Origin of the sequence: Demequina aestuarii (assembly GCF_000975095.1) — a bacterium.
GTDB classification, from domain to species: Bacteria; Actinomycetota; Actinomycetes; order Actinomycetales; family Demequinaceae; genus Demequina; species Demequina aestuarii.
This window is the reverse complement of record NZ_BBRD01000001.1, coordinates 577467-691601: the sequence shown is the minus strand read 5'-3', so window position 1 is coordinate 691601 and position 114135 is coordinate 577467. Positions and strand designations below refer to the sequence as shown.

Sequence of the window (114135 nt, the reverse complement as noted above, 5' to 3'; positions counted from 1 at the left end):
ATGAGGCAGCGACTGGCGCTGCTGCGCACGTGTCTCGCCGAGCGCCCTGTGCTCCTGCTCGACGAGCCGTTCGGGGGGCTCGACCCGGTCACCCGCCGTCGCATGAATGCCTGGCTCGCATCGGTCCGCCTGACCGAGCGGGCGGCCGACGCCACGACGCGCGACAGCACCAGCCTCGCGGCCGCCCCGGGCTCCGGGGTGGTGCTGGTCACGCACGACATCGACGAGGCGATGATGCTCGCTGACCGCATCCTGGTGCTCTCGGACCGGCCCGGCCGAGTCGTGCACGAGGAGCGCGTCCAGGCGGGGACTCACGAGCGCTATGACCGCGCGGCGCTGCTCGACGCCCTCGACTGCTGAGCGCGCTGCGTCGGGCTACGGTGACTCGGCCGCGTCGTCCCGGTCACTGTGTCGGCGCCGGAACAGGTTGCTGGGCCGCCGCCCGGTCTCCTCGGTGTACCGCACCGCCCGATCGCGACCCTCCGCCTTGGCCACGTACATCGCCTGATCCGCCTCTTCGAAGACCTGATCCACCGCATCACCGTCGCGGAGCCGAGCGAAGCCGTAACTGACCGTGGGAAGAGGGAAATCGACACCGCTCGTCCGTGCCGCGAAGTCATCGCTGATGGCGCGCAGCCGCACCAGCGCACCAGCGTCATCCACGTCCAGCAGCACCATGCCGAACTCCTCGCCGCCGAGCCGTCCCGCGCACTCCCCCGGCCGGAGGTGGTCGGTCAGGACCGTCGCGAAGGTCACGAGCGCCCGGTCCCCCGCGGCGTGACCATGAGTGTCGTTGATGTCCTTGAAGTGGTCGAGGTCAGCCACCACCAGCAGCGCGCGATCATCGCTGGAGTCCCCGCCGGCCAGCGCGAGCTTGGCCTGTGCGCGGAACTCCGTCCGTCCCAGGAGTCCGGTGAGGTCATCGTGCATGGCCCTGCTCCGCAGGTCGTGTGCCTGCTCGTCCCACCCGATCGCGGAGACACTGAACGTGACGGCCACCAAGAAGACCAACAAGAGCGCGTCTTCCGCGCTGGAACCCACGGTCAACTGAAAGGCATCGCTCCCCGGTCCGACGATGACGTTCATCACGGTGCGCAGCACGTAGAACGCGGCGAGCACGCTCCCCGCGATGGCGATCACCAGGAGCGCCACGAGTGCCTCACGATTCAGTGCGTGCTCCGCCATGGCGCGACGCACCCTCCACGCCATCCACATCTCCACGGCGGTCGCGACGAACATCACGGCCATATAGAGGCTGAGCAGGCCGTGATCGACCCACGTGTCTCCGTCAGGCTCATACCCGATCGCTGACACCAGAATCGCGACGGGCGCCACGCCCAGCAGCCACAACGGCAGCCGCTCACGCCGCAGCGACCGCGTCGCGAACCACACACACGTGGCGCCGACCGCAGCCAACGCCATCGACCCCGAAGTGACGACGAGCTGCAGCTCGCCGTGGTTGAACAGCAGCAGCGTGCTCGAGGTTCCCGCGCTCAACAGCGACAGCGTCCACCAGCCGGAGAAACTGGATCGGGTGGGCCGATACACACCCAGGTAGAACAACAGGAGAACCACCAGCGACACCGCGCCCAGGGCGATGCGCATCGTCTCGTCGTCCAACATTGGGCCAATTTACGCTGACGCGGGGCCAACCACGTAGAGCGCGTGACGTACCTCACCCGGGCGCCGCACGTGGAGAGGGGATGCGGCCGCGTGGTGCGCCAGCACCGTGCGCCGTCCGGCACTCGCGACCGCGATGACCGCGCGGCACCGCTCGCCGTCCTCGACTGCTGAGCTCGCGAACCTCAGAGCGCGCTACGGCGCGCTACAGCGGCTCCTCCACGTCCTCCCAATCGCTCTGCCTCCGGCGCAGCAGGTTACTGGGCCGGCGCCCGATCTCCTCGGTGTACCGCACGGCCCGGTCGCGGCCTTGCGCCTTGGCCACGTACATCGCCTGGTCGGCCTGTTCGAAGACCTGATCCACCGCATCACTGTCGTGGAGGCCTGCGAAGCCGTAACTGACCGTGGAAACCGGGAGATCGAGCCCTCTCGTGCGCTCCGCGAAGTCATCGCTGATGGCGCGCAGCCGCACCAGCGCATCGGCGTCGTCGCCGTCGAGGAGCACCATGCCGAACTCCTCGCCGCCGAGCCGTCCGGCGGGCTCCCCAGGGCGGAGGTGACTCGTCAGCACCGCGGCGAAGGCCACAAGCACCCCGTCCCCTGCAGCGTGACCATGAGTGTCGTTGATGTCCTTGAAGTGGTCGAGGTCCGCGACCACGAGCAGCGCGCGATCCCCTCTGGAGCCCGCGCCTGCCCGGGCACGCGTGGCCTGCGCACGGAACTCGGATCTGCCCCACAGCCCGGTCAGGTCATCCTTCATCGCCAGGCGCCGCAGCGCGCGCTTCTGCTGGTCCCACCCCACTGCCGACACGCTGAAGGTGACGGCCACCATGCACACGAGCAGCGTGACGTCCTCGGGTCCGGAACCCGCCGTGCGCTCGAAGGTGCCGCTGTCGGAGCCGACCGTCATGAGGATGAGGAAGCGGAACGCGTAGAACGTGCCAAGGGCAGTGGCCGCGAGCGCGATCACGAGGAGTGCGACGAGTGCCTCGCCGTTGGGGTGACCGTCCTTGCTCGCGCGCCGTGCCTGCCATGCGTTCCAGGCCTCGACCGCCCCCGCGACGAACATCACCGCCATGTAGAGGGACACCGGCCCTGTGGTGGCCCTGCCGTTCTCGTCGGGAGTCGCGAGCGATGCCAGGATCAGGATCAGCATCGGGCCGACGATCAGGAGCCAGCGTGGGAGCCGCCGGCCCCGCAGCGACCTCATCGCAAACCAGACGCAGGTCGACCCTGCCGCGGCGAGCGCGGTGGCGACCGGATAGGTCGCTATGCGCGCGGGAGTGTCGTTGAACAGCAGGAGGGTGATCGCGAGCCCCGCCACCAGCAGCGAGAGGCTCCACCAGGCAGAGAAGCTGGACCGCGTGGGGCGATAGACGCCCAGGTAGAACAGGACCAGCACCGTGAAGGCGACGGCGCCGAGCGCCACGCGCATGGTCTGATCATCGAGCACCCGCCCAACCTACGCGGGTGCACCCCGTACCAGGCGCAACCGGTGAGGCATGCCGCGCGCGCCCTCATGCATGAAGCGGACCCGGCCTGTTGGCCTGGTCCCCCTCCTTCGCTCTGCCGACGCACGCATCGGCCGCCGTCACGGAAGCGCCACGACCGGAGGCGCACCGTCCGGAAGGTCCGGGGTGCTCGGCCCGCGCCTTTCCCGCGACACGATGTCGGTGGAATACCTCACCGCTCGGTCGCGACCCTGCGCCTTGGCCACGTACATCGCCAGGTCTGCCCGCTCGTGCACCTCCGACAGCGAACTGCCGTCGTCGAATGCGGCAAACCCAAAGCTCACCGTGGGCAGCGGGAAGTCGACGCTGTTCGCATGTGCGGCATACGCGTCGCTGATGGCTTTCAGGCGCGCGAACGCACCGGCGTCATCCACGTCGAGGAGAACCATGCCGAACTCGTCGCCACCCTGCCGTCCTGCCACTTCTCCGGCCCGGACGGAGTCCTTCAGCGCGGTGGCGAATGCCACGAGCGCGCCATCGCCCGCCGCGTGACCGTGAACGTCGTTGACTGCCTTGAATCGGTCGAGATCGGCCACCACCACCAATGCCGCCACGCCGCTCGACCGCGCGTTCTCGGAGGCCCGCCCGGCCTGACGACGAAACTCCGTACGGTCCAGGAGCCCGGTGAGGTCGTCGTGCATCGCGCGGCGGCGCAGTTCCTGCGACTGCTGGTCCCAGCTCACGGCCGACACGCTGAACGTGACCCCCACGAGACAGACCAACAGAACGATGCTGTCCGCGCCGGAGAACCCGGCCAGCTCGAAGCCACCGCTGCTCGGACGTGCCACGACGTGCGTCACCGCGCGGAGCGCGTAGAACGTGGCGAGCACGGTTCCTGCCATGGCCGTCACCAGAAGAGCGACCACCGCCTCGCCACTGCGAGCGGACTGGGCGAGAGCGCGCCGTGCCCTCCACGCCAGCCACGTCTCCACGGATCCCGCGCCGAACATCACGGACATGTAGAGGAACAACGGACCGTTCCCGGCCAAGACGCCACCAGCAGCCCCGTCGAGGAGCTTCGGCACCACAATGGCGACGGGGGCCACGCCGAGCAGCCACAGCGGCAGTCGTTCACCGCGCAGCGACCGCGTCGCAAACCAGACGCAGGTGACACCGATGGCGGCCAGCGTGATCGACGCCGGGTTCGCGATCATCTGCAGGTCGCGTCCGTTGAACAGCAGAAGAAGGCGCGCGAGGGCCGCGCAGAACAAGGACAAGCTCCACCAGCCGGAGAAACTCGAGCGAGTGGGCCGGTAGACGCCCAGATGGAACAGTACGAGGACCGTCAGCGTCACGCCGCCGAGGACGATGCGCATGGTCTGATCGTCGAGCACCCCCTCAACCTACGCTCGGGCACATCCCAAGGCGAGGGCCGGGTGACCCACACCACGCGGGCTGCGCACATGGAAAGGGGACCCGGCCTGCTGGCCGGGTCCCCGTCGAGCGTCACGCCACGAGCGCATCGGCCCGTCGCACGCTAGATCCTGTCGAAGGTGTCCGGGTCCGGGCCCACGCGCCCCTCGGGTCCACGGTCCAACGCATCGATCTGCGCCATCTGCTCGTCCGTCAGCGCGAAGTCGAAGATCTGGAAGTTCTCGACCATCCGCTCACGCTGCATCGACTTGGGGAAGATGATGTCGCCGCGCTGGAGGTGCCAGCGCAGGATGACCTGCGACGGAGCGCGCTCGATTGCGGTCGCGATGCCGCCGATGGTCTCGTCCTTCAGCACGGCGCCCTGGCCGAGCGGGCCCCACGCCTCCACGGCGATGGCGTGCTCGTGCGACGCCTTGCGGGCCTCGTCGTTGCGGAAGTACGGGTGAGCCTCGATCTGGTTCACGACGGGCGCGACTCCGGTCTCGCCGACGATCCGCTCGAGGTGGTCGGGCTGGAAGTTCGACACGCCGGCCGACGCGAGGCGCCCCTGCTGGACCAGGTCCACCATCGCCTTCCACGTCGACACGAAATCGCCGTCGTAGCGGGTCGGCAGCGGCCAGTGGATGAGGAACAGGTCGAGCTTGTCGACGCGCAGCTTCTCGAGAGTCTCGTCGAAGGAGCGGTAGACGTCGTCGGGCTTGTGCTCGCTGTTGGTGAGCTTGCTGGTGACGTATACCTCGTCGCGCGCGAGCCCGGACTCGGCGATCGCCTCGCCCACCTCGGCCTCATTGTGGTACCCCTGCGCCGTGTCGATGTGGCGGTAGCCCACCTCCAGCGCGGTGCCCACCGTGGCGGCGGTCTCCTCGGGCGGCACCAGGTAGGTGCCGAATCCGAGCTGGGGGATGGTCGTTCCGTCGTTGAGTTTCGTGGAGGGAATCATGTCGGGGCCAACCCCACACGGCGGCACATGATTCCCGGCCGACGCGCGTGCTCAGTCGCGCGCTTCGGCTTCCTCCCAGCGCAGCAGGTCGCCAGGCTGGCACTCCAACACCGCGCAGATGCGCTCCAAGGTGGTGAATCGGATCGCTTTCGCCCGGCCGTTCTTGAGCACCGCGACGTTCGCTGGCGTGATCCCGACTGCGGCGGCGAAGTCCCCCACGGACATCTTGCGCCTCGCGAGCATGACGTCGATGTCGACCACGATCGGCATCAGATCACCTCGGCCAGCTCGCTGCGGTCCGCGATCGCCACGGCGAGGAGTCCGCGCATGACGACCATCAGCAACACGAAGGCCGTGCCGCCCACCAGCGAGCCGATCCACAAGAAGATGGCCGGCGGCCCTCCGATGTTCTCCGCGACCATCATGTGGGAGGTGACACCCCCACAGATCAGAGCGGCGATCGCTCCGCTCCACGCGATGACCTCGACCCATCGGAGCGCCTTGGCGGTGAACACCTCGCCCGTGGCGGCCATGGTGAGCAGCCTCCACACCACCACGATCGCGACTTGGAAGCAGGCGATGGCCGCGATGCCGGCGATCGAGTAGGGCAGGACGAGGTGGTCGACCTCGGGATAGTCCTCGCCCATCACAGATGCCGCGAGCGGCACGAGGGCCTGACCCCCCACAGCTCCGAGGAACAGCAGGACGAGGAGGAGGCGGAGCGTGCCGCGCACAGGTGAGTTCATGTATTGATAATCGATAGATTTCTATCGATTGTCAAGGCCGACGCGGCCGTCAGTGCCGAACGGGGTCAGGAACCGCGGTACGTCGAGTACGCGAACGGGCTGAGCAGCAGCGGCACGTGATAATGGTCGCCGCCGTCCACCTCGAACGTGATGACCACCTCGGGGTAGAAGGTCTCGACGTTCAGGTGCGAGAAGTACATGCCGGTGTCGAATCGCACCTGATAGACGCCGTCGTCGAGGCGATCGGGGCCGAAGGCGCTCACCCGCCCGTCGTCGTCGGTCACCGCCGACGCGAGCGGCTCCCACCCCTCTCCCCCACGCTCCGACAGGGTCACGGAGACCCCTGCGGCGGGCGTGCCGCGGACGGCGTCCAGCACGTGTGTGGTGACGTGGCTCATGCATCCTCCCAGACTTGCTGCAGACGCAGCGCGGCGATCTGCCGGAGCTGCTCGGCGACCTCGTGAGTCTCGACGCCGGGGTCGTTCATGAGTCGCCGGTCCAGCTCCTCGAGAATCTCGCGGCGATCTCGGCCGGCGGCGCGGATGAGGAACACTCGGCCAAAGCGCGCCTCGTACGCGGCGTTGCCCTCGCGCAGGCGCGCCTCGAGCTGCTCGTCCGGGTCCTGGCTCGCGGCCTGCTCGGCACGCGAGAACGAGGCCTCCGCTCCCTCGCCCTCGGCCCTGTCGCCGATGCGCGGGTGCGCCGCGAGCGCCTCGTCCACCTCGGCCTCGGAGAGCGGGGTCGCCGCGCCGATGCCCGCCGCCACCAGCGCATCGGCCGTCTGGAAGTCCTTGCCGGCAAGCGCATCGGCCCAGCGCTCCACGCGCAGGCACTCCAACAGTCGATCCCGTTCCAGCCGCATGCCCCCATCGTAGGGTGGGGGCATGGATGTCACGGGAGTCGTACTCGCTGCGGGAGCGGGAAGCCGCGCGGGCGGGCCCAAGGCACTGCGCCGGACCGAGGACGGCACGCCGTGGCTCGAGATCGCGTGCGCGGCGCTGCACGACGCGGGGTGCCGTGAGGTCATCATCGTGTTGGGCGCGGAGGCCGATGCGGCACTCGCTCTGGTGCCGCGCGGAGCCCTCCCCGTGGTCGCCACGGATTGGCAGGACGGCCAGGCCGCGTCGCTCCGCGTGGGGCTCGCCGCGGCTGCCACGTCCAGCACCGATGCGGTGCTGCTCACCTTGGTCGACCTGCCCGGGCAGACCGCCGCCGCCGGACGGCGGGTGCTCGATGCCGCTCTCGACGACCCGCGCGGCACGCTGGCCCGCGCGCATTACGACGGCGAGCCCGGGCACCCGGTCCTGATGGGCCGCGACCACTGGGGCGACATCGCCGCCACCGTGGTGGGCGACATGGGTGCACGGGACTACCTGGTGCGGCACCTCACCGTCGAGGTGGACTGCTCAGACCTGGGCGGCGGGGCGGACGTCGACGCCTGACGGCGCCTATGCCTGGGGCGACCGTACACGGATGGCCTCCGCCTGAATGCTGAACTCCACGCGCGTGCACTCGCCCACCTCGTCGCCGTCGAGCTCAAGGACGCGCGGCTTGCCGAGGCCGAGGGTCGCCTCCGAGAATTGACGGTTGGTGACGGAGTCGCTGCTCGAGGCCTTTCCCTTGCGGCCGAACAGCCGCTTGATCCCGTTGTCCCAGATCATGGTCTTGAACGTCTCGAGCCAGCCTGCGACGCCGTCCGCGCGCAGCACGAGCATGTCCAGCTCGCCGTCGGCGGGGTCCGCATCAGGCAGCAGCGTGACGCCGCCCTGAAGCATGCCGCAGTTGCCCACGATGAGGGTGTGGGCCTGCTCCTTCGAGACCTTTCCCTGATCGACCGTGATGTCCATGTCGATCACGTCGCTCGCGGACAGTGCGCGGCCCAGGGACTCGATGTAGGCGAGCCAGCCCACCTTGTCCTTGAGGCCCTCCGCCGTCTCGATGATCATGTGGGCATCGATCCCGACCCCCGCCATCACCGTGAACGCCAGCTTCTCGGTGCCGTCCGCCGTGGTGATGTCGGCCCAGCCCAGGTCGATGGTCCGGGCCTGAGAGTTCAGGGCCGCCTCCATCGCCTTCTCGATGTCGTTCAGCGGGACCTCAAGGTTGCGCGCGAGGAGGTTGCCGGTGCCCATCGGGATGATCCCGAGGTCTGCCGAGGACTTGACTTCCGCCAGATACTCCGCGACCGCGCGCACCGTGCCGTCACCGCCCGCGGCGATGACGAGGTCGACGCCCGCCTCGAGCGCATCCTTGGCCATGCCCCGACCGGGGTCCTCGACGGTGGTCTCAAACCACGACACCGTGGCGTCGGGGTGCTCCGCGATCGCCGAAGCCATCGCCTTCTCGAGGTCGGCCTTGCTGGTCTTCGATGGATTCAGAATGATTCCGACGTGCGCTGCGCTCACCGCGAGGCTCCCTCTTCAGATGTGGCCTGGGAGCAATGGTGGTCCCGGCCCGGGCCTGCGTCAACACGGCCGGGGCCCCGGCACTTCCCCCGGTACCGAGGAGGGCGCCGGCTAGATCCTCGAGATCGCGACCAGTCGCATCTGGCTGCCGCTCCGATAGCAGGTCTGCAGCCACAGCCCGCCGTTGAGCACACTCGCGCTCGAGTTCTTGGGCACCGACTTGGACCCCGTCACCGTGTAGGTGCCCGCGCCGACGCCGGTGAGCTTGATGGTGTCGCCGACCTTGACGTCGAGGATCCACGCCCCGCCGCAGTGCACGTGCTCGGCGATCGCCACACCGCTTGCTCCGAAGTCGCTCCACACCGCACCCCTGCACGCATCGACCTTGGCTTGGCTGGTGCCGGAGCCCGAGGTGTACACGTGCTGGGTGACGATGCGCTTCGCGCTCAGCGTCGAGGAGGCCGCGCCTGGCGTGGAGCTGCCTCGCGCCGGCGACGAGTACGACCGGGTGGGCGGCGCGACGTACGTGGGGTCGGAGGAGGAGATGAGCGCGGTCTTGACCCAGGCGCCGCCGGTAGTCCGTGACCACGCGTCCTCCTGAGTGGTCCGGTCGATCGCGAGACGGTCGCCCGTCTTCAGCGTCCCCGTCTTGTCCGCATCGTCGCGCGGGCTCGCGTAGGTCTGCATGCCGTCCTTGGAGGCGAAGCGGATCAGGTTGACGGTCTCCCAGCGCTCAACATCGATCACCGTCACGTCACCAGTCACGAACTCGATGTCCGCGGGAGCGGTGACCGCCGGAACGTTCCGGACGATCGGCGCGACCACGGGGGCCGCGAGAGCTTCGTCAGCCAGCGCCGTGGGCGCGGTGCCTGACGAGACGGCCACCGTGGCGATCACGGCGGCGGCGAGAGCAGAGGTGGGTGCGAAGGCCTTCGCGATGCGGGCGCGGTTCATAGGGTCCTGCCAGGTGGCGTGAGGAGGTGGGATCGGCGGCCCACCTGGGCACGGAGGGGCGCGCGTCCTCGGAGCGATGCCCGGCGGAGATGCCGGTGTACGCGTGTCGCTCCATGAGACTGACGCCTCTCTGCACTCAGGCCGATCAGCCGACCGTGCTCGGCCGGCTACATCCCCCATCGTCGGCAAGAGCGCGTTGGTGACGTCTTCGCGCCAATTGGTGCGAACCACGACGCCGCCCGACGTTGCGGGAGTGCCTCCGGGGGCGAGCGATCACGGGGAGTTCCGCGCCGCGACATACAGAAGTGCGTGACAAGACGGGGTCCAGGTGAAGCCCGCGGTGCCCCACGGGCCAAGCAGGTCCACCAACGGAACCCTTTTGTGCCCCCGCCTCGCAATGCGTGGCCTCTCTAGACGGGTGTTCAGGCCTCGCCGCCGAAGCCCGTGCGCTTCATCTCTCCCCACGACGCCCGCTCGTGCCGCAGCGACGCCCACAGCCCGCGGATGCGCCACCACCAGTGCATCGGCCGGAACCAGAAGGGCTCAAGGATGGCTGCGGCCGCCAGCCGGGACGTGTCCCTGACCCGCTGATAGCGGCCGAAGGCGACAACCTCGACCAGCAGGGCCGCGAGCGACACCGCGATCGACAGCAGGAACGACACGGCGATGAATAGCCAGAACACCCACGGGTCGACCCACCCCGTCAGCACGCCTGTGACCGCAGCAGTGAGACCCAGCACCTCCACCAAGGGACCCCACAGCTCGAACAGCCAGAAGTAGGGCATGGTGACCATTCCGAGGCGCCCGTAGCGAGGCCGCAGGATCATCGAGCGATGCTTCTCGAGCATCTCCCCTAGTCCGTGTGACCACCGCCGCCGCTGCTTGGCCAGCACGCTGACCGTGGAAGGCGTCTCGGACCAGCACACGGGATCCGCGAGGAACACGACGCGGTATCCCTCGCCTCGCGCCCGGTGACTGCGATGGATTGCCACCACCAGCTCCGCGTCCTCGGCGAGAGACTGCTCGTCGAGACCGCCCACCTCGGCGATCGCCTCGCGCCGGAACACCCCGAAGGCGCCCGAGATGATCATCAGCCCGTTCGAGGCCGACCACCCCGCACGGCCCACCAGGAATGCCCGCATGTACTCGAGCACCTGAGTGCGCTCGAGCCAGGTGCGAGGCACGCGCGCATCGGCGACCCGTCCGCGCTCGACCGAGGAGCCGTTCGAGGGAAGCACCACGCCGCCTGCCGCCACCACGCGCGGGTCATCCACGAACGGCTGCGCCACCCGCAGCAGCGCATCGGGCTCCAGGATCGAGTCACCGTCGATCATGCACACCAGCGGCTGGGTGCAGCGCGCGAAGCCCGCGTTGACGGCGTCGGACCGCCTTCCCACGGACTCCTTCCGCAGCAGCACCAGACCCGGGTGACGGCGCGACCGATACGTGGCGATCATGTGGCCCACCTGCTTCACGCGGGAGTCGACCACCGGCACGTCGCGCGGCTCGAGCTCGAACTCGTCGATGAGCAGCTGTGCGGTCGCGTCCGTGGAGCCGTCGTCCACCACGATGATCTCGAGCGTGGGATAGTGCGCGTCGAGAAGCGAGCGCACCGACGGCAGGATCCCCGCCTCCTCGTTGTGCGCGGGGACAATCACCGAGACCCCGGGGGCGAGCGGATTCGCGAAGGTGAGTGACTGCGCGGTCTCGTCCGCCCACCGCTGCTCACGGCCCACGTGCAGCGCTGCGCGGATCACCACCGAGCCGAAGATCAGGTGATGCACGGCGTAATACACGATGGCCACCGCGGTGACGGTCGTGAACGTGACTTCGAGGATGCTCATGATTCGAACCTCACGTGGTGCAGGTCAGCGAACGCGACGTGGAGTCCGTTGCGCACCTGGGCCGGCAGGTCCCCGTCCACGAGGCGCGTCGAGATCGCGGCTGCTGACCGGGGATCGCCCAGACGCGCGAGGGCGCGTGCGGCGCTGGCGACCACCTCGGGCTCGCCTGAATTCAGAAGCCGTTCGAGACGTTCCCGCGCATCAGTGAGGTGAAGGTAGCCCGCCACGTCCGCCGCCATCGACGCCACGGCCGGATCACCACTGCCCCATGCCATGCCCAGCCCTCTCGCCGAGCGCGGAGCGGTGTGCACGATCGCCATCGCCGCCGCCGACACCGGCAGGGGATTCTCGTGGGAGGCGGCGGCGCGCACCAGGAATGGCACGGCGCTTGAGATTCCGCACTCCCCCAGCGCTCGGGCGGCGACGGCGCGCACCCGCACATCTCTGTCGTGGAGCAGGTCCAGCAGCGGCCCGGTTTCACGGTCCGCCAGGCACGCGACGAACAGCCGTGCGCCGCGTGCACGAGAGATCGCGAAGGTCGCATGCATCATCACCGTGGCACGGTGGCGAAAACCCTCATCGGTCAACCATCGTGCGAGTGCGGCACGGTCCGCGCCTCGCAGCTTGGTGGACAGCCTCACTGCGGTGGCAGCCACGGCGGCCCGACGCACGGGACCCCGAGGGGCGCGCGGTGGGTCTCCGTCGATCACCGCGAAGATGACGGCCCTGGCGGCCGCCGTGCGCCGGCTCGTGACCACCCCTTTCACCGCGCTCAGCGCACGCAGGGACACGACGGCCAGCACCAACACGAGCACCAGCACGGTGGAAGCGACGAGGATGACCGTTGCGACGGTCTCGACTCCCGGGGTGACGATCTCAGGCTCCCAGCAGTCGCTCCACACGCACTGCCAATTCACGGGTCGAGAAGGGCTTCTGGATGTACTCGTCCACGCCCACGGAGTACGCACGCTCGAGGTCGGCCTCCTGTGCCTTGGCCGTCAGCATGAGCACCGGGGTCCCCGCGAGCTCGGGGTCTGCACGCATCGCCTCACACACTTCGATCCCGTTCATGCGGGGCATCATCCAGTCCAGCACCACAAGGTCGGGCCGCACCTGCACCACGGCCGCAAGACCTGCCCTGCCATCCGCCTCCACCTCAACACGGTGTCCAGCAGCCCTCAATTTGTGGGCGACCAGCAGAGAGATGTCCGGATCGTCCTCGATCACGATCACCGTCGCCATGCGTCACTCCTCAGTCGTCACGTCGTGCCACGCCGTCGGGCGGCGTCTGGCTTGAGCGTTCGCCATCAACCCTAGACTGACGTGAGCCCGGTCAATGGAGGTCACGCGCATGGCAGTCGCAACCCGCAGTCGCAGCCTGGGGGCATCCCGCTATGCAGCGATGCTGGCCGTGACCTTCGTGCTCGGCGTCGCCGCCGTGGAGCTGGCGACTCTCGGAGAGAGCACGTCCGCGTGGTGGCCAGCCGCGGGCGCCGCCACGATCGCGATCCTGATGATGCCACGGCGATGGCGGATCGTCGCCGCCGTGGGCGTCGCGGTGGTGGCATCGCTGTCAAACATGGTCGCGGGACGGGCCGTCGACCTGTCGATCGCCTTTGGAATCGCGAACGCCATCGAGACATACCTCGTGGTGCTGGTGCTCACCCGGCAGGCACGCACGCCTCGGCTCACCTCGGTGCGTGAGGTGTCGTCGCTCGTCATCGCCGCCTCGGCGGGAGCGCTCGTGGGCGCGATTCTCGCCGGCCTCTCGGTGGCCATCCTGTCAGTCGACGACTTTGGCTCCACCGCGCTCTCGGTGTTCACGAGTCACGTCTCCGCGATCCTGGCGATCGTGCCCATGGCGCTGGCATGGGGGCCAGAGGCCCGGTCTCGCGGCCCCGCCTACCGCTGGGTCCAACCCGTCGTCCTCGCCGCCGTCGTCGCCTTCGTCTTCTCACCGGCGAACCAGCTGCCCCTCGAGTTCGTACTCTTCCCCGTGCTCATGTGGGCGGCGTTCACGCTCTCGACGCGAGCGCTGGCGATCGAGCTCGTGCTGGTGGTCGCCGCCACCACCACGTTGACGATCTTTGGGGGTGGGCCCTTCGCCGACCCGTCGTGGCAGGAGCTCAACCGGCGGTTCGTCGTGCAGGCCTTTCTCCTGACGCTCGTGGGGTCCTCGCTGTACGTCTCTGCGGCGCGACTGGAGCAGATGGTGAGTGCCGCCCGTGCGGAGCGTCGCGAGCAGCTGCTTCGCACCGGCATCGTGGGGGCTCCCATCGGCATGCTCATGCTGCGCGAGGACCGAGCGGGCAACGTGTCAGTGATCCAGAGCAACACCCGCGCCGTCCTGGAGCTCGGCGAGCACGTCGCCAGCGCGCCGAACCCCGCCTCGACGACAGCCGTCCCACTGCTGCCCGTGGACGATGCCACCCGGTCGGTGCTCGATGCGGTGGAGGAGTCCATCGGATCCCCCACCCACGACCCCACAAGCGTCGAGGTCACGGTGCGCGACCGCACGCTCCGCCTGACGGTGACGCGCACCTCCTCCGACGACGACGAGACGCTCGTGACGGTGCAGGTCCAGGACGTCACGGAGCGTCTCCACAGCGAACGGGCACTCCAACGGGCGCTGCAGGACGAGCGGGAGGCGGCAGAGCGGCTGCGTGCCGTCGACCGCGAGCGTGACGACTTCGTCGCCTCGGTCAGCCACGAGCTGAGAACACCCATCACCAGCATCCTGGGATTCGTGGAGATCCTCCTGGACGAGGCGGAACTCGAGCCGGCCGAACGCAGCCAGTTGGAGATCGTGGAGCGCAACGCACGCAGGCTCGGCGGGCTGGTCGAGGACATCCTCGCGATCACCACCACCTCGCGCTCCCAGCCGGGACCGTGCGACGTCACCACGGTGGCTGAGGAGGCCGTGCAGGACGTCCACACGGGAGCACTCCATCGGGGCGTGCGCCTGCGGATGCACGACACTGTGCCCGCATACGTGGTGTGCGTGCGGGCGGACCTCGAGCGGATCTTGATCAACCTGCTGAGCAACGCGGTCAAGTTCAGTCCCCAAGGTGCATCCGTCGAGGTCGAGGTCGAACTCACCGATTCCGTGGTGCGCATCGCGATCACCGACCAGGGACCCGGTATCCCCCCCGACCAGCTGGACGGGGTGTTCGAGCGCTTCCACCGCGGCACGTTCGCGACAGAGAACCAGGTTCCCGGGGTGGGGCTGGGACTGGCGATGGTGCGCGAGCTCGCCGGTCGACACCACTTCGCGGTGCGCCTCGAATCGGACGGCGTCAGCGGCACCACCGCCATCCTCGAGATGCCCCGGGTCGCCGAGCCCCAGCGCTCTCCCGCTACGCCGTAGACGCCAGCGCGAGGATCGCGGCCTCGAACGCGTCCAGCGCGATCTCGACGTCGTCCGCGCGGACGGCCTCGTCGCGGTGGTGCGAGATGCCGTCCTTGCAACGGATGAACAGCATGGCGTAGTCGCACAGGTCCGCGATCGCCATGGCGTCGTGGCCGGCCTTGGACAGCAGCCACATCGGCTCAGCGTCGCCCGTCGAACGGATGCCGGCCTCGACCGCGAGTGCCAGCCGTTCCCCCACCTGTGTGGCGCGCGCCTCATGCACCTGCTGCACGCCGAAGGACAGCTGGCGCGCGGCCGCCGCCTTGAGTCCCATCTCCGCGATCTCGTTCCACACCCGGTCGCGCACCGCGTCGGTCTCGGCACGCAGATCCAGGGAGAACTCCACGCGGCCTGGAATCACGTTCATGGCCCCGGGGAACGCCTGCAACCGGCCCACGGTGCCGACCGCACGGGCGTCGCGCGCCAGCAGTTCGACCGCAGTCACGACCTCGGACGCCCCCAGGAGGGCGTCGCGCCGGCGCCCGTAGGGCATGCCGCCCGCGTGACCCGCCTCGCCGATCATCTCCAGCTCGAACCGTCGCGCGCCCATGATGCCGCGCACCACACCCAACGGCCGTTCGGCGTCCTGCAGCAGCGGTCCCTGCTCGATGTGCGCCTCGAGGTACCCCACGATCGGACGCCCCACCAACGAGGCGTCGCCCACGCGCGACGGGTCCAGCCCGAAGGCGATGAAGGCGTCATGCAACGTCACTCCGTGCGCGTCCTGCAGCCCCCACCACCCGTCCTCCCAGGTGCCTGCCACGGCGCACGATCCCAGCAGGGTCCGACCAAAGCGGGTCCCCTCCTCATCCGCGAAGCCGAGCACCTCGATGCCGAACGGCAACGCGACACCCCGCGCCCTCAGCCGCCCCACGGCCGCAATGGCCATCAGCGTGCCCAGCACGCCGTCGTAGCGACCGGCGCCGGGAACGGTGTCCAGGTGAGACCCCAGCAGCAGGACCGGCGCATCGGCCGTGGGCCCCGCCAAGGTGCCCCGCTGATTGCCAGCTGCATCCTGCCAGGCCGTGAGGCCCGCATCGGCCATCCACTCGCCCACGGTCCAGTTGGCGCGCGCGTGCTCGGGCGTCAGGTAGCTGCGCTCGATGCCGTCGACTGCAGCCGAGATGTCCGCAAGCGTGTCGCAGCGCGCGAGCACCTCCGCCGCGTCGTGCTGACTCACGCTGATGCCCCGTACACCTCGTACGCCGCATCCACGCCAGCACCGGCAGGCGCCCGATGCCCGGCTCGCCTGAGCACAGCCTCGAGCGACGCGAGCGTCTGCAGCACCGCATCGGTCCTCGCGTTGTAGCCCATGGTGCCGATGCGCCAGATCTTGCCGTGCAAGGGGCCAAAGCTGGTGCCGATCTCGATGCCGAAGTCCTCGAGCATCGCGCCCCGCACGGCATCCCCGTTCACTCCGTCAGGGATCTTCACTCCCACGACGTTGGTCATCTTGTAGGCGAGTTCACCGAACGGCTCCAGCCCCAGGGCGCTCGTGCCGTCCAGCATCGCGCGGCCGTGCAGCTGATGCCGGGTCCAGGACTCGGCCAGGCCCTCCTGGAGCAGGATCCGGGCGCACTCGCGCGCCCCGAACAGCATGGTGGTCGCCTCGGTGTGGTGGTTGAGGCGCCGCTCGGACCAGTAATCGAAGATCTGCGCCATGTCGAGGTAGTTGGAGCGGATGGGGTGCGCCGAGACGGGGTCGCCCTCGTCGCGGATTCCCTCCTCGATGGACTTGCGCCCCTCGATGACCGCGGCGGCGCGCTCGGAGAACGTCACGGGCGCGGAGCCCGACGGGCCACCCAGGCACTTCTGCAGGCCAGCCGTGGCGACGTCGATGCCCCACTCGTCGACGCGGAACTCGTTGCCGCCCAGCGTCGCGGTGCAGTCGGTGTAGAGCAGCGCGCCGTGCTTCTCGCACAGGTCGCCCAGCCCTTCGAGCGGCTGCGCCACGGTGGTGGACGTGTCGCCGTGAACGATCGCGACCACCTTGGGGCTGACATCGGAGATCGCCGCCTCGAGCGCCTCTTCCGTGAACACGCGACCCCACTCGGTCTCGATGGTGTGGACATCGGCGCCCGCACGGCGGCAGATCTCCGCGAGCAGGTGCCCGAACCGCCCGAAGATCGGCACCAGCACCCTGTCCCCCGGCTCGAGCAGCGACACCAGCGATGCCTCGATGCCGGCGCGGGAGGTGCCGTCGACGACCATCGTGTGCAGGTTGTCAGTGACGAACACCTGCCGGTAGAGGTCCATGACTTCGTTCATGGTGTCCGTCATCCACGGGTCGTACTGGCCCACCAGCTGCGCGGACATGGCTCGCAGCACGCGCGGATCCGCGTTGATGGGGCCGGGCCCCATGAGCAGTCGCGGCGGTGGGTTGATCGATCCAGGTATGGTCACCTGCCCATCATGCCAAGCCCGGGTTACCTACGGGTTTCCTGAATGCGGCCGATGCGCGGGCGGAGTCGCGCCGCGCTGTCACCTGAGCGCGTCGACCCACTCCAGCGCGATGTCGATCAGCACGAGGTCGCTGCCGCGCGGGCCCACCAGGCTGAGTCCCACGGGCCCTCCGTCGCACTGGAGCAGCGGCACGGACAGCGCGGGCCGCCCGGTGATCCCGGCGACGGCGGTGATCCCGAGGGTCGCTTCGCGCACCTCCTGCAGGCGCTCGACCGACGCGTCCAGCGGCGGTGCGACGGAGCTCGCCGAGGGGAGCAGCAGGATCGCGTCGCCCAGCGCGGCGTCGATGGCCTCGCGAGCCTGGCGCTTGGCCTCCAGCGCCTCCTCTTCTTGCTCGGGCGTGACCGATGCGGCCCAGGCGAATCGCTCGGCGACGTCCTGCGCGAGCGCGCCCGGGTGGCGGTCGATCCACTCCTGCCATGACCTCGCGGCCTCCGCGGACTGGGTGTACCGGAAGATGCGGAACAGCTCGTCGGGGGCGGGCAGCTCGACGTGCTCGAGCGGGTCGAGAATGCGACGGTCAGCGCTATCGTGCGCGACGCTGCGCAGCGTGATGCCCACCTCGTCGTCTACGGCATTGAACAGGCGGGGGTCGACGAGGGCCCGGCGAGAGGCCAGGGGCCGCTGCGACGCCGAGGGCAGGGACGCACGAGCAGCCTCGAGCAGCACGCGCCCGTCCCGTGCGAGCCATCCAGGGGTGTCGTACGAGGGGGCGAGCGGGAGCACGCCGGTGAGCGAGACTGCGCCGTGCGTGGGCCGGAGGCCCCAGAGCCCCTGGTAGGACGCCGGCACGCGGATCGAGCCCGCCGTGTCCGTGCCGAGCCCCAGGTCCGCCTGGCCACTTGCCACGGCGGTCGCCGGGCCAGACGACGAGCCGCCAGGGATGGACCCTGGTGCGGCCGGGTTCGAGGGCGTTCCGTACGCGGCGTTCTTGCCCGCGATCGAGTACGCGAACTGATCGGTCTGGGCGATGCCCCGCACGGAGGCGCCGGCGCTGAGCAGCGCGGCGAGCGCATCGGCCGGGCGCTGTTCGACCGTCGCCTCGGCGAGGTAGGCCGGGACCCCGGCGCCGATGCGCTGGCCTGGCACGGCGACGATGTCCTTGACCGCGACGGTCACGCCCGCGAGGGGGCCGTCGGAGGTGGTCGCTGGCACCAGCGGCGATCCGAGCACGCGCCAGATCCGCGTGTCCATCGCGGGCGGCGGCGCGCTCACGTGCGCGGCGGTGATGACCCAGCCGCCAGGGGTGGCGTCCTGGTCCCCGCAGCGCTCCCACAGCTGCGTCACGAGCCCGCGACCGCCCTTGTCCGGTGCGTTGACCGACGTCACGTACGCGTGGGTCTCCGTGATGGGACGCACCTGGATCTCGGTGACCGTGCGCGCGGGCGCTCCCCCGCGGCCGGTCCGGAACCGGTCGATGTTCTCGCGTCCCACCAGCAGCCCGCTGGCATCGCCGCGCATCACGTCGGGTCCGGTCGCGAAGAACGCACCCAGGCGCTCGAGGTCGTCGTCCATCAGCGCGGCCTCGTAGGCCCAGAACGCGTCGAACAACTGCGGGGGCGGCTCGACGCCGTCCGGCAGGCCCACAACCCCCTGGAGGTCGTGAGCGATGTCCTCTGCAGGGTGCTCGCTCGGGTCACTCACCGGGCACCGCCTCGAAGTCGCTCGTACGGATCATCGCATGCACTCCTTGCACGAGGTCCACCACCTGGGAGATGCGGAAGTCGGTCGCCGCGCTCAGATACGCGTACGCCAGGTGAGGCTCCATGCCGTAGCGCGCGGCGAGGATCGCCACGGACTGCCGCACGCACGCGCGCATGGCCTCGTCCAGATCCGCGTCGAGTCCGGTGGGCATCAGATAGTCAGTCGACTCACCGAGTGGGCTCGCCAGCTCGCCGAAGGACCTCAGCGCCTCACGTTCCGGCACCACATCGAACCGCACCGTGGCGCGAAGCGAGGCCTCCAGCGCCGTCAGTGCGACCTCGCCGTCGCCTTGGGCGAAGTGCGGGTCGCCAAGATACGCGAGCGCATCGGGCACCTGAACCGGCAGGTAGAGCCGGGTGCCGGCCACCAGCTCCTTGATGTCGAGGTTGCCGCCGTGCGCTCCCGGCGGCACGGAATGGGCGCGCTCGTCGGTGTCGGTGGCGACGCCCATAATGCCCATGAACGGCGCCAGCGGGAAGCCCGTGGTCGGCCGCCCCCCGTCACGCCCCGGGAGCCAGCCGCGCCACGTGCCGGCGGTGTCCTTCCCGATGCGCGTGAATACGCTGACGCTGTCCGGCCCCGCTGGCATCTCGCCAGGAAGCGCACCTCGGCCGTGCCGGTTCGAGATCACGCCGTACGGCACGCGCGGGGTGAAGTCGAGAAGGTCGATGACCAGCAGGTCGCCGGGCTTCGCGCCACGCACGGCGATCGGACCGGTCACGACGTGAGGGCCGTCCTCCGCCGAGCGGCCCCCTGCCCCGGCGAACTCGGACACCTCGGCCAGCACCGCATCGGCCGTCACGCCGTGGCTGCCGAAGAAGGCGCGCGGGTCCGAACCCTGATCCGGCAGCAGGCCCTCGTGAGAGAGCGTGTCCACCACCACCGTGGTGCCGGGATCGACCGTCAGCACCGGCGCGTCACCCCTCGCGGGGATCCGACCCCACAGCGCGGTGTCGCGTCCCGCCGGCAGGTAGACCGCACCCTCCGGCACCCGTTCCCCCCGCTGCAGCACGCCCGCGAAATCGCCCATCCTCACGCCTCCCGCCTGGTCGGTGCCCTACTCTTGTTCGAGACTACCGGCGCCCCGGCCAAGGATGGCTCCACCGCATTTCCGGTGCGGGGCCATCATCCACGAGGAGGCCGCCATGCGCGACGCCCTGCGACGAGACGTCGCCCGCACGCACCTGGGGCTGATGCTCGCCCTGACGTTCTCCACCGGCGTGATCGACGCGGTGGGCTACCTCGGCCTCGACCGCGTCTTCACCGGCAACATGACCGGCAACGTCGTGATCCTCGGCATGGCCCTCACCGGCGTGGACGGCCTGCCCGTGCTGGGCCCTGTGCTCGCTCTCGTCGGGTTCCTCCTCGGAGCGGCCGTCGGCGGACGCACGCTGCGCACCTTCGACGCCGGCTGGTCGCACAAGACCACGGTGCTGTTCTCGATCGTCTCGGCCGTGCTGGTCGCCTCGGCCATCACCGCCGCCATCGAGTCCGAGCTCCCGCACGTGCTCACCTTCGCGATCACCACTGCGCTCGGCGCCGCCATGGGGCTGCAGGCCGCGGTCGCCCGTCACATCGCGGTCAAGGACGTCACCACCGTGGTGGTCACGTCCACCATCACGGGGCTGGCTGCGGATTCGTTCGCCGGCGGCGAGGGCCTCAACTTCTGGAAGCGTCGCATGGGCGCGATCCTGCTCATCGGCGCGGGCGCGTGCGTGGGGGCGCTGCTGCTGCAGGTGGACATCTCCGTGGGCATGCTCGCGAGCGCGCTCATCACCGTGACCGTCACCATCGTGGGCCACGTGTCGCGACCCAAGCCAGGCGATCTGTCCGAGGCCACCGGACTGTAGCTGCGCGGCCCCCAGCCGGCCCGCGCATCGGCCGCCCCACCCGTGAAGTGCGAACCACTTTTCATTCGACACGCCGCTCCGGGAACCGCGACACCCTGCCCTGACGGGGTGTCGCGACCGGAAGTGGTTCGTCGTTCACGCGAGCACGATCTCCCTCAGCGAACATGCCCCTGCAAGAGTTGCGCGCCCCCGACTCAAGTCTTAACATGAGTGGCATCGGCTCAACTTTGACGCCGACGCCGCCGAGGAGGCGGTGACACGACACTTTCAGGAGGTTCACCATGGCACGAGAGGTCACTCGTCAGACGGTCCCGGCGACGGCTCAGTCGCTGTGGCAGGACGACTTCAACCGGATGGTCCGCCAGTTCTTCGGGGACTCGGACACTGCGCTCGCGGGCGCCTTCAGCCCCGCCCTCGACGTCGAGGAGAACGAGGAAGGGTTCACCCTTCACGTCGAGATCCCCGGGGTCTCACCCGATCAGGTCGACGTCTCGATCGAGGAGAACGTGCTGACCGTGGCCGGCCAGCGCGACTTCTACGAGGAGTCCAACCCGGACGGCTTCAAGCGCGTGGAGCGCAGGTTCGGGCGGTTCCACCGCGCGGTGCGGCTCCCCGACCGCGTGGACCCCGACCACATCGAGGCGGCGTACCGCGACGGCCTGCTCACCATCACGGTGCCCAAGGCCGAGTCCGCCAAGCCCCGCCGCATCCAGGTCGCGACCTCGTAGGGCGCGACTCCACTCAGGGCCTCGACGGCCGGCTCCGGCCGACCGTCGGGGCCTTCGTGCGTCACGGCCGTGGCACACCCCGCACGGCTCGTGCGCACCGCCTTAGACCGCCGACCACCCGCCGTCCGAGGGCAGGATCGCCCCATTGACGTTGTGCCCGTCGTCGGACAGCAGGAACGTGATCGAGGCTGCGAGCGACTCGGGGCCGACGGGGCCGGGCATCGCCGCCATCGCCGTGCGGATGCGACTGCCCCCCAGGTCCGAGCCGAAGCTCGCCTCGATCCCCGTGATGACCGGTCCGGGCGCGACCGCGTTGACACGAATCCCCTGCGGCCCATACATGAACGCGCTCGACTTGGTGAGTCCCACCACCGCGTGCTTGGACGTCGTATAGGCCAGGCCCGCCGCAGACCCGCGCAGGCCAGCCTCGGAGGTGATGTTCACGATCGAGCCCGCATGTGCCGCGAGCATCACTGGCAGCACGGCGCGTGACAGCTTGAACATGCCGGTCGCGTTGACGGCCATCACGCGATCCCACACCTCGTCGCTGACCTCGTGGAGCGGGGTCATGTCGTCCATGATCCCGGCGACATTCGCCAAGCCGTCGATGCGCTCGCCAGCGGCGGCCACGAGCGCATCCACGTCCGACTGTCGCGTGATGTCCGCGACCACCGTGACGAGATCGGCTCCCTTGAGCTCCTCCGCGAGCGCTGCGAGCCGCGAGCCGTCGATATCTGCGGCGATCACCCGCCCGCCCTCACGAGCGATGCGCGATGCAGTGGCACGCCCGATGCCCGATCCCGCCCCCGTCACGATCACGGTCCTGCCGGCGAACCTGCCCTCAGTGACGACCTCTACGAACTCGGGAAGGTCGAACTCGTCGTCCTCGTCCGATTCCGATGCGGCCGATGCGTGGGCTGGTTCAGCAGGGGCAGTGGACGGATCGTAGGCTTCCGCCTTCACCACCAGCTGGGCGATCTTCTCCTCCGTGAACTGACCCTTGCTCATGGGAATGAGCCGCTTCATGGCGAAGTTCCGCACCGGCTTGAGCTGTGACTCGTCGGAGCCCGCCTGAGCGAGCATCTCCCGGAGCACCGGCCCGCCCTGAGGATGCGCCAGCCAGTCCTTGATCTTGGTGTCACCGCCGAGGCCGGTGGTGCCCGGGACGCCAGCGGCTTGGCCCGGCTCAGTCTCGGAGACGGGCGCCTGCGTGTCGCTGTCCTTCTTGCTGTCCTTCTTGCCGAACATGGTTCCCTCCCGATCCGATCAGACTGTGCTGCGCACCCGGGCGGCCGCATGCCGCGCGCCCAGGTAGCCGAAGACGGTGGCGGGGCCAATGGTCGACCCCGCGCCAGGATACGTGCGCCCCATCACCGATGCGGAGGCGTTGCCGGCCGCGTACAAACCCTCGATGGGTGCGCCCTCCGTGTCGATCACGCGCGCGTGCTCGTCGGTGAGCAGCCCGCCCTTGGTGCCCAGGTCTCCCGGCACGATCTGGAAGGCGAGGAACGGCCCTCTCTCGATGGGACCGAGGTTGGGGTTCTTGAGCGACGGGTCGCCGTAGTAGTTGTCGTACGCGGTGCGACCGCGGTCGAAGTCCTCGTCCACCCCGGTCTGACAGAACCCGTTGAATCGCGTGATGGTGCCGCGTAGCACGTCGGGCTCCATGCCCAGCCGAGCCGCGAGGGTCTCGAGCGACTCCGCCTCGACGACGATGCCTGCCTTCTTGAGCTTCTTCAGTCCCGTGAGCGCGACGTTGTTGAGGAACTTCTTCTGGTGACGGCGGTCCAGGATCAGCCAGCTGGGGATTGCCGGGACCTCCTTGTCGCGCTCGAGGATCGCGTGGCCCACGTCGATGTAGCTCGCCGACTCGTTGCAGAATCTGCGGCCCGACTGATCCACCATGATCGAGTAGGGGTCGGACCTTTCGTTCAGGACGAACTGCGCCTCGCCGTTCGGCATCGGCACCGAGGCTCCCCACCATGCGTCGTCCATCAGTGCAACGTCGCCGCCCGCATCGATGCCCGCCTGGATGCCGGTGCCCAGGTCACCCTCCGGCGCCGACGTGTAGCCGGGAACGCCGTGGTACTTCTGGCGCCACGCGGTGTTGCGCGCGAAACCTCCGGTGCCGAGCATGACGCCCGCCCGGGCGCGAATGCGCATCGTGCCTCCGGGAGCCGCCACCTCCGCTCCGACCACGGCGCCACGCTCGTCCTTCAGGATGGTCGTGATCGGCGTGCGCAGCCGCACCTCGACGCCGAGCTTGCGCACGGTCATCATCAGGTGACCGGCGTACGCGCCGCCGAGACCGTAGAGACGCTTGCCTGCGAGGACTCCCTTGAGAGTGCGGCCCACCACCTGCGCACCGCGCACGAACCCGGTGCGCGAGGACCATGCGCGCGTCAGGAGCCAGATGTCGTCGGTCTTGAGCGGCGCGGGGATCTGAGCCCGTGACGCGGAGAACCAGCCGCCCAGCCGCTTGGAGTCGAAGGGCTCAGTCTCGATGGCCCGGCCGCCGTCCATGCCGCCGGGCTTGTCCGGGTAGTAATCCGGGTAGTCGCTGCTGAGCGCCCACCGAATGCCCAAGCGCCGCCAGGCATTGAACACCTCGGGGACGGCGTCCACGTACGCGCTTCTGCGCTCATCGCTCGACGCTGGCCCCACGTCGCCGATGACGGCGTCCATGTACTCGAGCACCTTCTCGCGCGAGTCGGACTTGCCCACCTTGCCCATGTCGGGATGGTTCGGCATCCACAGACCGCCGCCGCTGATCGCCGTGGTGCCACCCCATTTGTCGGTGCTCTCCACGATCAAGACCGTCAGGCCCTCGTCCGCAGCGGCGATCGCCGCGCTCATCGCCGCGGCCCCCGACCCTGCGACCAGGAGATCGACTTCTTCATCCCACGTCTGCTCTACCATCGGCGTGCCTCCCATGCACTCGACTCCGGACAACGCTGTCCGGTATCTATCCTAAGGCTATGGCCACCCCACGAGGCACGAACCGCGGACCGAGCGCGGGCCCGCAGAACCGCGCGGCCCTCGTCGCTGCGGCACGGACCGTGTTCGATGAGCGCGGCGTCGACGCTCCGCTCTCCGCCGTCGCAAAGCTCGCCGGGGTGGGCCAGGGCAGCCTCTACCGACATTTCCCCGACCGCATCTCGCTCACGGTGGCGGTCTTCGAGGAGAACCTCGTGGAGATCGAGCGGCTCTCAGAGAGGCCCGGCTCGACGATGCGCGACGTCCTGGACCTCGTCACGCACCAGGCCGAGGCCGCATCGGCCTTCATCGAGACCATCGCCGTGGCGAGGGCCGATGCGCGCGTCGCCGGGTTCGACGCGCGCCTGCGCGCGGTCCTGGCGCGCAAATGGTCAGAAGCCGCCGCCTCAGGTGTCGGCCGCGCTCCCGGCGCCTCGGTGGACGACCTGATGCTCGCGGTGGCCATGGTGGCCATGGCGGTCAGCCACGCGCCGCGCTCCGAGCGCCACGCCGTCGCCGAGCGCGCGTGGCACCTGCTCGCTCCGGGACTTCGGGGCGAAGCCCCGCGGGCGGAGCCCTAGAGAGCGCCCTTGCGCGCATCGGCCCACAGGTCGACGCCCGCATCGGTCGCGTGCTCGTCGATCGCGGCCAGCTCGGCGTCGCTGAAGTCGAGACGGTCGAGAGCGCCCACGTTGTCCTCGAGCTGACGCACCGAGCTGGCGCCCATGACGATCGACGTGACGCGAGGGTCGCGCAACGTCCACGCCAGCGCCATCTGGGCGAGCGACTGGCCGCGGGACGCAGCGATGTCGTGGAGCGCCCGCAGTCTCCGCACCACGTCGTCCGTGAGCCACGCGCTGTCGAGGGACGAGCCCTCCGCCGCACGCGAGCCCTCGGGGATCCCGTTGAGGTACTTGTCGGTGAGCATGCCCTGCGCGAGCGCGGTGAACGCGATCACGCCAGCGCCCACCTCATCCGCGGCATCGAGCAGCCCCTCGTGCTCGACCCACCTGTTGAGCATGTTGTAGCTGGGCTGATGGATGAGCAGCGGAGTGCCGAGATCGCGCAGCAATCCCGCCATCTCGCGGGTGTGCTCGGCGTCGTACGACGAGATGCCCACGTACAGCGCACGGCCCGATCGCACTGCGGTGTCGAGGGCGGCGGCGGTCTCCTCGAGCGGCGTGGTCGCGTCGTACCGGTGCGAGTAGAAGATGTCGACGTAGTCGAGCCCCATGCGCTCGAGCGACTGGTCGAGGCTGGCGAGCACGTACTTGCGGCCGCCGCCTCCCTGACCGTAGGGACCGGGCCACATGTCCCAGCCCGCCTTGGTCGAGATCACCAGCTCGTCACGGTACGGCTTGAGGTCGCTCTTCATGATCTCGCCGAAGTTGCGCTCGGCGGAGCCGTACGGGGGACCGTAGTTGTTCGCCAGGTCCAGGTGGGTCACACCCATGTCGAAGGCCCGGGTCAGGATCTCGCGCTGAGTCTCGCGCGGGCGATCGTCCCCGAAGTTGTGCCACAGCCCGAGCGACAGCACCGGAAGGTCGAGCCCCGAGCGGCCGGTCCTGCGGTACTGCATGGGGCCGTCATAGCGGGCGGGATGGGCGACGTACGTCATCGTGGGTCTCCTCAGTCGGGTGCGGTCGTTCCACCGTCAACAACTGGCCGGATCATACGCGCATTCCGGCGATCGGTGCTCCCAGGAATGGGGGCGCGGTCACCGCGCGTTGCCATGACCATGCGAGCCATCACCTACGACAAGTTCGGCGGTGCCGACGTTCTGGCCCTGACCGACCACCCTGAGCCGCACATCGGCCCTGACGTCATGGTCGTGGAGGTGCATGCCGCCGGCCTGAACCCGGTGGACTACAAGATCAGGCAGGGGCATCTCGAGGGGCTGCTGGACGCGCGCTTCCCCGTGGTTCCCGCGTGGGACGTGTCAGGGGTGGTCGTGAAGGCCGGGCTCGACACGCCCGAGTTCTCCGTGGGCGACGAGGTGTACGCCTACGCGCGCACCGACGTGGTGTCAGGCGGAACGTTGGCCGAGCGCGTCGCCGTGCCGGTGAGGACCGCCGCCCGCAAGCCGTCGTCGCTCTCGCACGCGCAGGCTGCAGCCGTGCCGCTCGCCGGACTCACCGCGCTGCAGGCGTTGCGTCGCGCCGGAGTGGGACACGGATCGACCGTGCTGATCCACGGCGCGAGCGGCGGCGTGGGCAGCTTCGGGGTGCAGATCGCGCGACACCTCGGCGCCGACGTGGTGGGCACGGCCTCGGCCCGCAACCACGACTACGTCTGCGACTTGGGCGCGACGCACCTCGAGTACGGAGACGGCCTGGTCGAGCGAGCCCTCGAGGCGCGACCGCACGGCTACGACGCCATCATCGACTTCGCGGGCGGCGCGTCGCTCGACGGAACGGTCGCGCTGCTCGCCCCGGAGGGCGTGGTGGCGTCGGTCGCGGATCCGCGCGCGGCGACGGAGTTCGGCGGTCACTACATCTGGGTGCGCCCCGATGCGGACGACCTCGCTGAGCTCGCGACCCTCATCGACGAGGGCCACGTGCGGGTCGAGATCGCCGGCACGTACCCGATCGAGAACACGGTGGAGGCGTACCGCGAGCTCGAAGGCGGGCACGTCCGCGGCAAGATCGTCGTGACGGTCTAGGCCGACTCTCGGACGATCAACGTGGTGGGCATGATCGTGGTGCGCGGACGGTCAGTGTCTCCCGACAGCACGGCCAGCAGAATGTCCGCCATCTCGCGCCCCATCTCCTCCGAGGGCTGCCGCACAGTCGTGAGGGGAATCTCGCACGCTTCGACGGCGGGGCTGTCGTCGTAGCCGACCAGCGCGATGTCATCGGGGATTCGCAGTCCCCTCTCGAGGACCACCGGCATCGCGCCGCTGGTCATCAGGTCGGACGCGACGAACACGCCGTCGACCTCGGGGTAGGTGGCCAGCACCTCGCGCATCGCGCGGGCGCCGCCGAGCATCGAGTAGTCGCCGTCGACCACGGGTCCCGGCATCAGACCGGCGTCGTGGAGCGCCCGCCGCCAGCCCTCGACTCGGTCCAGTGAACTGTGCATCGAGAGCGGTCCGGAGATGGTTGCGATGCTGGTGCAGCCGCGGTCGATCAGACGCTGGGTGGCCTTGGCCGCGCCGTCGACGTTGTTGACGTCCACCACGTAGGCGTCCACGCCAGGGATGGCCGAGCGCCCGCCGAACACCATGGGCATCAGTTCGCTGATCTGGCGCAGCGAGTGGTTGCTCGTGTGGTGCGACACCACCACCACGCCGTCGACGGCTCCACCGGCGAGGTAGCGCAGCATCTTACCCTCGGGCGCCTGGCTGGCGACCATCAGGCTCAGCACATAGTCGGACTGTTCCAGCCTGCTGGTGATGCCCGCCACGATCGACGCGAAATAGACGTCGCCCAGGAACCGCGTGATGTCCTCGGGAACGACCAGTGCGATCGCGTGAGACTGCTGGCTCACGAGCGAACGCGCCGCGCGGTTGGGCACGTAACCCAGTTCAGCGATCGCCTGACGCACCGCCTCGCGGCTGTCAGGATGCACCTTGGGTGAGCCGTTCACCACACGCGACACCGTCGCGCGGGACACGCCCGCCCGGGCCGCCACCGCCTCCAGAGTGGGGGCAGCGGCCCGGACGTAGGCTCGGTCCTTGCCCGTGGTGCGCGCGGGACGAGCACTCACGTATGGCTCACGCCTGCCCACCTTTGGGTCGACGCTTGGGACCTGTGTCATGAACTAGCCCTTCAAGGCACCTTGCATAATGCCCGTCACGAGCTGGCGACCGGTGAAGACGAACAGGATGAGCAGTGGCACGGTGGCCAACAGCACGCCCGCGAGGACCAGCGAGAAGTCCACGAAGTAGTTCGCCTGCAGCATCGACAGCGCGACGGGCAGGGTCGGATTCGACTGGTCCAGGATAATGAGTGGCCAGAGGAAGTTGTTCCATGCTGTCACGAACGTGAACAGGAACAGCATCGACGCAGCCGGTCGCGCCGCCGGGACGGCCACGTGCCAGAACGTGCGGATCATGTTGCACCCGTCCACACGCGCGGCCTCGATGAGCTCATTCGGCAGCGCCTGCTGCAGGTACTGCGTCATCCAGAAGACGCCGAACGCGGTCACCAGCGCCGGAACGATGACCGCTCCGAGGGTGCCCGTCCAGCCGTACTCGGCCATCAGGATGTACAGCGGGACGATGCCGAGCTGCACCGGTACGGCCATGGTGGCGATGACGGCGACGAACAGCACGCTGCTGCCCTTGAAGCGCAGCTTCGCGAAGGCGAAGCCAGCAAGCGTCGAGAGCACGACCGTGCTCAGCGCCACCGTGGTCGAGACGATGACCGAGTTGCCGAGCGCCTTCCAGAAGTTCACGGCCGGGTTCTCGATGACCCTCATCGCGTTGTCGATGAAGTTGCCGCCGGGAATCCACGACATGTTCGGGTCACGGAGCGTTCCCGCGTCACCCGAACCGATCAGCAGCGTCCAATAGAACGGGAAGAGCGAGGCCACGAGGACCGCGGCCAGTGCCCCGTATACGAACCAGGTGGGACGCTGGATGTTGGCAGCGCCCTGCTTACGTGTGCGGGCCATCACTTGCCCTCCGTCTTGTCAGAAGAAACCAGTCGTCGGGTCAGCCAGAAGTTCAGCAGGCCGAAGACGACGATGAGCAGGAACAGCAGCCACGCGATCGCGGACGCGCGACCGAAGTTCAGCTCGCCCCAACCCGTGTTGTACATGTGGAGCGCGACCGTGAGCCACTGCTGGTCCGCGCCGCCGTTGCCCGTGGTGTCGTACATCCGGGGTTCGTCGAAGATCTGCAGACCACCGATGGTCGACGTGATGATCACGAAGATCGCGGTGGGACGGATCTGCGGCAGGGTGATCGAGAAGAAGCGGCGGAGCTTGCCCGCGCCATCGATCGCGGAGGCCTCGTAGAGCTCGCGGGGCACGGCCTGCATCGCCGCCAGCAGGATCAGCGCGTTGTAGCCGGTCCAGCGGAAGTTGACCATGGTGGCGATCGCCCAGTGCGAGGCCAACGGGTCCTTGTGCCACTGCACGGCGTCGATGCCGATCATGCCCAGCCACTGGTTGAAGATGCCGTACTCGTCAGCGAACAGCTGCGAGAAGATCAGGGCGACCGCAACGGGCATCACGACGTAAGGCAGCAGCACTGACATGCGCCAGAACGTCTTGGCCTTGAGGTGGTGGTCCAGCATCGCGGCGATGAACGTCGCGATGATGAGCTGCGGGATCGTCGAGAGGGCGAAGATCGAGAAGGTGTTGCGGATCGCGATCCAGAACTTGCGGTCGTTGAGCACGTACTCGAAGTTGCCGAAGCCGATGAACTCGCCAGAGTTGCGGATGGTGTCCCAGTCCATCAGGGAGATGACCGCGGTGTACGCGATCGGGAACAAGCCAAAGATGCCGAAGATGAGGAAGAACGGCGCGATGTAGAGGTAAGGCGAAGCCTTGACGTCCAAGCGGCCGAGACGCTGGCGCAGGGTGTGCTTCTGCGCTGGCGCGTCCACGTGTGTCGATGCCATGAGGTTCCTTTGCAGGGTCAGGAGCAGGGGGGATGAGTCCGGGCCGCCTCCCGGAGGAGGCGGCCCGGACCTCATGCATCGGTGTTAGCCGATCGCCTCGATGTCAGCGACAGCCTTCTCCCACGAGGCGGCCGGGTCATCCGTGCCCTCCTCGACGCGAGTCAGCGCGTTGTTGATCGCATCGTTCACCTGGAAGTAGAACTCTCCCTTGAACGGCGACGGCACGACGGCCTCCGCACGTTCGGCGAAGATCTCACCGATCGGTGCGTCGTTGAAGTACGCGTTCACGGCGCCGGTCACGGCCGGGTCGTCGTACGCGGCGACCTGGCTCGGGTAGGTGCCGGCGTTGGCGAACGCCTTGGCCTGCTGCTCGGGGGCGGTCAGCCACTCGGCAAGCTTGGTGGCCTCTTCGATGTTCGCGCCGGAGGCGGGAACGGTCAGCCAGGATCCACCCCAGTTGCCGCCACCGTTCGGGTAGACGTTGGCGAGGTTCCAGTCGGTGGTGTCGGGGGCGTTGCCCTCGATGACGCCGAGCATCCACGGCGGGCACAGCATCGTCGCGAAGGCACCGTTCGAGAGACCGGCGAACCAGTCCTCAGACCACTGACCGAAGTGCGACGACTGCGTCTCGGACGCTGCGGTCACCTGGTCGTAGAGCGCCTTGACCTCGGGGTTGTCCAGGACCACGATCTCGCCGGAGTCCGCGTCTTCGTACGCGGTTCCGAGCTGGTTGATCATGCCCTGCCACACGCCGGCGGCCGAGTCGTAGAACGCGGAGCCGGTGGCGTCGACGTAGTCATCGCCCACCGCGAAGAAGTTGTCCCAGTCACCCTCGAGAAGCGTGGCGACCTCCGCGGGGTCGGTCGGCAGGCCAGCCGCCTCGAACAGGTCGGCGCGGTAGCACACGCCCTGGGGGCCCGTGTCCGTGCCGTAGCCGATCAGGCGGCCATCGGCGTCGGTAGCGCCGGCCTCGACGTAGTCGACCCAACGGCCTTCGACGGCGTCGGACGACAGGTCGGTCAGGAGGTCCGAGTACTGCATGACCTCGGGCATCCAGTCGACCTCGACCATCTCGACGTCGGCGAGACCGCCGGGGCCGAGCTTGGTGAAGAAGTTCTCACGAGCGTCACCCGACTCCGCAGCGCGGTTGTACGTGATGTCAACGTGAGGGTTGAGCTCCATGTACTCCTCGATGAGGTCGAACTCGTACTCAGCGTCAGTCTCAGAGTTCGAGAGGCCCGGCGTGTTGAAGGTCGCGATCGTCAGCGATACGGGCTCGTTGCTGGTGCCGTCGCCAGCCTCGGCAGTGTTGTCGGTAGTCGAGCCCTCTTCGGGCTCGTCGCCGCTGGCACAGCCAGCGAGGGTCAAAGCGAAGATCGCGGCACCTGCGGTCAGGGCCAGCGTCTTCTTACGTCGCGTGAAACTCACGTCCACTCCTTTGTGATGAGGGTTCTTATCGGACCCATGAGAGCGCTCTCCCCTGCGTGAGAGCGCTCCCACGAATCGCGTTCACGCTATGCCCCCCGCCCCCGCAGTGTCAAACTCCGTACGCGCTTGCAAAACGTTTCGATACCGATTCGTTACCAACACTGATCAAAACGTTACGATAGCGCTGCTTGATGCGAAATATGGACCGTCATGCGCCACAATCGGGGCACGAGGTCCGTGCCGCACGCGGGCGCGTGACGCACCCGAGGCCGGGCCGCCGCGACCATGAGCGCCTGTGGCTGTCGAGCCATCTGCAGCGTGGGGACAGACGCAGTCTCCTCAGGACCCGTCGTGCGGGCGGTGCACACTGACACCGGAGCGACGTCCAGGACGTGGGGCCCAGCGAGACCCCGTCGTCAGGCCTCGCGCTTGGCGAGCGTCGCCTGCCCGAGCACCCTGGTGCCGTCGAAGACCACCAGCGACTGGCCTGCGGCCACACCGCGCATCGGCTCGTCGAGCTCGACCACGATGCGGTCGCCGTCCCTCGTCACCGTTCCCGGCACCGGCATGCCGTGCGCGCGCACCTGGGCCTCGCAGCGCGTGGGCGCGTCTGCAGACACGTCGGGCGCGAGCCAGACGGCCGCATCGGCTTCGAGGGTGGACACGGACAGCAGCGTCTCTGGACCCACGGTCACGACGTTGCGGGCCGTGTCGACGCCGGTGACGTAGCGCGGCGCCCCATCGGCGGCGGGTCGGCCGATCCCGAGTCCCTTGCGCTGGCCCACCGTGTAGGAGTAGGCGCCCGTGTGCTCACCGACGACGGCTCCGGACTCGTCCTGGATCTCGCCTGGACTCTCGCCGAGCGCGCGCTGCAGGAAACCTTTGGTGTCACCGTCGGCGACGAAGCAGATGTCATACGAGTCGGGCTTGTTCGACACTCCCAGGCCCCGGGCCGCGGCCTCGGCGCGCACGTCCGACTTCGTCTCCGCGGTCCCGAGCGGGAACATCGAGCGCGCGAGCTTGTCGGGCCCCATCACCGCGAGCACGTACGACTGGTCCTTGGCCGCATCGGCCGCGCGGTGAAGCTCTCGGACACCGTCGTCACGGATCTCGATGCGCGCGTAGTGGCCGGTGCACACGGCGTCGAAGCCGAGAGCCTGAGCCCGCTCCAGAAGAGTGTCGAACTTGATGTGCTCGTTGCAGCGCACGCACGGATTGGGCGTGCGCCCCGCAGAGTACTCGGACAGGAAGTCCTTCACCACGGTGTCGTGAAACTCCTCTGACAGATCCCACACGTAGTACGGGATCCCCAGCTTGTCGGCGGCACGGCGAGCATCGTGGGAGTCCTCGATGGAGCAGCAGCCTCGCGAACCAGAGCGGAACTCGTCCCGGTTGCGGCTGAGCGCCATGTGCACTCCCACCACGTCGTGTCCCGCCTCGACGGCGCGCGCGGCGGCGACGGCGGAGTCGACTCCACCGGACAGGGCGGCAAGAACACGCATGAGTACCTCGGGGACGGCGGCGTGGGACCCGTCCATGGTACGCGGCGCGCTCAGCGCTCGGGCGCTCGCGGCACCTCGTGAGCATCCGCGCGCCCGCCGGGCCGATGCGCGGGCGGTTCAGGCGAGAAGACGGCGGCGCAGCGCGGCGAGCGTCTCGCTGTCCCCGCCGTGGGCGAGGTACCAGCCCTCGACGCCGCCGTCGTGGTCGTCCCACGCGCGCAGGACGGTCTCGATCGCTGCGGCCGGGGCGGTGAGGATCTCGTGCGGCACCGACGTGAGCGGAGTGCCACCGATCGAGCTGCGGCTCCCGGACAGCATCCTCGCGAGGACACGCGGCATGTGGTGCTGGGTCAGCACGTAATCGGCGACCACGCGGTCGCGCTCCACTCCGAGCAGGCGCAGGGTGAGCGCGGCGACGATTCCGGTGCGGTCCTTTCCGGCGGAGCAGTGCACCAGGACGGGGGCCTCACCCCACGCGACCTCACCGACCACTCGCGTGAGCCCTGGCGCGGCCGTGGGAGCCGTCATCACGGCGTACAGCTCCGCCAACGAACTCATGGAGTCCCGCTCACCACCCGCGAACGCCGCCGCGTCGAGCACATCGACGGCCACGATGCGGGACTCGCCCGCGAGGGGGTGGATCGGCGCCTTCTCCCCCGCCCCACGCAGGTCGACCACGGTCGCCGGAGGCCAGCGCAACGCTCCACCGGGGGCCGCGTCGCCCTCCATCGGCGCGTCGGACCGGTACGCGACGTCGCGGACGATTCCCGGACCCGCGTCGGCAAGATCGCGCACGTTCGCGAGCCGAGGCGTCGGTCGACTCAGCACCCGATGACGCAGGTACACCGCGCCCCACGCGAACAGGCCCCGGAGGCGCCTCACCCCGTCACCTGACCTGCGTGACGCCAGCGTCGACGGCCGTTGCGGCCGCCACCAGGATGTCCGTGCCGCGCGGGCCTCCCGCGATGAGGGCCCGCACTCGCTACCCGAACACGCTGGCGTCGAAGACGCCCGCCACCGTGCGAGCGCGCGTCACGGCCTCGGGCAGCACCGCGATCAGCGCATCAAGGTCGTCCTGTGTGCTGGTGTGCCCCAAAGAGAAGCGCATGGTGGAGGCCGCGTCGCGCTCGGGCCTGCCCATGGCGATCAGCACGTGGCTCGCCTGCGCGACACCCGCCGAGCACGCGGAGCCATTGGAGGCCTCCACGCCATGGGAGTCGAGGACGAACATCAGCGCCTCGGCCGCGCAGCCGGGGAACACGAAGTGCACGTTGCCAGGCAGCCGCTCTGGCCCGGGCTCGGGCCCGGACAGGCGCGCCTCCGGCACCGCGTCACGCACGCGCGCGATCAGCTGCCGCTGGAGAACACCCAGGCGGTCCGCCTCTGCTTCGAGGGTCGCCACCGCCTCGGTGGCCGCCACCGACGCGGCATGGAAGCCGGCCGCGTTCAGCGTGCCCGAACGCACCCTGCGCTCCTGGCCCCCGCCGTGGGTGAGCGGGGTGATGGTGAGGTCGCGCCTCGCCACGAGAGCGCCGACGCCCACGGGCCCGCCGAACTTGTGCGCGCTGACCGCCATCGTGGCCAGACCGGATGCGCGGAAGTCCACGGGGATGTGCCCGACCGCCTGCACCGCGTCGGCATGCACCGGGATCTCGTGCTCAGTGGCGATGTTCACGATCTCGCGCACCGGCTGCACCGTGCCCACCTCGTTGTTCGCCCACATGACGGAGATCAGCGCGATCTCGTCGAAGTGGGCGGCGACTTCGGCCCGCAGCGCGTCGAGGTCGACGCGGCCCTCGGGATCCACCGGCAGCACCACTGTGACCGCGCCGTGCTCGGACTCGAGCCAGTGCGCCGGGTCGAGGCCCGCGTGGTGCTCGATCGCCGAGGTGACGATGCGGGTGCGGCGAGGGTCCGCCTGGTGACGGGCCCAGAACAGGCCCTTCAGGGCGAGGTTGTCCGCCTCCGTGCCGCCCGAGGTCCAGATCACCTCGGTGGGGTGCGCACCAAGCGCCGACGCCATGCGCTCGCGCGCGTCTTCGACCACGGACCGGGCCAGCCGGCCCGACTTGTGCAGCGCCGACGGGTTGCCCACTCTCGCCAACTCCGCGACGTAGGCGGCACGCGCAGCGTCCAGCATCGGCGTCGTCGCGGCGTGGTCGAGGTAGTGCGGGGGCATGTCGGGCAGTCTAGCCAGCGTGCGGCGCGGCCGCCCGGCCGGGAAGCGGGACAGCGCGACGGCCGATGCGCGGGTGAGCGCGCGTCGGCCGTCGCGTCGTCATGGCGCTAGGGGGTGACGGTGCAGGGAGTGCCGTTCAGCGTGAACTCGCCCACGTCGAGCGCTCCGCCACCGGTCGAGCCGGTGAACCCGACGGTGGTGTGCTTGCCCGGCTTGATCGTCCCGTTCCAGCTCATGGACGCCACGGACACGTCTGCGCCCGTCTGCGTCACCTGGCCGCCCCACAGGTTCGCCACCTGCTCGTCTCCGGCGAAGCTCCACGCCACGTCCCAGCCGTGGATCGGCTCGTCGCCGATGTTCGTCACCTCGACCTGCGAGATGAAGCCGCCCGGCCACTGCCCGTGAACCGTGTAGTCCACCTCGCAGATGGGGGTGGGCTCCGGTACGGGCTCGACGTCCACGTCACACGGCGATCCGTTGAGCGCGAACTCCGCGATGTCGAGCGCGCGGCCGCCAGTCGTTCCCACGAAGCCGAACGTGGTGCTCTTCCCAGGCCGGATGGTGCCGTTCCAGGACATGGACTCCACGGAGACGTCCGCTCCCGACTGGGTCACCTGACCGCCCCAGAGGTTGGACACCTGCTCGTCTCCAGCGAACGTCCACGCGACGTCCCAGCCGTCGATGGTCTCGTCCGAAGTGTTCGTCACCTCGACCTGCGAGATGAAGCCGCCCGTCCACTGCCCGTGGATCTCGTAGCTGATCTCACAGATCGGAGTGGGCTCCGGGCCGGAGTCGAGGTTCAGTCCCACCAGCACCGGATCGTGGTCCGAGGTGCGGTACCAGTCGGGCGAGTAGAGGGACTCGATCTGCGCCTCCGACTTGAAGTCGGTGTTGTAGTCCAGCACCGACGGCTCGTCGGCGTTGATGTTCACGTGAGCCGAACCCGTCACCTGGTCGGCCAGGCTCGAGGACGCGAACATGTAGTCCAGAGATCCCCACTGCCCGTCGAAGACGTAGCCGTAGCCGTCCGCCGCCATGTCCACGTAGCCGGCGTCGCGCAGCACGTCGATCGGGTCCTCCTGCGCGTAGGAGTTGAGGTCCCCGAGGATGAACACGTCCGGGTCCTCGACGCCGGTGGGCGACGTGGCCACCCAGTCCACGATGGCCTCGGCCGCGAGGGTGCGGGTCTCGTTCCAGCACGACGCACCGTCGCCCAGATCGGCGTTCGCGCCGGTGGCGGAGCCGCAGCCCTTCGACTTCCAGTGGTTCGCCACCACCGTGAAGGTCTCGCCGGTGGCGATCTCCTCGAACGTCTGGGCGAGCGCGGGGCGGTTGTTGTCGTCGTCGAATCGCGGGTCGACGCCGGAGTCCAGCACCGCGATCTCACCCTCCTCGACCACGGCCGTGGTGTCGTACAGCATCCCCACCCGGATCACGTCGGTGCCGATGACCCCGGAGTCGACGTACGAGTAGGTGCCCGCGCCGACCTCCGCGTTGAGAGCGTCGGCGAGGTAGGCCAGCGGCTCGGCCCCCGGCGTGTTCTCCATCTCCATGATGCCGATCACGTCAGCGTCCAGTTCCAGCATCGCCGCGACCAGCTTCTCGGTCTGGCGCTCCAGCTCCAGCTCCGAGTCCGCACCGCGGCAGAACTGCTCGAATCCGACCGGCCCGCAGATGGGACCGTCGCCGTCGATCGTGGTGAAGTAGTTGAGAACGTTGAAGCTCGCGACCTTGAGGCTGCCACCCACCTCGGGCGCGCTGGTGGGACGCGCGTTGTTCGACTCGAACACCGGGGCGTCGGCCGTCGGCGAGGCCGGGCGCACGCGCCAGGCGTTGCCCGAGGCCGAGTTGCCCGCCCAGGTGTAGGTCATGACGCCGGTGAGCCCGGTCACGGAGTCGCCGCCGCGCAGCGGGTTGTCCGCGGCCAACGGGTCTCCCGCTCCGCCGAAGATGATCGGGTCGGGGTTCTGACTGTTGAGGGTGTCATCGATCGTGATGCGGTTGAGGTCGTTCGCTGCCTGCACCTCGTTGGCCTCGGTGCCGGGCTCGGCGACCGTCGTGGGCTGGTCCAGCCGGTCCCCGCTCGACACGGTGATCTCACCGAACCGGCCGAGGAGGTAGAACTCGGTGACGAACAGCTCCTGGCTGAACTCGACCGCCATGCCCTCGTAGCGCTCCGCCTCCGCCGCATCGGCGAAGGGCAGCGAGACGGAGGCGGACGTGACGGATGCTCCGGTGTCGAGCACCTCGACGTCGGCGAAGCTCACCTGCGTCTGGCCCTGGTACTCGGAGACCTCGCCCGTGATCGAGACGACGTCGCCGAGGTCGACCTCGTCGGCGCCTGCGTTGAAGACGAAGATGCCCTCCGAGGTCGCGGGGTCGTCATCAGCGTCCTCATCGCGCGACTGCACGTAGAAGCCGCGAAGGTTCGGGCTCGCGCCCTCGTAGTCGCCCACGACGACTCCTTCGAACGTCACCGTCTGCCCGTCGAGCGGGGAGGTGTCGCCCTCGCCCTGGATCGTGCTGATGGTCACGGGGCCGTCCGAGATGGTGAACGTCACCGCGACATCCTCCAGCATGGCGTCCGGCGGGTCGTTCGTGTCCACGTCCGTGACGGCCGATGCGGCGACGGTCAGCACGCACTCCTCGCCCTCGACGAGCTCCGCGTCCGGCGTCAGCGTGAACGTGGTGGGGCCACCGTCGACCGTGAGCGCGAGCACTCCTGACTCCGTGCACTCCAGCGCGAAGGCGCCGTCGGCCACCACGGGCTCCGTGAACTCCACGTCGAGCGGCGCGGAGGGGCTGACCCCCAGCGCGCCGTCGGCGGGCGACGTGGAGGCGACCGCAGGGGCCGCGTCCTCGACGGGCCCGCCGTCGCAGGTGGTGGCGTGGGCGCCGAGGCCATCGACGGTGTTGACCGGCAGCACCTCCCACTCCTGCGCGGCGTCGAAGGCGGCGAACGGGTCGGTGTCGCCCGCGCACACGGTGGGGAGACGACGCAGGGTGTCGTCGGCGCCGCCGCCCGGCCATTCGGAGCCCGGATCCACCCCCACCTGACCAAAGGAGTCGACCACGGCATCGTCACGGAACAGCACCAGCGCGTCGTCTCCGTTGAACAGGCCCGCACCGCTCGTGAGGTCCGCCTCAGCGAGGATCGCGGGATCTGCGCTCGAGTGCGCCACGACGAAGACGTCGCCTGCGGCCACGCTCCCCGTGAGGTCGAGGTTCACCGACGCCGAGGTGTTGCCGTTCGAGTACTGGGTGAGCACGTAGGGCTCGAGGTCCACCGCCTCCCCCGTGCCGTTGTAGATCTCGACGGCCTTGTTGAAGCTCGACCCTTCGACGTACTCGGAGAGGAGCAGCTCGGTGGGGGTGTCCGCAGCGGAGGGAAGCGCCGTTGCGGCGGTCACCCCCAACGCGATCACGACAGCAGAAGCGGTGGTGCGACGACGCATGAATTCTCCCTGTTTATCCGGTTGACTCCACCGTAGGGACCGGCGTCGCGCCGCGCACGACGGACGGGGAAACTCTGGGTGAAGCCTGTGTGTCCACCGTGTTGCGCAAGGCGCGGGCCCCGGGTCCCGCTCGACGCGATGTCGCCCGCGATAGCGTGAGAGCAGGAACACTCGAGGAGGACTCATGGCCACCTGGTTCATCACCGGATGCTCGACGGGGATCGGCCGTGCCACGGCATGGGCCGCGGCAGACGCCGGCCACACCGTGGTCGCGACCGCGCGCCGACCCGAGACGCTGGACGACCTCGCAGCCGCGCATCCGGAGCGGGCCATCGTCCTCGCGCTGGACGTCACCGACCCCGCCGCCGTCGAGACGGCCGTCGCCGAGGCCGAGAGCCGCACCGGCGGCGTCGACGTCGTGGTCAACAACGCCGGGATCGGGTGCTTCGCCACGATCGAGGAGACGCCGCAGGCCGACGCGCGGGCGGTGATGGAGGCGAACTTCTGGGGAGCCGCCTCCGTCACCACCGCATTCCTGCCGCACTTGCGCGCGCGACGCGCTGGCCACATCATCACCATCTCGTCGATCGCAGGCGTGCGGGGATCCGCCGGTCTGGGCTACTACAGCGCGTCCAAGTGGGCCGTGTCCGGCTTCATGGAGTCGCTGTGCAAAGAGGTCGCCCACCTGGGGATCAAGGTCAGCATCGTCGAGCCCGGACCAGTCCTGTCGCAGTGGATCCCGTCAGGCGCCAAGGTCCACGACGGCCTGCCTGACTATGCGGAGGTCATGGAGCCGTATTGGCGGCGCATCGACGCTCTTCCCGGCAACCAGCCCGGCGACCCGCATGCGCTGGCACGGGTGATGCTGCAGATCTCCCAGATGGACGAGCCGCCGCTGCACCTGCTCGCGGGGCGCCACGCGATCACTCAAGGACGCGGCAAGGCCGAGGGTCTCGCGGCGGAGATCGACACGTGGGAGGATCTGGGGCTGTCGATCGACACCCGCGGCTGACTACTCGCCGCGGTGCGCCTTGATGGTCTCGATCGCCTGCGGGATCACGTCGAACAGGCTGCCCACCACGCCGAAGTCGCTGATCTCGAAGATCGGCGCATCGGGATCCATGTTGATCGCCACGATGGTGCCGGAGGCCTGCATGCCGCCACGGTGGTGCACCGCGCCAGAGATTCCGCACGCGACGTAGAGCGCCGGCGTCACCGTGGTGCCTGTCTGGCCCACCATGTGCTCGTGGCTGATCCAGCCCTCATCCGTCGCGTCGCGCGACGCTCCGACGGCGCCGCCCAGCACCCCGGCGAACTCCTCGATGAGCGTGTAGTCGCCGTTCGTGCCGCGCCCACCCGAGACCACCACGGGCGCCTCCGCGAGCGGGACGCCCTCGCCCTGATCCACGGGTTCCACCGCGACGATGCGCTCGCGAGTCTGCGGCAGCGTCGCCTCGACCTGGGTGAGGGTCGCAGCGCCAGGCGACTCCGCCGGAGTGGCCTGGGTGGTGTTCGGTCGCACGCCCACGATCGCACGGTCGGCGTCGATGCGGGTGCGGACGTTCCAGGTGGCGGCGAAGACGGTCTGGAAGGTCTCGATGTGGCCATCGACCCGCGACGCTCCAGCAGCGTCGACCACCACTCCGGCTCCGTTCAGGACGGCCAGGCGGGTCGCGATCTCCTTAGTGACGAAGGTCGAGATCACCACCAGCACCGGGGCATCCTCCGTCGCGGCGGCGATCGCGGCGGCGGCCTTGGCGGGCAGGCGCGCATCGTCGCCGATGCCCACCACCCGCACCTCAGCGGCCCCGTACTCGCCCAACTGAGCGACCGCATCGGCCGCAGGCGCATCCCCGAGCCACAAGGCGATCGGAGTGCCCAGCGAGCGGGCGAGCGTGAGCGCCTCGAGCGACGGCGGCGTGACCGCGCCATCGCGGTGCTCGATCAGGACGGCGACGGTGTCGGTGCTCATGCGAGGCCCTTCTCGATGAGGAACTCGGCCAGTTCGCGGCCACCCTCACCCTTGTCGGTGACGTGACGGCGGTTCTCGCGCGGAGGCCGCTCGGAGGCCTCCACCACGGTGGCACGGGCTGCATCGCCGCCGACGAGTGCGGGATCGATCCCGAGATCAGCGAGGGTCCACACCGGCACCTCGGCCTTGCGGGCCGCCATGATCAGTTTGAAGTTGGGGTAGCGGGGCTTGTTCGCCTCGTCGGTGACAGAGACGACCGCCGGCAGTGACGCCGCGACCGTCTCGTGCGCGTCGGGAAGGTGACGCTCGATCGTCGCCTCCCCATCGGCGACGCTGACGGCCGATGCGAGGGTGAGCTGGGACCAGTCCAGCTCGGCCGCGAGCGCGGTGGGCAGCATCGAGGTGAGTCCGTCGAGGGCGGCCATCCCGGTGACGACCATGTCGAGCGGTGCCTCGGCGTGCAGCTTCCGCACCGCTGCGGCGATGATCATCGCGGTGCCGAACACGTCGGAGCCGGCTATCCCAACGTCGCTCACGTGGATCGCGTGGTGGGCGCCCAGCTGAAGAGCCTTCCGCACGGCCGCGATCGCATCGGGCCCGCCGACGGTGAGCGCGTAGACCTCGCCCTCCCCTGCCGCCTCCACGAGCTGCAGGGCTGCTTCGACCGCGTGCTCGTCGAGCTCGTTCATGGATCCATCGTCGGCGGTCCGGGTGACCGTGCCGTCGGTGAACGATCGGTTCGACTGGAGGTCCGGGACGTGCTTGACAGTGACCAGGATGCGCATGGGCCAAGCCTAGCGGGGGGAGAGCCGTGCGCCGTCGGCGCGCTGGTCTCCGCGCGGGCGCGTGTGAGCGTCGAGGAGGCGGAATCCGGCACGAGCATGGTGGCAGTCCGGTGCGCGCCGCGACGGCGGCGCGAGACGCGAGGCGTCCCCGTCACCGCACGGACACACTCGGCAGGCACAATAGGACCATGTCCCGTGAAGGTGTTACCCCCTCCCCTACGCCGCACCGCCTTGGCGTCCACCTCGTTGAGGGTGGCGCGGTGGTCGGCGTGTACGCCGGCCACGCCACCGCAGTCGACCTGTGCCTGTTCGACGACGAGGGCACGGAGGAGCGCGTCGTTCTTCACGGCCCCAACGCAGGCGTCTGGCACGCGTTCGTCCCGGAGATCGCGGAAGGTCAGCTGTACGGCTTCCGGGCCGCCGGCCCGTGGCAGCCCACCAAAGGCCACCGCTACAACCCCGCGAAGCTCCTGCTCGACCCGTACGGACGCGGCATCGAGGGCGACTTCACCCCCATGAATGCCGAGGGCGCTCAGACGCTGCTGTCGAACCGCGACGCGACGGACACCGCCCCGTTGATGCCGCGCTCGGTGGTGACCGTGGAGCCCGGTGGGTCATGGCAGACCCCGCACCCGTGGGTGCCGTGGGAGGACACGGTCATCTACGAGCTGCACGTCAAGGGCTTCACCAAGCAGATGGAGGCCGTGCCGGAGGAGCTGCGCGGCACATACGCCGGCCTCGCGCACCCCGCCTCGGTCGAGTACCTGAAGTCGCTGGGCGTCACCACCATCGAGCTGCTGCCGGTGCACGCTTTCGCCTCCGAGCCCCACCTCGACCACAGCGGCCTGAGCAACTACTGGGGATATTCCACCGCAGGCTTCTTCGCCCCTCATGCCCCCTACGCCACCGCCGAAGCACGAGAGCGCGGCGCTCAGGGCGTGCTCGACGAGTTCGTGGGCATGGTCGACCTGCTTCACCAGGCCGGGCTCGAAGTCATTCTCGACGTGGTCTACAACCACACCGCGGAAGCAGGCTGGGGCGACCGCGTGCTGAGCTGGCGCGGCCTCGACAACCACGACTATTACAAGCACCAGCCGCACTCCCCCGGTCACTATGACGACACCACCGGCACCGGCAACACACTGGACTTCACGCACCCGCGCGTGGTCCAGATGGCCCTGGACTCGCTCAAGTTCTGGGTCGAAGAGGTGGGAGTCGACGGGTTCCGGTTCGATCTCGCGGTGACGCTGGGGCGCACCGGCCACGGCTTCTCGACGCGCCACCCGTTCCTGGTGGGCCTGACCATGGATCCCGTGCTCGGCGGCGTGAAGCTCATCGCCGAGCCATGGGACACGGGCCTGGGCGGGTGGCAGGTGGGCAACTTCCCGGCGCCCATGACCGAGTGGAATGACCGGTTCCGCGACCGCATCAGGTCGTTCTGGCTGACCGACACCGCCAAGGGCGGCCGGCACCACCCCACCGCTCCCGAACTCGCGACGAGGCTCGCCGGCTCCTCCGACCTGTTCGGCCACACCGAGCCGCCGCTCATGCGAGGGCCGCTCGCCTCGGTCAACTTCGTGACGTGCCACGACGGCTTCACTGCCCACGACCTCACCGCCTACAACGGCAAGCACAACGAGGCCAATCAGGAAGACAACCGCGACGGCACGGACAACAACAGGTCGTGGAACCACGGTTTCGAGGGCGCGACCGGCGACGAGGACATCCTCGCGCTGCGACGCCGGTCGATCCGCAACCTGCTGGGCACGACGCTCCTCTCGGCGGGAACGCCGATGCTGTTGGCAGGTGACGAGTTCGGCAACTCCCAGGGCGGCAACAACAACGCCTACTGCCAGGACAACGAGCTCTCCTGGCTGGACTGGGAGCACGCCCCGTGGCAGGAGGACCTGCGCGCCACCGTGGCTCACGTCGTGGGGCTCCGGCGCGCCCATCGGGTGCTGCGGCCCGCGACGTTCTACGAAGGGCGCGACCCCCGCCCCGACGACACCAACCCTCGCGCCGACTCGGCGTGGTTCGCTTCGTCGGGAGAGCCCGAGACCGAGGACTGGTGGGAGGACCCCGCCACCCGTGTCGTGCAGTTCATGAGATCCCTGTCCGACCTCGGCGAACCCGATGCTCTGCTCGTCATCAACGGCTGGCGTGATCCGGTGGATGTGACGATCCCGTTCGACGACGGCAAGCCGTGGCGACTCGTCTGGGACTCCGCGTGGGAGACCCCGGAGGGCGTCGAGGTCGAGGTGATCGCGCCCGGCCAGACGGAGACTCTCGAGGCGCTCACGGTGAGGCTGTATCTGTCCGAAGTGTGACCGGCACCCTCGAGACGGGTGTGGTGCGGCACACGCGCTGTGTGCCGCACCACACCCGGTCGGCCATCACTGCTCGGGCGCGACCTCACAGGCGGACCCGTTCATGGTGAACGCGTCAAGCGGCAGCGCGCCGCCCGAGCTCGCGCCGACGAAGCCGAACGTGATGCGCTCGCCCGGATCGATCGTGGAGTTCCACGGCAGGCTCGACACCGCGACACCGGCGCCATCCTGATCGACGTCGCCGCCCCACAGGTTCGCCACCCGCTCATCGCCGGCGAAGGTCCAGGACAGGTCCCAGCCGTCGATCGACTCGTCGGACACGTTCGTGATCCACACCTGGGAGATGAAGCCCCCCGGCCACTGGCCATGGACGGCGTAGTCGATCTCGCACATCGGACCGCGCACGGGGACAAGGCCGTCGACGGCAGCACGCACCTGCGCCGCCGCCGCGTCGACGACTGCCTTGGTCGCACTCGTGGCCGCCAGCACGATGCGGCCGCGCTCGGTTGCGAGCGCGAGCGCCGCGACCGACTCCGGGGTGTAGAGATCGGGGTCGAGCGCCTCCGCCTGAGCGATGGCATCCTCGAGCGCTGAGGCATCGGCGGCGTCAACTCCCACGGCCACCAACGAGAAGTCGTCGATGAAACCCCAGTCCCCGTCATCGGCGCTGCCGCGCACCCCGACCGTGGTCACGGCATCCTCGCTCACCGCGAACTCGATCGCCTGGCGGTCCCACGTGGGCCAGCCGGACAGTGTGAATGGTGCGGCGTGCTCCTCGCCGTCGACAGAGGCGACGAGCGTGACGGAGGCCGGACCGCCGGCGTCGCTGCCCCCCATCGCCGTCGCCTCGAGGCGGTACGTTCCCGCGGGCAGGTCGATCACCTGCGAGCCCGTGAACTCGTACGGCTCCGCCTGGACGTAGTAGTTCAGTGCGAACGCTCCCTCGTCGCCTTCCGATCCGGCCGCCGCTGTCACCCAGTAGCTGCCGTCGTCCGATGGCCACGGGTCAGCCACCAGGCTCCACGGCGAGACGTCGTCCACGCCGCTCTCGAAGCCCGCGTTGGCGATCCAGTTGCGTGTGGTCACCGTGATCTGAGCCGTCGCGTCCCAACCGTTCTCGGTCACGCCGGCCACGGCGTAGACGCCCGGTCCGGGAATCGCGTCCAGAACGTCGTCCCACACCACGGACTCCGTGGACGTGGAATCGTCGTAGGCGACCACCGTGACCGTGTCCGGAAGCGTGATCGCGTCACCGTCCACGACTACGACCTCCACCGGCGCGACCGTGGGATCAGGAATGGTGCCGTCCCCTTCCTCAAGCCCGTCGATCGCGGCCTGCAGTTGGGAGACAGCGCCGTCCACCGCCAGCTGGGACGGAGCCGGCGAGCCCAGGACAAATGACGCACGGCGCAGTCCCCGGTCGAGGCTCAGCAACGAGACGGCGGAGTATGTGTCGCGATCGACGGCCTCGGCCTGGTCGACCAGTGCCTCGAGCGCACCCGTGTCAGCGTCGGGCAGCTCCGCGCCCAGGACGAAGGACACGTCGTCGAGCGTGCCCCACGCGCCAGCGCTGAGGTCCCACTCGATCCAGACGTCCACGGTGCCGCCGTCGGAGACGGAGAGCAGAGACGTCGTGGGGTTCTGCCAGACCTCGTAGCCCTCGAGAGTCGCCGCGGCGGACACCGTGCTGATGCCGTGCTGCGCGTACAGCGTCACCGCATCGTCGGGGCCGGCCCCGCCACCCTGCAGGAACGCCGAGAGACGGTACGTGCCCGCGGGCACGTCGGTGAGAGTCTGGGCGATCTCGAAAGAGTTCGCACTCCCGCTGTACCAGTGCGTCGACTGCGTGCCGGTGTAGGGGTCCTCCGCCCGACCAATGGTGAAGCCCGAACCGGTGCCTTCCCACATCGACACGTCAGCGTCCTCGAAGCCGCCGTTGACGACGAGGTTCTCCCCCGTCGTCTCCGACGAGAGCACCTCGACGGTGGCAGTCACCTCAGTGCCGTCGCTCGTGGCGCCGACCACCGTGTAGAGGCCGGGGCCGGCGATCCACGTGGCGTCGGCCGACCACGTGACCGGGGCTGCCTCGGACGTGCCGTCCGTGTAGCGCACGGTCACGGAGCTGGGAAGCGCGACCGCCTCGTCGTCGAAGACCGTGATCGACGGGGACGACACGGAGTCGACCTCACGCGGCGCGACGGATCCCGTCACGGCGTAGTCGTAGACCTTCAGCGACTCGAGCGGGCGCCCGTCGAAGTCGAACAACGCCTGGTTGTCCCACGAGCTGCCGCCGTAGTAGACGCCCGCATCGGCCGGGTCGTACTCGCCCGCGTAGCTCGATGCCCAGCCGGAGCCGTACTGCTCCCACAGCACCTGGTTGGACTCGAGCTGGTCCGGCGTCCCCACCGGAAGCCAGGCGGGCTCCCAATAGAAGGTGCCGATGCCACGACCGTTCTCCACGTTCGCGACGGCCTGCATCACGTCCCGGATGGCGAGGGCCTGGCCCTGGACCGAGATCGAGTACTGGTCGTACGGGGTGCGGACCGTGTTCTGGTGGCCGTCCCCGTCCTCGAGCGTGTAGGCCCACGACACCTCGGCAACGGCGACATCCTTGTCGTACGTCTGGGCGATGGTGTTCAGGCTGCCCGTGAGGTCCTCGAGCGATCCGTGCCAGAAGGGGTAGTACGAACTGAGGAAGACGTCATAGTCCACGCCTCGCTCGTCGAGCGCCGCAGCGAACGACGGGTGGTTGCCCCGCTCGGGGTTGGTGAAGTGCACCGCGACCTGAGCGTCCGGCACCACCTCGCGGACCGCGGCGGATCCGGCGCTCACCACGGTGGCGAAGTCGTCCCAACCGCCCACCTCGACGATCTGCTCGCTGGCGTTCGGCGTCGTCTCGTTGCCGATCTGCACCATGCCGATGTCCACGCCTGCGTCGTCCATCTGCTGAAGAGTGGCGGCGGTGTAGGCACGCACGGCTACGGCCCGCTCGGCGACCGTGTCGAGATCCTTCCAGGCCTTGGGCAGCTGCTGCTGTCCGGGGTGCGCCCAGAAGTCGGAGTAGTGGAAGTTCACGAGCACGCGCATGCCCGCCGCCGTCGCGCGCTCGGCGATCTCCGTCGCGCGGTCGGCGTCCGTGTTGCCGCCGCCGTAGCCGTTGCCATCGGCCGTCCACGGGTCGTTCCACACACGTACGCGCACCCAGTTCACGCCATGGTCGGCGAGCACCTCGAACAGGTCCGCCTCGGCGCCTGAATCGTCGCGGAAGACCACGCCCGACTCCTCGAGGGAGAGCACCGACGAGACGTCGACGCCGTTGATCCACCCCTCACCCATGCCCTCGACCTTGGGGACGGTGATCCCCGCATCGACGGGCCCGTCCTCGGCTGCCGATGCTGTGGTCACCAGTCCGGTGACGACGAGTGCAGAGGCGGCCGCCGCGGCCGTGACCGCTCCCAGTCTGCGTCGCAGTGTCATGTGATTGTCCTTTCGATCGTCATTGATCTCCGAGATGCCGCCCTCCGACGGAGGGCGTGAGGGGCTCCTAGCCCTTGACCGAGCCGGACGACAGTCCGCCCACGATGAAGCGCTGGAGCGACAGGAACAGCACCAGCACGGGGATCGCGGCGATCACCGCACCAGCGGCGAACAGGCCCCAGTTGCTGGTCAGCTGGTTCGACACCCACTGGTACATGCCGACGGCCAGCGTCCATTGATCCTCGGACACGAGCACGATCCTCGCCAGGATGAAGTCGCCGAACGCCGAGATGAAGGCGAGCAGCCCCACCACGGCGAGGATCGGGGTGACCAGGGGCATGATGAGCTGCCAGTAGATCTGCGAATGGGTCGCGCCGTCGATCTTGGCCGCCTCGTCGATCTCGACGGGGATCGAGTTGAAGAAGCCGTACATGAGGAACGTGTTGGCGCCCAGCGCACCGCCCAGGTACACGCAGATCAGCGCGATCTTCGAGTTGATGCCGAGCGCCGGCGCGACGTTGCCGAGCGCAGTCAGCAGCAGGAACACCGCGATGAAGGCGACCGTCTGCGGGAACATCTGGATGATCAGCAGCGACGTCAGCCCGGGGCGTCGTCCCTTGAAGCGGAAGCGTGAGAAGGCGTACGCGGCCGCCGCGCCCATGATCACGGCTCCGAACGAGGACGCGCCGCCCACGATCAGGGTGTTGGCGACCCACGACCAATAGGACGTGTCGCCGAGCGCGGCGAAGTTCGAGAACGAGACGTCGCTGAACAGCGCACCGCCGCTCGACAGCGTGCCCGAATCGGACAGCGCCGCCGAGAGCACGTAGACCAGCGGGAAGATCGAGTAGAAGATGATGACGGCCGCGACCGGGTACTTCCAGCCGAGCTCTCCCCACCACCGGGATCGGCGGGTCGGGGTGTGACGCGGGGCGACGGCGTTGTGAGCAGACATCACTGGATCTCCTCGAGCTTGCGGGTCTGGCGGAAGGCGATCGCAGAGATGACGCCCACGACGATGAAGACCACGATCGACAATGCCGATGCGAGCCCGTAGTTGGCCACGCCTCCGTCAACGCCGGAGATGCTGTAGATCGCGGAGATGAGGATGTCCGAGGATCCGAGCCCGCTCGTGCCCGGGAACGGTGGGCCGCCCTCGGTCAGCATGTAGATGATCGTGAAGTTGTTGAAGTTGAAGGCGAAGGAGGCGATGGCGAGGGGCGCCGTCGAGACCATCAGGAGCGGCAGCGTGATGGACCTGAACTGGCGCCAGCGGCCGGCGCCGTCGATGCGGGCGGCCTCCGTGATGTCACCCGGCAGCGCCTGGAGCGCTCCGGTGCAGACCAGGAACCAGTACGGGTAGCTCAGCCACAGGTTGACCCACAGGATCACCACCTTGGCCAGCAGCGGGTCGCCGAGCCAGTTGATGTCCATCCCGAAGAAGAACCAGTCGTTGATGATGCCGAACTCGCGGTTGAACATTCCGCGCCACAGGAGTGCGGACATGAACGCGGGGAACGCGTACGGGAGGATGAACAGCGTCCTCAGCGTGCGCCGGGCGCGAATGCGGGGATCGTTGTAGATGATCGCAAACAGCAGGCCCAGGCCAAACGACGTGAGCACCGTCAGGATCGCGAACGCGAACGTCCACACGGTGACCTTGGCGAGCGGCCCGGACAGGTTCGTGTCGGTCACGGCGTCGACGAAGTTGTCGAAGCCCACGGTGACGACCCAGCCGGCGGGCAGCGAGCTGCCGTCCGCGGCGACGAAGTTGCCGGTGTCGGTGGCCTCGTAGACGGTCCCGGTCTCGCTGTCGGTCAAGGTACGGGCGTCGGGGTCCCAGTCGAGCGAGGAGCTGTAGATCGCGCCAGACGACCCGTCTCGGGTGCGGATCGACCCGGATTCGGCGTCGTCGGACACCGGGACGCGCAGCGCGACGACCTGGTTCTGCAGGTCCTGGTCGGTGAACAGCGCCGAGCGGGGAACGATCTCCCACCCCTCGACCTCGACCGGCGTGCCGGCGTCGTCCACGACCGCACCGCCCACGGGCTCGAGGGGCTGCGTCTCGGTGCCGACGCTCACCTCACCGTCGGCGTTGATCGCGAAGCCGATCTCGTCGCCGTTGTCGACGACGGCCAGCGGGTAGGTGGGCGACCCCTCGACGCGCTGCTCGTCCTGAATCAGCGCGGCATCGACCGCCTGCTGCATCGAGCCGGCGTGCCCGGTGCCGTAGTTGGTGAAGGCGACGTAGCCGGTGTATCCGAGCACGAACACCTGGAAGACCAGGAGAAAGACCAGTCCAGGGAAGATGTACTTGAGCGGCAGGGTGCGCTTCATGAAGTAGATGACGTCCGCGGCGATCAGCAGCGTTGTCGAGGCGGCGAGGATCCCCCACGCCTCAACGTTGAGAGCGGCGAAGATGATGCTCAGCCCCAGCGCGTTGACCAGCGCCATCATGAGGAGCTTCGCCACGAAGCCCCACCCGACGCCGCGCCAGCCGCGCGCGTGCGACTCCCGCAGGTCGGGCTCCTGGCGCGGGGCGCCGGTCTCGACGGTCATGAGTGCTCCTGTCGTGTTCTTGCAGTCAACCAGGGAACCGGTCGCGAGGGCGGAGATCCGCCCTCGCGACCGGGCCGTGCAATGGTGCTAGCCGATGCTCGCTTCGAGTTCGGCAACCATGTCGTTCCAGGTCGACACGGGGTCAGCACCCGTGATGATCTGAATCTCTGCGGCGTTCCACAGCTCCCATACGTTGCCCATCTCGGGGATGGACGGCATCGGGACGCCAGCCGACGCCGACTCGACGAAGCCGGCCGTGATCGGGTCGGCGGAGACCTCCTCTGCCAGCGCGCTCAGCGCGGGCAGGCGGGGGTCGGCCTCATAGAGGGTGCGCTGGGCGTCCTCGGTGGCCATGTAGTTGGTCAGGAACTCGTTCGCCAGCAGCGCGTTCTCACTCTGTGCACTGAGGTAGAAGCCCTGTACTCCCACGAAGGGCGCGGCGGTCTCGCCACCGGCAGAGACCATCGGCGAGACGACGAGGTTCATGTCGCCCTCATCGAAGAACGGCATCCACGGACCCTGCAGGATGAACGGCGACTCGCCGCTCGCGAACAGCTGGTTCGAGGTGTCGTAGTCGATCGTGTCGGAGAACACGCCGGTGCCGGCCGAGCCGTTGTCGTACAGGAACTGCGCGAAGGCCTCTCCAGCCTCGCCGCCCATGCCGACCTCGGTGGTGTACGAGCCCGACTCGTCCTGAACGAACACAGGCGCACCGAAAGAGGTCTGCAGCGGGTAGGCGCTGTAGCCGTCACCGGCGGTGCCGTTGGTGAACAGGATGAACGGACGGTCCTCGAAGCCCGCCTCGTTGGACATCTCGATCAACTCGTCCCAGGTGGTCGGCGCCGTGTCGCCCACCAGGTCGGCATTCTGGATGAGCGCGATCGCCTCGGTCGAGTACGGCAGGCCGTAGAGCTGGCCGTCGTAGGTCATCGCGTCGAGAGCGACCTGCTGGAATTCGGCCGCCTTGTCGCCGATGTCCACGGTGTCCACGACGCCTGCGGTCACGAGCGCGCCCAGCCAGTCGTGGGCACCGACGGTGATGTCGGGGCCTTCGCCCGTGGGAACCTGCGCGATGAAGTCGTTGCGGAGGTCCTCGAAGTTCTTCTGGACCAGCGTCACCGTGGCGCCCGTGTCGGCCTCGAACTGCTCGGCCGCAGTCGCCAGCGCCTCTTCGCGCTCGGCGTCCGTCCAGATGACGAGCTCAGCGCCGGTGCCGTCGATGGCGGGCGCCTCGGACTCTGCGGCGTCGGGACCAGCCGACGTCTCGGCGGGCTCGGCGTCTCCTGAACTGCAACCGGCGACGAGCGCAGCGGTCGCCGCGAATGCGGCTCCCCATGCAATCTGCTTGCGCATGATGTTTCCTTCCGAAAGTGGGCCGCATCGCGCCTCTCGGGCGAGATCGCGTCGGTGCGACCGCTGGTGTGGTGCGACATCGCCGTCAGTGGCGCTGCCGCGTCGATGGTGTGGAGGTTTCTGAGGTGGATCGGCGGCGCAGGTGCCGCCGGGTGGGAGCGGACGTCAGCGACCACCCCCCTCTCGAGCGTGCGAGGTCCGCACGACGGCGACGTCGCCGGCCTGCAGCTCAAGTCTTCCGTCGACCCTGGCACCGGTGATGAGGTCGGTGCCACGGATCGGTAGATCAGCGTGCGTCTCGCCGTGGTTGACCGCGATGACGTAGTCGAAGGCGTCGCCGTGGCGCGTGACGACCTCGACATCGTTCGGCGTGCCAGGCGGGGTGATGCCCGCGTCCGCGTAGACATCTGCCATCACGGTCGCGAGCGCGTCCGCGCTCAGTCGGGTGCCGACGTACCAGCCGTGACCGTCGCCGTGCGAGTGCCGGGTGATCGCAGGCAGGCCCGCGCCGGGTCCGTCGACGAACGTCGCACGCACGTCTGCCCCCGCGAGCGTCATGTCCTCGGCCCACACGTCGGCGGCCAGGGACTGCTCCCCGTAGGACACAGTCATCTCTCGCCCGGCGCGCAGCGGCAGGTACTCCTCCACCGCCACCCCGAGCACGTCGCGCAGCGGCGCCCCGAAGCCGCCCTCGTGGACCGCATCGTGCTCGTCGACCACGCCCGCGAAGCACGAGACTAGCAGCGTGCCGCCGTTCGCGACATAGCGTGTGAGGTTCTCCCCGGCGGATGCGGTGAGCAGGTAGGACGCGGGCGCCACCACGAGCTTGTAGCCGCTGAGATCGTGCTCAGGGTGCGCGAAGTCGATGGTGACGTTGTCACGCCACAGCCTCTCGTAGTAGGCCCGCATGCGCTCCCGGAACTGGAGGTCGTCCGACGGGCGCCACTCAAGGTCCTGCGCCCACAGCGAGTCCCAGTCGTACAGCACCGCGACATCGGCCTTGACGGTGCTGCCACGGAGTTCAGCGAGGCCCTTCAGGTGGGCGCCGAGCTGCGTCACCTCGCGGAAGACGCGAGAGTCAGGGCCCGCGTGCGGCACCATCGCGGAGTGGAACTTCTCCGCGCCGGAGCGCGATGCCCGCCACTGGAAGAACATGATGGCGTCCGCGCCGCGCCCCAGGTGGGTGAGCGCGTTGCGACGCATCTCTCCCGGGCGCTTGGCGACGTTGCGCCCCTGCCAGTTGACGGCCGACGTGGAGTGCTCCATCAGGATCCACGGGCGACCCCGGCCCACGGAGCGCGTGAGGTCAGCCGCGAGCGCGAGCCCGATGTGCGAGTCCTCGTCCGGAGCCCAGAGGTAGTGGTCGTCGGAGACGACGTCCATCTCCTCGGCCCACTTCCACAGGTCCGTGTTCCAGGACTGGTGGGCCATGAGGTTGGTCGTGATCGGCTGGGTGGCGTGAGCCCGGATGGCGTCCCGCTCGATGCGGAAGCACTCGCGGAGCTGGTCGTCGGTGAATCGCGCCCAGTCCAGCTTCATCGCCGGGTTGGCGACGGACGGCATCGCGGCCGGTGCCACCACGTGCTCCCAGTCGTCGTAGTGCTGACCCCAGAAGGCGGTGCCCCAGGCACCGTTGAGTGCCTCGAGGGTGCTGTAGCGGTGCTGCAGCCAGCGTTGCCACGAGGCGACGGCGCGGGGCGAGAAGTCCTCGCCCACGGGCACGCCGTACTCGTTGTGGACGTGCCACATCACGACGGCGGGATGGTCGGCGTAGCGCGTCGCAAGCTGGGTCGCCAGGCGCTCGATCGCGGCGCGATACTCCGGGGATGCGTGAGACGCCATCCCGCGAGAGCCGAACCCCATGACGGTGCCGTCCTCGGCGACCACGCGAGCGTCGGGGTAGGCGTGGAAGAACCACGCGGGCGGCGACACGCTCGGCGTACCGAGGTCGGCGGCGATCCCGTTGGCGTGGAGCAGGTCCAGGAGTTCGTCCATCCACGCGAAGTCGTAGAGGCCCTCCTTGGGCTCGAGCAGAGCCCACGAGAAGATGCCGACGCTCACCAGATTCACTCCGGCCTCGCGCATGAGCGCGACGTCCTCGTCCCACACCTCGCGGGGCCACTGCTCGGGGTTGTAGTCGCCCCCATACGCAATGCCTTCGAGTGCGGGCCAAGCAGACTGCGACATGACGCTCCGTTGAGTCAGGCGGCGTGAGCCGCATGCGAATGGCCACCCCTGACGAAACTGTGACCGGTCCCAGTCTTACGCCCCGCCCGCCAGGAATGCAAACTCCAACGATCGATCGTGACCCAACTGTGACGGACCATCCGTCCGGTGATGGAAACGCTTACATTGTGCGATCACGCTCGCTCCGGCGCAAATCCCCGCCCGTTGTCGTCCCGAACCGTCACCGCTTGCACAGATGCGTGAGAGCCCGTCGGTGCCGTCGCACCCAACAGGGCTAGGCTCAGGCGTCGTGGAGACCGAGATGACGCAGATGACGAACACGGGGCGGCGCAAGCCGACCATCCGTGACGTCGCCGCGGCTGCCGGGGTCTCTCGCGGCACTGTCTCGCGGGTCCTCAACGGCGGGCACTGGGTGTCCCCCGAGGCGCGCACCGCCGTCGAGCAGGCAATCCAGAGCACCGGATACTACGCCAACCACCACGCCCGCTCCCTCGCGACCGGTCGCGCCAACTCGGTCGCGTTCCTCCTCACCGAGGAGCACCAGCTGCTCTTCGACGACCCCACGTTCCCGCTGCTCCTTCGCGGGGCCGCCGAGGCGCTGGCACAGCGACACAAGACGCTGGTGCTGCTCGTCGCGGGAACGCCAGAGGAGCGGGAGAACGTCGCGCAGTTCGTAGGCGCGGGTCACGTCGATGGGGTGCTGCTGATCTCCTCCCACGAGCGCGATCCCCTGCTCGAGTCCCTGCTTGCCTCTGGCGTGCCCACGGTCGCCTGCGGAATCCCGCTCGGGCACCAGGCTGAGATCACCACGGTGTCGGTGGACGAGGTCGGCTCCGCCCGCACTGCGACGCGGCACCTGATGGACCTGGGCCGCACCCGCGTCGCCATGATCACCGGTCCGCCCGACACCCCGGGTGGTCGGTTCCGTGTGGTGGGATTCCGGGAGGAGCTCGGAGACGGGTTCGACCCTGCGCTCGTCGAGGAGGGCGACTACTCCCGCCAGTCAGGGGCCGATGCGATGGCCCGGCTGCTCGAGCGTGCGCCCGACATCGACGCCGTCTTCGCCGCCTCCGACCGTATGGCGGCGGGCGCGATCGCCACTGTTCGTGCCGCGGGCCGCGCGGTTCCTCAGGACGTCGCGGTGGTCGGGTTCGACGACTCCGGCCTCGCGGCCACGCTCGATCCCCCGCTCACGACCATGCGGCAACCGTTCGGCGAGATCAGTTCGACCATGGTCGAACTGCTTCTCGAGCTGGTCGAGGGCCGCTCGGCGGAATCGGCGACCCTGCCCACCGAGCTGATCGTTCGGGGCACGGCCTAAGCGTTCCGGTCCCCCCGCATCGGCCGCCTCCCGCCCTGCCGAACCGGGCGAGGCGCTACCGGCCACCGCCATCAGCCGGTAGGTTCGATACATGTCGTTCCATGGAGAGCAATCCGTTGGACGCATCCCGATTGTCGGGGTGGGTCCCTCGCTCGAAGAGGGTCGTTGGCCGGCCCGCGCCGTCGTGGGGGAGGCGGTTCCCATCTGGGCGACCATCTTCCGCGAGGGCCACGACGCTGAGGGTGCGACCGTCGTCGTCACGCGACCGGACGGCAAGCGCGACGTCCTCCCGATGCCGTGCACGGATTGGGGCAACTCACTCTACGAGGCCGCCTGGATCCCCAAGCTCGAGGGACACCACACCTTCCATGTCGAGGCGTGGTCAGACCCGTACTCCACCTGGGCGCACGCTGCCGAAGTCAAGGTCAGGGCTGGCGTCGACGTGCAGCTCATGCTCGACGACGGCGTCACCGTCCTCAGCCGCGCCCTCAAGGAAGTGCGCCGCACCGCCGCGGGCAAGGCGCTCCTGACCGCTGCGATCGCCACCTTGAACGACCACTCGCTGGAGCCCGAGGACCGGCTCGCCCCCGCGATCAGTGAGGACGTCACGGATGAGCTCACCGCTCGGCCCTTGCGCGAGTGGGTGACGCCCTCCGCCGTCTACCCCCTGCTGATCCAGCGCGAGAAGGCGCTGATCTCCGCCTGGTACGAGATCTTCCCCAGGTCCGAGGGCGCACGGTACGTCAAGAAGACGGGCGAATGGCGGTCCGGCACGTTCGCCACGGCCGCGAAGCGACTGCCCGGCATCGCCGACATGGGCTTCGACGTGGTCTACCTCACCCCTATCCACCCCATCGGCGACACCCACCGCAAGGGCCGCAACAACTCGCTCAAGGCCGAGCCCGGAGACCCCGGGAGCCCGTACGCGATCGGCTCCGCAGACGGCGGCCACGACGCGATCCACACCGACCTCGGGACGATGCGCTCGTTCAAGGCCTTCGTGGCGCGCGCCCGGGAGCTCGGCCTCGAGGTGGCCCTCGATCTCGCCCTTCAGTGCTCGCCCGACCACCCCTGGGTGACGGAGCACCCCGAGTGGTTCACCACCCGCACGGACGGCACGATCGCGTACGCGGAGAATCCTCCCAAGAAATACCAGGACATCTACCCGCTCAACTTCGACAACGACCCCGAGGGCATCTACCAGGCCGTGCGGGACGTGGTCCAGGTCTGGATCGATGCCGGTGTCACGCTGTTCCGCGTCGACAACCCGCACACGAAGCCCCTGACCTTCTGGGAACGACTGCTCACGGACATCGCACGCAGGCATCCTGAGGTCATCTTCCTGTCGGAGGCCTTCACACGGCCGGCGATGATGCACACGCTCGCGCGCATCGGCTTCCATCAGTCGTACACGTACTTCACCTGGCGCCAGAGCGCGACGGAGATGGGCGAGTACCTCGAGGAGGTGTCTGACCGCGAGTCGTCGTTCTACATGCGGCCCAACTTCTGGCCCACGACGCATGACATCCTCACCTCCGACATGCAGGTCGGCGGCGCTCCGCTGTTCAAGGCCAGGGCGGTGCTCGCGGCCACCGGGTCGCCGAGCTACGGCATCTACACCGGATACGAGTTCGTCGAGAACGTGCCGCGCCCCGGCGTCGAGGAGCAGATCGACAACGAGAAGTACGAGTACAAGCCCCGAGACTGGGCCGCTGCGGACCGCTACGGCGTCCAGGACGTGCTGACCCGCCTCAACACTGCGCGTGCGCGTCACGTGGCGCTGCGCCGACTGCGCGGGCTGACGCTGCACTCGAGTTCGAACAGCGACATCCTGTGCTTCTCCCGGCACGTCCCCGCCGCCGAGTCCCCCACGGGCAAGGCCGACACGGTGATCGTGGCCGTCAGCCTCGACCCGCACGTGGTGCGCGACGCGATCATCACGCTCGACATGGCGGCGCTCGACCTCACGGACGATGCCCGGATGGTGGTCGACGACGCGCTGACCGATGCCACCTACACCTGGGGCAAGGAGTTCTACGTGCGATTCGACCCCGCGGTCACCATGGCTCACGTCGCCGGGGTGCGCGGGCTGTGACGGGCATGCACCACGACGGTTCTCGCAAGGACGCTAGGGTGAGTGGAACGAGTGTGAACTCTTCCCTGCTACACGGGGCGACGGCGACCACCCGGCGCCGCGCGGCTACAGATGACAGGCTGGTGATGAGCGATGGCTGCACATGACATCGATAGGGCCGCGCTCGCCGAGATCGCGGCAGGCACCCACCACGAGCCCCACGCGGTGCTTGGCCCGCACGTCGGTGCGGAGGGGGTCACGGTCCGCGTGCTCCGGCCGCTCGCCAGCAAGGTTTCGATCGAGACTCTCGACGGCTCCTTCGATGCGGTGCACGAGTACGAAGGCGTGTGGTGTGCGGAGCTCCCGGGAGACGAGGCACCCGACTATCGCGTGCACGTCACCTACGCCGACGAGCCCCTGGTGCAGGACGACCCGTACCGATTCCTCCCTGTTCCGGGAGAGCTCGACCAGCACCTGTTCCGGGAGGGCCGTCACGAGCGCCTGTGGGACGTGCTCGGCGCGAACGTCAAGCGATTCCCGTCGGTGCTCGGCGATGTCACCGGCACCTCCTTCGTGGTGTGGGCGCCCAACGCGCGTGCGGTACGCGTCGTCGGCGAGTTCAACAGCTGGAACGGTGTCACCCATGCGATGCGCTCGTTGGGGTCGACTGGTCTGTGGGAGCTGTTCATCCCCGGAGTCGGCGACGGCACCAAGTACAAGTTTGAGATCCTCGGCAGAGACGGCCACTGGAAGCAGAAGGCCGATCCGATGGCGCGGTGCACCGAAGTGCCGCCCAAGACCGCATCGGTCGTCACCGAGTCCTCGTACGAGTGGCGAGACGCCGACTGGATGGCCAAGCGCGCGAACTCGGAGCCGCACCGCGCCCCGATGAGCGTGTACGAGGTCCACCTCGGATCGTGGCGCCAGGGGCTCGGATACCGCGAACTCGCCCGCGAACTCGTGGAGTACGTCTCGGACATGGGCTTCACGCACATCGAGCTGATGCCCGTGATGGAGCATCCGTTCGGAGGCTCCTGGGGCTACCAGGTCACGTCGTACTACGCGCCCACGTCGCGGTTCGGCTCCCCAGACGAGCTGCGCCACCTCATCGACGAGCTTCACCAGGCGGGCATCGGGGTGCTGCTGGACTGGGTTCCCGGTCACTTTCCCAAGGATGAATGGGCGCTGGGCCGGTTCGACGGCACTCCGCTCTACGAGCACCCCGACCCGCTGCGCGGAGAGCAGCCCGACTGGGGGACGTTCATCTTCGACTTCGGCCGGCGCGAGGTGCGCAACTTCCTGGTCGCCAACGCGCTGTACTGGCTGCAGGAGTTCCATGCCGACGGCCTGCGGGTCGACGCGGTCGCCTCGATGCTCTACCTCGACTACTCGCGCAGTGCCGGGCAGTGGCGACCCAACATCCACGGCGGGCGCGAGAACCTCGACGCCATCGCCTTCCTGCAGGAGACCAACGCCACCGCATACCGGTCAAGCCCCGGCATCGTGATGGTGGCCGAGGAGTCGACCGCGTGGCCGGGTGTCACGGCGCCCACCTCTGGCGGCGGGCTCGGCTTCGGCCTCAAGTGGAACATGGGCTGGATGAACGACACCTTGCGCTACCTGCGCGAGGACACCGTGAATCGCTCGTACCACCACCACACCATCACGTTCTCGCTGATGTATGCCTTCTCCGAGCAGTTCATGCTGCCTCTGAGTCACGACGAGGTCGTGCACGGCAAGGGATCGTTGCTGACCCGCATGCCCGGCGACCATTGGCAGCGGGTGGCCGGCATCAGGGCGCTGTTCGCGTACCAGTGGACGCACCCCGGCAAGCAGTTGATCTTCATGGGCGATGAGTTCGGTCAGGAGGCCGAGTGGTCCGAGGGCCGCTCGCTCGACTGGTGGCACCTCGACGACCACCTGCACGCGGGCCTCAAGGACCTGGTGCGCGACCTCAACCGGCTCTACAAGGAGGTGCCGGCGCTCTGGGAGCGCGACGCGGACCCCCAGGGCTTCACGTGGATCGACGCGGACGACACGGATCGAAACCTGATCGCGTTCCTGCGGTGGGACAGCCGCGGCGAGCCGGTGGCCGTGGTCATCAACTTTGCGGGCGTCCCTCACGAGCGCTACCGACTGGGCCTGCCCTCTGGCGGCGTCTGGGAAGAGGTGCTGAACACCGACGCGGAGGCGTACGGGGGCTCCGGCGTGGTCAACGTCGGCGACGTGAAGGCTGCCGACAAGCAGCACGGCACGTGGGAGCACTGCGCCGAACTGCGGATCCCGCCGCTTGGCGCCGTGGTGCTCCGCCAGCGCCGCTGACAGCACGAGCCCACGCTCAGGGCGGCTAGAAGAGTGCCGCCGCGAGCGCCTGACGTGCCTTGACCACCCGCGCGTCGTCGGTGCCGACCACGTCGAACAGTTCGACGAGCCGCACCCTCACCTGCTCGCGCTCCGGACCCGCGCTGGTGCGCACCACATCGATGAGGCGCGCGAACGCGTCCTCGACCTGTCCGCCCATCACGTCCAGGTCCGCGACGGCCATCTGCGCCTCCGCGTCGTGGGGAGCATCCGCCGCAGCACTGCGCACGGCGTCGACGTCCGCGAGCCTGCTGCGCTCCATCAGCGCGACCTGCGCTCGGCCCGCCCGCGCATCGGCGTCCTTGGGGTTCTCGCGCAGAGCGCGGTCGTAGGCATCGATCGCCGCGACGTAGTCCTCGCGCTCGATCGCGTCGTACGCCTCCTGGTGAAGCGGCGGGAGGGGCGGCGGCTCGGGCGGGCCCTGCGGCTGCTCGGGGGCTCCCCCTGCGCTGCCGGTCACCCCATTCTGGCGCGCAATCTCGAGCACCTGGTCGAGCACGCTGATGATCTGCTCGTCCTCGGCATTGCCCTGGAACAGCGGCGCGGGACGTGCGGCGATCAGCCCCATCACCGTGGGGACAGCCTGCACCTGGAAGGCTCCGGCGACGGACATCTGCGTGTCGATATCGCACGACGCCAGCACCAGCGCTCCGTTGTAGCGCACCAGCAGGGTGCGCATCCGCTCGACGAGCTCCTTCGACGCCGGTGAGGCGCTCGACAGGAACACGATCACCACCGGCACCTGAGCCGAGAGCTGCGCCAGCTCCTGGAGGCTCTGCTCCGTCACCTCGATGGGCGCCGGCGCAGTCCCCTGAGCGGACCCAGCGACGGGTTCGGCCGGAGCGGGCGGCTCATCCTTCTTCACCAGTTGGGACAGGTCGACGGAACCGCGCAGCGGCACCTCAGGGTTGTCAGCAGTCATGCTCGCCTAACTATCGGAGACGTTGATCAGCGTGTGCTCGGCCGCGACGACTGCGGGCAGCGCGTCCACGTCCGGGCCGGGAAGGTACATGACGATCATGTCGAGGTATTCGTGCGTCACGGTGTCGTCGAGTTCGCCTTCCAACAGCGGCTCGTCCTCGTCGGGAATCGACACGGTCGCATCTTCGACGGTGAAAGACGACGTGATCGTGAGCGGAGTGAAGACCAGGGCGCCGCCGTCGGCCGTGCCCATGACGTAGGACCCCACGAGGTCGGCCGAGACCGCGTCCCGGTACTCGCCGTCCGAGTCCTCTGCGGCCTCCGTCAGGGTCTCGCGCGCCGCAAACAGGCGTTCGCGATACGAGTCGGCGCCGAAGGAGGCGGCCAGATCCGACCCTTCGCCCTGGCGGAGCAGTTCCGCGTAGTCCGTCAGCACGGCCTCCGGGGTCGGGTCGAGCGTGTCGGTCGTCATCTCGAGCTGCGCCGCGCCGGACGACGTCCCTGGCATCGCGGGCAGGGTGGCACCCGGGATCATGTGCGCCCAGCCGCGCAGCTGGTACTCGGCGTCGATGGAGTCCTGCACCCAGAGCAGCACCACTGGGGTGACGTCCTCTGATGCCTGCTCCGTGACTGACACGAGCGTGCGCGGCCAGATGTCGGCGCCGGACACGTAGACGGCCTGCATCGTCGACGGGATGGCGACGGGCTCGGCGCCGTCCTCCGCCTCCGCGAGCGTGTATTCGATCTCGCGCAGGGTCTTCGCATCGCCGCCCACCCGCGCGGAGAGCAGATCAGCATCGCCCGCGCGATCGGCGGCGGCGAGCTCCGCAAGGGTCTCGTCGATGATCTGGGTGCTCTGAGGCTCGAGCAGCGCCGCGGCTTCCGTCATGGGCGGCGCGGACGTGACGGGCGCGGGCACCTCGGCCACGCATCCGGTGAGCACGGCGGCTCCTGCGACGGCGACGGCGCCGGTGGTCATGAGGCGTCTCATGGCCGCTCCTCTCCCGGGTGATCGTCCGCTGGTGCAGTCGGTGATGGTGCAGTCGGTGACGGCGGCTCGTCCTCGAGGCTCGCATCGGGCAGATGCTCTCCCTTGGCGCGGCGCGAGCGGCGCGTTCCAGGGCTCCGGTCGGCCTCGTCATCGCCGGCGCGCTGGCGCTTGGCCATCCACTCCTCGCCCCTGGCCTGGGCCGGGCGCAGGTCGATGAACCGCAGCACGAGGGCGACCACTCCGACCGCGGTCAGGAACGCGCCCCACCAGATGAGCGGAGTGATCCAGCCGTCGTCGACGTCGCGCGTCAGAGCGAGGTCAGTGTCCGTGAGGGGCGACCCATCCTCGCTGACGATCACCAGCGTCTCTCCGGGCGGCACATCGGATGCCTTGATCGACAGCCGACCCTCGCCGCGCCAGTCGGCGCGCCAGTGGTCCTGCGAGGTGGCGGCCAGGATGTCGACCGCGTCGGCCGCTGCCGCCTCCTCCGCACCCGCTGACGGGGACGCACTCGGGCTGGGCTCCTCCTCCGGCTCCGGAGAGGCGGACGCCGATGTCGACGGCGACGGGGACGGGGACGTCGAAGGCGCGACGGGATCCAGCGCCTCGGTGGACAACGACTCCCAGGACGGCAGACCGGACACCCGCGCCGCGCTGTGCTCAGCGAGCCAGGCTTCGGCGTCGACCGGGCGCGCCGTCACGGCGACGATCACGCCGTCGCCAGAGACGCCGATGCGGGAGTCGCCTGCGAAAGCGATCATCTCCGCCTCGTAGACCACCACCGCGGTGTCGACGCTCGCTGATGCGGTGACGTCCCGCGGGGGTCGCTGCGACTCGGCGATCAGGCCCGCCGCCAGGAGCAGCACGCCGATCACGCCCGCCACGAGCGCGGTTGTCCTCAAACTCACACAAACCTCCAGATGTACGCGTCCACTCTAGGAGACAACGGGGTAACGTCGCACGACGCCGCTTTGTCTCACCTCAGGCCGCGCATTACCCTGGGGAGCGGACCGCGCGGCCAGTTCCGACCGCGCGAGAGGAGACCAGCATGCCTGATGAGACCCTGCCCTTTCCAGTAGCGATGCGCGGGTACGACCGCGAGGCCGTCGCTGCGCACATCGCGCGACTGGAGGACTCGGTCAGAGAAGCCCAGTCCACTGCGCAACAGGCGCAGCACGACGCGGCTCAGATTCGCGCCCAGTTCGATGACGCGCAGCGCAGTCTCCGAGAGTCCGAGCAGCCCACCTACAAGGGGTTGGGCGCGCGCGTCGAGCAGTTGCTGCGCTCCGCAGAGGAACAGTCCTCGGATGTGGTGCAGCGCGCGAACACGCACGCGCAGGACACCGTGGCGCGTGCCAACGTCGCGGCTCAGCAGCTGCGCGCACGCGCCGATAACGAGGTCGCTGAGATCCTCGCGCAGAGCCGCCGCGAAGCGGAGGAGATCCGCACCGCTGCCGAGTCCGACTCCACCAACGTCCGAGACGCCGCATCACGCCAGGCCGCGGAGATCGTGGAGAAGGCCAGGCGGGAGGCCGAGCGGCTGTCGTCGGCCATGGAAGCGGAAGCCGCCGAGCGTCGCGCGACCGCGGACCGCGAGGCCCACACCCTGCGCGCGACCGCCGAACGCGAGGCCACGGAGCTGCGAGTCACGTCCCAGCGCGAGGCCACGGAGTTGGTCGACAACGCGCGCGGCGAGGCCGACGCGCTCGTTCAGGGCGCTCAGGAGGACGCGGAGCGCCTGCACGGTGAAGCCGATGCGGCCCTCGCGACAGCACGAGACGAGGCCAAGGCGATCGCGGCGGAGGCCGCGGATGCTCTTGCGGCTGCGGAGGCTGAGGCCTCCGACGTGCGCACCACCGCCGATTCTCAGGCAGCGAGCATGCGCAACGAGGCGCAGACGTTCCTGACTCAGGCCAACCGCGACGCCGAGGCAGTCCGCGCGGATGCCGAGATCGCGGCTCGTGAGCTGCGTCAGCAGGCCCAGCGCGAGGCCGACGCCCTGCGTGCCGAGACCGACGAGTACGACGACCTGACTCGTGGCGATGCCGAGGACTACGCGACCGCGAGCCGCCGGGAGGCGGACCGCTACGACGCGGACACTCGCGCCGAAGCGGACTCGTATCGCGACACGACCGTGGGCGATGCTGATCGTGCCGCGCTCGAGATCCGCACCCAGGCCGATGTTGAGATCGCCGCCCTGCGCTCCGACGCGGACGACTACGACGCCGAGACCCGCTCCGCTGCGGACCGCTACTCCGAGAGCACGCGCGCCACGGCGGACGATGATGCAGCCGGCATCCGTTCGGCGGCAGACCAGTACGACCAGACGACCCGCGCAGACGCCGACCAGTACCGCGACGACACTCGCGCCGCGGCGGATCAGTACGCCACCGACACGCGCACGTCCGCCGATGACGATGCGGCAACCACCCGCGCGGCGGCGGACGAGTACGACCAGACGACCCGCGCGGACGCCGACCAGTACCGCGACGACACCATCGCCTCGGCTGACACGGACGCCGCGGCGAGGCGCGCGGACGCAGACGAGTACGACCAGTCGACCCGCGCGGACGCAGACGAGTACGACCAGTCGACCCGCGCAGCCGCGGACCAGTACGACGCCGACACCCGCGCAGCCGCGGACCAGTACGACGCCGACACTCGCCAGGGCGCCGATGCCTACGCGCTCTCCACCCGCGAGGCGGGCGAGACCTATGCACGAGGAGTCCGCAAGGACGCCGACGGGTACGACGTCACCACGCGTCATGCGGCCGATGAGTATGCGCAGACGACGCGTGGCGAGGCAGACGATCACGCCGCGCGTGTGCGTCGAGAGGCCGAGAACTACGACGCCCACCTGCGCAACGAGACGGACGTCTACGCCGAGACCACCCGCCGGGAGGCGGACGCCTACGCGCAGCAGACGCGCGACGCCGCCGACCGAGACGCCGCCAAGACGATCGCGGCCGGCGAGGCGCAGGCGGAGCAGCGCGTCGCCGATGGCGAAGCCGAGGCCAAGCAGATCCTCACCGTCGCCCGCAAGGACGGCGAGGAGGAGCGCGCCGCCGCGCACGCCGATGCCGAGGCCGCCCGCGAAGAGGCCCGCCGCACCCGCGAGGACCTGCAGGTCGAGATCGCACAGCGTCGCGAGAAGGCCGAGCAGGACCTCAGTCGGCGGCTCGCCGAGGCGCAGGCCGAGGGCGCGGAGATGGTTGCCGACGCACGCAGGCGCGCAGACGAGGCCGAGGAGCGTCTCAGCGCCTCTCTGGAGCGTGCGGAGACGGTGCGCCGGGAGGCCGAGGTCCACTCGCAGACTCTGCTCACCAACGCCCGCAACAACGCCGACGAGATCGTCTCGGGGGCGCGCGAGCACGCGGAGTCGATCATCTCCGAAGCCGTCTCCGATGCTGAGCGTGAGCGCAACGCCGCCTCGCACGAGGTGGACGAGCTCAACCGCCAGCGTGAGTCGATCACCGGGTACCTCGACGATCTGCGGGGCCTGCTCGGAGCGGATCCCGTCGCGAGCCTCAAGAAGGCCGCGGGCGCCGGGACGGCGAGCGAGTCCGCGGCATCGGCCGAGTCGGCCCCGTCCGCCACGTCAGCAGACGAGACCGCCGAGACCGCCGATGCGGACACCGCCCCGGCGGCGGACCGCGGGTGACCACGGCTGCGCGCCGACCGTGACCGACGACTCCCCTGTCTCGCCGCACCTCAGGCGTGCGCAGGCGCTCGAGCGGCAGCGGCAGGGCGAGACTCGCCGTGCCGCTGAGCTGGTGCGCCAGTTCGCCGCGGACGCGACGGCCGCCGGGCTGACGCCGGAGCGGCTCACGGCTCGCACCTACGACGGCAGGTCCCGCCTGCGCACGACTCTCGAGGGCTGGTACCTCAAGCGGGACAGGAGCGTCGCCGTCGGCACCGATGGAGAGTTCTACGTGATGTCGGCTCCGCGCAGCCTCCGCGGCCTGGTGCGAGGAGTGACGCTCGAGCCGGGCGAGCCGCCGCTCGAACTCGGCAAAGGGGCGCGAGATGGCGAGTCCATGCCGCTCACCGAGGCGCTCGCGAAGCGGCTTGCCGGCGGGAACGACTGGGCGACCTGAGCCTCACCGGACTCCACCGACTGCCCGCGAGTCGCGTGCCGGCCCAGACTGTCGTCAGGCCCGCAGCAGGGGCTCGAGCGCATCGGCCGTCGCAGCGGGCGCCTCGAGCGCCGCGAGGTGGCCCACCCCATCGAGAACGACGGGCTCGACTCCGGCCGCCGCAGCCATCGCCTCCGCATCGGCGCGGTCCACGATTCCGTCGGCGCCGCCGATCACGGTGACGACGGGTGCGTCGACCGCACGCAGCACCTCGGTGCGGTCGGGCCGCGCGGCCATCGCGCGCTGGCCCCAGGCGATCCCGTCGCCGCGCTGCTTCGCGATGTTGTCCGCGACCCACTCCACGAGCTCGTCGCGACCCGCGCCATCCGTGCCGACCATGCCCTCGGCCGCGCCGTGCGGGTCAGGGTGGCCGTCCGCGTTCTCCACTGCCACGGCGACCTGTTCGCGCTTGGCGCGTGCCTCGTCGTCGTCCGCCGTCGCCTTGGTGCAGACCAGGCCGATCCCCGCGACGGCATCGGGCCACCGCTGCGCGACCGCGAGAGCCACGTAGCCGCCCATGGAACAGCCGATCCACACGGCCGCGTCCGCTCCAGTGGCCTCTCGCATGGCCAGCACCGCGGCGTCGGCGATGAGGTCGAGTCCCGGCTCCTCGTCCGTGAGCGGCATCTCGCCGATCCCAGGCATGTCGAAGGTGATGAGGTCGCCGCGCACGCGGTCTCCGAGGACGGAGATCAGCGGCTCCCACTGCTGGCGGTCCAGCGGGAACGCATTGAGAAGAACGACGGGGGCGGCGTCGGGGATCAGGCTCATGGAGGCTCCCTCGTGAAGGGCGGGCGGTCTCCCCTATTGCACCACGCGACCCGGGACCTGCGTCGGAAGAGGCGCGCGGTCCGGCGCGACTCGAGCGACGATCGCGTCCAGCACGATGCGCACGTACGTCTCCCCCACCCACAGGTGCTTGGCGTCGTCAACCGCGATCAGGTCGAGCTGTGTCAGCGGCGCGAACCGTTCGCGCGCCTCGGCGGGCTGGAGAAAATCGTCGTGCTCGGGGACGAGCGCAGTGACGGGCTTGCCAGAGGCGGCCCAGTGCTCGAGGTGAGTGGTCTCCGCTCGGCGCAGCGGCGGCGACAGCAGGATCGCGCCCTCGACATCCAGGTCCGCACCGTGCATCAGCGCCAGCTCCGTCCCGAAGCTCCAGCCGACGAGCCACCGGTGCGGCAGCCCCCGCGCCACGGCGAACTCCACGGCGGCGCGCACGTCCGCGACCTCGCCATCGCCCTCGTCGAATTCGCCCTCGCTCGTGCCTCGCGGCGACGACGTCCCACGGGTGTTGAATCGGATCACGGCGATGTCGGCCAGGTGCGGCAGGCGCCATGCGGCCTTGCGCAGCACATGGGAGTCCATGAACCCGCCGTGCGTGGGCAGCGGATGAAGTGTGATCAGCGTGGCGCGCACCTCGCCGGAGGCGGGCAGCGCGAGCTCGCCCACCAGCTCGAGGCCGTCCTCCGTGCGCAGCACGATGTCCTCGCGGATCGCCGGCAGGACGGTCATCGCCCGAATATCGGCGCTGTCGCCCTGGACGTCGTCGGTCTCAGCCACGGTTCCTCCCAAAGGTGTTCCAGCAGTGCGTGTGCCAGTGCCGTCGCTGCGCGGCGGCCTCGTCGGGGCCGAACAGCCCGTCCGCCGCCCACGCGACCACGTGAGCCGTCCGCGGCGGGATGTCCCGACGGCAGGCGGGACACACGTAGGTCTTGTCGGTGGGACGGGGAGTCACGACGATGAACTCCTCGCCGCCCGGGCCCGGCTCGCGTCGTCCGCCGGTCGCGTTCGCGACCCTGTCGACGTCAAGCTCGGGGTGCGGCTCTCCGTACGGGCGCTTGAACGACCGACGCTTGGAGGGCATGAGGACCAGTCTAGGCGGGGAGCGACCAGCGCCCGGCCGATGCGCGCATCGGCCGGGCGCTGGTGTCGCGCTGGGGAGTCAGAAGGCCCGCGGCGGGGTGGCCGCGAGCGCATCGGCCTGCTCGACCGGCACGACCGCGCGCTGGCGGAGCACCTCCTGGTACCAGTACGCCGAGTCCTTCCAGCGCCGCTCGAGCGAGTCGTAGTCGACGTGCACGATGCCGAACCGCTTGGCGTAGCCCTGGGCCCACTCGAAGTTATCCATGAGCGACCACGCCATGTAGCCGCGGACGTCCGCGCCCTCGCCGATCGCCTTCAGCACCGCGCCGATGTGGCCGTGGAAGTACTCGACGCGATCAGTGTCGCGCACGCGCCCGTCCTCGTCGATCGAGTCGTTCCAGGCGGACCCGTTCTCGGTCACGTAGATGGGCTTGCCGGTCTCGCGGTGGATCTTGATGAGGTGCGCGTGGAAGGCCGAGGGGTCCACGTTCCAGCCCATCTCGGTGAGCTTGCCGGTGGGTGGCATGAACTCGATCTCCTCGTCGCCCGGCCACGGCGAGTTGGCGCCCGCCTTGTGGCCGTCCGCGAGCGTCGCGAGCTTGGTGGTCTCCGTCCCCTTGTTCGGGTTGTGGCGAACCACGTGCGAGGCGTAGTAGTTGACGCCGAACCAGTCGACCTGGCCGTGCATCTCCTCGAGGTCGCCATCCTGGAGGAACGACCAGTCCGTCAGATGAGCGGTGTTGGGCAGCAGCACCGCAGGGTACTCGCCGGTCACGAACGGGTCGTGGAACATGGTGTTGGCGAGTGCGTCGATGTGGTCGGCGGCGGCACGGTCGGCCTCGCTCGAGGGGTCCCAGGGACGCGGGGTGTGGCAGTTGTTCACGAGGCCGATGCGGAGGTCGCCACGGACGTCCTTCATGGCGCGGTAGGCGCGGGCGTGAGCGAGGTTGAGGTGGTGCGCGACCTGCAACGCCTCGGCATCGTCAGCGTGACCAGGGGCGTGGGCGCCGGCGCCGTAGCCGACGAACGCGGCCACCCAGGGCTCGTTGATCGTGGCCCACATGTCCACGTCGGCCCCGAACTCCTCCGCCATCCGCTTCGCGTAGGCGGCGAAGGCATCGACGGTGTCGCGCGACAGCCAGCCACCGTCGTCGTCGAGAGCCTGCGGGAGGTCCCAGTGATACAGCGTCACCATGGGCGTGATGCCCTTGGACTTCAGCCGGTCGATGATGCCGCGGTAGAACGCGATGCCCTCCGCGTTGAACTCACCGGTGCCGAGCGGCTGCACGCGCGGCCACGCGATCGAGAAGCGGTAGGCCTGCAAGCCGAGATCGGCCATCATGTCGATGTCCTCCTCCCACCGGTGGAAGTGGTCGCACGCGACGTCACCGTTGTCGCCGCCCACCACCTTGCCGGGGGTGGCGCAGAAGGTGTCCCAGATGGAGGGCCCGCGGCCGCCCTCGTGGGCGCCGCCCTCGATCTGATAGGAGGCGGTTGCGGCACCGAACAGGAAGTCGTCGGGGAAGGTCTGAGGCGTGGTTGTCATGCGCTCAAGTCTAACGAGCCGTTTCGACAATTTCTACCGAGTGGTAGGCGCCCGTCGCGCCCTCCCCACGCGGGTGAGACCGGTCAGAACAGACGTGTGGAGGAGTCGTCGACGCCGCGCATCGCGTCGTAGTCGAGCACCAGGCACCGAATGCCGCGGTCCTGCGCGAGCACGCGGGCCTGGGGCTTGATCTCCTGCGCCGCGAACACCCCTTCGACGGGGCTCAACAGCGGGTCTCGGTTGAGCAGTTCGAGGTAGCGGGTGAGCTGTTCGACGCCGTCGATGTCTCCACGGCGCTTGATCTCGACCGCCACGGCAGCGCCAGCGGACGTGCGGGCCAGGATGTCGACGGGACCGATCGCCGTGGGGTACTCGCGCCTCACAAGGGTGTGTCCGTCTCCCAGCACCGAGATCTGCGCGGCGAGCAGCTCTTGGAGATGAGCCTCGACGCCGTCCTTGATGAGGCCTGGGTCCACCCCCAGCTCATGCTGAGTGTCCGCGAGCACCTCGTGGATCTCGATCTCGAGCCGGTCGTCCGTCTTGTCGTGCTGAACGGTCCAGACCGCCGTCACGCCGGCCGATGCCTGCGCTCCGTCGGGGGCCACCTCACGCGTGGTGCACGGCGGGCTCATCCAGTTGAGCGGCTTGTACGAGCCACCATCGGAGTGCAGCAGCACCGAGCCGTCCGCCTTGACCATGATGGCCCGGGTGGCGAGAGGAAGATGCGCGCTGAGCCGTCCCGAGTAGCGGGCGGCGCAGCGCGCGATCACGACGCGCATGGGTCAGTCCTCGTGCGTGTCGGCCGGCTCCGCGACGATGTTGACGATGTTGTGGTCGAACGAGACGAAGCCGCTCTTGATCGGGAACTCGCTCCAGTCCCCGCTCTCGCCGCGCACCCGCACCGTGCCGGAGCGCAGCAGCGACAGGATGGGCTCGTGGTTCGCGAGCAGACCGATCTCCCCCTCGACGGACGGGGCGATGACGCGCTCCGCCGTCCCGGACCACAAGATGCGGTCCGGGCCGACGATATCGACGGTGAGGGCGCCGGCCATGGTCAGCCGATCTCCTTCTGGATGCGGGCCCAGTTCTTGTCCAGGTCCTCGAGGCCACCGATGTTGAAGAAGGCCTGCTCCGCGATGTTGTCGTACTTGCCGTTGACCAGACCGTCGAACGCCTCGATGGTCTCGGTCAGGGGCACCGTCGACCCCGCCACGCCGGTGAACTGCTCCGCCATGTAGGTGTTCTGCGACAGGAACTGCTGGATCTTGCGCGCACGGGCGACGATGATCTTGTCCTCCTCGGACAGCTCGTCGACACCGAGGATCGCAATGATGTCCTGCAGTTCCTTGTTGCGCTGGAGGATCGACTTGACCGAGTTCGCCGTCTCGTAGTGCTTCTGGCCCACGTAGCGCGGGTCGAGGATCCGAGAGGTGGAGGTCAACGGGTCGATCGCGGGGTACAGACCGCGCGAGGCGATCTCTCGCGACAGCTCCGTGGTGGCGTCCAGGTGAGCGAACGTGGTCGCCGGGGCCGGGTCGGTGTAGTCGTCCGCGGGCACATAGATGGCCTGGAGCGACGTGATCGAGTGGCCACGGGTGGACGTGATGCGCTCCTGCAGCTGACCCATCTCATCCGCGAGGGTGGGCTGGTAGCCCACTGCGGACGGCATGCGGCCCAGCAGGGTCGAGACCTCGGAACCGGCCTGCGTGAAGCGGAAGATGTTGTCGATGAACAGCAGCACGTCCTGCGACTGCACGTCACGGAAGTACTCGGCCATCGTCAGTGCCGACAGTGCCACACGCAGACGCGTGCCCGGCGGCTCGTCCATCTGGCCGAACACCAGGGCCGTCTGCTCGATGACGCCGGACTCGGTCATCTCCTCGATGAGGTCGTTGCCCTCACGGGTGCGCTCGCCGACTCCGGCGAACACGGAGACGCCATTGTGGTTGTTAGCGACGCGGTAGATCATCTCCTGGATGAGGACGGTCTTGCCCACGCCGGCACCGCCGAACAGGCCGATCTTTCCACCCTGCACGTACGGGGTCAGCAGGTCGATCGACTTGATGCCGGTCTCGAACATCTCAGTTTTGGACTCGAGCTGGTCGAAGGCCGGGGGCTTGCGGTGGATGGGCCACCGCTCCGTCACCTCGATGACCTCGCCCTCCTTGGCGTTGAGCACCTCACCGGTCACGTTGAAGACGTGACCCTTGGTGACGTCACCTACGGGAACCGAGATGGGCTCACCGGTGTCGACCACCGTGGCGCCGCGCACCAGGCCGTCGGTGGGCTTCAGCGCGATGGCGCGCACCATGTTGTCGCCCAGGTGCTGCGCGACCTCGAGAGTCATGTGCAGCGTGCCGTTGCCCTCGCCCTCGCCCTGCGCCGTGAGATCGATCTCGGTGGTCAGGGCGTGGTACATGTCGGGAATGGAGTCAGCCGGGAACTCGATGTCGACCACGGGGCCGATCACCCGAGCCACGCGACCGGTCACGGCCTTCGTGGGGGCGTCCTTCGTCTCGGCGGGCGTGTCGCCTGCCGGCTTCTTCGCGGTCTTCGCGGTGGGGGTCATGGGTGTCTCGCTTCCGATCACGAGGCCGCGAGCGCATCGGCGCCCGAGACGATCTCGCTGATTTCCTGGGTGATCTCGGACTGGCGCGCCGTGTTGGCGAGCCGGGTGTACTGACGAATGATGTCCTCGGCGTTGGACACGGCGGTGTTCATCGCGCGCTGACGGCTCGCCAGCTCGGAGGCAGCCGACTGGAGCAGGCAGCTGTAGATGCGTGCCTGGATGTAGCGCGGGAGCAGAGTGTCCAGCACCTCCTCGGCAGAGGGCTCGAACTCGTACAGCGGCTCGACGTCCTCGCCCGGCTCGGCCACACCCTCGACGATCTCCAGCGGCAGCAGGCGGATGACCCGCGGCTCCTGGGTGACCATCGACGTGAAGTGCGTGTAGACGATCTGGATCTCGGAGACGCCGCCGTCCTCGGCCGCCGCAGTGAAGGCTTGGTAGAGCGCATCGGCGATCTCCGTGGCGGTCTCGACCACCGGGGAGTCAGATGCGCCGGTCCACTTGCCCGCGAGCTCGCGGTGACGGAACGAGTAGTACGAGACTGCGCGGCGGCCCGCGACGTACTGCACGACCTCCTTGCCATCCCTCTCCAGGTTCAGCCGGAGCCGCTCGGCCGCGCGGATGGCGTTCGCCGAGTAGGCGCCCGCCATGCCGCGGTCCGCGCTCACCACGAGCACCGCCACCTTGGTGGTGTCGGTGCGCTTGCTGGTGAGCGGGTGATCGACGTCAGAGTGGATCGAGACGGCGCTGATGGCCCGCGTGATGGCCTGCGAGTACGGAGTCGCAGCAGCCACGCGGGCGCGTGCCTTACCGATGCGTGAAGCCGCGATCAGCTCCATCGCACGGAAGATCTTCTTCAGCGACTGAGTCGACCGGATCTTCTGCCGGTAGACGCGCTGCTGTCCGCCCATCGGTCCCTACTTCTTCTTCTTCGCGACGATCTGCTCCTGCTCGACATCGACATCCTCGCCGCTGGGCGTCGAGGAGTCGGTGCTGAGCTCGGTGCCCTCAGATGCGAGGAACGTCGAGAGGTAGTCGTCGATAGCGGCCTCGAGGGCCGTCTCGTTCTCGTCCGACATCTTGCCGGACTCCGCGATGTCCGTGAGCACCGAGGTGCTGCGACGGAGGTGATCGATCAGCTCGCGCTCGAAGCGCAGCACGTCCGCCACAGGGACCTTGTCGAGCTTGCCCTTGGTGCCGGCCCAGATCGACACGACCTGGTCCTCGACCGGGTACGGCGTGTACTGGGGCTGCTTGAGCAGCTCCATGAGGCGCGCACCCCGGGTCAGCTGCTGGCGTGACGCTGCATCGAGGTCGGACGCGAACATCGCGAACGCCTCGAGAGAGCGGTACTGAGCAAGGTCGATCTTCAGCGTGCCGGAGACCTTCTTCATGGCCTTGATCTGCGCCGATCCACCGACCCGCGACACCGAGATGCCGACGTCGATCGCGGGGCGCTGGTTGGCGTTGAAGAGGTCGGACTGCAGGAAGATCTGGCCGTCCGTGATGGAGATGACGTTGGTGGGGATGTACGCCGAGACGTCGTTCGCCTTGGTCTCGATGACCGGCAGACCGGTCATGGAGCCGGCACCCATCTCGTCCGAGAGCTTCGCACAACGCTCCAGCAGACGGGAGTGAAGGTAGAACACGTCACCCGGGTAGGCCTCGCGGCCCGGCGGGCGGCGCAGCAGCAGGGACACCGCACGGTAGGCCTCGGCCTGCTTGGACAGGTCGTCGAAGACGATCAGCACGTGCTTGCCCTGGTACATCCAGTGCTGGCCGATGGCCGAGCCAGTGTACGGGGCGAGGTACTTGAAGCCAGCGGGGTCAGATGCGGGCGACGCCACGATGGTCGTGTACTCGAGGGCGCCTGCCTCTTCGAGAGCGCCACGGACCGCAGCGATCGTCGAACCCTTCTGACCGATGGCCACGTAGACGCAGCGCACCTGCTTGGTGGGATCGCCGGTCTCCCAGTTCTTCTTCTGGTTGATGATCGTGTCGATCGCGATCGCGGTCTTGCCGGTCTGACGGTCGCCGATGATCAGCTGACGCTGTCCACGACCGATGGGGATCATCGCGTCGATGGCCTTGAGACCGGTCTGCAGCGGCTCGTGCACCGACTTGCGCGCCATGACGCCGGGCGCCTGGAGCTCGAGGGCACGGCGGCCGTCGGTCTCGACATCGCCGAGCCCGTCGATGGGGGTGCCCAGCGGGTCCACGACACGGCCGAGGTAGCCATCGCCCACGGGGACGGAGAGGACCTCTCCGGTGCGGTGCACCTCCTGGCCCTCCTCGATGCCCGTGAACTCGCCCAGCACCACGACGCCGATCTCGCGGACGTCAAGGTTGAGCGCAAGGCCGAGGGTGCCGTCCTCGAAGCGCAGCAGCTCGTTCGCCATGCAGCCGGGGAGTCCCTCGACCTGGGCGATGCCGTCGCCGGCGAGGGTCACGTGACCCACCTCTTCACGCACGAAGCCGGTCGGCTCGTACGACTTCACGTAGCTGTCGAGCGCGTCCCGGATCTCGTCGGGACTGATCGTCAACTCAGCCATGTCTCATCTCTCCTGTCACTACCGCGTTCGCGGCTGTAGTCTTCGCTAGCCGACGAGTCGTCGTCGTGCCTCGTCAAGGCGGCTGAGCACAGTGCCGTCCACCACCTCGGAACCAACCTGAACTCGGATGCCGCCCAAGACCTCGGGGTCTACGGCGACGTTGATCTGCATGTCGCGACCGTACGCCTGCTTGAGGATGTCACCCAGCCGGGAGCGCTGCGCGGCGCTCAGCTCGACTGCGGCCGTGACGTTCGCCACCGACCGCCCTCGCCGCGCCGCGGCGATGTCGAGCAGGGCGTTGATCGCAGGGATCAGGCGCCGCCCACGAGGCATGCCGACCACGCGGGTCAGCAGCGCCTGTGTGGTGGGGCGCAGCTTGCCGCCCAGGGTGCCCTCGAGAAGAGCGAGCCGCTGCGCCTTGGTCGCGGACCGGTTGCTCATCGCCACCAGCAGCTCGCGCTCGGCCGTGAGCGCGCGCTCCACGCGGAACAGTTCCTCTTCGACCGCCTCGAGGGTGCCCTGGTGCTCCGCGTAGGAGAACACCGCGACCTCGCCGGCATCGTCGATCGACTCCGCGAGATCGTGCTCGTTGGACCACCGCGCGTTGGCGAAGTCAGCGACCACGGTCACCGCGCGCTCATCGAGCGAGCCGAACAGTCGCCTCACCAGCGTGGCCTTGTCCGCACCCGGGCGCGCCGGGTCCGTCAGCGCACGCCGCAGCGAGCCCGACCGGTCCAGCGTGTCGACCACCGCGAAGAGCTGCTCCGCGATGAGGATGCCGTCCTCGCCTGCCGCAGTGGCCACGGGCTCGAACTCCCGGAGCACCGCTGCACGCGAGGCCTGACTGGTTCCACGCATCGGCGCTATCCCTTCGCCTTGCTGGTGTCCGACACCTGAGCCTCGAGGTCGTCGAGGAAGGAGTCGATGATGCGCTGCTGACGAGCGTCGTCCGCGAGCGACTCGCCGACGATGCGGGACGCGAGCTCGGACGCGAGCGCGCCCACCTCGCCGCGCAGCGACACGATGGCCTGCTGACGCTCCGCATCGATCTGCTTGTGAGCCGTCTGCACCAGACGCTGAGCGTCTTCGGCAGCCGATTCGCGGGTCTCGGCCACGATCTGACCAGCCTCGGCACGCGCGTCCTCGCGGATGCGCGCAGCCTCGGCGCGAGCCTCGGTCAGCTGCTCCGTGTACTCCTCGAGAGCGGCGGCGGCCTCGGCCTGGGCCTGCTCCGCCTTGAGGATCCCGCCCTCGATCTTCTCCGCGCGCTCGTCGAGCACCCGCTGAAGCTTGGGCAGCAGCAGCACCATGAAGACGCCGACGACCACCAGGAAGATGACCGACGACCACAAGATGTCGTAGGCGGCGGGAATCAGCGGGTTGGGGAACTCGCCCTCTTCCGCTGCGTTGACGATCAGGCTGGCCGTAGTCATTAGGCCGTGAAGAGGAATCCGGCGACGAAGCCCAGGAGGGCGAGCACCTCGACGAACGCGACACCGATGAACATGGTGGCGCGCAGCTGGCCGGCGACCTCGGGCTGGCGGGCCATGCCCTCGACCGTCTTGCCGATCAGGATGCCCAGACCGATGCCGGGGCCGAGCGTCGCGAGGCCGTAACCGACCGTGGCGATGTTGCCCGAGAGCTCAGCGAGAGTGGTGGTGTCCACTGTGTTTCCTTCCGTTGATGCGACGCCGCTACGGTGCCGCAGGTCATGTGGGGTTTAGTGCTCTTCCTCGACAGCCATCGTGATGTACACCGAGGACAGCATGACGAAGACGTAGGCCTGGAGGGCCGAGACGAATACTTCGAACAGGGTGAAGGCGAGGCCCGCGATCAGCGTGACCGATCCCACGGCCTTGAGCGCCAGCGCCGCCTCGAAGAACAGGTACTGGGTGGCCGCGAAGCAGAGCACCAGCAGGAGGTGGCCGGCCATCATGTTCGCCGCGAGTCGCAGCGCCAGCGTGGCAGGCCGCAGGATGAACACCTGCAGGAACTCGATGGGCGTCAGGAGGATGTAGATCGGCTTGGGAACACCCGCGGGGAACAGGCTGGTCTTCAGGTACCCGCCGAAGCCATGCTGCTTGATGCCCACGGTGAGGTACAGGACGTAGACCCACAGCGCCATGATGATCGGCAGGCCGATCAGGGCGGTGCCCGGCATGTTGATGAACGGGATCACGCCGGTGATGTTGAACGCGAAGACCGCGAGGAAGAGGGTGGCGAGGAACGGCAGGAACCGCTTGGCGTTCTCCTTGCTCATCACCTGCTCGACGATCTGGACGAGCACGAAGTCGAGCAGCATCTCCACGAGGGACTGGCCGCGCGTGGGAATCACGGTGGCGCGACGGGCCACAAGCCAGAAGATCAGGATCAGGACGGCAGCGGCGATGACGCGCGCCAGCATGATCCGGTTGAACTCGAAGAACGTTCCCTCGCCGAACAGCGCCGGGGGGAAGAACTCGCCCACCGTCGGGGCGTGGAAGCCGTCAGAGTAGAACAGCCATCCGAAGAAGCCGCTGGCGGAGCCGGGCTCGTCGGCAGCGAGCTCGGAAGCGGCCTCCGTGGCCGCATCCAGGGCTAGATTCGCCACAGAATTATCTCCTGGTGTCGTGAAGCAAGCGCGGGCTGGCCGCCGAGTAAGCCGGGACCGTGATGCCCCAGAATCCTAACGCATCCTCACTCGGCATTCGAACTCGGATCGACATACGGGATGCGTCCCGCCCGCATCGCCCACATGTCGATCGCGAGAGTGGCGACCACCCCCGCGAGTGCGAACCCCGCGAGCAGGCCCCGATGGAAGCTGTCGATGCTGCCGAGAGCGACGAGCGCGATCACGATGAGGAGCATCTTCAGCAGCCACGAGCCGCCGATGTACGCGGCCATGATGTGCGGCGCCTGACGGTGGCCGAGGAGCATCGCGACCTGCGTGGTGATGCCCGACAGCGCTGCCACGGCGACGCCGGCCTCCGCGGCGAGCACCCCCGCACCCCCGTCGACCCACAGCCCCACGGGGACGGCGATGATCGCGAGCGCGAGAACGGCGACGGCCGTCGCGCGCAGGGCGCGACGGTAGGTGGCGGTCTCTTCGTTCATGGGGTCTCCCTCGTCGGGGTGGAGTGACGGTCAGTGGTCTGGTGGACGGCGTCCTGGCCGCTGTCGGGACGAGCGGCCGATGCGGGGGCGGGTTCGTCTCCCTCGGCGCCCTCGCGGTCAGGGTCGCGGTGCCGGTCGTGGTGGCCTTCGGGGGTGAGCCGCTGGAGAGGCTTGGCGCGTTCCCCCGCCGCCCGCCAGACGCGTGACAGCGCGCGTCGCAGGGGCGGCGAGAACGTGAGCAGGCTCGAGAGGATGAAGGCGGTGCCGATCAGCACGAACGCGCCTCGCGCGGGAAGGAACACCAGAGACACGGTGCCGAAGGACAGCACTGCGGTCCAGAGGTACAGCACGCTCACAGCCCATCGATGCGAGTGGCCGGTGCGCAGCAGCACGTGGTGCAGGTGGTGCGCGTCCGGCATGAACGGCGACTGACCGCGGAGCAGGCGCCTCACGACCGCGAGAGTCATGTCCACCAGCGGGACCGCGATCACCATGAGTGGCAGCACGATGGGGATGAAGGCCGGGATGCGCTCGCGCTCCGAGACGACCTCCGGGTCGATCTGCCCGGTCACCACGATGGCGGCGCCGGCGATCGTGAGACCCAGCACCATCGAGCCCGAGTCGCCCATGAAGATGCGCGCCGGGTTGAGGTTGTGAGGCAGGAAGCCGAGACACGCGCCCACGAGCACGGCGAGGATCAGCGTCGCGAGGGACGAGTAGTCGCCCGGCGAGGCCGATCGCGCGAGCACGTAGGTGTACGTCAGGAACGCGGCCCCACCGATGGCGACCATTCCGGCCGCCAGCCCGTCGAGGCCGTCGACGAAGTTGACGGCGTTCATCGCGACCACCACCACGATCACGGTGGCCGCGAGCGACAGGTAGGAACTGCCGATTGTCAGGCCGGCGATCGGCACGGTGACCAGCTGCACGCCGCTCCAGGCCATGATCAGAGCCGCGAGCACCTGGCCGGCGAGCTTGGCCATCCAGTCCAGGTCCCAGATGTCGTCGGCCATGCCGAGCGCGCACACGAGCGCGGCTCCGCCCAGCACCCCCCACGCGGCGCCCGACGCCTCGAAGACGGGCTGAAGGAACGGGATGTTCTGGGCGATCACGACGCCGGCCGCCAACCCCAGGAAGATCGCGAGTCCTCCGAGCCTCGCCGTGGGCGTGGCGTGCACGTCCCGCGCTCGCACGGCGGTCACCGCGCCCACACGGAACGCCAAGTGCCGCATGGCGGGGGTCGCCGCATATGCGACGATCGCGGCGATCGCCATCAGGGTGAGATAGACCTTCACCCGTCGGGCTCGCCTTCGACCTGCGGCTCGGGCGCGAACGACTCGGCACCCGCGATCTCGATGAGCCGCGCGCGTGGCACGCCCCCGTCGCGCACCACCCGGAGTCCCGCCGGATCCGTGGCGTCGACGATGGTCGAGGCCGTGCCAAGCGGACTGTCGCCACCGTCGAGATACACCGCGACGGCGTCTCCGAGCTGGTCTCTCGCACCTTCGGCCGTGGTGGCGGCGGGCTGACCCGTGAGGTTGGCGCTCGTCACCGCCAGGGGTCCAGTACGCCGCAGCAGCGCGAGCGCGGCGCCGTGGTCTGGCTGCCGGAGAGCGACCGTCCCGTGGGTCTCGCCAAGGTCCCAGGCGAGCGACGGCTGGGCGTGGACGATGACCGTGAGGGCCCCCGGCCACAACTGCTCCATGAGCGCTCGCGCAGGAGCGGGAACGTCGCGTGCGAGGCCGTCGACCGTGCGCACGTCGGGAATCAGGACGGGAGGAGGCATCTGGCGTCCTCGACCCTTGGCCGCGAGAACCGCCACCACTGCCGTCGGTTGGAACGCATCCGCCCCGACCCCGTAGACGGTGTCGGTCGGCAGCACGACGACGGCACCGCGCTGCACCGCGTCGACGGCGGCGTCCAGGCTCGGTCCCCAGGTGGCGGGATCAAAGCAGGGGTAGATCACGGGATTCAGTGTGTCAGACGCCCACACGGGTAGCGATGAGCATCCGATCGCGTCCGTTCAGGTCCTGCTCCGTACGCGCATCGGCCCAGAACTCGGAGCGCTGGACGAAGGCGCGCAGCGCAGGACCCTGGTCGTCACCGTGCTCCATGATCAGCGTGCCACCCACGCGCAACAGGCGTGCCGCCTCGTCGATGATGGCGCGCGGCAGGTCCAGGCCGTCCTTGCCCATCCCGTAGAGCGCCTCGGGCGGGTCGTAGTCGCGCACCTCGGGGTCTCGGGGGACGCCGTCCGGAGGGATGTACGGCGGGTTCGTGACGACGACGTCGGCGCAGCCATCGAACAGGTGCAGACAGCGCCTCGCGTCGCCGAGCACGGTGCGCACCCGCGGCCGCACGTCGGCCGGCATGAATCGGGCGTTGAGTCGCAGGTACACGAGGGCACCCTCGCTCGCCTCGAGCATGGTCACCTCGGCGTGCTCGACCTCGCTCGCGATCGACAGTCCGATGGCGCCGGACCCTGAGCACAGATCCGTCACGCGGACGCGGCCGTCGCGGTTTGGCCTGGCAGCTCGCGCCGCGTCGATGGCGGCCTGCGCGACGGTCTCCGTCTCGGGGCGCGGGATGAACACGCCGTCGCCCACCTGCAGCTCGAGGTCGCGGAAGTACGCCGTGCCGGTGATGTGCTGCAGGGGCTCGCGGCCCATGCGACGCTCCACGCGCGCCTCGAGCAGATCGAAGTCGAGCGGATCCTCGGGCCAGTGATCGTCGCGGGCGGCGGCGGTGCGCACCTCGCCGCGAGACCAGCCGAACGTATGGGCGATCAGGGCGACGGCATCGGCCTCAGGAGAAGGCACCCCGGCCTCCGCGAGGCGCGACGCAATACCGCGCAACCGCGCGCCAACGCTGGGCATCAGTCAGTCTCCGTGGGCTTCGAGTCGGGCGGCCTCGTCTGCATCGATCGCGGACTGCACCACGGGGCCGAGGTCCCCGGACAGCACGTGGTCGAGGTTGTAGGCCTTGTACCCCGTGCGGTGATCCGCGATGCGGTTCTCGGGGTAGTTGTAGGTGCGGATGCGCTCGGAGCGGTCCACCGTGCGGACCTGGGACTTGCGGATGTCCTGAGCCTCCGCATCGGCCGCCTCCTTCTGCGCGGCGAGAATCCGCGCGCGCAGGATCCGCATGGCTGACTCCTTGTTCTGGAGCTGGCTCTTCTCGTTCTGGCAGCTCACCACGATTCCTGTGGGCTCGTGCGTGAGCCGGACGGCGGAGTCGGTGGTGTTGACGGACTGGCCTCCAGGGCCCGAGGAGCGGTACACGTCGACGCGGACGTCGTTCATGTCGATCTGCACCTCCTCGACGGTCTCCACCTCGGGGTAGACCAGCACGCCGGCGGCTGAGGTGTGGATGCGGCCCTGCGACTCGGTGGCGGGCACGCGCTGCACGCGGTGGACGCCGCCCTCGTACTTGAGGTGAGCCCACACGCCGTTCTCCGGGTCGACGGCGCCCTTGGCCTTGATCGCCACTGAGATGTCCTTGAACCCGCCCATGTCGGTGGGGGTGGCCTCGAGGACCTCGGCCTGCCATCCGCGCGACTCGGCGAACTTGAGATACATCTTGAGTAGGTCGCCCGCGAACAGCGCCGACTCCTCGCCGCCCTCGCCGGACTTGATCTCGAGGATCACGTCGCGGGAGTCGTCGGGGTCGCGCGGAATCAGGATGCGCCGGAGCTTCTCGGTGGCGTCCTCCGCTGCCTGCTCGAGAGCGGGCACCTCGGCGGCGAACTCGGGGTCCGCATCGGCCATGCCGCGGGCGGCTTCGAGATCCTCCTGCGCGGACTCCCAGGCCCGATGCGCAGCGACGACGCGGCCGAGCTCCGCAAAGCGACGCCCGAGTTTGCGCGCGCGCCCGGCGTCCGCATGGACGTCAGGTTGCGAGAGCTGATGCTCGATATCGGCGTACTCGTCCAGCAGAGGCAGGACGGCAGCGAAGGCTTCGGCCACGTCGTCTCGAAGCTTGTCGGACTACTTGTTCCCGTAGCGCTTCTCGAAGCGGGCCACGCGGCCGCCGGTGTCGAGAATCTTCTGCTTGCCGGTGTAGAACGGGTGGCACGCCGAGCAGACCTCGACGCTGATGGCGCCGGACTTCACGGTGGACATGGTCTCGAACGTGGAACCGCAGGTGCACGTGACAGTGGTGGCCACGTACTCGGGGTGAATATCCTTCTTCATGAATCTCCCTTTGAGATGCCTCCGGGTCCTCGCGCGTACTTCGCGGTCGGTGAACCGGACGGCCAGCGGTCTATTCTGCCACGTCCGTGCGCGCGAGGCCACTTGCCTGCCGTCCGCCCTGAGCCGAACCGCCGCACCCGCCCTCCCTACGCGCTCTGGAGGGACATGAGTGCACGATCCGGCCGCGATCCGGCGTCCATGTCCCTCCAGAGCGCATGGACGATCCACAAAGGCGCTGCTGCCCGCTTCCCTCAACGACACACCACCGCTCAGATGCCTTCATGCGTCCCATTCCAGACCTCGTCCGACTCAGCGACGAACTCCCCGTCTTCCTCTCCGCGAATGTCCACGCATTCAGCCGAGCGGATCTGCTTGGGCGCTGGACGAGGACGGCACTCGAACGCGCCGTGGCGGAAGGCAACGCAAGGCGCGTTCTGCCCGGGGTGTATTGCGGCGCCGCTCATCAGACCGTCGCGCTGGTGCGCGGTGAGGCCTTGAACCTCTGGCATCCCGCCGGGCTCGTCTCCGGGCCACTCGCTCTGCACCTGTACGCGGAGGTGCTGCCTGCTCCCCCGCTTGCCCACGTCCGTGTGATCGATGGCTTTCGTCCCCGCGTTCCCCCCTGGGTTCGGTGCCTCCAAGGAGGGCCGATGCGGGCGCGCGGCCTTCCGCAAGGCGTCTCGTGCACCGTGCCCGAGCGAGCGCTCCTCGACGCGTGGCGGTACGCGGCCCCGGCTGACCGTCGCAACCTCCTCTACGAGGCGCTGTGGGCGCGGGTCTGCACGTGGCAGGCGCTGGCGCGCGAGTCGGCCAGGTCCCCGCGCGTCGCTGGAAGGCGAGATCTCGACAGAGTCCTCCGCTGGTTCAAGGAGGGAGCAACCTCTCCCCTCGAGGTGCGCGCCAAGCACGAGACGTTCGCCGATGCGCGTTTTCGCGACTTCGAGTGGCAAGCGGACCTTCGCCTGGCTTCGCGGCGTGCAACCGTCGACATGCTCCACCGTGCGGCCAAGGTGGTGGTCGAGCTCGACGGCGACCTTTACCACTCGGCGCGTGAGGCGCGCGATCACGACCGTGACCGACAGAACGACTTGGCGGAGGCGGGCTACCTCACCGTCCGGCTTGGGTGGGACGACATCGTGCGCCGCCCTGAGAGAAGCCGCCAACGGGTCCTGGCCGTCGTCGCCGGTCGCCTATCGCGTCCTGGAGGGACATGAGTGCCGGAATACAGCCGGATCCTGCACTCATGTCCCTCCAGCGAGCACGGGGCGCGGACACTTCGGAACCGATCTGGCATGAGAGAGCATGAACACATCACCGATGAATGACCTCGACGACATCCTCGCGCGCTCGGCTCCGCCCTCCACCTCAGACGGACCCGGGCTCGAATCAGCGATCACCCTTCTCGTTCACGAGGCAAGAACGGCCGCGCCCCGACGCTCTGCATGGAAGCGCCGCGCGGCACTTGGTGCGGGTGCGCTTGCGGTCATCGGCCTCGGTGGAGCCGGTGCCGTGGCCGTGCTGCCCGACCGTCCCGTCACCGATGATCCCTACATGCTCACCGCTGAACAGTGGAAGGCGATGCCCGCGCACATCGAGTGGGTCTACACCGATGCTGACGGCTATCGCTGTGCGATGCGGCTGGTGGGCTTCAACCTCACGGAACGCCAAACCGCGGAGATCCGGTCACGGCTCAGCGAACCCGAGGCGTTGCTGGCGGCCGATGGCGGCGCTGTGCGCGAGGAGTCCCTCACCGAGTACGACGAGAACGAGAACAAGCAGGAGATCGCGGACCGCTCGACGTGGGAATCGTGGATCGACGCCGCCTACGACGAGGTGGCACGTCTGGACCTCGCCGCTGGCACTGCCGAACTCGACGGCGTCCCGATGACGTCGACGCACGCGAATGAGACCTTCGACCACGCCTACGCCCGCGTGATCCTTGACGGCCTCGAGTCCGACATCGTGGACCCGTTCCGTGATCTCGTCCCCGACAGCGCGTGCGAGGTGGGCAAGTGACCGCCGGCGACGGCGCCCTTGCCGATGCGCTGAGCGAGCACGGCGCAGACATCCTCCGCTATCTCCAGAGGCGAGAGCCTGATCAGGCCGCGGACCTCCTGGGAGAGACGATGCTGGTCGCCTGGCGACGTCGCGACGATGCGCCGTCCGATCGAGCTGAACTGCGCCCCTGGCTCTTCGGCATCGCACGCATGAGCCTACGAGGCTACGGCCGCGACACGCGACGCGGCCTGCGGCTCGTCGAGAAGGTCTCCGCGCACGCCCCGATCCCGTCGGAACCAGACGACGCGCTAGCGATGGACGTCCGACGAGCTGTCGCAACGCTTCCGGACAATCAGCGCGAACTCGTGGAGCTCGTTCACTGGGAGAGCATGACCCTCGCCGACGCAGCGACAGTGGTGGGCGTCAACGCTTCGACCGCCCGCGGCCGGTACGCGAGAGCGAGGCACGCACTGGAAGCGAGGCTCGCATCGGCCATCGGCGGCGTGCCCTAGTACTAGCCGGGCACCCTGGAGGGACTTGAGTGCAGGATTCTGCGCAAGAACTGCACTCAAGTCCCTGTAGCGCGCAGGGGCAGAGCGGGACGGACGGCCGATGCCGGGCCTTCGTGCGTGAGCGAACCGCTTACTTCGAGGTGAGCTCGTTCTCGCCATTCTTGTCCGGCGTGGTCTTGGCGACCTGCATCAGGAACTCGGCGTTCGTCTTGTGGTCCCTGAGCCTGCCCAGCAGCAGCTCGGTCGCGGCGACGGACTCCAGCCCGGACAGCACGCGGCGGAGCTTCCACATGACCTTGAGCTCCTCGGTCGAGACCAGGATCTCCTCGCGGCGCGTGCCGGACGAGTTCACGTCCACGGCCGGGAAGATGCGGCGGTCGGCAAGCTGACGCGACAGGCGCAGCTCCATGTTGCCGGTGCCCTTGAACTCCTCGAAGATCACCTCGTCCATCTTGGAACCGGTGTCGACCAGCGCCGTGGCGAGAATGGTCAGCGAGCCGCCGTGCTCGATGTTGCGCGCGGCGCCGAAGAACTTCTTGGGCGGGTACAGCGCGGCACTGTCCACACCACCGGAGAGGATGCGGCCCGATGCGGGGGCGGCCAGGTTGTAGGCGCGGCCCAGGCGGGTGATGCCGTCGAGAAGCACCACGACATCCTGACCCAGCTCGACCAGGCGCTTGGCCCGCTCGATCGCGAGTTCCGCCACCTGGGTGTGGTCAACCGCCGGGCGGTCGAATGTCGAGGCGATGACCTCGCCCTTGACGGAGCGCTGGAAGTCGGTGACCTCCTCGGGACGCTCGTCCACGAGCACCACCATCAGGTGAACCTCAGGGTTGTTCGCGCTGATCGCGTTCGCGATGGACTGCATCACGAGCGTCTTGCCCGCCTTGGGCGGCGACACGATGAGGCCACGCTGGCCCTTACCGATGGGCGCGACGATGTCGATCACCCGGTTGGTGAGGTTGCGGGTCTCGGTCTCGAGGTGCAGACGCTCCTGGGGGTACAGCGGAGTGAGGTCGCCGAACTCCCTGCGGGTCTTGGCCTCCTCGGGGCTGACCCCGTTGACCGTGTCGACCGTCGCGAGCGCGTTGAACTTCTGTCGCTGGCCGCGCTCGCCCGGGCGGGGCGGGCGGACAGTGCCCGTCATGGCGTCACCCTTGCGCAGGCCGTACTTGCGGACCTGGTTCATGGAGACATACACGTCGGACTTGCCTGCCAAGTACCCCGTGGTGCGGATGAAGGCGTACGAGTCGAGCACGTCGACGATGCCGCCCACGGGGCTCAGCTCCTCGTCGTCACGGGCGTCGTCCTCGTCGAAGCGGCCCTGGGGCTCGTTGCTGGCGCCTCCGGTGGTGCTGCCGCCGCGCTCGTCGCGGTTGCGGCCACGCCCACGGCCACGGCCACGGCGCCGACGGCCACCGCGCTCGTCATCGTCATCGTTGTTGTGGCGGTTGTCGTTGCCGCGGTCATTGCGATCACGGTTGTCGTTGCCGCGGTCGTTGCGGTCGCGGTTGTCGTTGGAGGTGCGGTCGTTGTTGCGACCCCCACGGCCCTCGCCCTTGGACGAGTCGTCCTCGGACCGGGCATTGCCTGCGGACTGCACGGCCTCGGCGGCGCGACGGGCGCGCTCGTCGCGCTCCGCGTCGGTCTCGCTCTTCGAGCCGCGGTCACCTCGACCGCGACGCTGCCCGGCTGACTGCTGGCCAGAGGGCTGATCGGCGCCCGACCGCTGACCGTCGGACGCGGACCGCTCGGAGGACTGAGAGCTGTCGCTGCCCTGACCCTCCGCAGGGACGTCGATCTCCGAGGACTTCTGCTGACCGCGGCCGTGACCGCGTTCAGTGTCGTTCTTGGGCGCATCCGGGGCGGGGGCGTCGGCCTTGGAAGGCACGGCTCCACCGTTGTTGATCGCCTCCACGAGGTCGCTCTTTCGCATCTTCTTGACGCCAGATACTCCGAGCTCGGAGGCGAGTGCCTGCAACTGAGGGAGTTTCATGGCGCTGAGGGCCGCGCCCTTATCGGGGCCGGCCACGGTGGTGTCTGTCACTGAAGAATCCTTCCCTCGCACGAGCCCATCTGGCTCTTGAACAGTGCGAGATACTCCCATGCGGCGGGGATGCGCATACGCCATCGTTCGCGAACGCCTGAATGATATGGGATTGCTATCCGCCGGGGCCGGTTGCCGTCCGGGGGAAGCAACGCCCACGCTACCACCGCAGGGGCACTGTCTCAAATATCTCGTATCCGAGAATCGGTCGTGGCCCGTACGCCGCCACCGCACAAGTGGCGAGGTAACGACGGCCCAAGACCAAAGTCGCGACTCTTATGCCGTCACGCCACGATAAGATACGACCATGGTCGACGTAAAGGCACAGGACTCGTTGGGCGACTCCCCCACGACGGACCTCTTCCAGATTCTTCGCGACGGTCGCGCGCGCACTCGGTCAGAGCTCGCGAGCATCACGGGGCTGGCGCGTTCCACGGTCGCTGCGCGAGTCGACTCGCTCGTCAAGCTCGGGCTCGTGTCGCCGGTCGGCGATGCCGTCTCCACCGGTGGGCGGCCGTCGAGCCAGTTCGCCATCAACTCGTCCGGCCGCGTCGTCCTCGGCGTCGACATCGGCGCGTCACACGCCCGCATCGCCATCGCGGACCTCAGCGGCGCCCTGCTGGGACAGGACTCGGTCGCGATGGAGGTCGCCGAGGGGCCTGAAGCCGTGCTGGGCTGGGTCGCGACCGCCGCCACCGAGCTCCTCGCCGCCCATGGCGCCACCGACGGCCTGCTCGCGATCGGCGTCGGCCTCCCGGGGCCAGTGGAGCACTCGAGCGGGCTGCCCATCGACCCGCCGATCATGCCCGGCTGGGACCGCTACGACGTGCCTCAGCACCTGGGCCAACGGTTCGGCGTCCCGGTGCTGGTGGACAACGACGTGAACATCATGGCGCTCGGCGAACGCGACATGTCGTGGCCGGGTGTCGACCACTTCATCTTCGTGAAGGTCGCGACCGGCATCGGCTCGGGCGTGATCTCCGGCGGCTACCTGCAGCGCGGAGCACAGGGCATCGCCGGCGACATCGGACACGTCTACGTTCCCAGCGGCAAGGACGTGGTGTGCCGATGCGGAAACTTCGGCTGCCTCGAGGCGATCGCCGCGGGGCCCGCCATCGCGCGCCAGCTGCGCGAGAGCGGCCTCGAGGTCGAGACCAGCGCCGATGTCGCCGCCCTGGTCAAGGGGGGCAACACCACTGCGATCCAGGCGGTGCGAGAGGCCGGCCGTCTCATCGGCGAGGTCCTCACCACGTGCGTCAGCCTCATCAATCCCGCAGTGATCGTGCTCGGCGGCTCGATCGCTCACGCCGGAGAGCACCTGCTCGCGGGCGCCCGCGAAGTGATCTACACACGGTCGATGCCACTCGCGACCGGCAACCTGCAGATCGCGCAGTCCCGGTCAGGCGCGAACGCCGCGATCCAGGGCGCGAGCATGCTCGCGATCCACCACGCCCTCTCTCCCGAACGCGTCGACGCGATGCTCGGCGGCCGCTGACCTGCACGACCGCCGCCGTGCGCTCGGAGGGACATGTCAGCCGGCCGATGCGCGCCGCACGGCGGAGCCCGAGGCGCACCCCTCGCATCGGCCACACCCGGCATTGACGAAGCACGGCCCCCGCGCCGGAGCGCGAGGGCCGTGCTGAGAATACGGAGCGTCAGTCCTTCGAGCTGAACGCCGCATCGAAGGCGGCGTCCGGCGCGTCGAAGGCGAGGCGACGCACGAACTCAAGCGCCTCGGGGGCGCCCACGAGGCGGTCCATGCCCGCGTCCTCCCACTCCACCGACAGCGGGCCGTCGTAGCCGATGGCGTTGAGCATCCGGAACGCGTCCTCCCACGGCACGTCGCCGTGACCGGTGGAGATGAAGTCCCAACCGCGCCGCGGGTCCGCCCACGCGAGATGAGAGGACAACCGACCGTTGCGGCCGTTGAGTCGCTTCTTGGTGTCCTTGCAGTGCACGTGATAGATGCGGTCCTGGAAGTCCCACAGGAAGCCCACCGGGTCGAGGTCCTGCCACACCATGTGGCTCGGGTCCCAGTTGAGGCCGAACGACTCCCGGTGACCCATCGCCTCGAGGGTGCGCTTGGCCGTCCAGTAGTCGTAGGCGATCTCGCTCGGGTGGACCTCGAGCGCGAACCGCACGCCCTCCTCCTCGAACACGTCCATGATGGGGTTCCAACGGTCCGCGAAGTCCTGGTAGCCGGCCTCGACCATGTCGGCCGGCACCGGCGGGAACATCGCGACCGTCTTCCATATCGACGAGCCCGTGAACCCCACGACGGTGCTGACGCCGAGTCGCGAGGCCATGCGAGCAGTGTCCTTCATCGCCTCAGCGGCGCGCTGACGCACACCCTCAGGATCGCCGTCGCCCCACACCTGCGGAGACAGGATCTCCTGGTGGCGGCGGTCGATTGGGTCGTCGCACACCGCCTGGCCGGTGAGGTGGTTCGAGATCGCGACGATGCGCAGTCCATGACGCTCCATGAGGTCGAGACGACCCTGGACGTACTCCGCGTCGTCCCACCGGGTCACGTCGACGTGGTCGCCCCAGCAGGCCAGCTCGAGGCCGTCATAGCCCCACGCGGCCGCGAGCTCCGCGACCTGATCGAGGGGAAGGTCGGCCCACTGGCCGGTGAACAGGCTGATCGGTCGTGCCATGTCATTGTCCTTTCATCACTCGAAGACGCACGACTACTCTGTCGCGGTCCATGCGCTGCCGTCATTCGCGCTGCGCTCGACTGCGCCGAGCACCCGCTGGACCTGATAGCCATCTGCGAAGGACGGCGTGGGCTGTGAGCCCGACGCGAGCGCCTCCACGAGGTCCTTCACCTGGTGGGAGAAGCCGTGCTCATAGCCGAGCATGTGTCCCGGGGGCCACCACGCCTCCATGTACGGGTGATCCGCCTCCGTCACGTAGATGCGGGTGAAACCCTGCTCGGTCCCGGGAGCCGTGGCGTCGTAGTACTGCACCGCGTTCATATCCTCGAGGTCGAACAGCACCGCGCCCTTGTCTCCCGCCACCTCGACGCGCAGCGCGTTCTTGCGGCCGGTGGCGAAGCGGGTCGCCTCGAAGGAGCCCAAGGCCCCTGAGTCGAAGCGCCCCGAGAAGGCGGCGTAGTCGTCGACGGTCACGGGTCCCCGCTCGGCGCCGGCCGAGCCGGACAGTCCGTGGCCCTCCGCGAGGACGGGTCGCTCCTTGACGAAGGTCTCCATGACGCCGGAGACCTCGGTGAGGCTCAGCCCGGTGATGAACTGCGCGAGGTCGACGGCGTGGGCACCGATGTCTCCGAGCGCGCCCGATCCGGCCTTGGACTTGTCCATGCGCCACGTGAGCGGCGCCTCGGGGTCGGAGAGCCAGTCCTGGAGGTACTGCGCGCGCACCTGGCGCACGGTGCCGACGGCTCCGCGCGCCACCAGGTCGCGAGCAAAGCTCGCGGCCGGCACGCGCCGGTACGTGAAGCCCACCATGGCAAGCACGCCATGATCAGCGGCCGATGCGGCAGCGTCGGCCATGCGACGCGCCTCGTCGACGGTGTTGGCCAGCGGCTTCTCGCAGATCACGTGCTTTCCCGCCTCGAGGGCGGCGATCGCCATGTCGCAATGCAGGTGCCCCGGCGTGACGATGTCGACGATGTCGATGTCGTCTCGCTCGAGAACGGCGTCGAAGTCCTGCGACGCCTCCGCCCACCCCCACTTCTGGGCGAGGGCGGCGTTCTTGTCGGGATCCCGGCCCACCATGACGGTCATCTGGGGATCGACCGGCAGGTCGAAGAAGCGGGGGGCGGTCCTCCACCCCTGGGAGTGTGCGGCGCCCATGAATCCATTGCCGATCATGGCGACGCGCATCGGCGCGGGCATTGTGCTCTCGCTTTCTTTCGTGAAGTGGGTGGCGGAGACGGTCGGCACGGTGGCCGCCCCGGGGAGGGCGGCCACCGCACCTCAGGCGATCAGGACTCGAACCCGATCTCCATGTACTGGTCCACGTTCTCCGCCGTCACGACCGGCGCATCGAGAACGATGCGGCGCGGAACTCCGGGGGAGGCCAGGTCGCCGAGGTCGGCGTTCTGGGCCAGGAGACGGGCGAGCGCGATGCCGTCAGCCGCCTGGGTGGACGGGTAGATGACCGTCGCCTTGAGCACGCTGTCACCCGACTTGATCGCCTCCATGGCGTTCGACGAACCGGCGCCGCCCACCATGAAGAACTCGTCGCGTCCAGCCTCATCGATCGCCGCGAGGACGCCGATGCCCTGGTCGTCGTCGTGGTTCCAGATCGCGTCGATCTCCGGGTTGGCCGAGAGCAGCTGTGCCGTGACCTCCTGGCCGCCGGCGATCGTGAAGTCCGCCGCGACGCGCGGCCCCACGCTCAGGCCGCAATCGGCGAGTGCGTCGCTGAACCCCTGCGACCGGTCAGTGGTCAGCTGCAGGGAGTCGATGCCGGCGATCTCGCCGATCACTGCATCCGACTGACCCTCGAGCTCGCCGCAGATGTACTCGCCCGCGCTCACGCCCATGCCGTAGTTGTCACCCAGGATCGTGACCCGGGCGGCATCGTTGGACGAGAACTCGCGGTCGACGTTGACGACCGGCACGCCTGCGTTCATCGCATTGATCGCGGCTTCGGTGAGTGCGGCGCCGTCCGTGGGGAGCAGGACGATGACGTCAACGCCCTCGTTGACGAACGTCTCGACCTGGCTGATCTGCAGATTCGGGTCGTTGGTGCCTTCGGCCACACGGAGCTCGACGTCGTCGTACCCGTCGGCCTGCGCGATGGCGGCGGAGTTGATGGCACCGAGCCAGCCGTGGTCGGCGGCGGGGCCAGAGAAGCCGATCACGACCGTCTCGCCGGAGCCGCCCTCGTCTGCCTCGGTGGTCTCTTCGCCGCCGGCCTCGTCTTCGGTGTCGCCGTTGTCGGCGTCAGAGCTGCAACCAGCCAGCAGTGCCACGCCCGCGAGCGCCGCCCCGGTGGTGGCCATCATCCGCAGTCGCTTGGAGCGGAATGCGTACATGGGTTCCTCCTCGATAGGTCACTGTCGTCATTGCCAGTGAGTAGGGGGGCACGCCTGCCGGGGATCGCGATGCGACGCGGCTGCTTGTCCACACTGACCAGGCCAACGTAGCAGAAGTGATCGCCACGTAGGCAACTTATGTCACCTCATCGTCATAACGGTTTGGCTACGAAACATTCCGTCAGCGGCGCTCCCATGAACGGGGATCGTGCCGAAATCACGGTGCCACATCGGTCTGTCACTCCTACTGTCGGCCGCGATGCGGCTGTGTTATGTTCATCGCGTGATCGAAGACGACCACCCCGTGTCATTACTCGAGGTCCGGGGCCTCGCCAAGAGTTTCGGGAGCGCGAAGGCGCTCACAGGAGTCGATCTTGACGTGCGTGCGGGCGAGGTCCATTGCGTCCTCGGCCAGAACGGTGCCGGCAAGTCGACTCTGATCAAGACCCTCTCGGGCGCGCACCAGCCCGATGCAGGCGAGATCCGCTGGAACGGAGAGTCGGTCACCATCGCCGACCCCGTCGCGGCGCTCGAGCTCGGCATCGCCACGATGTATCAAGAGCTCGACGTCGTCGATGGGCTGACCATCGCGGAGAACATCTTCCTTGGCCACGAGCTCGCGCGCGGTGGTGTGATGAACCGCCGCGAGGCGGCGCAGCGCACGCGCGAGCTCATGAAGAGACTCGGCCACCCCGACCTGTCACCCTCGCGCGAGGTCGGCACGCTGTCACCGGCCAATCAGCAACTGGTCTCGATGGCGCGCGCGCTGTCGCACGACATCAAGCTGATGGTCATGGACGAGCCCAGCGCCGTGCTCGACTCCGGCGAGGTCGACAACCTCTTCCGGGTCATCAAGGAGCTCACGAACCAGGGCATCGCGGTGATCTACATCTCCCACCGGCTGGAGGAGATCGACCGCATCGGCGATCGCATCTCGGTGCTCAAGGACGGCGCAAGCCAGGCGTCCAACCTGCCGGTCAAGGGCACCTCCACCCGCGAGCTGATCTCGCTCATGACCGGCACCGACATGGAGCACGCCTTCCCCGAGCACGTGCCGGTGCCCGACGACGCACCCGTGGTGCTCGAGGTCGAGGGGTTGTCGCTCGGCAAGCACTTCTCCGACGTCAGCCTCTCGGTGCGCGCCGGCGAGATCGTCGGCCTGGCAGGCCTCGTGGGGTCGGGACGCTCGGAGATTCTCGAGACCATCTACGGTCACCGCAAGGCCACGGCGGGCACGGTGCGCGTCAATGGCAAGGAGCTCAAGCCGGGCGCGGTGACCCACGCGGTGGGATCGCAGATGGGACTCTCACCTGAGGAGCGCAAGAGCCAGGGGCTGCTCCTGGAGGAGCCCATCTATCGGAATGCGACGCTGTCGACGTTCGCACGGTTCGCCAAGGGCTGGCTGCTCGACGAGCCCGCCGAGCGCCGCGCGACCGAGGAGCAGATGAAGGCGCTCGAACTCCGCCCAGCGGAGCCCGACCGCATCACGCGCACGCTCTCGGGAGGAAACCAGCAGAAGGTGATGCTGGCGCGCTGGCTCATCCACGGCACCAAGGTCCTGCTGCTCGACGAGCCCACGCGTGGCGTCGACGTCGGCGCCCGTATGGAGATCTACCGCTTGATCCGGCGACTCGCCTCCGAAGGGACCGCCATCCTCATCGTCTCCTCTGAGATCGACGAGGTTCTGGGTCTCGCCGACCGCGTGAACGTCATCGCTGACGGACGCGTGCTCGACGAACGCCCCGCACACGACATCGACGAGCACGGAGTGCTCGACCTCATCATGAAGGGAAGTGCCGCGTGAGCGAGCCGACCTCCTCCCCCGCCACGAGCGCCGACTCCACCCGCGCATCGGCCGTGGGAAAGACGAACCCCATGAAGCAGTTCTTCGCGAGCCCGGCCGGGCGCAGCATCGGCCTCGTGATCGCGCTGCTGCTGCTGGTCGCCGTGGGCGCCATCACCGCCGGCGAGAACTTCATGAACATCGACAACTTCTTCGTCATCGTGCGGTACGCCTCGGTCATCGGCGTCATCGCGATCGGCATGACGTTCGTCATCACTGCGGGGGGCATCGACCTGTCGGTCGGGTCGGTACTCGGACTCGCGTCCGTGGTCGCGTCGGTCGGCGCGGTCCAGACCGCGGCCGAGGGCTTCTGGCCGCTGATGGTGTTCGTCTCGATCGCGGTCGGTGTGCTCGCCGGCCTCACCAACGGCCTGATCATCGCCTACGGCAAGGTCGTGGCGTTCATCGCGACGCTCGCCATGCTCGTCGGTGCACGCGGACTCGCAGAACTGATCTCGGGACGTTCCACGCAAGTGGTGAACAACGACGGCTTCCTGGACTTCTTCCGTGCCGAGCTGCTCGGCATCGACTGGGTCGTGTGGATCTTCGTGCTCGTGTCGATTGCCGGCTGGTTCCTGTTCAACCGCACCACGTTCGGACGCCGGACTGTCGCCATCGGCGGCAACGCCACCGCGGCTCGACTCGCCGGCGTCAACGTGAAGCGCCACACCGTGTACCTGTACATGATCGCCGGAGCCTGCGCCGGGATCGCGGCCACCATGCTCCTGTCGCGCACCACGGCCGGAACCTCCACGCACGGGCAGCTGCTCGAGCTGGACGTGATCGCCGCGGTGGTCGTCGGCGGCACGCTGCTGATCGGCGGCCGCGGCACCATCGGCGGCACCGTGCTGGGCGTCATGCTGTTCGCGGTGCTCGTCAACGTCTTCACGCAGAACAACCTGTCCAGCTCGTGGCAGCTGGTCGCCAAGGGCGTCATCATCGTGGTGGCGGTGATGCTGCAGCAGCGGCTCGCGAATCGGGAGGCCTCCTCCTCGGGTTGACCGGCGCACTGCCACGGACGACGGCCGCCGCCCCTTCGGGGGTCGGCGGCCGTCGCTGTTCCTGGACGGCGCATGCGCGGCACGTCCGGGACGGCCGATGCGCGCGCTAGTGTCGCGAGCCCCGCTCCGGTTCGGTCGTGTCGTCACCGTCGAGCGGGTGGGGCACGGCGGGGTGCTCGAAGGCGACCGGCGCATCGGTCGACGCGGGCACCTCCAGGATCTCCGCCTGGGGGTCGACGTCCTCGATGGGCGCCGCGAACTGCGCCTCGTACAGTTGCGCGTACGCGCCGTCCGCCGCGATGAGCTCGTCGTGGGTGCCCTGCTCGACGATGTCTCCGTCCTTCATCACAAGGATCACGTCGGCGTCGCGGATCGTCGAGAGCCGATGCGCGATCACGAAGCTGGTGCGGTCCTTGCGGAGCTCGGCCATGGCGTGCTGCACGAGCAGCTCCGTGCGCGTGTCCACGGAGCTCGTGGCCTCGTCAAGGATCAGCACGCTGGGCTGTGCCACGAAGGCGCGCGCGATCGTGATGAGCTGCCGCTCCCCGGCCGAGACGTTCGTGGCGTCGTCGTCGAGGACGGTGTCGTAGCCGTCGGGCAGGGAGTGCACGAACCGGTCCACGTACGCGGCCGTCGCGGCAGCGTGGATGTCCTCCTCGGAGGCGCCGGGACGGCCGTAGGCGATGTTGTCCCGGATGGTGCCGCCGAACAGCCACGCGTCCTGCAGGACCATGCCCGTCCGGGACCGCAGATCGTCGCGGGTCATGTGAGCGATGTCCGTGCCGTCAAGCGTGATCCGCCCCCCGTCGAGCTCGTAGAACCGCATGATGAGGTTCACCAGCGTGGTCTTGCCCGCGCCGGTGGGGCCCACGATCGCAATGGTCTTGCCGGGGTCGGCCGTGAGCGACAGCCCGGTGATGAGGGGCGAGTCCTGGTCATAGCTGAAGCGCACATCGTGGAACTCCAGTCGGCCGCGGAACCGCTCGGGGGTCTCCGCTGGATCGCGATCCGGCGACTGGTCCTCCGCGTCGAGGAACTCGAAGACGCGCTCGGCGGAGGCAGTCCCGGACTGCAGCAGGTTGACCATCGACCCCAACTGGCTGAGCGGCTGCTGGAACTGCCGCGAGTACTGGATGAAGGCCTGGATGTCGCCGAGCGGGAGCGAGCCGTTCGCGACCATGATGCCGCCCAGCACCGCGATGGCGACGTAGACGAGGTTTCCCACGAACATGGTCGCCGGCATGATGATCCCCGAGATGAACTGTGCGCCGAAGCTGGCCTCGTACAGCTCGTCGTTCTTGCGGTCGAACTCCGCCTGCGTCTCGCGCTGGCGGCCGAACACCTTGACGAGCGCGTGTCCCGTGTAGGTCTCCTCGATCTGACCATTGAGCTCACCGGTGTGACGCCACTGATCCGCGAAGCGCGACTGCGAGCGCTTGGCGACCTGCGTCACGATCACCACCGTGAGCGGGATCGACACCAGCGCCACGAGTGCCAGCTGCGGCGAGATCACGATCATCATGGTGACCACGCCCAGCACGGTCAGCAGCGACGTGAACATCTGGCTGAGGGTCTGCTGCAGGGTCTGCGACACGTTGTCGATGTCGTTGGTGACGCGGCTGAGCAGGTCGCCACGCTGATGGTGGTCGAAATAGCGCAGCGGCAGACGGTGGATCTTCTCTTCGACCTCCGTGCGCATGCGCAGCACCGTCCGCTGGGTCACGCCGTTGAGGATCCAGCCCTGGACCAGCGCGAGCACGGACGACACCGCGTAGATGGCCACGACGGCGATCAGCACGCGATGAAGGCGGTCGAAGTCGACGCCTTCGCCGGTGATGAATCCCTCGTAGATGACCGTCGTGGCCTCACCCAGGATCTTGGGCCCGACCACGGAGAGCGCCACCGAGCCCGCCCCCAGCAGCACCACGAGTGCAACGAGGGCACGCTCGGGCCTCAGCCGTCCAGCGAGTCGCTTCAACGAGCCCGTGAAGTCAGAGGCCTTCTCCGCAGGAAGCTGCGGGCCACCCATCGGTCCGCCGTGAGGCCGGGGCCGGGGCCGGGGCCGGGGCGGTGCCGTCCTGCTCTCGGCGCTCATGACGCGTCCTCCGCTCGCAGCTGCGTGCTCACGATCTCCTGGTAGGTCTCCGACGTCGCGAGGAGTTCGGCGTGAGTGCCACGCGCCACGACCTCCCCGTCGTCGAGGACCAGGATCTGGTCCGCCCCGACGATGCTCGAGACGCGCTGCGCGACCACGATGACGGTCGCATCAGCCGCCGCCTCGGAGAGAGCTCCGCGCAGGCGCGCATCGGTCGCGGTGTCGAGCGCGCTGAACGAGTCGTCGAAGATCAGCACCTGCGGTTCGCGCACGAGGGCGCGGGCGATGGCGAGGCGTTGACGCTGCCCGCCCGAGACCGTCGTACCCCCCCTGGCCCATGGACGTCTCGAGGCCGCCGGGCATCGCGCTCACGAAGTCGTCGCCCTGGGACACGCGCAGGGCCTCCCAGATCTCGTCCTCGGTGGCATCGCGGCGGCCGTAGCGCAGGTTCGACCCCACGGTCCCCGAGAACAGGTAGGGCCGCTGGGGGACGAGCCCCATGTGCGACCACAGCGCCTCGAGCTCGATGTCACGGACGTCGACGCCGCCCACCCGCACCGTGCCGGACGTGGCGTCGTAGAGGCGCGGAATCAGATTGATCAGCGTCGACTTGCCTGCTCCGGTGGAGCCCACGATGGCCGTCGTGGTGCCGGGTCTCGCCGTGAAGGTCACGTGGTGGAGGACCGGCTCCTCCGCCCCCGGGTAGGCGAAGGTGACGTCGTCGAACTCCACCGTGCCCGCATCGGCGATGTCGCGGACGCCGTTGACTGGCGGGGTCACGGTGGTGCGAGTATCGAGCACCTCGCCGATGCGGTCCGCCGACACTGCGGCGCGCGGCACCATCACGAACATGAAGGTCGCCATCATGACGGCCATGAGGATCTGGATCAGATAGGTCAGGAAGGCGGTGAGCGCGCCGACCTGCATCTCGCCATTGTCGACGCGCTCGGCGCCGAACCACAGCACGGCCACCGACGAAAGGTTGAGGATCAGGGTCACGATCGGGAACATGGCGGCCATGAGGCGGCCCGCCTTGAGCGCCGACTCCGTGACGTTCTCGTTCGCCTGGCCGAACCGCGCGCGCTCGGCACCCTCCCGGACGAATGCTCGGACCACGCGGATCCCGGTGAGTTGCTCCCGCAGCACGCGGTTGATGGCATCGATGCGCGTCTGCATGCGCCTGAAGTGCGGCACCATGCGCCAGATGACGAGGGTCACGGCGATGAGGAGCAGCGGCACCGCGACCACGAGGATCGAGGACAGCGCCACATCCTGCTGCACCGCCATCAGCACGCCGCCGATCGCCATGAACGGCGCACTCACCAGCAGCGTGCAGCTCATCAGCACCAGCATCTGCACCTGCTGCACGTCGTTGGTGTTGCGCGTGATGAGGCTGGGCGCACCGAAGTGCTGGACCTCGCTCTCGGAGAATGTGCCGACGCGGTGGAAGATGCGGGCACGCACGTCTCGGCCCACCGCCATCGCCAGCTTGGCGGCGAAGTAGATCGCGACGACCGCGCAGATGATCTGCACGAACGACAGGCCGAGCATCACCGCGCCGATGCGCCAGATGTACGCCACGTTGCCCGTCGCGATGCCGTTGTCGATGAGGTCGGCGTTCAGGGCCGGCAGGTAGAGGTTCGCCACGGACTGGGCGAGCTGGAAGACGACGACCGCCACCAGCAGACGCCAGTATGGCCTGACAGACGTGACGAGCAGGGACCAGAGCAAAGCATCACTCGCTTTCGGCGGCGATGCCGCGCAGGATGAAGTCGGCCAGAGTGGCAGGGTCGATGTCCACTTCGCGAAGGAACGGCATCGAGGCGCCGAAGACGAGGACCCGGATGAGGTCGATCGCCGTGTCGACCGGCACACGCAGACGGTTGCGGTCGGGCTCCAGCAGGACGCCGACCACCTCGGTGGCCTCCCCCAGCATGGGGCGATGGCGTGCGTGGTCGCCCGCGCGGTGGCGGGCGTGATCGCGCGGACCGAGCGCGCCCATGACTGCGGCGGCGCGGCTGACGCGAGCATGCAGAATGGTCACGATGTGGTCGAGCTTGACCGGCAGCGGCTCGCCAGGGTCGATGCGGCTGAGCGCCTCAAGCGCCTCCGCGGGGTCCATGACGCGCGCGATCGCGGCATCGATCAGTTCGGTCTTGTCCGCGAAGGCGCGAAAGACGGTGCCCTCGGCGATGCCTGCGGCATCCGCGATCTGACGCGTGGTGACCTCGGCACCGTGCTCGAGGATGAGCGGAATGGCGGCGTCCACGATCATCGCGCGTCGCTCATCGGGTGCCATGGGGCGGGCGCGACCAGACCGGGGGATTGCGGCATTGGTCGACGGTGCGGTCACGCGAGCACTCTAAGTGAGTGAGCACTCACTCCGCAACCTGATGCTGACAGCAGGCGCGCCTCAATCCTCCTGCCACGCCACCGCCTCACGTCGCGCGAGCAGGAGGCCCGCAGCGATCGCCACCGCCGTGCCCAGCGCCGTGAGCCACACGCGCGACAGCCCCGCCGCCCACGCGGTCTCGACACCACCCGCGCTCACGAGCGCGACCACGGAGAACGCCATGAACGCGATGAACTCGCTCTGCCTGCCCGCGAAGGCGAGAGCGACGCTGATGAGCAGCGCGGCTCCGCCAGCGACGAGCAGAGCCGTCAGCGGCAGCAGCGTCGCCGCCACGGCACCCCCGGCCGCTCCCGCCACCGTGCCGACGATGCGTGCGCGGGCGCGGGGCATCGTCTCGTGCGACTGCGGCGCCAGCACCATCGCGAGCGCGATCACGATCCACAGCCCATGCGGCATCTCGAGAGCGATCACGGTTGCGGTCGTGAGCCCCGACAGGAGGGCGAGCACCGCCAGGTACGCGACGATGAGGGAACGTGACAGCGGTGTCGCCGTGACCGTCGGGATCGGAAGCGTCCGCAGTGCTGCCGCGCACGCGAGCACACCGAAGAAGACCCCGGCGACGGCGGCGGCGGGCTCGATGCCATCGGCTCCCATGGCCAGGCCCGCGATCACCACGGGCACGATGGCCACCACCGGTCCATACCGCAATGCGATCGGAGCGACGCCGAGGACGGACACGGCCACGAGCACCCCCACCGCCAGCGCAGATCCCGTCCACACCGCACCCGTGCCACCGCCGGCGAGCACGACGCTGAACCACCACAGGTGCGACCAGGTGGGCCGGCGCAGCGCCAACGCGATCACCGACACCGCACCGAGCACACTCGCCATCGCCGCCCCTCGGCCTCCGAGCCACCAGGCACCGGCGCCGATCACCAGCACGACGCCGACCACCATCGTCGCGAGAGCCAGTGCGCGGCGCGGCGGCACCCATCGGCGCGCACCGCGCACGTCAGTCACCATCGGCCCGACGCACGAAGGTCACCGAACTGTGGTCGTCCGCGAGGGGAGCAAAGCCGACCCTCGGGTAGAAGGCCTGCGCGGCCGCGTTCTCCTTGGGGGCGACCAGGTGCACACCCGGCGCCCCGGCGCGCGCGAGGTGCTCCACCATCGTCTCGATGAGCGCACGGCCCGCTCCCCTGCCCTGCGCCTCGGGGAGCAGGTCGATGTGCAGGTGAGCCGGATACTCAGCGACTGCGTCGGTGAGCATCCGCTCAGGGTCGATCGCGGAGGGAAGGAGCCAACGATCCGCCTCGGTCTGGACCTCGCGCGGGGGGCGCGAAGGCCACCACTGATCGACGAACCACCGCTGGAAGGCGCGAGTATCGGTGGTCCCGACCACGTACCCGATGGCACCCTCGCCCTCGTCCCACACCAGCGCCACGCAGTCTGGGCCGTGCAGGTAAGGGATGGCATACACATCCGCGATCGCTCGGTCGTCACCGAACACGCCGGTGGCGTCGTGACCATGGTCGCCCGTCAGCAGACAGATGCGCGCGATAGCCGCCTCGTCGCTGGGCAGCGCCCGTCGGATCCCCATGCCGAGACCTTATCGGCCGCACGACTCGCGACGCCTAGAGCCGCTCCACCATCGCTCCAGGCACGCGCTCCACCGTGTGGACGCAACGCCAGGACTCGTCGCCGATGCCCTCTGCCCACGAGAGCGGGCCGGTGGACAGGCCGTGGGACGCCAGGTCCGTACCGAGCACCAGCACCGACGGCCCGGCCCCGGACACGACGGCGGCGATGCCCTGCGCACGCAGATGCGCGATCATGGCCGCTGCGGCCGCCATCACCTCGGCGCGATAGCCCTGGTGAAGACGGTCCTCGGTGGCGGGGAACAGATCCTCCGGGCGCCCCGCGAGCGCGTTCACCAGCAGCGCGGCGCGGCCGGCGTTGAAGGCGGCGTCCGCATGCGGGACCTGAGCGGGCAAGACGGAACGGGCCTGCGTCGTGGGCAGCACCGATCGCGGAATCAGCACCGCAGTCTCGATCTCGTCCGCCATGACGAGCGGCCGGGCGTGTGCGCCTTCCGAGTCCTGCCACGCGACGGTGGCGCCGCCCAGGATGGCGGGTGCAGCGTTGTCGGGGTGTCCTTCGAAACGGGTCGCGAGCTCGAGAGCCACCTCGGCCGACAGCGCGTCCGGCTCGGCGATCAGGCCGCGCGCGGCCCAGATGCCCGCCACGACCGCTGCCGCAGAGGACCCCAGCCCACGCCCGTGCGGAATGCGGTTCGTCGCACGGATGGCGAGCCCCACCTGCGACGCGCCCACGTGGTCGAGCGCCTCGCGCAGCGCGCGCACCACCAGGTGAGTGTCGTCCCGAGGCAGCGAATCGGCACCCTCGCCCTCGATCTCGATGCCGACGTCTGAGGCCGCGACGGCGCGCACGTCAAGTTCGTCCGCGACACCCAGGGCGAGTCCGAGCGCGTCGAAGCCCGGTCCGAGGTTGCCTGCGGTGGCGGGCACCTGCACCCGCACGCGATCAGCGACGAGCCTCATGCCTACAGCCCCAGCGCCTGCGCGGCGGCCTCGACGTCCACGGGGATGACGACTGGTTCGACCTCGTGGCCCGCGAGCGCGGTCGCCGTGTCCTTGAGTCCATTGCCGGTCACGGTGCACGTGATGGTCGCTCCGCGCGGCACCTCCCCCTTGGCGCCGGCAGCGAGAAGTCCCGCGATCGGGGCGGCCGATGCGGGTTCGACGAAGACTCCCACGTCGGCGGCCAGGCGCTGCTGGGCGGCAAGGATCTCGGTGTCGGAGACGGCGCGAATCCACCCGCCGGAGTCGTCGCGCGCGGCGATCGCCAGGTCCCACGAGGCGGGCTTGCCGATGCGGATCGCGGTCGCGACCGTCTCGGGGTCCTTGATGGGGTGCCCCGCCACGAACGGCGCGGCGCCCTCGGCCTGCACTCCCCAGATGCGGGGAGTGCGAGTCGCGGGGCCCGACTCCGCGTACTCGCGGAAGCCCATCCAGTACGCGGAGATGTTGCCGGCGTTGCCGACCGGCAGCATGTGAATGTCCGGGGCGTCACCCAACTGGTCGACGATCTCGAACGCCGCCGTCTTCTGGCCCTGGAGGCGGAAGGGGTTGACGGAGTTCACCAGGGCGACGGGGTACTCCTCGCTGAGGGCCCGCACGATGTCGAGGCACTCGTCGAAGTTGCCATCCACCTGCACCAGGCGCGCGCCGTGCACGATGGCCTGGGCCATCTTGCCTGCCGCGATCTTGCCCTGCGGGATCATCACCACGCAGGTGAGCCCGGCGTGCGCGGCGTACGCGGCGGCCGATGCGGAGGTGTTGCCCGTCGAGGCGCACACCACGGTGTGGTCCCCGCTCTTGACCACCTGGGTCATCGCGGCGGTCATGCCGCGGTCCTTGAAGGAGCCGGTGGGGTTCATCCCCTCGACCTTGACGAAGACCTCGGCGCCCACCTCGGAGGAGATCGACCGGGCATGCACCAGCGGTGTCCCTCCCTCGCCCAGGGTCACCACCTGATCGGACTCGTCGAACGGCAGCCGGTCCCGGTACTCGCGAATGATGCCGCGCCACACGTGTGCCACTACAGCTCTCCCTCGATACGCAGCACCGACCACACCTCGTTGACGGCGTCGGTCGCACGCAGGTCCTCGACGGTCGCGCTCAGCGCCGACTCCTGGGCCCGGTGGGTGGACAGGATCAGCCCAGCGTGCCCTTTGCCCGGCATCTGCCGCACGGACTCGATGCCCACGCCGTGCGAAGCGAAGATGGTCGCGACGGCGGCGAGCACGCCGGGGCGGTCGGGCACGCTCATGCGCACCGCATACCGGGTCATCGCGGCGGACATCGGCAGCACGTCGAGCAGCGCGTAGTTGGACTCGCGCGGCCCCTTGCCTCCGCCCGCCTTGTGGCGCGCGACGGAGACGACGTCACCGAGCACGGCCGATGCGGTGGGCACCCCGCCGGCGCCCTGTCCGTAGAACATCAGCTCGCCGGCGGCCTCGGCCTCGACGAACACGGCGTTGAAGGCCCCGCGCACGCCGGCCAGCGGGTGCTCGCGGGGCAACAGCGTGGGGTGGACGCGAACCGAGACGCCCTCGTCGGTCTGCTCGGCGACGGCCAGCAGCTTGATGACCCGGCCGGTCTCCGTGGCGGCGGCGATGTCGTCCGCGGTGACCTCCGTGATGCCCTCGCAGTAGACGTCGTCGATGCCGACCCGCTGGTGGAAGGCCAGCGAGGCAAGGATCGCGGCTTTCGCTGCGGCGTCGTGGCCGCCCACATCGGCGGTGGGGTCCGCCTCCGCATAGCCCAGGCGCTGCGCCTCCGCCACGACGTCGTCGTAGTCGAGTCCCTTGGACGTCATCTCGTCGAGCACATAGTTGGTGGTGCCGTTGACGACTCCCAGGATGCGGGTCACGCGGTCGCCGGCGAGGGATTCGCGTACGGGACGCACGATCGGGATGGCGCCGGCGACGGCGGCCTCGTAGTAGAGGTCGGCCCCCGCCGCATCGGCCGCCTCGTACAGCTCGGCCCCGCCCTGCGCGAGCAGGGCCTTGTTGGCGGTGACGACCGCCGACCCGCGCTCGAGGGCACGGAGGATGAGGGTGCGCGCCGGCTCGATGCCACCCATGACCTCGACGACGACGTCAGAAGAGTCCACAAGCGCCTCGGCATCGGAGGTGAGCGCATCCACAGGGACCGCCGGTTCACGGGGTGTGCTCGTGTCGCGCACGTAGATTCCCGCCAGCTCCACCGGAGCGCCGACGCGCGCAGCGAGGTCACCCGCCTGCTCGAGCAGCAGTCGCACCACTTGGGTGCCGACGGTGCCGCATCCGAGCACGGCGATCTTCACGGGAGCGGAGGTGGGAGACACGGCCACAACTCTATCGGAGGGGCACGCGCTCACGAACGTCCGCGCATCGGGCGGGGGGTCAGTCATGATGGGGCCATGACCGCGAGCCCTCAGACCCGCGTGCGCGCCCGCGTGGGCGAGGAGCTGCGGCTGGTGTGGCGTTTCGTCGTCACACAGCTCCAGAGCCTCGTGTTCGCGATCCTGCTGTTCGCGGCGATGGCGTTCACGGACGTGGTCGTGCTGCCGATCGCGAGGTACGACGCGCTGCTGATCGCGGGGCTCGCCATCACGGTGGGCCTGTGGTGGTCCGGCTACGAGACCGCCCGCGAGGTCGGTGTGATCGCCGCCTTCCATCTGCTGGGGCTCGGGCTCGAGATCTTCAAGGTCGCGCAGGGCTCTTGGACGTACCCCGACGCGGGCGTCACGATGATCGCCGGCGTGCCGCTGTACTCGGGCTTCATGTACGCCGCTGTGGGCTCGTACCTGTGCCAAGCGTGGCGGCGCTTCGATCTGCGCATCACGGGCTACCGCAGCGTGCCCATGGCGATCCTCGCGGTCGCCGCGTATCTGAACTTCTTCACCCATCATTGGATCTGGGACCTGAGGTGGGCGACCGCTGCCGCGTTCCTCGCCGCGATGTGGGGCACGTCCGTGCACTACTCGATCGGGGATCGTCGTCTGCGCATGCCGCTCGCGATCGCGTTCGTGCTGATCGGCTTCTTCCTCTGGGGCGCGGAGAACATGGGGACGTTCCTGGGCGCATGGCAGTACCCGGATCAGGCAGACCTATGGCAGGCAGTGCACATGGGCAAGCTGGGATCGTGGGCGCTGCTGGTGACGCTGAGCTTCGTCATCATCGCGACCCTCAAGCAGTACGAGGGGACCTTCTACGGCCATCCTGGCGATGGTCCCACGGTCCGGCAAAGGGACGATCCGGGCGGCGCGGACAGCTGACGTAGGGTCGACATCATGAATGAACGCCCCGCACGAGTCGTCATGGTCTGCACCGGAAACATCTGCCGCTCCCCCGCGATGCACTACTTCGCACAGAACGAATGGGGTGACGCGGCAGAGGTCACCAGTGCCGGCATCCACGCAGAGATCGGGATGGATGTCCCGACACCGATGCGCATGTCAGCACGCAGGCATGGGCTGGACATCCCCCGCCATCGCCCCACCCAGCTCGACCACCGCATCATCGAGAACGCGGACTTGGTGCTCGTCGCCACCCAGCAGCATGCGACGTGGATCGAGGAGGAGTGGAACGGCGTGCCGGCGCACTCCTTCGGTATCAAGGAGGCCCACGAACTCACCGAGCGGGCGGAGCCGCCCATGGGCGCCTCGCCTCGGGAGCGGCTCATGAACACCGCAGCCGCGCTGCACACGGCCCGCAAGGAGCAGGCCGCACCGCTGAGAAGCCTCGACGATCCGTGGTCGCTCGACCAGGAGACCTACGACCGGGTCATGGACGAGATCGCGGAGTCGCTGGTGGCGATCACCGCGTGGGCGAGGCTGGCCGACGGCTGACCGCTCGGTTCGGCGGCGCCACCGCCTTCACGGGTGAGGCACGAATGCCCGGGGCCTGTCGGCACCCGGGCATTCGCAACGGTGAGGGCGGATCAGATGCCAGGCCGTTGCACGCGGCCCGCAGCGCCGACGATTCCGGCCCGTGCGGGGTCGCTCGCATCGCCCAGGCCGTCGTCGACGCCCTCGTGGTCCTCGCGGGTGGTGCGGTCCGGCTCATCGGACTCAGGGACGTCGTCGAAGGGCGTATGACCCGTGGCCTCACGCTCCTTCTCCACCTCGTCAGCGAGGTGCTGCAGATCTTCAGTGCCCTCGTCGGCGAACTTCGCCATGATGGTCTCCCTCCGTCCACTGCAGGCACCGCTCTGGTGCCCTGGACCGGACGACGGTGAGGCCGCCCGCTCACCTCGGGCAACGCCGGCGGCGTTCTCAGACCTTTCACAGGTGCCGCAGAAGCGGTGCCTCGCAGGTGCGTCGGTCTACTTCTGGTCGTCGAGCCGGGGATCGAGCGGGGTGTCCACGTCGGGCTCGAGATGGTCCTCTCGAGTCTCGGCAGCACCCTCGGATCCGGCGTCGTCGCTCGGCAGGTCGGTCCCGCCCCCTGTGCGCTCGCGCTCGGCCTCGACATCGTCGGCGATGCTCTGCAGGGTCTCGGTACCCTCGCGGAACTCTTCCTTGCTCTGGTCGGTGGGGTCTGGCATGGTGTCTCTCCCTCCGTCATTGGACGGCACTTTGCCGTCCAGTGGGGAGAACAATTCCTTCCCTTGGGCGCTTCCATGCCTCGCACGATCGGCGTTCTAGCAGTGGAGACGGGACCGCGCGTCAGTCGGAGAGCCGCGCCGCGGCCGTGTCCTCCAGCAGCAACGCGAGGCCGCGCAGCCGGGCCGCCACCTGGGCGCCAAGCTCGGTCAACTCGTAGTCCACCCGCGGCGGCGATTGCGGGTGAGCGGTCCGCGCGACCATGCCGCCACCCTCGAGCGTCTTGAGCGCCTGGGAGAGCATCTTCTCGCTCACCCCTTCGACGCGCCGTCGGAGCTCACCGAACCGCCGGGGCCCCTCGTCGAGAGCGAGCAGCACGAGCGACGCCCACTTGCCGGTGACGTCCTCGAAGAGGGCGCGCGAGGTGCACTCACGCGCGAAGACGCTGACCACGAGCGTCGGGTCAGGACCGTTGTCTGCCACTGCTCCAGACTAGCCTCGACCACTCTCGATGAGGCACTGCGGAATGGATAGTGCTTTCTTGTGGTTAGCGTCGATGCTCACCTCATCGATCCAAGCAGAAGGACACGACTCATGACTACTTTCGCCGTCACCGGGACCAGCGGACACCTGGGCCGCCTCATTGTCGAGAGCCTGCTCGCGCGTGGCGTCCCCGCCGCCGACATCGTCGCCATCGCCCGCACCACCGCCAAGGTGAAGGACCTCGCGGAGCGCGGCGTCCAGGTCCGGTTCGGCGACTATGAGGACGCTGCGTCACTCGACGCCGCCCTCGACGGGGTGACACGACTCGTGCTGGTCTCGTCCTCCGAGGTAGGCAAGCGCAGCGCCCAGCACGCCGCGGTGATCGGCGCCGCAGAGCGTGCCGGGGTCTCGCGCATCGTCTACACCTCGATCCTGAAGGCGGACACGTCGACCCTCGGCCTCGCACCCGAACACGTCGAGACAGAGACGGCGCTGGACGCCTCGGCCATCCCGGCGACCGTCCTGCGCAACTCCTGGTACCTCGAGAACTACACCGGGCAGATCGGCCAGTACTTGGCCTCGGGCACCATCCTCGGCGCGACCGGCGGTGCACCGCTCACGGCGGGCACGCGGTCGGACTTCGCCGATGCTGCGGCCGTCGCCGCGATCCAGGACGAGGAGGGCGTCACGTACGAGATCGGCGGCGTCACCTTCACGTTCGACGAGCTGGCGAGCACGGTGACCGCCGTCACCGGCACCACCGTCACTCACCGCGACGTCAGCGTCGACGAGCTGTCGTCGACCCTGCAGGAGGCCGCAGGCATGGATCCAGGCACGGCGGGCTTCTGGGCGTCCGTGGACGCGTCGATCGCGAAGGGAGACCTCTTCACCGAGTCGACCGACCTCGAGCGCCTGATCGGACGCGCGCCTGCCTCGCTCGAGTCCGCAGTGCGCGCCGCGCTCTGACCGAAGGCCCCCTCGCGTCCGCCCGTCGCTGCTCGCGGCGGGCGGGCGCGCCTCACTCGGGGGCGACGTCCAGTGCCAGGAGGTCGTCGATGGTGTCGCGGCGCACGAGCACGCGAGACCGGCCGTCGCGGACCGCCACGACGGCGGGCCGCAGCGCGGCGTTGTAGTTCGACGCCATGGAGCGCCCGTATGCGCCGGTCGCGGGCACGGCCAGGAGGTCGCCCCGAGCCACATCGTTCGGAAGCTGCACGTCGCGCACCACGATGTCTCCCGACTCGCAATGCTTGCCCACCACGCGCGAGGCGACGCGGTCCGCCACCGACACGCGTGACGCGATCGCGGCCGTGTAGTGCGCGCCGTACGTCACCGGACGCATGTTGTCGCTCATCCCGCCATCGACCGCGACGTAGGCACGACGACCGCCGTCGTCGAGGTCCACCGACTTCACCACGCCCACGCGGTACAGGGTGAGGCCAGCCGGTCCGGCGATGGCGCGCCCCGGCTCGATGCTTAAGCGCGGCCACGTGCCGCCGACCGTCTCCATGACCGCAGCCACCGCATCGGCGATCGCGTAGGCGGCCTCTGCGGGATCCAGCGCCTCCGCGTCCTCGGTGTACTGGATCGCGTAGCCGCCGCCGAGATCGACCTCGGGCAGCTCGGCGCCGGTCGAGGCCGTGAACGCACCGCGAAGGCCGAGCATCCGCTCCGCCGACTCGCGAAACGCCTCGATCGACATGATCTGGCTGCCGATGTGCGTGTGGATGCCCGACAGGCTCAGGTGGGGAGCCTCGTGGCACGCACGGAGCGCGCGCAGCGCGGCACCCGACGCGAGCGACAGCCCGAACTTCTGGTCCTCGTGAGCCGTCGCGATGTACTCGTGGCCGCCCGCGTGCACACCGGTCGTGACGCGCACCATCACGGGAGCCACGACTCCAAGCTCGCGCGCGAGGGCGTCGAGGATCTCGATCTCGGTGAACGAGTCGACGATGATCCGGCCCACGCCCGCGATGAGCGCACGCCTCAGTTCGTCATCCGCCTTGTTGTTGCCGTGCAGGCCGATGCGCTCGGCGGGCATGCCGCCCCGCAGTGCGATCTCCAGCTCGCCGAGGGACGCCACGTCGAGGTGCAGCCCCTCGTCGTGCATCCACGCCGAGACCTGCGAGCACAGGAAGGCCTTGCCGGCGTAGTAGACGTCGACCTCAGCGCCGTGACGGGCAAATGCCGCTCCGAAGTGGTCCCGGAAGGCCGATGCGCGGGCGCGGAAGTCAGTCTCGTCCACCACGTACAGCGGCGTGCCGTGCTCGCCGACGAGTTCGCGCACGTCGACGCCGCCGACGGCCAGCGCTCCGTCCTCACCGCGCTGAACGGTGCTCGACCACACCGACACGGCTACATCCGCTCCGGCGCGGACACGCCGAGCAGGTGCAGGCCGTTCGCCAGCACCTGCCGCGTAGCGTCGTTGAGCCACAGGCGGGTGCGGTGCAGGTCGGTGATCTCCTCGTCGCCCTGAGGCGTCACACGGGTGCGGTCGTACCAGCCGTGATACACCGAGGCCACCTCCTCGAGATAGCGCGCCACCCGGTGCTGCTCGCGGTGCTGCGCGGCCATGGTGACCACGCGCGGGAACTCACCGAGGACGCCCAGCAGCTTGGCCTCCCACTCGTGCTCCAGGAGCGAGGCGTCGAAGCCGTCCTCGCGACGGATGCCGTACTCGGCCGCGTTGCGGGACACGCCCGAAGTGCGCGCGTGTGCGTACTGGACGTAGAACACGGGGTTGGCGTTGGACTGCGAGGCCAGCAGGTCGAGGTCGATGTCGATCGACTGGTCGGCGCTGGAGCGCGCGAGCGCGTAGCGGGCGGCGTCCACGCCGACGGCCTCCACGAGATCCTCCATGGTCACGACATTTCCCGCGCGCTTGGACATCCGCACCGGCTCGCCGTCCTTCACCAGGTTGACCATCTGCCCGATGATGACCTCGACGATCTCGGGGGCGTAGCCGAGCGCCGCCGCGCCCGCCTTGAGCCGCGCGATGTATCCGTGATGGTCGGCGCCGAGCAGGTACACGCACAGGTCCGCCCCGCGCTCGGCCTTGTCGCGAATGTACGCGATGTCGCCGGCGATGTACGCCGCATGTCCGTCCGACTTGATGACCACGCGGTCCTTCTCGTCGCCGTACTCGGAGCTGCGCAGCCACCACGCACCGTCCGATTCGTACAGCGCGCCGGAGGCCTTGAGCTCCGCGAGCGCACGCTCGACCTTGCCCGAATGGTGCAGCGAGTCCTCATGGAAGTACACGTCGAACTCGACGCCGAAGTCGTGCAACGACTGCTTGATCTCGCCGAACATCAGCGTCACCCCGCGGTCGCGGAAGAACTCGAGTGCCTGCTCGCGCGGCATCTCGAGCGGGTCCTTGTCCCCCGCCGCCATCGCCTCGACCATCACCTGATCCGCGATGTCCTGGATGTACTGGCCGCTGTAACCGTCCTCGGGTGCGGGCTCGCCAGACACCACTGCGAACAGTGAGGCGGCGAATCTGTCGATCTGGCTGCCGTGATCGTTGAAGTAGTACTCGCGCACCACCTGCGCGCCGTGGAACTCGAGCAGGCGTGCGATCGAGTCGCCGACTGCGGCCCAGCGGGTGCCGCCCAGGTGAATCGGCCCAGTGGGGTTCGCCGAGACGAACTCGACGTTGACCGTCTTGCCGGTCAGGGACTCACCGCGCCCGTAGTCCGCGCCGTACTCGACGATCCCGCGCGCCAGCTCGCCTGCGGCGGAGGCCGCCAGGCGAATGTTGAGGAAGCCCGGGCCGGCGACCTCCGCGCTGTCGATGCCTTCCAGCTCTCCGAGCCGCTCGGCGAGGGTCTGCGCGAAATCGCGCGGGCTCGTTCCCGCGCGCTTGGCGAGCTGCATCGCGACGTTGGTCGACCAGTCGCCGTGCTCGCGCTGGCGGGGTCGTTCCACGCGCACGTCCTCTGGCACGTCGAACGGCGACAACTGGAAGTCGCTGTCGTCGATGCCCTGAAGCAGGGCGGCACGGATCGTCTGGGAGAGCTCGTCAGGGGTCACTTCTCGAGTGTATCGGCGCGACAGCGCCCGGGCGCGCGGCCGATGCGAGGCGCACCGGGCCGCTCGCGGCGTCACCCGAGCGAGGCCTGCACTCGCTTGGGCAGTCCTTGCCTGACCAAGGCGTAGGCGGTCTCCAGCGCCTCGATCGCCACGTCGCGCGGCAGCGCGGGATCGTCCACCTCGATCGAGATCCACCGCCGCTTGTCCGCGTAGTACCCGGGAGTCACGGCCTCGAACTGCGCCACGAGCGCCGCATTGACGTCCGGATCACCCTTCACGGTGACGATGCGCGCGCCGCTGGGATGCACACCGAAGCGCCCAAAGTGCTTGCCTCCCACCTGAAAGGTCTGCGACCCCCACGCGGCGTACGGCACCACCTGGGATCCCGGCAGTCGCGCCAGCACCTCCAGCATCCACTGGTCGACGGTGGGCAGGTCGGAGGGCTCGCTCATGCCGGCCACGCTAGGCGCCCCCTCTGACACACGCGCGTCAGGACGCCGATGCCGCCTCGGCAGGCAGCGCGGTGCGCACTCCGCGCTCGAGGAGCGTGATGGTGTCGAGCTGCCCCGCTTCCTCGAACCAGGCGACGAGGTCGGCGCGCGGCTGTGCGAAGTGAGCCCAGTCGTCGATGTGCACGGGGCACACAGCCGCGTCAGGCCACAGTCCGGCGATCTGGGCCACTCGCTCGGCATCGAGAGTCAGCAGCATGTCCCCCAGCCGCTCGACCCGCGCCCCACCCGCGAAGACGAACGCGACGCTGACGTCCGGGAAACGCTCGGCCACTCGGGCGACCTTCTTCACCGAGGAGTTGTCTCCCGAGATGTACACCGTGGGCCAGCCCTCGGCCTCGAGGACGAACCCGGTGACTTGGCCAGTGAGGTGCTTGATGACGCTTGGACCGTGACGGGCCGGCACTGCGGTGATCGTCACCGGCGACGCACCACCGGGGATGATGGCCTGATCCCAGCGCCGCATGCCCTGAGCGCGGCCGATGCGCGTCCCGCCTGAGGGCGTGGTGAGCACGTGCGGCACGAGGTCCAGCACGGTGCGTCCTGAGACGTCGAGGTTGTCCTCGTGCTCATCGTGCGAGAGCAGCACCACATCGATGTGCCCAATGTCGCCGTGAGAGAGCGCCGGCCCCTCGAGCTTGGTGAGGTTGCCCACCTGACCGGGAGGGTCGAAGGTCGGGTCGGTGAGGAAGGTCAGTCCCGCGTACTCGAGGACTACGGTGGGGCCGCCGACGAGCGTGGCCTGGGGGGTGCCGGTCATGGAGACAAGTCAAGCACCTCGACGGCCTCGACTTCGCACTGCACCGGGAACGACTCCGCACATGCGCCCGTCCATACGCGCAGCCGATCTCCTGCCGTGATGTCGCTCGCCGCCGATGCGGCCCCGACCACCGTCACCCCGTCGTGCAGCACGAACACCGTGCCGTCGAAGTACTCGTATCCGGCGTCGTGCGCGAAGCTCACCCGGACGGCGCTCTCCTCCAGGCCGACCGACGCTGCCGTACCCACCGCATCGGCCTCGCGCTCCGGCGTCGAGCCGGACCCGCACGCGGACAGCACGCCACCGCACGCCACGACCGCCACCACCAAGGCGGCGCTGCGCCTCATCACGACAGCGCCCCGGCGAAGACGTAGGCCGCGCACGCGACACCGAGCACGAGCACGCTCGCCGACATCGCCGCGAGCGCCAGGCCCGGGCGCGGAGCGGTGCCGTCGGTGACCAACTGCGCATGCGCCGTGCGATACCGCGCCGAGGCGACCACGTACGCAACGCCGCCCAGCGCGACGCCCGCAAGAGCGAGCACGATGACCGCCACCCCCGCGTCGGCCATCACCTTGATGCCCATGAGCGAGGCGACCGCGAAGGACAGCGCGGTGCGGCGCCACGCGAGCAGCGTGCGCTCAGCCTGGAGACCCTCGTCGAAGGGACCGCGCTCGCTCACCAGAGCAGACCCACCGCGACCATCACGACGCCGACGATCATGCCCACCGTCAGCACGGGTGCGACGGAGGGACCGCGAAGCGGAGTACGCAATCGCATCGCCTTCTCTGTGCGGAACCACCCCAGCAGCCCCTCGACGGCGGCAAGGATGCCCAGCACGACGAACAGCGCGGCGGCCCACATGCGCAGGTCCGCGTCGATGGGCACATCGAGCGCCTCGAGAGCGACCCCGGCGGCGAAGAACGCGAGCGCGGTGCGCGTCCACGCGAGATACGTGCGCTCGTTCGCGAGACTGAACCGCGGGTCCGGCTCGTCACCGACGCTGTAGACACGGCGGGGAAAGCGCTGGGACATGTCGGGTGCGGCCATGGTTCCAGACTATGCCGGGTCCCCCGCCGGGGAGGGTGGCACGACCACGTGCTTCGCCGGGCGGACTCAGCGGGCACCGGTCCTGCTGGTAACCTTGATCCTCGCGGGTTGATCCCGTCTTGCCCTCGTAGCTCAGCGGATAGAGCACCGGTTTCCGGTACCGAAGGTCGCAGGTTCGATTCCTGTCGAGGGCGCGTCGCATGCTCGCGACACAGAAGCCGGAGGGCACGCTGAAAGGCGTGGGTCCCTCCGGCTTCGTCGCGTCTAGTCCTTGCGACCCGGCGGCAGGAGCCACACGATGGCGACGCCCGCCACCACCTCGGCTGCGGCGAACGTGCGGGTGTTGCGTGCGTTGCCGACAAAGGGCTTCAGCGCCCGCTGCCACCACGCCGGTCCGGACTCCCACCGCGCGATGTGCTGATCGGGCTGCAACAGCCCGATCACGCCGTCGCCGATGAGACCGATCCCGACCGTCTCGCCGACTCTCACTGCAATCTTGCGACCCATGATGTCCTCCCGACGTCGTAGGGGTCAGTCCCCGAGGACGACCGCCAGTGCGGCCATCTCATCCTCGGTCAGATCGATCTCCGCCGCACCGGCGGAGTCGAGGATCGAGCTCGGCCGCGATGCCCCGGGAATGGGAATCACGACGTCGGAGAGCGCAAGCTCCCACGCGAGCACCGCCTGCTGCGGGGAGATGCCCCGCGCATCGGCGACCTCCTGGAAGGGCACGTGCTCGGTGCCCACATCCCCCGCGCGACCGATGCCGCCAAGAGGGCTCCACGGGAGGAACGCGATGCCGAGTTCAGCACACAGCTCGAGCTCCGGGTAACTCGACACGAACCGCGGCGAGAACTGGTTCTGCACGCTCACGAGCCGGCCACCCAGCACCTCGTGAGCCTCGCGGATCTGCGCCGTGTCGGCGTTGGAGATGCCCGCCATCTGGATCACGCCCTCGTCGAGCAGTTCGGCGAAGGCCCCCACGGAGTCCGCGAACGGCACGCGAGGGTCCGGGCGGTGGAACTGATGCAGGCCGATCGCCTCGACGCCGAGCCGCTGGGCGGAGGCCTTGGCGGCGGACTTCAGGTAGTCGGGGTCGCCGTTCTGATGCCACGTGCCGTCGCCGGGGCGGAGCGAGCCCGACTTGGTGGCGACGAGCACCTGGGACGTGTCGGCCGGACCCGAGTACACCATCAGGGCGCGCGCGATGAGCGCCTCGTTGTGCCCGGTCTCGCCGGGATTGAGATGGTAGGCGTCCGCGGTGTCGATGAGAGTGACGCCGGCGTCCAGCGCCGCGTGGATCGTTGCGATCGCCCTCGCCTCGTCAGGCCGTCCCTCGATCGACATGGGCATGCCGCCCAGGCCGATCGCGCCGACGGTACGGTCTCCGAGCTTGCGCTGCTCCATGCGTCTCCCTATGTCTGAAGGTCCTGGTCCACAATCGAACGTAGCGGCTGTGGCGGACAACGCAACTCACGCGTGCGTGCTTCCCCACCGTCGCGCTATGCGGCCGCTCCTGCGGGCTCGACTTCGAGGGACCCCACCACCGCACGCTGCGCGTCGACGGCACCGTCCTCGACGGGAACGGCGCACTGCGCGAGCGCATCGTCCTCGAGCAGCCACACGATCACCATCGTGCCCACGCCGCTGTCGACGAAGGACTCCGCCCGCGCCTCCCACGCCGCGACTGCGTCATCGGACAGGTCACCCAGAGGCGTCGGCACGTCCGCCTGTTCCTCCACGACGGCGTAGTGCTCGCGCCACTCAGTGGGGTCGTAGATCTCGCCAGAGACGATCGCGGGGCCGCCAGTGTCGGCGTACTCCGCCTCACATGCGGCGATCACGGCGGCTTCGGTCTCGTCGGGCCCTCCACCGAGCGCGAAGGAGACGACCGCGACAGCCACGACCACAGCGGCCACTGCCGCGGCCGCCGCCAGGGGAACCCAGGTGCGTGGGCGATCGTCGGGCTCGTGTGACATCCCGCCAGCCTACGATGGCGCCATGACAGCCGTGCAGGACCTCACCCGCGTGCCGCGGCTTGGGCTCGCTCTCGGAGGCGGCGGAGCCCTCGGGGCAGCGCACGTGGGGGTGCTGCAGGTGCTCCGCGAACGCGGCATCGCACCCAGCATCGTCGCAGGGACCTCAGCCGGAGCGGTCGTGGGTGCCGCCTACGCCGTGGGGCTCGATCCGTACGCCCTCGAGGACCACGTCGTGAATGCCTCGTGGAGCACGTTCGGCACCTTCACCCCTAGGCCCGGACTGGGCCTGCTGACCGCCGATGCGCTCCGTGAGACGGTGCGGACAGTCGCCGGGGATGCGGCGATCGAGGACCTGCCAGTGACCTACGGGGCCGTCGCCACCGATGCAGAGACTCGCACCGTGACGGTTCTCAGGAA

At 69.0% G+C, this 114135-nt stretch carries 106 protein-coding genes, 1 tRNA gene and 1 pseudogene (1 of these 108 cut by a window edge); 26 read left to right on the top strand and 82 right to left on the bottom strand.

Features of this window, described 5'->3' with window-relative positions; translation table 11 throughout:
• Positions 1 to 360, top strand: the final stretch of a protein-coding gene (locus AOP72_RS03290; RefSeq protein WP_062132331.1) for an ABC transporter ATP-binding protein. Its footprint begins 507 nt before the window's first position; only the last 360 of its 867 coding nucleotides appear in the window; its start codon lies beyond the left edge, outside the window; its stop codon occupies positions 358 to 360.
• Between the two features lie 15 nt (positions 361 to 375).
• Here the strand turns inward: AOP72_RS03290 and AOP72_RS03285 are convergent, their stop codons facing one another.
• Positions 376 to 1623 carry a GGDEF domain-containing protein gene (locus AOP72_RS03285; protein WP_062132328.1) on the bottom strand — a complete coding sequence of 416 codons (1248 nt, stop codon included), beginning with the start codon at positions 1621 to 1623 and terminating at the stop codon, positions 376 to 378.
• Between the two features lie 42 nt (positions 1624 to 1665).
• Between AOP72_RS03285 and AOP72_RS13870 the strand changes: the two genes are divergently transcribed.
• Complete coding sequence (locus tag AOP72_RS13870) at positions 1666 to 1794, top strand: hypothetical protein (RefSeq protein ID WP_274519723.1); 129 nt, start codon at positions 1666 to 1668, stop codon at positions 1792 to 1794.
• 31 nt (positions 1795 to 1825) lie between these two features.
• On the opposite strand, the gene AOP72_RS03280 is transcribed toward AOP72_RS13870, so the two are convergent.
• The 7 genes from AOP72_RS03280 to uraD form a co-directional block, all read right to left on the bottom strand.
• A complete protein-coding gene (locus tag AOP72_RS03280; RefSeq protein WP_062132325.1) occupies positions 1826 to 3073 on the bottom strand; it encodes a GGDEF domain-containing protein in 1248 nt (415 codons plus the stop codon).
• 138 nt (positions 3074 to 3211) lie between these two features.
• On the bottom strand, positions 3212 to 4465 hold the full coding sequence (locus tag AOP72_RS03275; protein ID WP_062132322.1) for a GGDEF domain-containing protein: 1254 nt from the start codon (positions 4463 to 4465) through the stop codon (positions 3212 to 3214).
• A gap of 143 nt (positions 4466 to 4608) precedes the next feature.
• Entirely contained in the window at positions 4609 to 5445 is an 837-nt protein-coding gene (locus AOP72_RS03270) for an aldo/keto reductase (RefSeq protein WP_062132319.1), read from the bottom strand.
• 51 nt (positions 5446 to 5496) lie between these two features.
• Positions 5497 to 5715, bottom strand: a complete 219-nt coding sequence (locus tag AOP72_RS03265; RefSeq protein ID WP_062132316.1) for a helix-turn-helix domain-containing protein — start codon at positions 5713 to 5715, stop codon at positions 5497 to 5499.
• Complete coding sequence (locus tag AOP72_RS03260; protein ID WP_084631207.1) at positions 5715 to 6191, bottom strand: DUF2975 domain-containing protein; 477 nt, start codon at positions 6189 to 6191, stop codon at positions 5715 to 5717. The genes AOP72_RS03265 and AOP72_RS03260 overlap by 1 nt, the downstream gene beginning before the upstream one ends.
• Positions 6192 to 6256: 65 nt before the next feature.
• Entirely contained in the window at positions 6257 to 6589 is a 333-nt protein-coding gene (gene uraH, locus AOP72_RS03255) for a hydroxyisourate hydrolase (protein ID WP_062132310.1), read from the bottom strand.
• Positions 6586 to 7053 (bottom strand): 2-oxo-4-hydroxy-4-carboxy-5-ureidoimidazoline decarboxylase, encoded by a 468-nt coding sequence (gene uraD, locus AOP72_RS03250; protein ID WP_084631205.1) that lies wholly within the window; start codon positions 7051 to 7053, stop codon positions 6586 to 6588. The genes uraH and uraD overlap by 4 nt, the downstream gene beginning before the upstream one ends.
• Positions 7054 to 7075: 22 nt before the next feature.
• Between uraD and AOP72_RS03245 the strand changes: the two genes are divergently transcribed.
• Positions 7076 to 7633, top strand: coding sequence for a nucleotidyltransferase family protein (locus tag AOP72_RS03245; RefSeq protein WP_062132303.1), 558 nt, complete (start codon positions 7076 to 7078; stop codon positions 7631 to 7633).
• Between the two features lie 6 nt (positions 7634 to 7639).
• Here the strand turns inward: AOP72_RS03245 and AOP72_RS03240 are convergent, their stop codons facing one another.
• The 5 genes from AOP72_RS03240 to AOP72_RS03220 form a co-directional block, all read right to left on the bottom strand.
• A complete protein-coding gene (locus AOP72_RS03240; protein ID WP_062132300.1) occupies positions 7640 to 8596 on the bottom strand; it encodes a diacylglycerol/lipid kinase family protein in 957 nt (318 codons plus the stop codon).
• A gap of 111 nt (positions 8597 to 8707) precedes the next feature.
• Positions 8708 to 9550, bottom strand: a complete 843-nt coding sequence (locus AOP72_RS03235) for a sortase family protein (protein ID WP_062132297.1) — start codon at positions 9548 to 9550, stop codon at positions 8708 to 8710.
• A gap of 422 nt (positions 9551 to 9972) precedes the next feature.
• Positions 9973 to 11394, bottom strand: a complete 1422-nt coding sequence (locus AOP72_RS03230) for a glycosyltransferase family 2 protein (protein WP_062132295.1) — start codon at positions 11392 to 11394, stop codon at positions 9973 to 9975.
• The gene (locus AOP72_RS03225; protein ID WP_152650234.1) at positions 11391 to 12311 is read right to left on the bottom strand and encodes a HEAT repeat domain-containing protein; all 921 of its coding nucleotides are present in this window, start codon (positions 12309 to 12311) and stop codon (positions 11391 to 11393) included. The genes AOP72_RS03230 and AOP72_RS03225 overlap by 4 nt, the downstream gene beginning before the upstream one ends.
• Positions 12271 to 12636 carry a response regulator transcription factor gene (locus tag AOP72_RS03220; protein WP_062132289.1) on the bottom strand — a complete coding sequence of 122 codons (366 nt, stop codon included), beginning with the start codon at positions 12634 to 12636 and terminating at the stop codon, positions 12271 to 12273. The genes AOP72_RS03225 and AOP72_RS03220 overlap by 41 nt, the downstream gene beginning before the upstream one ends.
• A gap of 109 nt (positions 12637 to 12745) precedes the next feature.
• Here AOP72_RS03220 and AOP72_RS03215 point away from each other — a divergent pair, with 109 nt between their 5' ends.
• Entirely contained in the window at positions 12746 to 14761 is a 2016-nt protein-coding gene (locus tag AOP72_RS03215) for a sensor histidine kinase (protein ID WP_193746341.1), read from the top strand.
• Here the strand turns inward: AOP72_RS03215 and AOP72_RS03210 are convergent.
• From AOP72_RS03210 to AOP72_RS03195, 4 genes are all read right to left on the bottom strand, one after another.
• Positions 14751 to 15983 (bottom strand): allantoate amidohydrolase, encoded by a 1233-nt coding sequence (locus tag AOP72_RS03210; protein ID WP_202965637.1) that lies wholly within the window; start codon positions 15981 to 15983, stop codon positions 14751 to 14753. The two genes, AOP72_RS03215 and AOP72_RS03210, sit on opposite strands and share 11 nt — an antisense overlap.
• Entirely contained in the window at positions 15980 to 17206 is a 1227-nt protein-coding gene (locus AOP72_RS03205) for a pyridoxal-phosphate-dependent aminotransferase family protein (RefSeq protein ID WP_369345467.1), read from the bottom strand. Before AOP72_RS03205 ends, AOP72_RS03210 begins: the two co-directional genes overlap by 4 nt.
• A gap of 78 nt (positions 17207 to 17284) precedes the next feature.
• Positions 17285 to 18910: an AtzH-like domain-containing protein gene (locus AOP72_RS03200; RefSeq protein WP_062132276.1), complete on the bottom strand. Its 1626-nt coding sequence runs from the start codon at positions 18908 to 18910 to the stop codon at positions 17285 to 17287.
• The gene (locus AOP72_RS03195; protein WP_062132273.1) at positions 18903 to 20000 is read right to left on the bottom strand and encodes an acetamidase/formamidase family protein; all 1098 of its coding nucleotides are present in this window, start codon (positions 19998 to 20000) and stop codon (positions 18903 to 18905) included. Before AOP72_RS03195 ends, AOP72_RS03200 begins: the two co-directional genes overlap by 8 nt.
• A gap of 115 nt (positions 20001 to 20115) precedes the next feature.
• Here AOP72_RS03195 and AOP72_RS03190 point away from each other — a divergent pair, with 115 nt between their 5' ends.
• Together AOP72_RS03190 and AOP72_RS03185 are read left to right on the top strand one after the other, a co-directional pair.
• Positions 20116 to 20820 carry a YoaK family protein gene (locus tag AOP72_RS03190; RefSeq protein WP_062132270.1) on the top strand — a complete coding sequence of 235 codons (705 nt, stop codon included), beginning with the start codon at positions 20116 to 20118 and terminating at the stop codon, positions 20818 to 20820.
• 281 nt (positions 20821 to 21101) lie between these two features.
• Positions 21102 to 21548 (top strand): Hsp20/alpha crystallin family protein, encoded by a 447-nt coding sequence (locus tag AOP72_RS03185; RefSeq protein ID WP_062132267.1) that lies wholly within the window; start codon positions 21102 to 21104, stop codon positions 21546 to 21548.
• Positions 21549 to 21650: 102 nt separating this feature from the next.
• Here AOP72_RS03185 and AOP72_RS03180 read toward each other — a convergent pair whose 3' ends face one another.
• Both AOP72_RS03180 and AOP72_RS03175 read right to left on the bottom strand, forming a co-directional pair.
• Positions 21651 to 22796, bottom strand: coding sequence for an SDR family NAD(P)-dependent oxidoreductase (locus AOP72_RS03180; protein ID WP_084631203.1), 1146 nt, complete (start codon positions 22794 to 22796; stop codon positions 21651 to 21653).
• An 18-nt stretch (positions 22797 to 22814) separates the two neighbouring features.
• Positions 22815 to 24467 carry an FAD-binding protein gene (locus AOP72_RS03175; protein ID WP_062136776.1) on the bottom strand — a complete coding sequence of 551 codons (1653 nt, stop codon included), beginning with the start codon at positions 24465 to 24467 and terminating at the stop codon, positions 22815 to 22817.
• 59 nt (positions 24468 to 24526) lie between these two features.
• Here AOP72_RS03175 and AOP72_RS03170 point away from each other — a divergent pair, with 59 nt between their 5' ends.
• Positions 24527 to 25105 carry a TetR/AcrR family transcriptional regulator gene (locus tag AOP72_RS03170; protein WP_062132264.1) on the top strand — a complete coding sequence of 193 codons (579 nt, stop codon included), beginning with the start codon at positions 24527 to 24529 and terminating at the stop codon, positions 25103 to 25105.
• Here AOP72_RS03170 and mgrA read toward each other — a convergent pair.
• The gene (gene mgrA / locus AOP72_RS03165; protein WP_062132261.1) at positions 25102 to 26142 is read right to left on the bottom strand and encodes an L-glyceraldehyde 3-phosphate reductase; all 1041 of its coding nucleotides are present in this window, start codon (positions 26140 to 26142) and stop codon (positions 25102 to 25104) included. The genes AOP72_RS03170 and mgrA overlap by 4 nt on opposite strands.
• Before the next feature lie 120 nt (positions 26143 to 26262).
• Between mgrA and AOP72_RS03160 the strand changes: the two genes are divergently transcribed.
• The gene (locus tag AOP72_RS03160; protein ID WP_062136770.1) at positions 26263 to 27186 is read left to right on the top strand and encodes an NADP-dependent oxidoreductase; all 924 of its coding nucleotides are present in this window, start codon (positions 26263 to 26265) and stop codon (positions 27184 to 27186) included.
• Here the strand turns inward: AOP72_RS03160 and AOP72_RS03155 are convergent.
• The 8 genes from AOP72_RS03155 to AOP72_RS03120 all read right to left on the bottom strand — a co-directional run bounded on the left by AOP72_RS03155 (position 27183) and on the right by AOP72_RS03120 (position 38658).
• Positions 27183 to 28283, bottom strand: coding sequence for a LacI family DNA-binding transcriptional regulator (locus AOP72_RS03155; RefSeq protein WP_084631201.1), 1101 nt, complete (start codon positions 28281 to 28283; stop codon positions 27183 to 27185). The two genes, AOP72_RS03160 and AOP72_RS03155, sit on opposite strands and share 4 nt — an antisense overlap.
• Before the next feature lie 3 nt (positions 28284 to 28286).
• Positions 28287 to 29141, bottom strand: coding sequence for a carbohydrate ABC transporter permease (locus tag AOP72_RS03150; RefSeq protein ID WP_062132257.1), 855 nt, complete (start codon positions 29139 to 29141; stop codon positions 28287 to 28289).
• Positions 29141 to 30094 carry a carbohydrate ABC transporter permease gene (locus tag AOP72_RS03145; protein ID WP_062132254.1) on the bottom strand — a complete coding sequence of 318 codons (954 nt, stop codon included), beginning with the start codon at positions 30092 to 30094 and terminating at the stop codon, positions 29141 to 29143. Before AOP72_RS03145 ends, AOP72_RS03150 begins: the two co-directional genes overlap by 1 nt.
• Positions 30095 to 30178: 84 nt before the next feature.
• Positions 30179 to 31522, bottom strand: a complete 1344-nt coding sequence (locus tag AOP72_RS03140; RefSeq protein WP_062132251.1) for an ABC transporter substrate-binding protein — start codon at positions 31520 to 31522, stop codon at positions 30179 to 30181.
• A 416-nt stretch (positions 31523 to 31938) separates the two neighbouring features.
• A complete protein-coding gene (gene mnmA, locus AOP72_RS03135; RefSeq protein WP_062136766.1) occupies positions 31939 to 33024 on the bottom strand; it encodes a tRNA 2-thiouridine(34) synthase MnmA in 1086 nt (361 codons plus the stop codon).
• A 117-nt stretch (positions 33025 to 33141) separates the two neighbouring features.
• On the bottom strand, positions 33142 to 33906 hold the full coding sequence (locus AOP72_RS03130; RefSeq protein ID WP_062132248.1) for a tyrosine-protein phosphatase: 765 nt from the start codon (positions 33904 to 33906) through the stop codon (positions 33142 to 33144).
• A 100-nt stretch (positions 33907 to 34006) separates the two neighbouring features.
• Entirely contained in the window at positions 34007 to 35203 is a 1197-nt protein-coding gene (locus AOP72_RS03125; protein ID WP_062132245.1) for a cysteine desulfurase family protein, read from the bottom strand.
• Positions 35204 to 35310: 107 nt separating this feature from the next.
• Positions 35311 to 38658, bottom strand: coding sequence for an ExeM/NucH family extracellular endonuclease (locus tag AOP72_RS03120; RefSeq protein ID WP_062132242.1), 3348 nt, complete (start codon positions 38656 to 38658; stop codon positions 35311 to 35313).
• 184 nt (positions 38659 to 38842) lie between these two features.
• On the opposite strand from AOP72_RS03120, the gene AOP72_RS03115 reads away from it, so the two are divergent.
• Positions 38843 to 39670 (top strand): oxidoreductase, encoded by an 828-nt coding sequence (locus tag AOP72_RS03115; protein WP_062132239.1) that lies wholly within the window; start codon positions 38843 to 38845, stop codon positions 39668 to 39670.
• On the opposite strand, the gene AOP72_RS03110 is transcribed toward AOP72_RS03115, so the two are convergent.
• On the bottom strand, positions 39671 to 40630 hold the full coding sequence (locus AOP72_RS03110; protein ID WP_062132236.1) for an electron transfer flavoprotein subunit alpha/FixB family protein: 960 nt from the start codon (positions 40628 to 40630) through the stop codon (positions 39671 to 39673).
• Positions 40627 to 41415, bottom strand: coding sequence for an electron transfer flavoprotein subunit beta/FixA family protein (locus AOP72_RS03105; RefSeq protein ID WP_062132233.1), 789 nt, complete (start codon positions 41413 to 41415; stop codon positions 40627 to 40629). The genes AOP72_RS03110 and AOP72_RS03105 overlap by 4 nt, the downstream gene beginning before the upstream one ends.
• 188 nt (positions 41416 to 41603) lie before the next feature.
• Here AOP72_RS03105 and glgX point away from each other — a divergent pair, with 188 nt between their 5' ends.
• The gene (gene glgX, locus AOP72_RS03100) at positions 41604 to 43742 is read left to right on the top strand and encodes a glycogen debranching protein GlgX (protein ID WP_062132230.1); all 2139 of its coding nucleotides are present in this window, start codon (positions 41604 to 41606) and stop codon (positions 43740 to 43742) included.
• Positions 43743 to 43808: 66 nt separating this feature from the next.
• On the opposite strand, the gene AOP72_RS03095 is transcribed toward glgX, so the two are convergent.
• The 5 genes from AOP72_RS03095 to AOP72_RS03075 form a co-directional block, all read right to left on the bottom strand.
• The gene (locus AOP72_RS03095; RefSeq protein ID WP_062132227.1) at positions 43809 to 47219 is read right to left on the bottom strand and encodes a glycosyl hydrolase 53 family protein; all 3411 of its coding nucleotides are present in this window, start codon (positions 47217 to 47219) and stop codon (positions 43809 to 43811) included.
• A 67-nt stretch (positions 47220 to 47286) separates the two neighbouring features.
• Positions 47287 to 48174: a sugar ABC transporter permease gene (locus AOP72_RS03090; protein WP_062132224.1), complete on the bottom strand. Its 888-nt coding sequence runs from the start codon at positions 48172 to 48174 to the stop codon at positions 47287 to 47289.
• Entirely contained in the window at positions 48174 to 49778 is a 1605-nt protein-coding gene (locus AOP72_RS03085; RefSeq protein ID WP_062132221.1) for an ABC transporter permease subunit, read from the bottom strand. Before AOP72_RS03085 ends, AOP72_RS03090 begins: the two co-directional genes overlap by 1 nt.
• A gap of 87 nt (positions 49779 to 49865) precedes the next feature.
• Entirely contained in the window at positions 49866 to 51131 is a 1266-nt protein-coding gene (locus AOP72_RS03080) for a sugar ABC transporter substrate-binding protein (protein WP_062132218.1), read from the bottom strand.
• 165 nt (positions 51132 to 51296) lie between these two features.
• Positions 51297 to 53318, bottom strand: coding sequence for a beta-galactosidase (locus AOP72_RS03075; RefSeq protein ID WP_062132215.1), 2022 nt, complete (start codon positions 53316 to 53318; stop codon positions 51297 to 51299).
• 301 nt (positions 53319 to 53619) lie between these two features.
• Here AOP72_RS03075 and AOP72_RS03070 point away from each other — a divergent pair, with 301 nt between their 5' ends.
• From AOP72_RS03070 to glgB, 3 genes are all read left to right on the top strand, one after another.
• On the top strand, positions 53620 to 54639 hold the full coding sequence (locus AOP72_RS03070; protein ID WP_238581590.1) for a LacI family DNA-binding transcriptional regulator: 1020 nt from the start codon (positions 53620 to 53622) through the stop codon (positions 54637 to 54639).
• A 91-nt stretch (positions 54640 to 54730) separates the two neighbouring features.
• Positions 54731 to 56734: an alpha-1,4-glucan--maltose-1-phosphate maltosyltransferase gene (locus AOP72_RS03065; RefSeq protein WP_062132212.1), complete on the top strand. Its 2004-nt coding sequence runs from the start codon at positions 54731 to 54733 to the stop codon at positions 56732 to 56734.
• Between the two features lie 132 nt (positions 56735 to 56866).
• Positions 56867 to 59035, top strand: a complete 2169-nt coding sequence (gene glgB / locus AOP72_RS03060) for a 1,4-alpha-glucan branching protein GlgB (RefSeq protein WP_062132210.1) — start codon at positions 56867 to 56869, stop codon at positions 59033 to 59035.
• 25 nt (positions 59036 to 59060) lie between these two features.
• Here glgB and AOP72_RS03055 read toward each other — a convergent pair whose 3' ends face one another.
• From AOP72_RS03055 to AOP72_RS03045, 3 genes are read right to left on the bottom strand one after another with little or no spacing between them, the layout of a single operon-like run.
• Positions 59061 to 59996, bottom strand: a complete 936-nt coding sequence (locus AOP72_RS03055) for a tetratricopeptide repeat protein (RefSeq protein WP_062132208.1) — start codon at positions 59994 to 59996, stop codon at positions 59061 to 59063.
• A 6-nt stretch (positions 59997 to 60002) separates the two neighbouring features.
• Positions 60003 to 60986, bottom strand: a complete 984-nt coding sequence (locus AOP72_RS03050; protein WP_152650233.1) for a DUF8094 domain-containing protein — start codon at positions 60984 to 60986, stop codon at positions 60003 to 60005.
• Positions 60983 to 61894: a hypothetical protein gene (locus tag AOP72_RS03045; RefSeq protein WP_152650232.1), complete on the bottom strand. Its 912-nt coding sequence runs from the start codon at positions 61892 to 61894 to the stop codon at positions 60983 to 60985. The genes AOP72_RS03050 and AOP72_RS03045 overlap by 4 nt, the downstream gene beginning before the upstream one ends.
• Positions 61895 to 62034: 140 nt before the next feature.
• Between AOP72_RS03045 and AOP72_RS03040 the strand changes: the two genes are divergently transcribed.
• The gene (locus tag AOP72_RS03040) at positions 62035 to 64647 is read left to right on the top strand and encodes a hypothetical protein (RefSeq protein WP_152650231.1); all 2613 of its coding nucleotides are present in this window, start codon (positions 62035 to 62037) and stop codon (positions 64645 to 64647) included.
• A 19-nt stretch (positions 64648 to 64666) separates the two neighbouring features.
• On the top strand, positions 64667 to 65083 hold the full coding sequence (locus AOP72_RS03035; RefSeq protein ID WP_062136759.1) for a hypothetical protein: 417 nt from the start codon (positions 64667 to 64669) through the stop codon (positions 65081 to 65083).
• A gap of 54 nt (positions 65084 to 65137) precedes the next feature.
• Here AOP72_RS03035 and AOP72_RS03030 read toward each other — a convergent pair whose 3' ends face one another.
• The 19 genes from AOP72_RS03030 to rpmE all read right to left on the bottom strand — a co-directional run bounded on the left by AOP72_RS03030 (position 65138) and on the right by rpmE (position 80938).
• On the bottom strand, positions 65138 to 65893 hold the full coding sequence (locus tag AOP72_RS03030; RefSeq protein ID WP_062132188.1) for an alpha/beta fold hydrolase: 756 nt from the start codon (positions 65891 to 65893) through the stop codon (positions 65138 to 65140).
• 33 nt (positions 65894 to 65926) lie between these two features.
• Positions 65927 to 66634, bottom strand: coding sequence for an alpha/beta hydrolase (locus tag AOP72_RS03025; protein WP_062136756.1), 708 nt, complete (start codon positions 66632 to 66634; stop codon positions 65927 to 65929).
• Positions 66635 to 66674: 40 nt separating this feature from the next.
• Positions 66675 to 66986, bottom strand: a complete 312-nt coding sequence (locus AOP72_RS03020; RefSeq protein WP_062132185.1) for an Rv1322 family protein — start codon at positions 66984 to 66986, stop codon at positions 66675 to 66677.
• A 78-nt stretch (positions 66987 to 67064) separates the two neighbouring features.
• Positions 67065 to 68531, bottom strand: a complete 1467-nt coding sequence (locus AOP72_RS03015) for a glycoside hydrolase family 1 protein (protein WP_062132183.1) — start codon at positions 68529 to 68531, stop codon at positions 67065 to 67067.
• An 83-nt stretch (positions 68532 to 68614) separates the two neighbouring features.
• On the bottom strand, positions 68615 to 69310 hold the full coding sequence (gene nucS, locus AOP72_RS03010; protein ID WP_062132180.1) for an endonuclease NucS: 696 nt from the start codon (positions 69308 to 69310) through the stop codon (positions 68615 to 68617).
• 3 nt (positions 69311 to 69313) lie between these two features.
• Complete coding sequence (locus AOP72_RS03005; RefSeq protein WP_062132176.1) at positions 69314 to 69583, bottom strand: F0F1 ATP synthase subunit epsilon; 270 nt, start codon at positions 69581 to 69583, stop codon at positions 69314 to 69316.
• 2 nt (positions 69584 to 69585) lie between these two features.
• Positions 69586 to 71100: a F0F1 ATP synthase subunit beta gene (gene atpD / locus AOP72_RS03000; RefSeq protein WP_084631194.1), complete on the bottom strand. Its 1515-nt coding sequence runs from the start codon at positions 71098 to 71100 to the stop codon at positions 69586 to 69588.
• Positions 71101 to 71117: 17 nt separating this feature from the next.
• Positions 71118 to 72011, bottom strand: coding sequence for a F0F1 ATP synthase subunit gamma (locus AOP72_RS02995; RefSeq protein WP_062132173.1), 894 nt, complete (start codon positions 72009 to 72011; stop codon positions 71118 to 71120).
• 6 nt (positions 72012 to 72017) lie between these two features.
• Positions 72018 to 73652: a F0F1 ATP synthase subunit alpha gene (atpA, locus tag AOP72_RS02990; protein WP_062132170.1), complete on the bottom strand. Its 1635-nt coding sequence runs from the start codon at positions 73650 to 73652 to the stop codon at positions 72018 to 72020.
• A 45-nt stretch (positions 73653 to 73697) separates the two neighbouring features.
• On the bottom strand, positions 73698 to 74510 hold the full coding sequence (locus AOP72_RS02985) for a F0F1 ATP synthase subunit delta (RefSeq protein WP_062132167.1): 813 nt from the start codon (positions 74508 to 74510) through the stop codon (positions 73698 to 73700).
• Between the two features lie 5 nt (positions 74511 to 74515).
• Positions 74516 to 75085 carry a F0F1 ATP synthase subunit B gene (locus tag AOP72_RS02980; RefSeq protein WP_062132164.1) on the bottom strand — a complete coding sequence of 190 codons (570 nt, stop codon included), beginning with the start codon at positions 75083 to 75085 and terminating at the stop codon, positions 74516 to 74518.
• Positions 75085 to 75318 (bottom strand): ATP synthase F0 subunit C, encoded by a 234-nt coding sequence (locus AOP72_RS02975; protein WP_062132161.1) that lies wholly within the window; start codon positions 75316 to 75318, stop codon positions 75085 to 75087. The genes AOP72_RS02980 and AOP72_RS02975 overlap by 1 nt, the downstream gene beginning before the upstream one ends.
• Positions 75319 to 75372: 54 nt before the next feature.
• Positions 75373 to 76242 carry a F0F1 ATP synthase subunit A gene (gene atpB, locus AOP72_RS02970; RefSeq protein WP_152650230.1) on the bottom strand — a complete coding sequence of 290 codons (870 nt, stop codon included), beginning with the start codon at positions 76240 to 76242 and terminating at the stop codon, positions 75373 to 75375.
• An 86-nt stretch (positions 76243 to 76328) separates the two neighbouring features.
• A complete protein-coding gene (locus AOP72_RS02965) occupies positions 76329 to 76745 on the bottom strand; it encodes a Cg1360 family ATP-synthase-associated protein (RefSeq protein WP_062132158.1) in 417 nt (138 codons plus the stop codon).
• Complete coding sequence (locus tag AOP72_RS02960; protein WP_084631193.1) at positions 76742 to 78040, bottom strand: MraY family glycosyltransferase; 1299 nt, start codon at positions 78038 to 78040, stop codon at positions 76742 to 76744. Before AOP72_RS02960 ends, AOP72_RS02965 begins: the two co-directional genes overlap by 4 nt.
• Positions 78037 to 78720, bottom strand: coding sequence for an L-threonylcarbamoyladenylate synthase (locus tag AOP72_RS02955; RefSeq protein ID WP_062136748.1), 684 nt, complete (start codon positions 78718 to 78720; stop codon positions 78037 to 78039). Before AOP72_RS02955 ends, AOP72_RS02960 begins: the two co-directional genes overlap by 4 nt.
• A 4-nt stretch (positions 78721 to 78724) precedes the next feature.
• Entirely contained in the window at positions 78725 to 79621 is an 897-nt protein-coding gene (gene prmC, locus AOP72_RS02950) for a peptide chain release factor N(5)-glutamine methyltransferase (RefSeq protein ID WP_062132155.1), read from the bottom strand.
• A 3-nt stretch (positions 79622 to 79624) separates the two neighbouring features.
• Entirely contained in the window at positions 79625 to 80710 is a 1086-nt protein-coding gene (prfA, locus tag AOP72_RS02945) for a peptide chain release factor 1 (protein ID WP_062132152.1), read from the bottom strand.
• A 21-nt stretch (positions 80711 to 80731) separates the two neighbouring features.
• The gene (gene rpmE, locus AOP72_RS02940) at positions 80732 to 80938 is read right to left on the bottom strand and encodes a 50S ribosomal protein L31 (protein WP_062132150.1); all 207 of its coding nucleotides are present in this window, start codon (positions 80936 to 80938) and stop codon (positions 80732 to 80734) included.
• Between the two features lie 650 nt (positions 80939 to 81588).
• Here rpmE and AOP72_RS13505 point away from each other — a divergent pair.
• The 3 genes from AOP72_RS13505 to AOP72_RS02920 all read left to right on the top strand — a co-directional run bounded on the left by AOP72_RS13505 (position 81589) and on the right by AOP72_RS02920 (position 83448).
• Positions 81589 to 82152 (top strand): endonuclease domain-containing protein, encoded by a 564-nt coding sequence (locus AOP72_RS13505; RefSeq protein ID WP_062132144.1) that lies wholly within the window; start codon positions 81589 to 81591, stop codon positions 82150 to 82152.
• A gap of 88 nt (positions 82153 to 82240) precedes the next feature.
• The gene (locus AOP72_RS02925) at positions 82241 to 82954 is read left to right on the top strand and encodes a hypothetical protein (protein WP_062132141.1); all 714 of its coding nucleotides are present in this window, start codon (positions 82241 to 82243) and stop codon (positions 82952 to 82954) included.
• A complete protein-coding gene (locus AOP72_RS02920) occupies positions 82951 to 83448 on the top strand; it encodes an RNA polymerase sigma factor (protein WP_062132138.1) in 498 nt (165 codons plus the stop codon). Before AOP72_RS02925 ends, AOP72_RS02920 begins: the two co-directional genes overlap by 4 nt.
• A gap of 130 nt (positions 83449 to 83578) precedes the next feature.
• Here the strand turns inward: AOP72_RS02920 and rho are convergent, their stop codons facing one another.
• The gene (gene rho, locus AOP72_RS02915) at positions 83579 to 85444 is read right to left on the bottom strand and encodes a transcription termination factor Rho (RefSeq protein WP_084631853.1); all 1866 of its coding nucleotides are present in this window, start codon (positions 85442 to 85444) and stop codon (positions 83579 to 83581) included.
• A gap of 358 nt (positions 85445 to 85802) precedes the next feature.
• Between rho and AOP72_RS02910 the strand changes: the two genes are divergently transcribed.
• Positions 85803 to 86990 (top strand): ROK family transcriptional regulator, encoded by a 1188-nt coding sequence (locus AOP72_RS02910; RefSeq protein ID WP_062132124.1) that lies wholly within the window; start codon positions 85803 to 85805, stop codon positions 86988 to 86990.
• A 160-nt stretch (positions 86991 to 87150) separates the two neighbouring features.
• Here AOP72_RS02910 and AOP72_RS02905 read toward each other — a convergent pair whose 3' ends face one another.
• From AOP72_RS02905 to AOP72_RS02895, 3 genes are all read right to left on the bottom strand, one after another.
• A complete protein-coding gene (locus tag AOP72_RS02905) occupies positions 87151 to 88152 on the bottom strand; it encodes a sugar phosphate isomerase/epimerase family protein (RefSeq protein ID WP_062132121.1) in 1002 nt (333 codons plus the stop codon).
• A gap of 33 nt (positions 88153 to 88185) precedes the next feature.
• The gene (locus tag AOP72_RS02900) at positions 88186 to 89328 is read right to left on the bottom strand and encodes a Gfo/Idh/MocA family protein (protein ID WP_062136745.1); all 1143 of its coding nucleotides are present in this window, start codon (positions 89326 to 89328) and stop codon (positions 88186 to 88188) included.
• 113 nt (positions 89329 to 89441) lie between these two features.
• Positions 89442 to 90500, bottom strand: coding sequence for a substrate-binding domain-containing protein (locus AOP72_RS02895; protein ID WP_062132118.1), 1059 nt, complete (start codon positions 90498 to 90500; stop codon positions 89442 to 89444).
• Positions 90501 to 90783: 283 nt separating this feature from the next.
• Between AOP72_RS02895 and AOP72_RS02890 the strand changes: the two genes are divergently transcribed.
• Both AOP72_RS02890 and AOP72_RS02885 read left to right on the top strand, forming a co-directional pair.
• Positions 90784 to 92304: a sugar ABC transporter ATP-binding protein gene (locus AOP72_RS02890; RefSeq protein ID WP_238581589.1), complete on the top strand. Its 1521-nt coding sequence runs from the start codon at positions 90784 to 90786 to the stop codon at positions 92302 to 92304.
• On the top strand, positions 92301 to 93344 hold the full coding sequence (locus AOP72_RS02885) for an ABC transporter permease (RefSeq protein ID WP_062132115.1): 1044 nt from the start codon (positions 92301 to 92303) through the stop codon (positions 93342 to 93344). Before AOP72_RS02890 ends, AOP72_RS02885 begins: the two co-directional genes overlap by 4 nt.
• Positions 93345 to 93450: 106 nt before the next feature.
• Here the strand turns inward: AOP72_RS02885 and AOP72_RS02880 are convergent, their stop codons facing one another.
• From AOP72_RS02880 to AOP72_RS02845, 8 genes and pseudogenes are all read right to left on the bottom strand, one after another.
• Positions 93451 to 95439, bottom strand: coding sequence for an ABC transporter ATP-binding protein (locus AOP72_RS02880; protein ID WP_084631189.1), 1989 nt, complete (start codon positions 95437 to 95439; stop codon positions 93451 to 93453).
• Positions 95436 to 97170, bottom strand: a pseudogene (locus AOP72_RS02875) (ABC transporter ATP-binding protein). Before AOP72_RS02875 ends, AOP72_RS02880 begins: the two are co-directional and overlap by 4 nt.
• A 4-nt stretch (positions 97171 to 97174) precedes the next feature.
• Complete coding sequence (locus AOP72_RS02870) at positions 97175 to 97792, bottom strand: TetR/AcrR family transcriptional regulator (RefSeq protein ID WP_152650228.1); 618 nt, start codon at positions 97790 to 97792, stop codon at positions 97175 to 97177.
• A 60-nt stretch (positions 97793 to 97852) separates the two neighbouring features.
• A complete protein-coding gene (locus tag AOP72_RS02865) occupies positions 97853 to 98803 on the bottom strand; it encodes an FUSC family protein (protein WP_193746340.1) in 951 nt (316 codons plus the stop codon).
• A gap of 1 nt (position 98804) precedes the next feature.
• A complete protein-coding gene (locus tag AOP72_RS02860; RefSeq protein ID WP_062132107.1) occupies positions 98805 to 99392 on the bottom strand; it encodes a GNAT family N-acetyltransferase in 588 nt (195 codons plus the stop codon).
• Positions 99393 to 99426: 34 nt separating this feature from the next.
• Positions 99427 to 100353, bottom strand: coding sequence for a homoserine kinase (thrB, locus tag AOP72_RS02855; protein ID WP_062132104.1), 927 nt, complete (start codon positions 100351 to 100353; stop codon positions 99427 to 99429).
• Between the two features lie 2 nt (positions 100354 to 100355).
• Positions 100356 to 101414, bottom strand: coding sequence for a threonine synthase (gene thrC, locus AOP72_RS02850; RefSeq protein ID WP_062132101.1), 1059 nt, complete (start codon positions 101412 to 101414; stop codon positions 100356 to 100358).
• The gene (locus AOP72_RS02845; RefSeq protein WP_062132098.1) at positions 101414 to 102709 is read right to left on the bottom strand and encodes a homoserine dehydrogenase; all 1296 of its coding nucleotides are present in this window, start codon (positions 102707 to 102709) and stop codon (positions 101414 to 101416) included. Before AOP72_RS02845 ends, thrC begins: the two co-directional genes overlap by 1 nt.
• A 69-nt stretch (positions 102710 to 102778) precedes the next feature.
• Here AOP72_RS02845 and AOP72_RS02840 point away from each other — a divergent pair, with 69 nt between their 5' ends.
• Together AOP72_RS02840 and AOP72_RS02835 are read left to right on the top strand one after the other, a co-directional pair.
• Positions 102779 to 103636, top strand: coding sequence for a DUF817 domain-containing protein (locus AOP72_RS02840; RefSeq protein WP_152650227.1), 858 nt, complete (start codon positions 102779 to 102781; stop codon positions 103634 to 103636).
• 15 nt (positions 103637 to 103651) lie between these two features.
• Complete coding sequence (locus AOP72_RS02835) at positions 103652 to 104209, top strand: arsenate-mycothiol transferase ArsC (protein ID WP_084631183.1); 558 nt, start codon at positions 103652 to 103654, stop codon at positions 104207 to 104209.
• Between the two features lie 92 nt (positions 104210 to 104301).
• Here AOP72_RS02835 and AOP72_RS02830 read toward each other — a convergent pair whose 3' ends face one another.
• The 3 genes from AOP72_RS02830 to AOP72_RS02820 all read right to left on the bottom strand — a co-directional run bounded on the left by AOP72_RS02830 (position 104302) and on the right by AOP72_RS02820 (position 105388).
• Complete coding sequence (locus tag AOP72_RS02830) at positions 104302 to 104538, bottom strand: hypothetical protein (protein WP_062132093.1); 237 nt, start codon at positions 104536 to 104538, stop codon at positions 104302 to 104304.
• A 147-nt stretch (positions 104539 to 104685) separates the two neighbouring features.
• Positions 104686 to 104907, bottom strand: coding sequence for a hypothetical protein (locus tag AOP72_RS02825; RefSeq protein ID WP_062132091.1), 222 nt, complete (start codon positions 104905 to 104907; stop codon positions 104686 to 104688).
• 121 nt (positions 104908 to 105028) lie between these two features.
• Positions 105029 to 105388 (bottom strand): winged helix-turn-helix transcriptional regulator, encoded by a 360-nt coding sequence (locus AOP72_RS02820; protein WP_062132088.1) that lies wholly within the window; start codon positions 105386 to 105388, stop codon positions 105029 to 105031.
• A gap of 111 nt (positions 105389 to 105499) precedes the next feature.
• Here AOP72_RS02820 and AOP72_RS02815 point away from each other — a divergent pair, with 111 nt between their 5' ends.
• Positions 105500 to 106354 (top strand): NmrA family NAD(P)-binding protein, encoded by an 855-nt coding sequence (locus tag AOP72_RS02815; protein ID WP_062132085.1) that lies wholly within the window; start codon positions 105500 to 105502, stop codon positions 106352 to 106354.
• 52 nt (positions 106355 to 106406) lie between these two features.
• On the opposite strand, the gene lysA is transcribed toward AOP72_RS02815, so the two are convergent.
• From lysA to AOP72_RS02780, 7 genes are all read right to left on the bottom strand, one after another.
• The gene (gene lysA, locus AOP72_RS02810; RefSeq protein WP_062132082.1) at positions 106407 to 107741 is read right to left on the bottom strand and encodes a diaminopimelate decarboxylase; all 1335 of its coding nucleotides are present in this window, start codon (positions 107739 to 107741) and stop codon (positions 106407 to 106409) included.
• Positions 107742 to 107743: 2 nt separating this feature from the next.
• A complete protein-coding gene (gene argS, locus AOP72_RS02805; RefSeq protein ID WP_062132079.1) occupies positions 107744 to 109420 on the bottom strand; it encodes an arginine--tRNA ligase in 1677 nt (558 codons plus the stop codon).
• A gap of 71 nt (positions 109421 to 109491) precedes the next feature.
• The gene (locus tag AOP72_RS02800; protein WP_062132076.1) at positions 109492 to 109872 is read right to left on the bottom strand and encodes an MmcQ/YjbR family DNA-binding protein; all 381 of its coding nucleotides are present in this window, start codon (positions 109870 to 109872) and stop codon (positions 109492 to 109494) included.
• A gap of 37 nt (positions 109873 to 109909) precedes the next feature.
• Positions 109910 to 110689 carry an MBL fold metallo-hydrolase gene (locus tag AOP72_RS02795; RefSeq protein ID WP_062132072.1) on the bottom strand — a complete coding sequence of 260 codons (780 nt, stop codon included), beginning with the start codon at positions 110687 to 110689 and terminating at the stop codon, positions 109910 to 109912.
• Entirely contained in the window at positions 110686 to 111039 is a 354-nt protein-coding gene (locus AOP72_RS02790; RefSeq protein WP_152650226.1) for a DUF3221 domain-containing protein, read from the bottom strand. The genes AOP72_RS02795 and AOP72_RS02790 overlap by 4 nt, the downstream gene beginning before the upstream one ends.
• Complete coding sequence (locus tag AOP72_RS02785) at positions 111036 to 111371, bottom strand: DUF202 domain-containing protein (protein ID WP_062132066.1); 336 nt, start codon at positions 111369 to 111371, stop codon at positions 111036 to 111038. The genes AOP72_RS02790 and AOP72_RS02785 overlap by 4 nt, the downstream gene beginning before the upstream one ends.
• Positions 111368 to 111739: a YidH family protein gene (locus tag AOP72_RS02780; RefSeq protein WP_238581588.1), complete on the bottom strand. Its 372-nt coding sequence runs from the start codon at positions 111737 to 111739 to the stop codon at positions 111368 to 111370. The genes AOP72_RS02785 and AOP72_RS02780 overlap by 4 nt, the downstream gene beginning before the upstream one ends.
• A gap of 121 nt (positions 111740 to 111860) precedes the next feature.
• Between AOP72_RS02780 and AOP72_RS02775 the strand changes: the two genes are divergently transcribed.
• Positions 111861 to 111933: transfer RNA gene (locus AOP72_RS02775), tRNA-Arg, on the top strand.
• A 70-nt stretch (positions 111934 to 112003) separates the two neighbouring features.
• Here the strand turns inward: AOP72_RS02775 and AOP72_RS02770 are convergent.
• From AOP72_RS02770 to AOP72_RS02760, 3 genes are all read right to left on the bottom strand, one after another.
• On the bottom strand, positions 112004 to 112246 hold the full coding sequence (locus tag AOP72_RS02770; RefSeq protein ID WP_062132064.1) for a hypothetical protein: 243 nt from the start codon (positions 112244 to 112246) through the stop codon (positions 112004 to 112006).
• 24 nt (positions 112247 to 112270) lie between these two features.
• On the bottom strand, positions 112271 to 113146 hold the full coding sequence (locus AOP72_RS02765) for an aldo/keto reductase (RefSeq protein ID WP_062132062.1): 876 nt from the start codon (positions 113144 to 113146) through the stop codon (positions 112271 to 112273).
• A 95-nt stretch (positions 113147 to 113241) separates the two neighbouring features.
• Entirely contained in the window at positions 113242 to 113718 is a 477-nt protein-coding gene (locus AOP72_RS02760) for a hypothetical protein (protein ID WP_062132060.1), read from the bottom strand.
• A 22-nt stretch (positions 113719 to 113740) separates the two neighbouring features.
• Here AOP72_RS02760 and AOP72_RS02755 point away from each other — a divergent pair.
• On the top strand, positions 113741 to 114135 hold a 395-nt coding region (locus AOP72_RS02755; RefSeq protein ID WP_193746339.1), incomplete at its 3' end, for a patatin-like phospholipase family protein.

Coding starts and splice junctions, on each gene's coding strand:
- AOP72_RS03285 (WP_062132328.1), bottom strand. CDS start 1,623: ATGTTGGACGACGAGACGATGCGCATCGCCCTGGGCGCGGTGTCGCTG.
- AOP72_RS03270 (WP_062132319.1), bottom strand. CDS start 5,445: ATGATTCCCTCCACGAAACTCAACGACGGAACGACCATCCCCCAGCTC.
- AOP72_RS03265 (WP_062132316.1), bottom strand. CDS start 5,715: ATGCCGATCGTGGTCGACATCGACGTCATGCTCGCGAGGCGCAAGATG.
- AOP72_RS03260 (WP_084631207.1), bottom strand. CDS start 6,191: ATGAACTCACCTGTGCGCGGCACGCTCCGCCTCCTCCTCGTCCTGCTG.
- uraH (WP_062132310.1), bottom strand. CDS start 6,589: ATGAGCCACGTCACCACACACGTGCTGGACGCCGTCCGCGGCACGCCC.
- uraD (WP_084631205.1), bottom strand. CDS start 7,053: ATGCGGCTGGAACGGGATCGACTGTTGGAGTGCCTGCGCGTGGAGCGC.
- AOP72_RS03245 (WP_062132303.1), top strand. CDS start 7,076: ATGGATGTCACGGGAGTCGTACTCGCTGCGGGAGCGGGAAGCCGCGCG.
- AOP72_RS03235 (WP_062132297.1), bottom strand. CDS start 9,550: ATGAACCGCGCCCGCATCGCGAAGGCCTTCGCACCCACCTCTGCTCTC.
- AOP72_RS03230 (WP_062132295.1), bottom strand. CDS start 11,394: ATGAGCATCCTCGAAGTCACGTTCACGACCGTCACCGCGGTGGCCATC.
- AOP72_RS03220 (WP_062132289.1), bottom strand. CDS start 12,636: ATGGCGACGGTGATCGTGATCGAGGACGATCCGGACATCTCTCTGCTG.
- AOP72_RS03215 (WP_193746341.1), top strand. CDS start 12,746: ATGGCAGTCGCAACCCGCAGTCGCAGCCTGGGGGCATCCCGCTATGCA.
- AOP72_RS03195 (WP_062132273.1), bottom strand. CDS start 20,000: ATGGGCGATTTCGCGGGCGTGCTGCAGCGGGGGGAACGGGTGCCGGAG.
- AOP72_RS03190 (WP_062132270.1), top strand. CDS start 20,116: ATGCGCGACGCCCTGCGACGAGACGTCGCCCGCACGCACCTGGGGCTG.
- AOP72_RS03185 (WP_062132267.1), top strand. CDS start 21,102: ATGGCACGAGAGGTCACTCGTCAGACGGTCCCGGCGACGGCTCAGTCG.
- AOP72_RS03180 (WP_084631203.1), bottom strand. CDS start 22,796: ATGTTCGGCAAGAAGGACAGCAAGAAGGACAGCGACACGCAGGCGCCC.
- AOP72_RS03175 (WP_062136776.1), bottom strand. CDS start 24,467: ATGGTAGAGCAGACGTGGGATGAAGAAGTCGATCTCCTGGTCGCAGGG.
- AOP72_RS03170 (WP_062132264.1), top strand. CDS start 24,527: ATGGCCACCCCACGAGGCACGAACCGCGGACCGAGCGCGGGCCCGCAG.
- mgrA (WP_062132261.1), bottom strand. CDS start 26,142: ATGACGTACGTCGCCCATCCCGCCCGCTATGACGGCCCCATGCAGTAC.
- AOP72_RS03160 (WP_062136770.1), top strand. CDS start 26,263: ATGCGAGCCATCACCTACGACAAGTTCGGCGGTGCCGACGTTCTGGCC.
- AOP72_RS03155 (WP_084631201.1), bottom strand. CDS start 28,283: ATGACACAGGTCCCAAGCGTCGACCCAAAGGTGGGCAGGCGTGAGCCA.
- AOP72_RS03150 (WP_062132257.1), bottom strand. CDS start 29,141: ATGGCCCGCACACGTAAGCAGGGCGCTGCCAACATCCAGCGTCCCACC.
- AOP72_RS03145 (WP_062132254.1), bottom strand. CDS start 30,094: ATGGCATCGACACACGTGGACGCGCCAGCGCAGAAGCACACCCTGCGC.
- mnmA (WP_062136766.1), bottom strand. CDS start 33,024: ATGCGTGTTCTTGCCGCCCTGTCCGGTGGAGTCGACTCCGCCGTCGCC.
- AOP72_RS03125 (WP_062132245.1), bottom strand. CDS start 35,203: ATGCCCCCGCACTACCTCGACCACGCCGCGACGACGCCGATGCTGGAC.
- AOP72_RS03120 (WP_062132242.1), bottom strand. CDS start 38,658: ATGCGTCGTCGCACCACCGCTTCTGCTGTCGTGATCGCGTTGGGGGTG.
- AOP72_RS03115 (WP_062132239.1), top strand. CDS start 38,843: ATGGCCACCTGGTTCATCACCGGATGCTCGACGGGGATCGGCCGTGCC.
- AOP72_RS03110 (WP_062132236.1), bottom strand. CDS start 40,630: ATGAGCACCGACACCGTCGCCGTCCTGATCGAGCACCGCGATGGCGCG.
- AOP72_RS03105 (WP_062132233.1), bottom strand. CDS start 41,415: ATGCGCATCCTGGTCACTGTCAAGCACGTCCCGGACCTCCAGTCGAAC.
- glgX (WP_062132230.1), top strand. CDS start 41,604: ATGTCCCGTGAAGGTGTTACCCCCTCCCCTACGCCGCACCGCCTTGGC.
- AOP72_RS03095 (WP_062132227.1), bottom strand. CDS start 47,219: ATGACACTGCGACGCAGACTGGGAGCGGTCACGGCCGCGGCGGCCGCC.
- AOP72_RS03090 (WP_062132224.1), bottom strand. CDS start 48,174: ATGTCTGCTCACAACGCCGTCGCCCCGCGTCACACCCCGACCCGCCGA.
- AOP72_RS03085 (WP_062132221.1), bottom strand. CDS start 49,778: ATGACCGTCGAGACCGGCGCCCCGCGCCAGGAGCCCGACCTGCGGGAG.
- AOP72_RS03080 (WP_062132218.1), bottom strand. CDS start 51,131: ATGCGCAAGCAGATTGCATGGGGAGCCGCATTCGCGGCGACCGCTGCG.
- AOP72_RS03075 (WP_062132215.1), bottom strand. CDS start 53,318: ATGTCGCAGTCTGCTTGGCCCGCACTCGAAGGCATTGCGTATGGGGGC.
- AOP72_RS03070 (WP_238581590.1), top strand. CDS start 53,620: ATGACGCAGATGACGAACACGGGGCGGCGCAAGCCGACCATCCGTGAC.
- AOP72_RS03065 (WP_062132212.1), top strand. CDS start 54,731: ATGTCGTTCCATGGAGAGCAATCCGTTGGACGCATCCCGATTGTCGGG.
- glgB (WP_062132210.1), top strand. CDS start 56,867: ATGGCTGCACATGACATCGATAGGGCCGCGCTCGCCGAGATCGCGGCA.
- AOP72_RS03055 (WP_062132208.1), bottom strand. CDS start 59,996: ATGACTGCTGACAACCCTGAGGTGCCGCTGCGCGGTTCCGTCGACCTG.
- AOP72_RS03050 (WP_152650233.1), bottom strand. CDS start 60,986: ATGAGACGCCTCATGACCACCGGCGCCGTCGCCGTCGCAGGAGCCGCC.
- AOP72_RS03040 (WP_152650231.1), top strand. CDS start 62,035: ATGCCTGATGAGACCCTGCCCTTTCCAGTAGCGATGCGCGGGTACGAC.
- AOP72_RS03030 (WP_062132188.1), bottom strand. CDS start 65,893: ATGAGCCTGATCCCCGACGCCGCCCCCGTCGTTCTTCTCAATGCGTTC.
- AOP72_RS03025 (WP_062136756.1), bottom strand. CDS start 66,634: ATGACCGTCCTGCCGGCGATCCGCGAGGACATCGTGCTGCGCACGGAG.
- AOP72_RS03020 (WP_062132185.1), bottom strand. CDS start 66,986: ATGCCCTCCAAGCGTCGGTCGTTCAAGCGCCCGTACGGAGAGCCGCAC.
- AOP72_RS03015 (WP_062132183.1), bottom strand. CDS start 68,531: ATGACAACCACGCCTCAGACCTTCCCCGACGACTTCCTGTTCGGTGCC.
- nucS (WP_062132180.1), bottom strand. CDS start 69,310: ATGCGCGTCGTGATCGCGCGCTGCGCCGCCCGCTACTCGGGACGGCTC.
- AOP72_RS03005 (WP_062132176.1), bottom strand. CDS start 69,583: ATGGCCGGCGCCCTCACCGTCGATATCGTCGGCCCGGACCGCATCTTG.
- atpD (WP_084631194.1), bottom strand. CDS start 71,100: ATGACCCCCACCGCGAAGACCGCGAAGAAGCCGGCAGGCGACACGCCC.
- AOP72_RS02995 (WP_062132173.1), bottom strand. CDS start 72,011: ATGGGCGGACAGCAGCGCGTCTACCGGCAGAAGATCCGGTCGACTCAG.
- atpA (WP_062132170.1), bottom strand. CDS start 73,652: ATGGCTGAGTTGACGATCAGTCCCGACGAGATCCGGGACGCGCTCGAC.
- AOP72_RS02985 (WP_062132167.1), bottom strand. CDS start 74,510: ATGCGTGGAACCAGTCAGGCCTCGCGTGCAGCGGTGCTCCGGGAGTTC.
- AOP72_RS02980 (WP_062132164.1), bottom strand. CDS start 75,085: ATGACTACGGCCAGCCTGATCGTCAACGCAGCGGAAGAGGGCGAGTTC.
- AOP72_RS02965 (WP_062132158.1), bottom strand. CDS start 76,745: ATGAACGAAGAGACCGCCACCTACCGTCGCGCCCTGCGCGCGACGGCC.
- prmC (WP_062132155.1), bottom strand. CDS start 79,621: ATGCCCAGCGTTGGCGCGCGGTTGCGCGGTATTGCGTCGCGCCTCGCG.
- rpmE (WP_062132150.1), bottom strand. CDS start 80,938: ATGAAGAAGGATATTCACCCCGAGTACGTGGCCACCACTGTCACGTGC.
- AOP72_RS13505 (WP_062132144.1), top strand. CDS start 81,589: ATGCGGGCGCGCGGCCTTCCGCAAGGCGTCTCGTGCACCGTGCCCGAG.
- AOP72_RS02925 (WP_062132141.1), top strand. CDS start 82,241: ATGAACACATCACCGATGAATGACCTCGACGACATCCTCGCGCGCTCG.
- rho (WP_084631853.1), bottom strand. CDS start 85,444: ATGAAACTCCCTCAGTTGCAGGCACTCGCCTCCGAGCTCGGAGTATCT.
- AOP72_RS02910 (WP_062132124.1), top strand. CDS start 85,803: ATGGTCGACGTAAAGGCACAGGACTCGTTGGGCGACTCCCCCACGACG.
- AOP72_RS02905 (WP_062132121.1), bottom strand. CDS start 88,152: ATGGCACGACCGATCAGCCTGTTCACCGGCCAGTGGGCCGACCTTCCC.
- AOP72_RS02900 (WP_062136745.1), bottom strand. CDS start 89,328: ATGATCGGCAATGGATTCATGGGCGCCGCACACTCCCAGGGGTGGAGG.
- AOP72_RS02895 (WP_062132118.1), bottom strand. CDS start 90,500: ATGTACGCATTCCGCTCCAAGCGACTGCGGATGATGGCCACCACCGGG.
- AOP72_RS02880 (WP_084631189.1), bottom strand. CDS start 95,439: ATGAGCGCCGAGAGCAGGACGGCACCGCCCCGGCCCCGGCCCCGGCCC.
- AOP72_RS02860 (WP_062132107.1), bottom strand. CDS start 99,392: ATGGGGATCCGACGGGCGCTGCCCAGCGACGAGGCGGCTATCGCGCGC.
- thrB (WP_062132104.1), bottom strand. CDS start 100,353: ATGAGGCTCGTCGCTGATCGCGTGCGGGTGCAGGTGCCCGCCACCGCA.
- AOP72_RS02840 (WP_152650227.1), top strand. CDS start 102,779: ATGACCGCGAGCCCTCAGACCCGCGTGCGCGCCCGCGTGGGCGAGGAG.
- AOP72_RS02835 (WP_084631183.1), top strand. CDS start 103,652: ATGAATGAACGCCCCGCACGAGTCGTCATGGTCTGCACCGGAAACATC.
- AOP72_RS02830 (WP_062132093.1), bottom strand. CDS start 104,538: ATGGCGAAGTTCGCCGACGAGGGCACTGAAGATCTGCAGCACCTCGCT.
- AOP72_RS02825 (WP_062132091.1), bottom strand. CDS start 104,907: ATGCCAGACCCCACCGACCAGAGCAAGGAAGAGTTCCGCGAGGGTACC.
- AOP72_RS02815 (WP_062132085.1), top strand. CDS start 105,500: ATGACTACTTTCGCCGTCACCGGGACCAGCGGACACCTGGGCCGCCTC.
- AOP72_RS02800 (WP_062132076.1), bottom strand. CDS start 109,872: ATGAGCGAGCCCTCCGACCTGCCCACCGTCGACCAGTGGATGCTGGAG.
- AOP72_RS02795 (WP_062132072.1), bottom strand. CDS start 110,689: ATGACCGGCACCCCCCAGGCCACGCTCGTCGGCGGCCCCACCGTAGTC.
- AOP72_RS02780 (WP_238581588.1), bottom strand. CDS start 111,739: ATGGCCGCACCCGACATGTCCCAGCGCTTTCCCCGCCGTGTCTACAGC.
- AOP72_RS02770 (WP_062132064.1), bottom strand. CDS start 112,246: ATGGGTCGCAAGATTGCAGTGAGAGTCGGCGAGACGGTCGGGATCGGT.
- AOP72_RS02765 (WP_062132062.1), bottom strand. CDS start 113,146: ATGGAGCAGCGCAAGCTCGGAGACCGTACCGTCGGCGCGATCGGCCTG.
- AOP72_RS02760 (WP_062132060.1), bottom strand. CDS start 113,718: ATGTCACACGAGCCCGACGATCGCCCACGCACCTGGGTTCCCCTGGCG.